This window comes from Streptomyces sp. NPDC005761, assembly GCF_040630635.1.
GTDB lineage: Bacteria > Actinomycetota > Actinomycetes > Streptomycetales > Streptomycetaceae > Streptomyces.
Genome location: NZ_JBEXXX010000016.1, coordinates 1 through 115,343, shown reverse-complemented (window position 1 = coordinate 115,343; position 115,343 = coordinate 1). Strand labels below are relative to the sequence as shown.

At 69.9% G+C, this 115,343-nt stretch carries 95 protein-coding genes, 1 pseudogene and 1 riboswitch (1 of these 97 running past the window's edge); of the genes and pseudogenes, 39 read left to right on the top strand and 57 right to left on the bottom strand.

The window, feature by feature from the left end; all coding sequences use genetic code 11:
* Positions 1-41, top strand: partial view of an NEW3 domain-containing protein gene (locus ABZ434_RS17505; RefSeq protein ID WP_359136858.1) — the final stretch only. The gene continues 964 nt to the left of window position 1, outside the view; the window shows 41 of its 1,005 coding nt (coding positions 965-1,005); the start codon falls outside the window, past its left edge; it ends in the stop codon at positions 39-41.
* 228 nt (positions 42-269) lie between these two features.
* Positions 270-1,469 (top strand): cytochrome P450, encoded by a 1,200-nt coding sequence (locus tag ABZ434_RS17500; protein WP_359136986.1) that lies wholly within the window; start codon positions 270-272, stop codon positions 1,467-1,469.
* Between the two features lie 57 nt (positions 1,470-1,526).
* On the opposite strand, the gene gap is transcribed toward ABZ434_RS17500, so the two are convergent.
* The 3 genes from gap to ABZ434_RS17485 all read right to left on the bottom strand — a co-directional run bounded on the left by gap (position 1,527) and on the right by ABZ434_RS17485 (position 5,083).
* A complete protein-coding gene (gene gap, locus ABZ434_RS17495) occupies positions 1,527-2,525 on the bottom strand; it encodes a type I glyceraldehyde-3-phosphate dehydrogenase (protein ID WP_359136855.1) in 999 nt (332 codons plus the stop codon).
* A 109-nt stretch (positions 2,526-2,634) separates the two neighbouring features.
* A complete protein-coding gene (locus ABZ434_RS17490) occupies positions 2,635-3,591 on the bottom strand; it encodes a helix-turn-helix domain-containing protein (RefSeq protein ID WP_359136852.1) in 957 nt (318 codons plus the stop codon).
* A 79-nt stretch (positions 3,592-3,670) separates the two neighbouring features.
* Positions 3,671-5,083, bottom strand: coding sequence for an aminopeptidase P family protein (locus tag ABZ434_RS17485; RefSeq protein ID WP_359136983.1), 1,413 nt, complete (start codon positions 5,081-5,083; stop codon positions 3,671-3,673).
* A 185-nt stretch (positions 5,084-5,268) separates the two neighbouring features.
* Between ABZ434_RS17485 and ABZ434_RS17480 the strand changes: the two genes are divergently transcribed.
* Complete coding sequence (locus ABZ434_RS17480) at positions 5,269-6,252, top strand: helix-turn-helix domain-containing protein (protein WP_359136849.1); 984 nt, start codon at positions 5,269-5,271, stop codon at positions 6,250-6,252.
* Positions 6,253-6,312: 60 nt separating this feature from the next.
* On the opposite strand, the gene ABZ434_RS17475 is transcribed toward ABZ434_RS17480, so the two are convergent.
* The 5 genes from ABZ434_RS17475 to ABZ434_RS17455 form a co-directional block, all read right to left on the bottom strand.
* Positions 6,313-8,127, bottom strand: a complete 1,815-nt coding sequence (locus ABZ434_RS17475) for an ABC transporter ATP-binding protein (RefSeq protein WP_359136846.1) — start codon at positions 8,125-8,127, stop codon at positions 6,313-6,315.
* Between the two features lie 436 nt (positions 8,128-8,563).
* Entirely contained in the window at positions 8,564-9,409 is an 846-nt protein-coding gene (locus ABZ434_RS17470) for an ATP-binding cassette domain-containing protein (RefSeq protein ID WP_359136844.1), read from the bottom strand.
* Positions 9,406-11,232: a dipeptide/oligopeptide/nickel ABC transporter permease/ATP-binding protein gene (locus tag ABZ434_RS17465; protein WP_359136841.1), complete on the bottom strand. Its 1,827-nt coding sequence runs from the start codon at positions 11,230-11,232 to the stop codon at positions 9,406-9,408. The genes ABZ434_RS17470 and ABZ434_RS17465 overlap by 4 nt, the downstream gene beginning before the upstream one ends.
* Complete coding sequence (locus tag ABZ434_RS17460) at positions 11,229-12,170, bottom strand: ABC transporter permease (protein ID WP_359136838.1); 942 nt, start codon at positions 12,168-12,170, stop codon at positions 11,229-11,231. The genes ABZ434_RS17465 and ABZ434_RS17460 overlap by 4 nt, the downstream gene beginning before the upstream one ends.
* Before the next feature lie 28 nt (positions 12,171-12,198).
* Positions 12,199-13,734 (bottom strand): ABC transporter substrate-binding protein, encoded by a 1,536-nt coding sequence (locus ABZ434_RS17455; protein ID WP_359136835.1) that lies wholly within the window; start codon positions 13,732-13,734, stop codon positions 12,199-12,201.
* A 291-nt stretch (positions 13,735-14,025) separates the two neighbouring features.
* Between ABZ434_RS17455 and ABZ434_RS17450 the strand changes: the two genes are divergently transcribed.
* The gene (locus ABZ434_RS17450; RefSeq protein ID WP_359136832.1) at positions 14,026-14,664 is read left to right on the top strand and encodes a TetR/AcrR family transcriptional regulator; all 639 of its coding nucleotides are present in this window, start codon (positions 14,026-14,028) and stop codon (positions 14,662-14,664) included.
* On the opposite strand, the gene ABZ434_RS17445 is transcribed toward ABZ434_RS17450, so the two are convergent.
* Entirely contained in the window at positions 14,654-15,595 is a 942-nt protein-coding gene (locus ABZ434_RS17445; RefSeq protein ID WP_359136829.1) for an SGNH/GDSL hydrolase family protein, read from the bottom strand. The genes ABZ434_RS17450 and ABZ434_RS17445 overlap by 11 nt on opposite strands.
* 369 nt (positions 15,596-15,964) lie before the next feature.
* On the opposite strand from ABZ434_RS17445, the gene ABZ434_RS17440 reads away from it, so the two are divergent.
* Positions 15,965-18,283: a glycoside hydrolase family 3 C-terminal domain-containing protein gene (locus ABZ434_RS17440; protein WP_359136826.1), complete on the top strand. Its 2,319-nt coding sequence runs from the start codon at positions 15,965-15,967 to the stop codon at positions 18,281-18,283.
* Position 18,284: 1 nt separating this feature from the next.
* Positions 18,285-19,499, top strand: a complete 1,215-nt coding sequence (locus tag ABZ434_RS17435) for a serine hydrolase domain-containing protein (protein WP_359136823.1) — start codon at positions 18,285-18,287, stop codon at positions 19,497-19,499.
* A 68-nt stretch (positions 19,500-19,567) separates the two neighbouring features.
* On the opposite strand, the gene ABZ434_RS17430 is transcribed toward ABZ434_RS17435, so the two are convergent.
* Both ABZ434_RS17430 and ABZ434_RS17425 read right to left on the bottom strand, forming a co-directional pair.
* Positions 19,568-20,155, bottom strand: coding sequence for a TetR/AcrR family transcriptional regulator (locus ABZ434_RS17430; protein ID WP_359136821.1), 588 nt, complete (start codon positions 20,153-20,155; stop codon positions 19,568-19,570).
* Between the two features lie 10 nt (positions 20,156-20,165).
* Positions 20,166-21,461, bottom strand: a complete 1,296-nt coding sequence (locus tag ABZ434_RS17425; protein WP_359136818.1) for a family 1 glycosylhydrolase — start codon at positions 21,459-21,461, stop codon at positions 20,166-20,168.
* 217 nt (positions 21,462-21,678) lie between these two features.
* On the opposite strand from ABZ434_RS17425, the gene ABZ434_RS17420 reads away from it, so the two are divergent.
* Positions 21,679-23,298: a family 20 glycosylhydrolase gene (locus ABZ434_RS17420; RefSeq protein ID WP_359136815.1), complete on the top strand. Its 1,620-nt coding sequence runs from the start codon at positions 21,679-21,681 to the stop codon at positions 23,296-23,298.
* A 45-nt stretch (positions 23,299-23,343) separates the two neighbouring features.
* On the opposite strand, the gene ABZ434_RS17415 is transcribed toward ABZ434_RS17420, so the two are convergent.
* From ABZ434_RS17415 to ABZ434_RS17380, 8 genes are all read right to left on the bottom strand, one after another.
* Positions 23,344-24,807 carry an MFS transporter gene (locus ABZ434_RS17415; protein ID WP_359136980.1) on the bottom strand — a complete coding sequence of 488 codons (1,464 nt, stop codon included), beginning with the start codon at positions 24,805-24,807 and terminating at the stop codon, positions 23,344-23,346.
* A gap of 50 nt (positions 24,808-24,857) precedes the next feature.
* Complete coding sequence (locus tag ABZ434_RS17410; protein WP_359136812.1) at positions 24,858-25,493, bottom strand: TetR/AcrR family transcriptional regulator; 636 nt, start codon at positions 25,491-25,493, stop codon at positions 24,858-24,860.
* A gap of 200 nt (positions 25,494-25,693) precedes the next feature.
* Positions 25,694-27,796, bottom strand: a complete 2,103-nt coding sequence (locus tag ABZ434_RS17405; protein WP_359136977.1) for an iron ABC transporter permease — start codon at positions 27,794-27,796, stop codon at positions 25,694-25,696.
* A 32-nt stretch (positions 27,797-27,828) separates the two neighbouring features.
* The gene (locus ABZ434_RS17400) at positions 27,829-28,803 is read right to left on the bottom strand and encodes an iron-siderophore ABC transporter substrate-binding protein (protein WP_359136805.1); all 975 of its coding nucleotides are present in this window, start codon (positions 28,801-28,803) and stop codon (positions 27,829-27,831) included.
* A gap of 8 nt (positions 28,804-28,811) precedes the next feature.
* The gene (locus ABZ434_RS17395) at positions 28,812-29,576 is read right to left on the bottom strand and encodes an ABC transporter ATP-binding protein (protein WP_359136974.1); all 765 of its coding nucleotides are present in this window, start codon (positions 29,574-29,576) and stop codon (positions 28,812-28,814) included.
* A gap of 630 nt (positions 29,577-30,206) precedes the next feature.
* Positions 30,207-31,496 (bottom strand): TerD family protein, encoded by a 1,290-nt coding sequence (locus tag ABZ434_RS17390; protein WP_359136802.1) that lies wholly within the window; start codon positions 31,494-31,496, stop codon positions 30,207-30,209.
* A gap of 356 nt (positions 31,497-31,852) precedes the next feature.
* Complete coding sequence (locus tag ABZ434_RS17385) at positions 31,853-32,119, bottom strand: CDGSH iron-sulfur domain-containing protein (RefSeq protein ID WP_359136799.1); 267 nt, start codon at positions 32,117-32,119, stop codon at positions 31,853-31,855.
* Positions 32,103-32,783 carry a HemK2/MTQ2 family protein methyltransferase gene (locus tag ABZ434_RS17380; RefSeq protein WP_359136796.1) on the bottom strand — a complete coding sequence of 227 codons (681 nt, stop codon included), beginning with the start codon at positions 32,781-32,783 and terminating at the stop codon, positions 32,103-32,105. Before ABZ434_RS17380 ends, ABZ434_RS17385 begins: the two co-directional genes overlap by 17 nt.
* A gap of 331 nt (positions 32,784-33,114) precedes the next feature.
* On the opposite strand from ABZ434_RS17380, the gene ABZ434_RS17375 reads away from it, so the two are divergent.
* Together ABZ434_RS17375 and ABZ434_RS17370 are read left to right on the top strand one after the other, a co-directional pair.
* Positions 33,115-33,720 (top strand): NAD(P)H-dependent oxidoreductase, encoded by a 606-nt coding sequence (locus ABZ434_RS17375; RefSeq protein ID WP_359136793.1) that lies wholly within the window; start codon positions 33,115-33,117, stop codon positions 33,718-33,720.
* Positions 33,721-33,843: 123 nt separating this feature from the next.
* Complete coding sequence (locus ABZ434_RS17370; RefSeq protein ID WP_359136790.1) at positions 33,844-34,803, top strand: MBL fold metallo-hydrolase; 960 nt, start codon at positions 33,844-33,846, stop codon at positions 34,801-34,803.
* A gap of 87 nt (positions 34,804-34,890) precedes the next feature.
* Here ABZ434_RS17370 and ABZ434_RS17365 read toward each other — a convergent pair whose 3' ends face one another.
* The gene (locus ABZ434_RS17365; protein WP_359136787.1) at positions 34,891-36,396 is read right to left on the bottom strand and encodes a PLP-dependent aminotransferase family protein; all 1,506 of its coding nucleotides are present in this window, start codon (positions 36,394-36,396) and stop codon (positions 34,891-34,893) included.
* A 29-nt stretch (positions 36,397-36,425) separates the two neighbouring features.
* Between ABZ434_RS17365 and ABZ434_RS17360 the strand changes: the two genes are divergently transcribed.
* Entirely contained in the window at positions 36,426-37,301 is an 876-nt protein-coding gene (locus tag ABZ434_RS17360; RefSeq protein ID WP_359136784.1) for a methyltransferase domain-containing protein, read from the top strand.
* Between the two features lie 195 nt (positions 37,302-37,496).
* On the opposite strand, the gene ABZ434_RS17355 is transcribed toward ABZ434_RS17360, so the two are convergent.
* Both ABZ434_RS17355 and ABZ434_RS17350 read right to left on the bottom strand, forming a co-directional pair.
* Positions 37,497-37,955 carry an Asp23/Gls24 family envelope stress response protein gene (locus tag ABZ434_RS17355; RefSeq protein ID WP_359136782.1) on the bottom strand — a complete coding sequence of 153 codons (459 nt, stop codon included), beginning with the start codon at positions 37,953-37,955 and terminating at the stop codon, positions 37,497-37,499.
* A gap of 243 nt (positions 37,956-38,198) precedes the next feature.
* Entirely contained in the window at positions 38,199-39,575 is a 1,377-nt protein-coding gene (locus tag ABZ434_RS17350; RefSeq protein ID WP_359136779.1) for a cellulase family glycosylhydrolase, read from the bottom strand.
* A 450-nt stretch (positions 39,576-40,025) separates the two neighbouring features.
* Here ABZ434_RS17350 and ABZ434_RS17345 point away from each other — a divergent pair, with 450 nt between their 5' ends.
* On the top strand, positions 40,026-41,048 hold the full coding sequence (locus ABZ434_RS17345) for a LacI family DNA-binding transcriptional regulator (RefSeq protein ID WP_359136776.1): 1,023 nt from the start codon (positions 40,026-40,028) through the stop codon (positions 41,046-41,048).
* Positions 41,049-41,604: 556 nt separating this feature from the next.
* Positions 41,605-42,693: a lytic polysaccharide monooxygenase gene (locus ABZ434_RS17340; RefSeq protein WP_359136773.1), complete on the top strand. Its 1,089-nt coding sequence runs from the start codon at positions 41,605-41,607 to the stop codon at positions 42,691-42,693.
* A 198-nt stretch (positions 42,694-42,891) separates the two neighbouring features.
* On the opposite strand, the gene ABZ434_RS17335 is transcribed toward ABZ434_RS17340, so the two are convergent.
* From ABZ434_RS17335 to ABZ434_RS17320, 4 genes are all read right to left on the bottom strand, one after another.
* The gene (locus tag ABZ434_RS17335; RefSeq protein ID WP_359136770.1) at positions 42,892-43,653 is read right to left on the bottom strand and encodes a class I SAM-dependent methyltransferase; all 762 of its coding nucleotides are present in this window, start codon (positions 43,651-43,653) and stop codon (positions 42,892-42,894) included.
* A 129-nt stretch (positions 43,654-43,782) separates the two neighbouring features.
* Complete coding sequence (locus ABZ434_RS17330) at positions 43,783-44,997, bottom strand: glycosyltransferase (RefSeq protein WP_359136767.1); 1,215 nt, start codon at positions 44,995-44,997, stop codon at positions 43,783-43,785.
* Entirely contained in the window at positions 44,994-45,794 is an 801-nt protein-coding gene (locus ABZ434_RS17325) for a MerR family transcriptional regulator (protein WP_359136763.1), read from the bottom strand. The genes ABZ434_RS17330 and ABZ434_RS17325 overlap by 4 nt, the downstream gene beginning before the upstream one ends.
* 303 nt (positions 45,795-46,097) lie before the next feature.
* A complete protein-coding gene (locus ABZ434_RS17320; RefSeq protein WP_359136760.1) occupies positions 46,098-46,460 on the bottom strand; it encodes a helix-turn-helix domain-containing protein in 363 nt (120 codons plus the stop codon).
* A 55-nt stretch (positions 46,461-46,515) separates the two neighbouring features.
* Between ABZ434_RS17320 and ABZ434_RS17315 the strand changes: the two genes are divergently transcribed.
* From ABZ434_RS17315 to ABZ434_RS17300, 4 genes are all read left to right on the top strand, one after another.
* Positions 46,516-47,742 (top strand): MFS transporter, encoded by a 1,227-nt coding sequence (locus ABZ434_RS17315; protein WP_359136757.1) that lies wholly within the window; start codon positions 46,516-46,518, stop codon positions 47,740-47,742.
* Positions 47,743-47,948: 206 nt separating this feature from the next.
* The gene (locus ABZ434_RS17310) at positions 47,949-48,434 is read left to right on the top strand and encodes a potassium channel family protein (RefSeq protein WP_359136755.1); all 486 of its coding nucleotides are present in this window, start codon (positions 47,949-47,951) and stop codon (positions 48,432-48,434) included.
* A gap of 439 nt (positions 48,435-48,873) precedes the next feature.
* A complete protein-coding gene (locus ABZ434_RS17305; protein WP_359136752.1) occupies positions 48,874-49,524 on the top strand; it encodes a hypothetical protein in 651 nt (216 codons plus the stop codon).
* Positions 49,525-49,915: 391 nt separating this feature from the next.
* Entirely contained in the window at positions 49,916-50,350 is a 435-nt protein-coding gene (locus ABZ434_RS17300; protein WP_359136972.1) for a hypothetical protein, read from the top strand.
* Between the two features lie 108 nt (positions 50,351-50,458).
* On the opposite strand, the gene ABZ434_RS17295 is transcribed toward ABZ434_RS17300, so the two are convergent.
* Complete coding sequence (locus ABZ434_RS17295) at positions 50,459-51,784, bottom strand: APC family permease (protein WP_359136749.1); 1,326 nt, start codon at positions 51,782-51,784, stop codon at positions 50,459-50,461.
* A 212-nt stretch (positions 51,785-51,996) separates the two neighbouring features.
* Between ABZ434_RS17295 and ABZ434_RS17290 the strand changes: the two genes are divergently transcribed.
* Both ABZ434_RS17290 and ABZ434_RS17285 read left to right on the top strand, forming a co-directional pair.
* Positions 51,997-54,273 carry a catalase gene (locus ABZ434_RS17290; protein ID WP_359136746.1) on the top strand — a complete coding sequence of 759 codons (2,277 nt, stop codon included), beginning with the start codon at positions 51,997-51,999 and terminating at the stop codon, positions 54,271-54,273.
* A 490-nt stretch (positions 54,274-54,763) separates the two neighbouring features.
* Positions 54,764-55,234 (top strand): DUF5709 domain-containing protein, encoded by a 471-nt coding sequence (locus tag ABZ434_RS17285; RefSeq protein WP_359136744.1) that lies wholly within the window; start codon positions 54,764-54,766, stop codon positions 55,232-55,234.
* 128 nt (positions 55,235-55,362) lie between these two features.
* On the opposite strand, the gene ABZ434_RS17280 is transcribed toward ABZ434_RS17285, so the two are convergent.
* The 4 genes from ABZ434_RS17280 to ABZ434_RS17265 form a co-directional block, all read right to left on the bottom strand.
* Positions 55,363-57,183: a thiamine pyrophosphate-requiring protein gene (locus ABZ434_RS17280; protein WP_359136741.1), complete on the bottom strand. Its 1,821-nt coding sequence runs from the start codon at positions 57,181-57,183 to the stop codon at positions 55,363-55,365.
* Between the two features lie 670 nt (positions 57,184-57,853).
* On the bottom strand, positions 57,854-58,819 hold the full coding sequence (locus ABZ434_RS17275) for an LLM class F420-dependent oxidoreductase (protein WP_359136738.1): 966 nt from the start codon (positions 58,817-58,819) through the stop codon (positions 57,854-57,856).
* Positions 58,820-59,238: 419 nt separating this feature from the next.
* Positions 59,239-59,511 (bottom strand): DUF3253 domain-containing protein, encoded by a 273-nt coding sequence (locus ABZ434_RS17270; RefSeq protein WP_359136735.1) that lies wholly within the window; start codon positions 59,509-59,511, stop codon positions 59,239-59,241.
* 257 nt (positions 59,512-59,768) lie between these two features.
* Positions 59,769-60,251 (bottom strand): hypothetical protein, encoded by a 483-nt coding sequence (locus ABZ434_RS17265; RefSeq protein ID WP_359136732.1) that lies wholly within the window; start codon positions 60,249-60,251, stop codon positions 59,769-59,771.
* 76 nt (positions 60,252-60,327) lie between these two features.
* Here ABZ434_RS17265 and ABZ434_RS17260 point away from each other — a divergent pair.
* Positions 60,328-60,579: pseudogene (locus tag ABZ434_RS17260) on the top strand (IS5/IS1182 family transposase); the annotation flags it as partial.
* A gap of 1,346 nt (positions 60,580-61,925) precedes the next feature.
* On the opposite strand, the gene ABZ434_RS17255 reads toward ABZ434_RS17260, so the two are convergent.
* Positions 61,926-62,243, bottom strand: coding sequence for a glycosyltransferase (locus tag ABZ434_RS17255; RefSeq protein ID WP_359136729.1), 318 nt, complete (start codon positions 62,241-62,243; stop codon positions 61,926-61,928).
* A gap of 668 nt (positions 62,244-62,911) precedes the next feature.
* Here ABZ434_RS17255 and ABZ434_RS17250 point away from each other — a divergent pair.
* Entirely contained in the window at positions 62,912-63,430 is a 519-nt protein-coding gene (locus ABZ434_RS17250; protein WP_359136726.1) for a hypothetical protein, read from the top strand.
* Between the two features lie 128 nt (positions 63,431-63,558).
* Here the strand turns inward: ABZ434_RS17250 and ABZ434_RS17245 are convergent, their stop codons facing one another.
* Complete coding sequence (locus tag ABZ434_RS17245) at positions 63,559-64,524, bottom strand: pirin family protein (RefSeq protein ID WP_359136723.1); 966 nt, start codon at positions 64,522-64,524, stop codon at positions 63,559-63,561.
* Between the two features lie 143 nt (positions 64,525-64,667).
* Here ABZ434_RS17245 and ABZ434_RS17240 point away from each other — a divergent pair, with 143 nt between their 5' ends.
* Both ABZ434_RS17240 and ABZ434_RS17235 read left to right on the top strand, forming a co-directional pair.
* A complete protein-coding gene (locus ABZ434_RS17240; protein ID WP_359136720.1) occupies positions 64,668-65,024 on the top strand; it encodes a tetratricopeptide repeat protein in 357 nt (118 codons plus the stop codon).
* Between the two features lie 72 nt (positions 65,025-65,096).
* The gene (locus tag ABZ434_RS17235; protein ID WP_359136717.1) at positions 65,097-65,606 is read left to right on the top strand and encodes a GNAT family N-acetyltransferase; all 510 of its coding nucleotides are present in this window, start codon (positions 65,097-65,099) and stop codon (positions 65,604-65,606) included.
* Between the two features lie 139 nt (positions 65,607-65,745).
* Here the strand turns inward: ABZ434_RS17235 and ABZ434_RS17230 are convergent, their stop codons facing one another.
* Positions 65,746-66,531: a CbtA family protein gene (locus ABZ434_RS17230; protein WP_359136714.1), complete on the bottom strand. Its 786-nt coding sequence runs from the start codon at positions 66,529-66,531 to the stop codon at positions 65,746-65,748.
* A 29-nt stretch (positions 66,532-66,560) separates the two neighbouring features.
* Positions 66,561-66,776 (bottom strand): CbtB-domain containing protein, encoded by a 216-nt coding sequence (locus tag ABZ434_RS17225; RefSeq protein ID WP_219570050.1) that lies wholly within the window; start codon positions 66,774-66,776, stop codon positions 66,561-66,563.
* A 45-nt stretch (positions 66,777-66,821) separates the two neighbouring features.
* Positions 66,822-66,915: riboswitch (adenosylcobalamin (AdoCbl) riboswitch) on the bottom strand.
* A gap of 123 nt (positions 66,916-67,038) precedes the next feature.
* On the opposite strand from ABZ434_RS17225, the gene ABZ434_RS17220 reads away from it, so the two are divergent.
* Positions 67,039-67,659, top strand: a complete 621-nt coding sequence (locus ABZ434_RS17220; RefSeq protein WP_359136710.1) for a histidine phosphatase family protein — start codon at positions 67,039-67,041, stop codon at positions 67,657-67,659.
* 59 nt (positions 67,660-67,718) lie between these two features.
* On the opposite strand, the gene ABZ434_RS17215 is transcribed toward ABZ434_RS17220, so the two are convergent.
* The gene (locus ABZ434_RS17215) at positions 67,719-69,572 is read right to left on the bottom strand and encodes a glycoside hydrolase family 15 protein (protein ID WP_359136707.1); all 1,854 of its coding nucleotides are present in this window, start codon (positions 69,570-69,572) and stop codon (positions 67,719-67,721) included.
* A 396-nt stretch (positions 69,573-69,968) separates the two neighbouring features.
* Here ABZ434_RS17215 and ABZ434_RS17210 point away from each other — a divergent pair, with 396 nt between their 5' ends.
* Both ABZ434_RS17210 and ABZ434_RS17205 read left to right on the top strand, forming a co-directional pair.
* Positions 69,969-73,703, top strand: coding sequence for a S8 family serine peptidase (locus tag ABZ434_RS17210; protein ID WP_359136704.1), 3,735 nt, complete (start codon positions 69,969-69,971; stop codon positions 73,701-73,703).
* A gap of 137 nt (positions 73,704-73,840) precedes the next feature.
* Positions 73,841-74,854, top strand: coding sequence for a winged helix-turn-helix transcriptional regulator (locus ABZ434_RS17205; protein WP_359136701.1), 1,014 nt, complete (start codon positions 73,841-73,843; stop codon positions 74,852-74,854).
* A gap of 38 nt (positions 74,855-74,892) precedes the next feature.
* Here ABZ434_RS17205 and ABZ434_RS17200 read toward each other — a convergent pair whose 3' ends face one another.
* The 7 genes from ABZ434_RS17200 to ABZ434_RS17170 form a co-directional block, all read right to left on the bottom strand.
* Positions 74,893-76,185, bottom strand: coding sequence for a DUF2254 domain-containing protein (locus ABZ434_RS17200; RefSeq protein ID WP_359136698.1), 1,293 nt, complete (start codon positions 76,183-76,185; stop codon positions 74,893-74,895).
* A gap of 95 nt (positions 76,186-76,280) precedes the next feature.
* The gene (locus ABZ434_RS17195) at positions 76,281-78,038 is read right to left on the bottom strand and encodes a cation:proton antiporter (protein WP_359136696.1); all 1,758 of its coding nucleotides are present in this window, start codon (positions 78,036-78,038) and stop codon (positions 76,281-76,283) included.
* Positions 78,039-78,104: 66 nt separating this feature from the next.
* Positions 78,105-79,148, bottom strand: coding sequence for a cytochrome d ubiquinol oxidase subunit II (locus tag ABZ434_RS17190; RefSeq protein ID WP_359136693.1), 1,044 nt, complete (start codon positions 79,146-79,148; stop codon positions 78,105-78,107).
* A complete protein-coding gene (locus ABZ434_RS17185; protein WP_359136690.1) occupies positions 79,145-80,605 on the bottom strand; it encodes a cytochrome ubiquinol oxidase subunit I in 1,461 nt (486 codons plus the stop codon). Before ABZ434_RS17185 ends, ABZ434_RS17190 begins: the two co-directional genes overlap by 4 nt.
* Positions 80,606-80,636: 31 nt before the next feature.
* Positions 80,637-81,479, bottom strand: coding sequence for an SDR family oxidoreductase (locus tag ABZ434_RS17180; protein WP_359136687.1), 843 nt, complete (start codon positions 81,477-81,479; stop codon positions 80,637-80,639).
* A 264-nt stretch (positions 81,480-81,743) separates the two neighbouring features.
* Positions 81,744-82,523 (bottom strand): sporulation protein, encoded by a 780-nt coding sequence (locus ABZ434_RS17175; protein WP_359136684.1) that lies wholly within the window; start codon positions 82,521-82,523, stop codon positions 81,744-81,746.
* A 134-nt stretch (positions 82,524-82,657) separates the two neighbouring features.
* On the bottom strand, positions 82,658-83,149 hold the full coding sequence (locus ABZ434_RS17170) for a TetR/AcrR family transcriptional regulator (protein WP_359136969.1): 492 nt from the start codon (positions 83,147-83,149) through the stop codon (positions 82,658-82,660).
* Between the two features lie 174 nt (positions 83,150-83,323).
* On the opposite strand from ABZ434_RS17170, the gene ABZ434_RS17165 reads away from it, so the two are divergent.
* Positions 83,324-84,766 carry an aldehyde dehydrogenase gene (locus tag ABZ434_RS17165; RefSeq protein ID WP_359136681.1) on the top strand — a complete coding sequence of 481 codons (1,443 nt, stop codon included), beginning with the start codon at positions 83,324-83,326 and terminating at the stop codon, positions 84,764-84,766.
* A 139-nt stretch (positions 84,767-84,905) separates the two neighbouring features.
* Here the strand turns inward: ABZ434_RS17165 and ABZ434_RS17160 are convergent, their stop codons facing one another.
* The 9 genes from ABZ434_RS17160 to ABZ434_RS17120 all read right to left on the bottom strand — a co-directional run bounded on the left by ABZ434_RS17160 (position 84,906) and on the right by ABZ434_RS17120 (position 96,060).
* Positions 84,906-86,729 carry a TIM barrel protein gene (locus ABZ434_RS17160; RefSeq protein ID WP_359136678.1) on the bottom strand — a complete coding sequence of 608 codons (1,824 nt, stop codon included), beginning with the start codon at positions 86,727-86,729 and terminating at the stop codon, positions 84,906-84,908.
* Complete coding sequence (locus ABZ434_RS17155) at positions 86,687-87,613, bottom strand: shikimate dehydrogenase (protein WP_359136676.1); 927 nt, start codon at positions 87,611-87,613, stop codon at positions 86,687-86,689. Before ABZ434_RS17155 ends, ABZ434_RS17160 begins: the two co-directional genes overlap by 43 nt.
* Positions 87,610-87,957, bottom strand: a complete 348-nt coding sequence (locus ABZ434_RS17150; protein ID WP_359136673.1) for an FAD-dependent oxidoreductase — start codon at positions 87,955-87,957, stop codon at positions 87,610-87,612. Before ABZ434_RS17150 ends, ABZ434_RS17155 begins: the two co-directional genes overlap by 4 nt.
* A gap of 183 nt (positions 87,958-88,140) precedes the next feature.
* Positions 88,141-88,887: an ABC transporter ATP-binding protein gene (locus ABZ434_RS17145; RefSeq protein WP_359136670.1), complete on the bottom strand. Its 747-nt coding sequence runs from the start codon at positions 88,885-88,887 to the stop codon at positions 88,141-88,143.
* Positions 88,884-90,719, bottom strand: coding sequence for a branched-chain amino acid ABC transporter ATP-binding protein/permease (locus ABZ434_RS17140; protein WP_359136667.1), 1,836 nt, complete (start codon positions 90,717-90,719; stop codon positions 88,884-88,886). Before ABZ434_RS17140 ends, ABZ434_RS17145 begins: the two co-directional genes overlap by 4 nt.
* A complete protein-coding gene (locus tag ABZ434_RS17135) occupies positions 90,716-91,585 on the bottom strand; it encodes a branched-chain amino acid ABC transporter permease (protein WP_356314758.1) in 870 nt (289 codons plus the stop codon). The genes ABZ434_RS17140 and ABZ434_RS17135 overlap by 4 nt, the downstream gene beginning before the upstream one ends.
* A gap of 67 nt (positions 91,586-91,652) precedes the next feature.
* A complete protein-coding gene (locus tag ABZ434_RS17130) occupies positions 91,653-92,807 on the bottom strand; it encodes an ABC transporter substrate-binding protein (RefSeq protein ID WP_359136664.1) in 1,155 nt (384 codons plus the stop codon).
* Positions 92,808-92,812: 5 nt separating this feature from the next.
* Positions 92,813-94,561: a thiamine pyrophosphate-binding protein gene (locus ABZ434_RS17125; protein WP_359136661.1), complete on the bottom strand. Its 1,749-nt coding sequence runs from the start codon at positions 94,559-94,561 to the stop codon at positions 92,813-92,815.
* Positions 94,558-96,060 carry an aldehyde dehydrogenase family protein gene (locus ABZ434_RS17120; RefSeq protein ID WP_359136658.1) on the bottom strand — a complete coding sequence of 501 codons (1,503 nt, stop codon included), beginning with the start codon at positions 96,058-96,060 and terminating at the stop codon, positions 94,558-94,560. The genes ABZ434_RS17125 and ABZ434_RS17120 overlap by 4 nt, the downstream gene beginning before the upstream one ends.
* 212 nt (positions 96,061-96,272) lie before the next feature.
* On the opposite strand from ABZ434_RS17120, the gene ABZ434_RS17115 reads away from it, so the two are divergent.
* From ABZ434_RS17115 to pqqE, 10 genes are all read left to right on the top strand, one after another.
* A complete protein-coding gene (locus ABZ434_RS17115) occupies positions 96,273-97,040 on the top strand; it encodes an IclR family transcriptional regulator (RefSeq protein WP_359136655.1) in 768 nt (255 codons plus the stop codon).
* Positions 97,041-97,095: 55 nt separating this feature from the next.
* Positions 97,096-98,295: a CoA transferase gene (locus ABZ434_RS17110; protein WP_359136652.1), complete on the top strand. Its 1,200-nt coding sequence runs from the start codon at positions 97,096-97,098 to the stop codon at positions 98,293-98,295.
* Entirely contained in the window at positions 98,292-99,134 is an 843-nt protein-coding gene (locus tag ABZ434_RS17105; RefSeq protein WP_359136649.1) for a citryl-CoA lyase, read from the top strand. Before ABZ434_RS17110 ends, ABZ434_RS17105 begins: the two co-directional genes overlap by 4 nt.
* Positions 99,135-99,315: 181 nt before the next feature.
* Positions 99,316-101,466: a PQQ-binding-like beta-propeller repeat protein gene (locus ABZ434_RS17100; RefSeq protein ID WP_359136647.1), complete on the top strand. Its 2,151-nt coding sequence runs from the start codon at positions 99,316-99,318 to the stop codon at positions 101,464-101,466.
* A gap of 283 nt (positions 101,467-101,749) precedes the next feature.
* Entirely contained in the window at positions 101,750-102,742 is a 993-nt protein-coding gene (locus ABZ434_RS17095) for a ThuA domain-containing protein (RefSeq protein WP_359136644.1), read from the top strand.
* A 314-nt stretch (positions 102,743-103,056) separates the two neighbouring features.
* Positions 103,057-103,188 carry a pyrroloquinoline quinone precursor peptide PqqA gene (gene pqqA, locus ABZ434_RS17090; RefSeq protein WP_359136641.1) on the top strand — a complete coding sequence of 44 codons (132 nt, stop codon included), beginning with the start codon at positions 103,057-103,059 and terminating at the stop codon, positions 103,186-103,188.
* A 10-nt stretch (positions 103,189-103,198) separates the two neighbouring features.
* On the top strand, positions 103,199-104,095 hold the full coding sequence (locus tag ABZ434_RS17085) for an MBL fold metallo-hydrolase (RefSeq protein ID WP_359136638.1): 897 nt from the start codon (positions 103,199-103,201) through the stop codon (positions 104,093-104,095).
* A complete protein-coding gene (gene pqqC / locus ABZ434_RS17080) occupies positions 104,092-104,850 on the top strand; it encodes a pyrroloquinoline-quinone synthase PqqC (protein ID WP_359136635.1) in 759 nt (252 codons plus the stop codon). The genes ABZ434_RS17085 and pqqC overlap by 4 nt, the downstream gene beginning before the upstream one ends.
* A complete protein-coding gene (gene pqqD / locus ABZ434_RS17075) occupies positions 104,847-105,119 on the top strand; it encodes a pyrroloquinoline quinone biosynthesis peptide chaperone PqqD (RefSeq protein ID WP_359136632.1) in 273 nt (90 codons plus the stop codon). Before pqqC ends, pqqD begins: the two co-directional genes overlap by 4 nt.
* A complete protein-coding gene (pqqE, locus tag ABZ434_RS17070) occupies positions 105,116-106,225 on the top strand; it encodes a pyrroloquinoline quinone biosynthesis protein PqqE (RefSeq protein WP_359136629.1) in 1,110 nt (369 codons plus the stop codon). The genes pqqD and pqqE overlap by 4 nt, the downstream gene beginning before the upstream one ends.
* Positions 106,226-106,498: 273 nt before the next feature.
* Here the strand turns inward: pqqE and ABZ434_RS17065 are convergent, their stop codons facing one another.
* The 5 genes from ABZ434_RS17065 to ABZ434_RS17045 form a co-directional block, all read right to left on the bottom strand.
* Positions 106,499-106,822 carry a GH32 C-terminal domain-containing protein gene (locus ABZ434_RS17065; protein ID WP_359136626.1) on the bottom strand — a complete coding sequence of 108 codons (324 nt, stop codon included), beginning with the start codon at positions 106,820-106,822 and terminating at the stop codon, positions 106,499-106,501.
* A 38-nt stretch (positions 106,823-106,860) separates the two neighbouring features.
* Positions 106,861-107,892 carry a LacI family DNA-binding transcriptional regulator gene (locus tag ABZ434_RS17060; RefSeq protein WP_359136623.1) on the bottom strand — a complete coding sequence of 344 codons (1,032 nt, stop codon included), beginning with the start codon at positions 107,890-107,892 and terminating at the stop codon, positions 106,861-106,863.
* Positions 107,893-107,965: 73 nt separating this feature from the next.
* Positions 107,966-108,799 carry an ATP-binding cassette domain-containing protein gene (locus ABZ434_RS17055; RefSeq protein ID WP_359136620.1) on the bottom strand — a complete coding sequence of 278 codons (834 nt, stop codon included), beginning with the start codon at positions 108,797-108,799 and terminating at the stop codon, positions 107,966-107,968.
* Entirely contained in the window at positions 108,796-109,791 is a 996-nt protein-coding gene (locus tag ABZ434_RS17050) for an ABC transporter permease (RefSeq protein ID WP_359136617.1), read from the bottom strand. The genes ABZ434_RS17055 and ABZ434_RS17050 overlap by 4 nt, the downstream gene beginning before the upstream one ends.
* 125 nt (positions 109,792-109,916) lie before the next feature.
* A complete protein-coding gene (locus ABZ434_RS17045) occupies positions 109,917-110,939 on the bottom strand; it encodes a substrate-binding domain-containing protein (protein WP_359136612.1) in 1,023 nt (340 codons plus the stop codon).
* A 246-nt stretch (positions 110,940-111,185) separates the two neighbouring features.
* Between ABZ434_RS17045 and ABZ434_RS17040 the strand changes: the two genes are divergently transcribed.
* The 3 genes from ABZ434_RS17040 (at position 111,186) to ABZ434_RS17030 (ending at position 115,248) form a co-directional block, all read left to right on the top strand.
* Positions 111,186-112,148 (top strand): carbohydrate kinase, encoded by a 963-nt coding sequence (locus ABZ434_RS17040; protein ID WP_359136609.1) that lies wholly within the window; start codon positions 111,186-111,188, stop codon positions 112,146-112,148.
* Positions 112,149-112,369: 221 nt separating this feature from the next.
* Positions 112,370-114,931 carry a GH32 C-terminal domain-containing protein gene (locus ABZ434_RS17035; RefSeq protein ID WP_359136606.1) on the top strand — a complete coding sequence of 854 codons (2,562 nt, stop codon included), beginning with the start codon at positions 112,370-112,372 and terminating at the stop codon, positions 114,929-114,931.
* Between the two features lie 11 nt (positions 114,932-114,942).
* Positions 114,943-115,248, top strand: a complete 306-nt coding sequence (locus ABZ434_RS17030) for an antibiotic biosynthesis monooxygenase family protein (RefSeq protein ID WP_359136603.1) — start codon at positions 114,943-114,945, stop codon at positions 115,246-115,248.
* The last annotated feature ends 95 nt before the right edge of the window (positions 115,249-115,343 follow it).

Here is a 115,343-nt window from a genome sequence, read left to right as displayed (position 1 = left end):
ACGGGAACGTCCACCTCTTCGACATGGCGATCGCTCCCTGACTCCCCTCGCCGTCAGTGCGTCTCCGGGCCCGTCACGCTGTGTGGCGGGCCCGGTCATGTCTCCGCCGGTCCCGTCGGCCGGGGCTCTGCATACTCTGTCTGTCGCAGGGGAGTTCGGTGTGCCCGCAGGGCTCTTCCTCCGTGGCTCCGCGCATCATTCACCCGACCGACTGGAGAACCCTGTTGAACACCCCACCGGTGAACGCCGCAGCAGGTGAACCGCACCGCATGGACCCCGCGGGCGGCTGTCCGCACGCGGCCAATGCCGGACTGCTGGCCCAGGGCGCCGTCACCTCGGTGATCCTCCCCGGCGAGGTGGAGGGCATGGCGGTCCTGGGTCACGACGCGCTCAGGGAATTCCTCTCGCACCCCGATGTCGCCAAGAACGCCCGCCACTTCGCCGCGCTCCAGGACGGTGCGATCGCCGACGGCTGGCCACTGAGGACGTTCGCGACGGTGCCGGGGATGACCACCGCCGACGGTGCCGACCACCGGCGGCTGCGGTCCTTGGTGAGCATGGCGTTCACCGCGCGGCGGGTGGAGGAACTACGGCCACGCGTCCTGGCGTTGACGACTTCGCTCCTGGACGGACTCGAAGGCGCGGCTGTCGATGGTGTCGTCGATCTGCGTGCGCACTTCGCGCTGCCGTTGCCGATGGGTGTCATCTGCGAACTGCTGGGCGTGGACGAGGAGCACCAGGACCGGCTGCATCAGCTGTCCAACAAGATCGTTTCCACGGACATCGCGCCTGCCGAGGCGATGGCGGCCAACCGGGAGATGGTGGAGGTGCTGGGCACGCTCGCCGCCACCCGGGCGGGGCGGCCCGGGGACGATCTCACCAGCGCGCTGACAGCGGCCCGCGAGGAGGACGGTGACCGGCTCGGCCCGCACGAACTGATCGGCACCCTGATGCTCACGATCATCGCCGGGCACGAGACGACACTGAACCTGATCAGCAACGCCGTCCGCGCCCTGTGCGCGCACCGGGATCAACTCGCCCTGGTCCGGTCGGGCGGGGCGGCCTGGTCGGACGTGGTCGAGGAGACGCTCCGCTGGGACAGCCCGGTGAGCTACTTCCCGTTCCGCTACCCGACCGCCGATCTGACGCTCGACGGGACGTTGATCCCCAAGGGGACTCCGGTCCTCGCGGGCTACTCCGCGGCAGGCCGCGACCCCAAGGCCCACGGCCCCGATGCCGAACGCTTCGACATCACCCGCGAAGGCGGCGCCCGGCACCTCTCCCTCGGTCATGGCGCGCACTACTGCATGGGCGCGCCACTGGCCCGGATGGAAGCCACTCTCGCGCTGGAGGAGCTGTTCGCGCGCTTCCCCGACCTCGATCTCGCCGTCCCGGAGGCCGACTTGCCACGACACGCCTCCTTCGTGGGCAATGGCGTGGACAGGCTGCCCGTGCGACTGCACGGCTGAGGCCGGGCCACTCGGGGGCGGCTCCCGGCAGCCGCCCCCCGCGGGCCCGGCACCCGGTCAGCCGTTGGCGAGGAGCTGGAGCGTGTCGATGACACGGTTCGAGAAACCCCACTCGTTGTCGTACCAGGCGACGACCTTGATGTGCCGGCCCTCGACGCGGGTGAGTGCCGAGTCGAAGATCGACGAGGCCGGGTTGCCCGTGATGTCGGACGAGACGAGCGCGTCCTCGGAGTACTCCAGGACCCCCGCGAGCGGCCCCTCCGCCGCGGCGCGGTAGGCCGCCAGCACGTCCTCGCGCGACACGTCGCGGGCCACGGTCGTGTTGAGCTCGACGATCGAGCCCACCGGCACGGGTACGCGGATCGAGTCGCCCGACAGCTTGCCCTCGAGGTTCGGCAGCACCAGGCCGATCGCCTTGGCGGCGCCGGTCGTGGTCGGCACGATGTTCACCCCGGCAGCCCGCGCGCGGCGGGCGTCGCGGTGCGGGCCGTCCTGCAGGTTCTGCTCCTGCGTGTAGGCGTGCACCGTCGTCATGAAACCGTGCTCGATCCCGGCGAGTTCGTCGAGCACCGATGCCAGCGGGGCAAGTGCGTTGGTCGTGCACGAGGCGTTCGAGACGATCGTGTGCAGGGCCGGGTCGTACGCGTCGGTGTTGACCCCGAACGCCAGCGTCACATCGGCGCCGTCCGACGGGGCACTGACGAGCACCTTCTTCGCTCCGGCGTCGATGTGGGCGCGGGCGGCCTTGGCCGACGTGAAGCGGCCGGTGGCCTCCAGCACGATGTCGACGTCGAGGGCGGCCCACGGAAGCTGCGCCGGATCGCGCTCGGCGACCACCTTGATGCGTCGGCCGTCGACGACGAGGACGTCCCCGTCGAGGGTCACGGGCCGGCCCAGCCGGCCGGCAGTCGAGTCGAAGGCGAGCAGCCGCGCGAGAGTCGCGGGCTCGGTGAGGTCGTTGACGGCGACGACTTCGAGGTCGCTGTCGCGCTCCAGCAGTGCGCGCAGCACATTGCGTCCGATGCGGCCGAATCCATTGATGGCGATGCGAGTCATGAGGTGTCCCTTCGTCCCTGCGGTTCGCCACCAAGGTTCGCTCGCTGCACCCCTGTCGTGGCAGAGGCGTGGGCGCCACGGTTCGAAAGGATCGCGCCACCGGCGCCGGCTACTCGGCTCTGGCGAACGTGCGCCGGTACTCGCTCGGCGTGGTGCCCAGGATGCGCTGGAAATGGAGGCGCAGATTGGTCCCCGTACCCAGTCCGGTCTCGGCGGCGATCTGCTCGATGCTCTGCTCCGAACGCTCCAGCAGTTCACGGGCGACGTCGATGCGTGCCCTCATGACCCACTGCATCGGGGTGTAGCCGGTGTCCTCGACGAAACGCCGCGAGAGCGTGCGCGGCGACACCGCCGCATGCCGTGCGAGCGCGTCGAGGGTGAGGGGCTCGCCGAGGCGGTGCAGCGCCCACTCGCGAGTCGCGGCAAAGCGTTCGCCGAGTGGTTCGGGCACGCTGCGCGGGACGTACTGAGCCTGGCCGCCGCTGCGGTAGGGCGCCGCCACCAGCCGCCGGGCCGCGTGGTTGGCGGCGGCCACCCCGAGGTCGCCGCGGAGGATGTGGAGGCACAGGTCGATCCCGGAGGCGGCGCCCGCCGAGGTCAGGACGCTGCCCTCGTCGACGAAGAGCACGTTCTCGTCGACCCGGACGAGGGGGTGCTTCGCCGCGAGCGCCCGAGCGTAGTGCCAGTGGGTCGTCGCCCGCCTGCCGTCCAGCAGGCCCGTGGCGGCGAGGGCGAAGGCCCCCGTCGAGATGGCCGCGAGGCGCGCGCCCCGGGTGTGTGCGGCGACGAGCGCGTCGACGACGGGCTGCGGCGGGTCGTCGCGGTCCGGAAACCGGTAGCCGGGGATGAAGACGATGTCGGCCCACTCCAGCGCGTCGAGACCGTCGGCGACGTGGTACGACAGCCCGTCACCACCGGTCACGAGGCCTGGTGCCGCTCCGCACACCCGTACCTCGTACGGCATGCTCGCGCGGGTGGTGAACACCTGCGCCGGGATCCCGACATCGAGCGGCTTCGCGCCCTCCAGGACGAGGACGGCGATGCGGTGAAGACGGGAGGCTGACACGGGACAAGCGTACGAGGGGCCCGGCCGTGCCGGTGAACGGGCCGGGGCGCGTCGGCGCGGCCGGGTTCCTCGTCCGTGCTCAGCCCGCGAACCGGGCCATCCACGACTCGACGTCGTCGGCCGAGCGCGGCAGACCCGCCGACAGGTTCTCGTGACCGTCCTCGGTCACGAGCAGGTCGTCCTCGATCCGGACGCCGATGCCCCGCCATTCCCCGGGGACGGTGAGGTCGTCGGGCTGGAAGTACAGGCCGGGCTCGACCGTGAGCACCATGCCCGGCTCCAGCACGCCGCCGACGTACTCCTCGTGCCGGGCCTGGGCGCAGTCGTGCACATCCAGCCCGAGCATGTGTCCGGTGCCCGCCATGGTGAAGCGGCGCTGGAGGCCGAGTTCGTACGCACGCTCTGCCGGGCCCTCGATGAAGCCCCACTCGACCAGCCGGACCGCCAGGTGGCGCTGGGCCGCCTCGTGGAAGTCGCGGTAGGCGGCGCCCGGCTTGACCGCGGCCATGCCGGCCTCCTGGGCCTCGTACACCGCGTCGTAGACCTTGCGCTGTACGGGAGTGAAGGTTCCGCTGATCGGCAACGTGCGTGTGACGTCGGCGGTGTAGAGGGTGTGCGTCTCCACTCCGGCGTCGAACAGGAGCAGCTCGCCCGGGCGTACCGGGCCGTCGTTGTCCGTCCAGTGCATGATCGTGGCGTGATCGCCCGCCGCGCAGATGGTGCCGTAGCCCACGGAGTTTCCCTCCAGGCGTGCACGGCGCAGGAACGTGCCCTCGATCCACCGCTCGGACGAGGCGACCGCTCCGGAGAGTTCACCGACCGCGTCGGTGAACCCGCGCACGGTGGAGTCCACCGCCTTGCGGAGCTCGCCGATCTCCCATGCGTCCTTGACGAGACGGAGGTCGCTGAGCGCCTCTTCGAGGCCGGCGTCGCGCTCCTCGTCGGTGCTGACCGCGGCCTCCAGGGCCGGGTCGACCCCGCGGACGATCCGGGTCGGCACGCCGGAGGCCGCCGCCAGGTCGCGGGCCGCGGTGCGGACGTCGCGGCAGGGCAGACCGAGGACCCGTTCCGACTCGGCGAGTGATCGGCGCCGGCCCATCCACAGCTCCGCTGTGGGCCCGGTCCAGAACTCGTCGTTGTCCCTGCTGTCCCGAGGCAGTTGGAAGCAGTAGGCGTCGTGGCCGCCGTCCGGGCGCGGTTCCAGCACGAGGGCCCCGTCCCGGGCCCGGTCCCCCGTCATGTGCACGTATCCGGAGTGCGGGCGGAAGGGGTAGGTGTCGTCGTTCGACCGGACCTTGAGATTTCCCGAGGGGATCACGAGACGTTCGCCGGGAAAGCGCGATGAGAGCGCGGCTCGGCGAAGGGCCGCGTGGGGTGCCTGCTCGTCCGGCGGCAGGTCGTGCTGCTCGGTGTCGGCCCACCCGGTCCGCATCAGCGCGGACAGTTCCTCGGAGATCCCTGAGTAGAGACCGTTCTTTCGGCCCTTCGCCACGTCGTGCTCCTTCATCGGGACGTCCTGGAAGGCGAGGGCCCCCGGGAGACCTCCGGACCGCCCTCGCTGCCGCCGGCCGGCGGCGGCTCACGGACGGTATCCCGGCCCGCACGACGGTGGCGCCCAGTTCCGCCACTGGCACGGATCGGCCACTCACCGGTCCTGAGCAGCCGATAATGTCTCGTATGACGAACGTTAAACTCGGCGAAGCCCTGCGGCTTCTGGGCATCGGCCAGGCGGCGAGCCAGGTCTACCTGGCGCTGATGGAGCTGGCCCCGGCCCCGCTGGCCGCGATCGGATCCGCGGCCGGCCTGGACCGTACGGAACTCGCCGCGGCGTACACGACGCTGGTGGACGCGGGTCTGGTCAGCGCCGCCGAGGAGCGGGAGGACGTCGTGGCCCCGGTTCCGCCCGCCGCGGGACTGGAGCTCCTGGCCCGGCACCGGGCGGCCGAGGTCGAGGAATCGCGCATCGCCGTCGGGGGCGCGTTCGAGTCGTTCCGGCGGCAGCGGCTGGCCGCGTACAACGACCATCTCGTCGAGGTGGTGACCGGCGATGCCGTCGGCCCCAGGATCCGTCAGGCGTGGGCGAGTGCCCGGGACCAGATCCGGCAGTTCGACTCGCCGCCGTACTTCCCGCTGCCCGGGGCCACGGACGACGCGCTGGCCACGCTCGCCCGCGGCGTGACGCAGCGTGTCGTGTACTCGCGGCAGTCGCTGGAGCATCCGGGCCGTCTGAAAGATGTCATCGAGCCGTGTGTCAAGGCCGGTGAACAGGCCAGGGTCCTGCCCTCCGTGCCCGTCAAACTCGTCATCATCGACGATGCGTACGCGCTCGTGTCCTTGTCGATCAAGGAGGCCGACGTGCACAACACGACGCTGGTCGTGCAGCCGTGCGGGCTGTTCTCCGCACTCGTGGCGCTGTTCGAACAGTCCTGGCAGAACGCCCTGCCGTTCCACGGCCACGCCACCCGGCCGGGCGGGCTGCCGCCCGCCGACCGCCGGCTCCTGTGGCTCCTCGCCGGCGGCGCGAGCGACGACGTGATCGCCCGCGAGATGGGTATCAGCCGCCGGACACTCTTTCGCCGCCTGTCGGTCCTGATGGCGCGGCTGGGTGCCGCGAACCGCTTCCAGATGGCTCTGCAGGCACAGCGTTCGGGGTGGCTGTGAGAGGGGCGGCCGCTGAGGTGGAGGCGGCCGGAGCCCGTCTCGGGCCCCGGCCGTTCCCGTTCAGATCAGGCCGGTCTGCGGCTGGGCCGGGTCGTCGAGGAAGCCGCCGGACTGGTGCTTCCACAGGTTCGCGTAGGCCCCGTCCGATGCGAGCAGCTCGTGGTGCGAGCCCTGCTCGATGATCCGGCCGCGGTCCAGGACCACGAGCCGGTCCATGGTGGCGACCGTACTCAGCCGGTGCGCCACCACGAGCGCCGTGCGCCCGTCCATGAGCTGCCACAGCGCCTCCTGGACGAGGATCTCGCTCTCCGAGTCCAGAGCGCTCGTGGCCTCGTCGAGCAGGAGGATCGGCGCGTCGCGCAGGATCGCCCTGGCGAGGGCGACACGCTGGCGCTGTCCGCCGGACAGCTTCACCCCCCGCTCCCCCACCATCGTTTCGAAGCCCTCGGGCAGCGCGTCGGCGAACTCGGTGACATGTGCGGCCTTGGCCGCGCGGCGGATCTCGGCGTCGGTGGCGTCGGGCCGGGCGAACGCGATGTTGTCCCGCAGCGTGCGGTGGAACATCGCCGGGTCCTGCGGAACATAGGCGATCATGCTGCGCAGGTCGGCCTGGCGGATCCTGCTGATGTCCTGACCGCCGATCAGGATCCGGCCGCCGTCGATGTCCGTCATCCGCAGCAGCAGCCGGCTGAGCGTGGTCTTGCCGCCGCCGGACCGGCCGACGAGGCCGATCTTCGCACCGCTGCGCACGGAGAGGTCGAGGGACTCGAAGAGCGGCGGCGCTCCCGCGTGGGCGAACGTCACCTGCTCGAAGCGTACGTCGGCCGCCCGGGACAGCAGCGGTTCCGGTGACTCCGGGTCGCGCAGGGCCGGGGGCGTCAGCAGCAGTTCGGTGAACTGGGCCGCCTCCGTCATCGAGCTTTCCAGCCTGCGGTAGATCTGGTTGAACTCGAACATGATCCGAGTCGCGTTGGAGTAGTACATGAAGGCGACGACAACCGCCTCCACGCTGTTCCCGCCCCCGCTGAGGACAACGGCGAGCAGCAGGCCCAGGGCGTTGGTCAGCACGGACATCGGGGCGACCAGCGTGTCGATGCGGAGGTTGCCGTAGTCCCAGGAGCGCAGTGTGAGCCGCCGCGACTCCGCAACCCGGGAGCGGTGCTCGGCAGCCTCCCGTCCCTCGGCCGCGAACGCCCGGACCGTGTCCATGTTCATCAGGCTGTCGGCCACGTGGCCCGACACCCGGGCGATCGCCTCCTCGCGCTCTCCCACGAGGGCCTGTCGGCGGCGGATGAGAGGCGCCGCGCAGAGTGCCGTCGCCGCGATCATCGTCAACAGGACCACGACGAGGAGTGGTTCGTAACGCCACAGCACCACCGAGCCGAAGATCAGCGGCACGAAGCTGCCCACCACGGAGAACGTCAGCGTGTCGACGAACTCCTCGAAGCGGGAGGCGAAGCTCAGGACCCGCTTGGTGAGGGACCCGGCGAAGTTGTCGTGGAAGAACGAGGCGTCCTTGGCGTACAACTCGTCCATGCCCTGCACGTACAGGTGCTCGATACCGAGGGCGTCGAGGCGGTTGAGGAAGTGCACCCCGACGCGCCAGCAGGCCTCCGCGAGGAGCAGCACGCCGGCGAAGGCGAGGACGTAGGGGAGCATCGAGCCGATGTCGTCGTCTCCGTCACCGGCGATGTGGCCGACGAGCTTCGCGACGACGAGCGGCGCGACGTAGTTGATGCCGGTGTTGCCCAGTGCCGGCATCAGCATCGCGGGTAACGTAAGCCGTTTTCGGCGGGCCAGCTCCCTTCCGTAGTAACGAAGTGCGAGGAGCACGGAGCCCCTGCCCGGCGCTTCGTGCGATTCAGGCGATCCCATAGCAACCCTGTGTGGTCGTGCGGCCGCCCGCCACGTCCTGCTGCGGGAGGAGGCGCTTGCCCCACCGGCCGCGCGGAGTTCCGGTTTCGAGTGGAGTGCCCTCGCCGGGGGTGGTCCTGCGGCACACGGCGCGCGGCGGTGTGCCGGGATGAGTACGAGAAGGGGTCGGGCGAGGGGCTCCAGTGTCCCGCCCCCGCACCCGCCGAGTCCAAGCGTTTTTACCGGCCGGCGACCGGCCGCTGACTTCCCGGCCCGGTATCGCTCTCCGGTACGACTGGCGTCGTGCCGGCCCGGGGTCGAGATCCGCCGGGCACCGGCCGGTGGTTCGAAGGAGATCGAGCCCCGCCCGGTGCGCCGGGAACGGCTCGGGCCGGCCGGACACGCTGCGGGAGGACCACCGCCCCCTGACCGCGCCGGCCGGCAATGACGCGGAGCGTCACCCGCCTGCCCGCGCGGCGGCGCGCCGCCGGCGTTGCTCTGCCACGTCGGCCACCGGTGAGGAGAGCAGCAACGTGCGGGTGTAGCTGTGGCCCGGCTCGGACGTGACCGTCCTCGCGTCGCCCGTCTCGACGATCTCGCCCCGGTGGATCACCGCCACCCGGTGGCTCATGAAGCGGACCACGGACAGGTCGTGGGAGACGAACAGGTACGAGACGCCCGTGTCCTCCTGGATCTCCAGCAGGAGGTCGAGCACCGTGCGCTGGGTCGTGAGGTCCAGTGCGGACACGGGTTCGTCGCAGATGACGAGGCGGGGGCGCAGGGCCAGGGCACGAGCGATGGCGACGCGTTGGCGCTGGCCGCCGGAGAACTCCCGGGGCAGGCGGCCCGCGGCGTCGGCCGGGAGATGGACCCGGTCCAGCAGGTCACCGATCCTGCCGCGGGCCTCCCGGGCGGCGGTGCCCTGGCCCATGAGGGGCTCGGCGAGGGTGTCGCCGACGGTGCGGGCGGGGTTCAGGGAGGTGTAGGGGTCCTGGAAGATGGCCTGGAGGTCACGGCTGAGGGCGCGGCGGCGGCGCGCGTCGGCCCGCTCGATGCGTTCTCCGTCGAAGGTGATGGAGCCGGAGCGTACGGGGGCGAGCCCGAGGACGGCCCGGCCGATGGTGGACTTGCCCGAGCCCGACTCGCCGACGAGGCCGAGGGTTTCGCCGGGGCGGATGGTGAGGCCGACGCCTTTGAGGACCTCGGTCTCGGGGGCGCGCCAGCCCTTGCCGGGGAAGGAGACGCGCAGGTCCCGCACGGCGAGCAGGTCGTCCGAGGGACCGGCGTATTCCTGGGTGCTCATGCGGTGGCGGTCCTTGCGGCTCGGTGTTGCCAGGGGGCACGGGTGGGAGCGTCGTCGAGTACGGCGGCGAGCAGGCTGCGGGTGTACGGGTGCTCCGGCTGCCCGAGGACCTGCTCGGTGGTGCCGCATTCGACGATGCGGCCGGTGTTCATCACTGCCACCCGGTCGCAGACGTCGGCAACGACTCCGAGGTTGTGGGTGACCAGCAGCACCCCGAGTCCGCGTTCCTTCTGCAGGCGGCGCAGCAGGTCGAGCACTTCCGCCTGGACCCGTACGTCGAGTGCGGTGGTCGGTTCGTCGGCGATCAGGAGTTCCGGGTCGCAGGACATCGCACCCGCGATGAGGACGCGCTGGGCCATGCCGCCGGAGATCTCGTGCGGGTGGAGGCGCAGGGTGCGTTCCGGCTCGGGGATCTCCACGAGGCGCAGGAGCTCCAGGGCCCGGGCAGCTGCTTCCTTGCGGGACAGCCCCAGATGGTGGCGGATGGGTTCCATGAGCTGGCTGCCGATGGTGAACGCGGGGTCGAGGTTGCTCATCGGTTCCTGCGGGACGTACCCGATGGTCCGGCCGCGCAGGCCGCGGTGGTCGCGTTCACTCATACCGGCCGCCTCCCGGCCGTTGACCGTGATGCTGCCGCGCGTGACGCGGCCGCCGTCGGGCAGGATGCCGAGGATCGAGAAGGCGGTCTGCGTCTTGCCGGAGCCGGATTCGCCGACGAGTCCGACGATTTCACCGGGGTGCACGTCGAGGTCGACGCCGTGGACGACCCCGTTGTCCGTTCCGTCGGGCTGTGCGTAGGCGACGGCGAGGCCGCGTACGGAGAGCAGGTCCGCGCGGGGCGCCTTCGGCCGGCCGGATTCCTCCTCGCGTGCGGCCGTCGGGCCGGGGTGCCGGCGGTGCGCGGACCGCGGGCGGGGGGCCCGCTCCTCCAGGGCGTCGCGCACGGCGCCGGCCATGAGGACGAGGGCGCAGTTGGTGAGACCGAGCGCGAGGCCCGGCCACAGGATGAGCAGGGGTGCGCGCTGGATGTTCTGGAACGCCTCGTTGAGCATGGCGCCCCAGGTGGCCGCCGATCCGCTGCCGACGCCGAGGAATTCCAGGCCGGCCTGGAGTGCGATGGCGATGCCGGCGACGAGGGCCACCTGGATGATGATGGGGCCGCGTACGACGGTCAGCACGTGCCGGGCGACGATGCGTGCGTCGGTCAGTCCGGAGACCTTCGCGGCGTCCACGTACAGCTCGCCCCGCACGTTGGTGACGATTCCGCGCACCAGGCGGAAGAAGCTGGGGGCCACCAGGACGCCGAGCACGATCATCAGGACCCAGACCTTGGGGCCGAGGATCGCACGGGAGGCCAGCAGGACCACCATGGCGGGCAGTGCCATGACGAGGTTGACGGTCCAGTTGGCGACCGCGTCGAACCGGCCGCCGTGGTAGCCGGCGAAGAGTCCGGACGGCACGCCGAGCGCCAGCGCGATGGCGAGGGCGAGCAGGGCGCCGCCGAGGGTGTTGCGCCCTCCGTACAGCACACGGGACAGGATGTCGCGTCCTGCCGAGTCCATGCCGAGGGGGTGCCCGGCGCCCGGACCCGCGAACGCGTCGGCGAGCGAGGAGGCGTCGGGTGCCTGTGGTGCGATGAGGGGCGCGAGGACGACGGCCAGGACGAGGACGAGCAGGAGCGCCGCGGACACTCCGCCCAGCGGGTTGCGCAGCACCCTTCGGACGGTGCCGCCGGTTCCCCGGGCCCCGGACGGGGTCGCCCCGGGGCCGGGCGGCGCGGCGGCGGGGCCGGGGGCCGTCGTCACCTCGAGGTTCTCTCTCATGCGACCCTCGCCTTGGGGTTGAGCCAGCCGATCAGGACGTCGACCAGCAGGTTGATCAGGACGACACCGACCACGGTGAGCATGACGAGGGCCATGATCACGGGGATGTCGCCGCGGGTGGTGTAGGTGACGGTCATGCTGCCGATGCCGGGCAGGCCGAAGATCTGCTCGACGAGTACGGCACCGCCGAGCAGCCCAACGAACTGCATGCCGAGCACGGACAGTGCGGGCGCGGAGGCGTTGCGGAGCACGTGCTTGAACACGATCCTGGACGCCGGTAGTCCGCGGGCCCGCAGGGTGCGTACGTAGTCCTGCCTCAGGACGTCGATGACGGCGCCGCGGACCTGCTGGGAGACTCCCGCGACGGAGGCCACGGACAGGGACAGGACCGGCAGCGTGACGGTGGACAGCCAGCCGCTGGGCGAGTCGGTGAAGCCGGTGTAGCCGATGGCGGGGAACCAGCCGAGCCGGACCGCGAAGACCAGGACCAGGACCAGGGTGAGCAGGAAGCCCGGCAGGGCGTACCCCGCCACGCCGAGGATCTGGACGAACCGGTCGACCGCTCCGCGGCGCACGCCCGCCCATACGCCGAGGAGGAACGCCAGGACCGTGGTGACGGCCGTGACACCGAGCATCAGGCTCGCCGTGACCGGCAGCCGGTTGCCGACGGCCTGGCCCACGTCCTCACTCGTGAACCAGGAGCTGCCGAGATCCCCCCTGACGGCATGCGACAGCCAGCTCCCGTACTGCTGCAGAACCGAGCGGTCGAGGCCGAGCGAGGCGTTCTTGGCGTCGACGGCGTCCTGGGTGGCGCTCGTCCCGAGCAACTGCCGTCCCACGTCGAGGTGCGGGACGGACAGCAGCAGATAGGAGAGGAAGGAGATGACGATCAGGAGCACGGCGCCCGAGGCGATCCTGCGGGCGATGAAATTCAGCATGACACTCGGTATCCGTCGGAGCGGGGCGCTACTTGGCCGGCGCGTAGTTGTAGATCGAGGGAACGGCCATGCCGGACTGCGGGGCGATCTTCACGGTCCCGTCCGAGACGTGGAGGTAGCTCATCCGGTAGAAGGGCACGAACCAGCCGTCCTCGACGAGGTGCTGGTTCAGCTCCTGCGCGGCCGTCCTGGCCACTGTTCCGGTTCCCGTCCGGATCCGAGGCAGCAGCTTCTGGGTGGTCGCGTCCGCCGTGCCGAACATGTTGAACGCGCCGGGCGTGACGAGCTCGTTGGCCGCCGCCCAGTCGGAGGTGGGCTGGCCCATGTTCATCACCATGCCGGAGTAGGCCCGGTCCCTGAACACCTTCTGGACCGCCGACGCACCGTCCAGGTCGTCCCAGACGAGCTTCACACCGATGGCCTTGAAGTCGGACCGGAGCGACGTGGCGAGTGCGTCGTTGACGATCGCCTGGATGCGGGGCAGCTTCAGGGTGAATCCGCTGCCGTATCCGGCTTCCTTGAGCAGGGCCTTGCCCCTGGCCGGGTCGTGGGCGTAGTACGAGTCCAGCTTCTTGTCGTATGCCTGGGTACCCGGGCCGAAGATCTGGTCGGTGGCCGCACCGCGGCCCTGGCGGATACGGTCGAGCATCGTGTCGCGGTCGATGGCGTAGTTGAGCGCCTGTCGCACGCGGGGGTCGCGCAGCGCCGGTGTCAGCTTGCCTCCTCGGTCGAAGAGGAGCAGGCCCTGGAAGTCGATCTCCTGCTTCTGCGCCCTGACTTCGGGGTCGGCCTCGACGGCGACCTGCTGGTCCGCCGTCTGCAGAAGTGCCGCGTTGACCTGCCCGGTCTTGAGTCCGTTGGAGATGGCGGTCTCGTTGTCGAAGAAGCTGATGGTGATGTTGTTGTAGGGGAGTTTTTTGCCCCAGTAGTCCGCGTTGCGCTTGTAGGACCATTTGGTGCCGACCGTCGTCCTGGCCTTGTCCAGCCGGTAGGGACCCGTGCCGTCGGGGGTCGTCTTGAGGCTGTCGCCGTTGGCGAACTGCTTGGGGTTCGCCATGAGTCCCGGCGCGTCGCTGAGGTAGAACTCCAGGGCCGGGTCGGCCTGCTTGAGTTTCACCGTGACGTGGGAGGCGTCGACGACGTCGACCGCCTCCAGGTCGCCCAGCCACTTCGCGGAGGCTCCGCCGCCCTTCCGGAAACGCTCCATGTTCGCCTTGACCGTCGCACCCTCGAAGGCACTTCCGTCGGAGAACTTCACGTCCTTGCGCAGGGTCAGGGCCAGTTCGGTGCGATCGGCGTTGTACTTCCACTCCGTCGCGAGCATCGGGCTGAAGCTGCCGTCCGGCTCGCGCTTGATGAGGGTGTCGTACACCGTCTGGAAGAACGGCAGGGCGCTCCCTGTGGCCACGGCGGGATCGAGGCTCTGCGGGAGGGTCATTGTCGCGATGGTCAGCGTCGAGGACCCGGTGCCCTCGGCGCCGTTGCCGGCGCCTCCGCATCCCGCGAGGGCGAGTGTTGCCGCGACGCAGGCGGCCGCCGTCGCGATTCGGGCAGTTCTGGTCATGTCTTTCGCTCCGTCTGGAGAGCCGGGGAACGTGCCCCCGGGGAAGATTGCCGGTGAGCCTACACACGGAATTAACCAGTTGGTAGGTTTTGATCCACGAAATTAACCAGCCGGTAAGTTCTGCCGGCCGCCACCTCGGAGCGAGCCGCGGGAGGGCCCTTCACCGAAGGGATCCGCGCGCCGGGACCGTAGCGTGGCCCTCCGAGACACCCGGGCAGCACATGCGCGAGACTGCCGGGCGACCACCGACTGCCGCTGGAGACCGCCGAAGTGAACGATCAAGGGCCGGGCGTGCCGCATCGCCCGTCGAAGGGCGAACGCACGCGCGCCCGCATCCTCGGATCGGCGACCGAACTCTTCGCCCGCTCCGGATTCCACGCGGTGTCGCTGCGCGACATCGCCGCGCACGCAGGGCTCACCCACGCCGGTCTGCTGCATCACTTCCCCGGCAAGGAGGCACTGCTCCTGGAGGTGCTGAGCCTCCGGGACGAGGTCGATGCGCAACTGCTCTTCCCCGGCATCCTCCGGTCGGACGCCCCGGAGCCGGAACCCGCGGAGCGGCTGTACCGGCTCGTCGACGTCGTCGTCCGCAACACCGAGACACCGGGCCTCGTCGCCCTGTACGCGAAGCTGGCGGCGGAGGCGTCCGATCCGGAGCACCCCGCGCACCAGTACTTCGTGAAGCGCTACCGCATCCTGCGCCGGGAGATGACCGAGCTCCTGGAGGCGCTGTTCGAGGCGGCGGGGCCGGACGTCAAGGGCGATCCGGCGGCGGTGGCCCAGCAGTGGCTCGCCCTGATGGACGGCCTGCAGACCCAGTGGCTGCTGGAGCCGGACACCGTCGACATGGCGGAGCAGGTCCGCGCCTTCCTCCGGATGCACGGACTGCGTCCGGAGCGCGAGGGAGCCGGAACGGACGTCAGTCGCTGAGGGTGGCGAGGACCGCATCGGCCATGCTCCTGTGCCCGGTCGCGTTCGGATGGAATCCCGCACCTTCGGCCGAGTCCGCCGGTTCGATCCAGCGGGCGCCCGCTGCCTGGCAGGCGTCGTGCCCGACGGACGGCCCGTAGGTGTCGACGTAGTCGGCGTCGTAGACGTCGGCCTGCTGCGCCAGCATGGTGTTGAGGTACTTCTCCTTGTCCCGCACCCACCCGAAGTCCCCCACTGCCAGCGGGATGGTGGGGCGACAGGCCGTGCCGTCGTCCGGGAGGAGCGAGGGATACCCGACCAGCAGGACCCGCGCCTGCGGCGACCGGGCGTGGATCTCGTTCAGCACCGCGTCGACCTTCGGCGCGGTCGCATTGATCCGCGAACCGATCTCGTCCGTACCGAACAGGGTGAAGCTGTGCTTGCACGGCGATCCGTACGGCGACAGGTAGGCCACCAGTACACAGCGGGTGATGACCCCGGTCAGGTCGAGATCGTTGCCGCCGATTCCCAGGGTGACCAGCGTGGTGTCGGGGCGAAGGGCGTCGAGTTGCGGCGGCGCCGATTCCTGACGGCCGGCCATGTGGGTGGTGTCCGCTCCGGCGCACGTCACGTCGGTGAAGTCATCGGCACCGACCGCGCTCGCGACGAGTGACGGATAGTTCCGGTCGGACCGGCCGCAGACCGTGTTCGTCTGCTGCGGGACCCCGGGGCCGGAGCTGTACGAGTCACCGAGGGCCACGTAGTGCTCACTCCTGGGGGCCCGCTCACCGGCAGGGGCGGCCACGCCTGGTGCCGCTGCTCCGATCAGCAGGGCTGCGGCGGCCGCCGTGGCGAAGGCCAGACGCGGGGCACGGGGCCGGGCGCCCGGGACCGGAGCGGGCTGGACCGCCTTCTGGTGCGCCTGTGTGCATGACCGACCGGATACCGACATGACCGTTCCTCGTTTCGTGGCAGAGCGGAGCGGATGGAGTGGGGCGTATGGAGTGGGCGGCAGAGGAGAGCTCATCGGAGCGGGCCGCCCGAGCACGAAAACCGTACGGTGATCGGTTTCTGGGCGTCAAGAGCCCTGCCCAAAAGAAAATTCCGGGCCGGAACCTGGCCGCAGAGCCGCGCACGCGCACCCTTGACACCAAAAACCGATCACCATACGTTTTTGGGTCGCATGCCGTCTTGCCCCGATTCGCGGTACCGGATCGTCACCGCGGCACGGTCCGCGGACCCCGTGCCCGCCGCCGGCCCCTCCCGACGAAGGCCCGAACCGCACGCCCCCGCTCCTACGAAAGCCTGATAGGTACGCCGTATGCCTCAGAACCCGTCCCACCCCTCGCCCGCCACCGCTCTCCCCCTCGCCCAGAAGGTCTCCCTGACCAGCGGGGCCGGGGACTTCGTCACTCAGGCGTCCGTGGCCGCCGCTGCCCCCGCCGTCAAGATGTCCGACGGCCCGCACGGCCTGCGCCTCCCCAAGGAGAGCGGTGACGGCGGGCAGCTCGACCTGCACAGTGCGGCCCCCGCGACCTGCTTCCCACCCGCCGTCGCTCTCGGCAGCAGCTGGAACCCGCAGCTCGCTACGCAGGTTGCCGGCGCGATCGCGGCCGAAGCGACCGCGCACGGTGTCGGTGTCGTGCTCGGCCCCGGCATCAACATCAAGCGGTCACCCCTGTGCGGACGCAACTTCGAGTACTTCTCCGAGGACCCCCTCGTCTCGTCCGAACTCGGTGGCGCCATGGTGCGGGGGCTGCAGGACGCCGGAGTGGGCGCCGCGCTCAAGCACTACGCGGCCAACAACCAGGAGACGGACCGGATGCGGGTCAGCGCCGACATCGACGAGCGCCCGCTGCGGGAGATCTACCTCCGCGCCTTCGAACGCGTCGTCCGTCGCGACCGCCCCTGGTCCGTCATGGCCTCCTACAACGGGGTCAACGGCGTCCCCGTATCGGAGAACGCCCGCCTGCTGACCGGCATTCTGCGCGGTGAGTGGGACTTCGACGGGATCGTCATGTCCGACTGGGGGGCGGTACGCGACCGGGTCGCCGCCCTGCGCGCCGGACTCGACCTCCAGATGCCCGGCACCGGCGGCCGGACGAACCTGGAGGTGGCCGACGCCGTCGAGTCCGGCGCACTGGACGAGGCGGTTCTCGACCTCGCCGTCGAACGGCTCGTACGCTTCGCCCAGCGCGTGACGGCCCCGGTCCGCTCCCCCGGCGCCATCGATGTGGAAGGTCATCACCGCCTGGCCGGCAGCGCGGCCGACCAGTGCGTCGTACTCCTCAAGAACGACTCGGCGTTCCTGCCGCTGGACCCGGCCGCCGGCAGCGTGGCCGTCATCGGTGAACTGGCCCGCACCCCGCGCTTCCAGGGAGCCGGCAGCTCGCAGGTGACGCCGACCCGACTCGACGTCCCCCTGGACAGCCTGCGCGAACTGGCCACCGGCGCCGACGTACGGTTCGCCGCCGGCTACGCCCTCCCCGGCGCCGCGGCCGATGGCCCGGACTCCGACGCCCAACTGATGGACGAGGCGGTGCGGTTGGCTGCGAGCAGCGACAGCGTCGCCCTGTTCCTCGGGTTGTTGCCGCAGGACGAGTCCGAGGGCTTCGACCGCGACCACATCGACCTTCCCGCAGCCCATACCGGGCTCCTGGAACGAGTGCTCGCGGTCAACCCCCGCGTCGTGGTGGTGCTCTCCAACGGGGGTGTGGTGCGCACGGCACCGTGGCAGGAGCGGGTGCCCGCCCTCGTCGAGGGATGGCTGCTCGGCCAGGCGGGCGGAGGCGCGCTCGCCCGGGTGCTGTTCGGTGCGGTCAACCCGTCCGGCAAGCTCGCGGAGACCGTTCCGCTGCGGCTGGAGGACTCCCCCAGTCACCCCTCCTTCCCGGGCGAGGAGGGAAGGTCCCGGTACGGGGAGGGGATCTTCGTCGGCTACCGCGGCTACGATGCCCGGCGCACCGAGGTAGCCTTCCCGTTCGGTCACGGCCTTTCCTACACGACGTTCGGCTACGCCGGCCTGCGCGTGGACGAGGCCGACGGCGTGTTCCGTGTCGGGCTCACCGTCACCAACACCGGTCCCCGGGCCGGGCGCGAGATCGTCCAGATCTACAGCGGCGGTCCGGCGGACTCACGGGTTCTGCGTCCCGTACGCGAACTGCGAGGATTCGTCTCGCTGTTCCTGGAAGCCGGCGAGAGCCGCGAGGTGGTCGTGGAGGTGGCGCGGCACGACCTCGCGTACTTCAGTGAGCGGGAGGGCGGCTGGAAGGTCGAGGGCGGCCGCTACCGCATCGAGGCCGGCGCCTCTTCACGCGACATCCGTGCGGGCGTCGAGGTGGACGTCGAAGGTGATCCGTCCAAGGTCCGTCTGACCGGCCGCAACACCCTCGCGGAGTGGCTCGAACACCCGGTGGGCGGGCCGCTGCTGAGCGAATGGTTCACCCGGGCCCGTGCGGATGCGTCCCAGGAGGGGCAAGGCGCCCTGGCCGATCCGGTGATGCGGCGCTTCCTCGCGGGCGTACCGCTCGACGTCATCTGCGAGTTCCCGCAGAGCCCCGTCCCCCTTGCGAGCCTGGGTGACCTGGCCGACGCGGTCGAGGCCCGCACGGCCGGGGACCGGGGACGGCGAGGGGTCTGACATGCCCGGGATAACGGCGGTCGGCGGAGAGGTGGCGCCCGGCTGGGAGGCGGTGCGGGACGCCTTCACCCGGGGCCAGGCGGACGACCCGGGCGCGGCGCAACTGGCCGTCCACCACCAGGGCCGGCTGGTGGTGGACCTCGCGTCCTCCGGCACGGGGCCGGTCGGCCCGGCCCCGTACGGGACGGACTCGGCCTGCGTACTGATGTCGGCCACCAAGGGGCTCGTCGCCGTCTGCGCGCATCTCCTGAGCGAGCGCGGAGCGCTGGACCTGGATGCGCCCGTGGTCCGCTACTGGCCCGAGTTCGCCGCCGGGGGAAAGGGGGCGACGACGGTGTCCGATCTCCTCACCCACCGGGCCGGGCTGCCGTCCTTCGCCTCCGACGCGGCAGGGGTCGGGCTGCCCGGGCTGCTCGACCAGGACGGCCGGGTCACGGAACTGGCGGCGATGCGACCGCTGTGGGAGCCGGGCTCCGCGTTCCTCTACCACGCGCTCACCTTTGGCCATCTGGTCGGCGAGGTCGTCCGCCGGGTGGCCGGGGTGAGCGTCGGAGCCTACTTCGCCGCCGAGGTGGCGGGGCCGCTCGGCCTCGACCTCTGGATCGGGCTGCCGCCGGAGGCGGAGAGCCGGTTCGTCCCGCAGTTCTCCGTCAGTCCGGAGCCGACGCCTGAGCAGATCACCGGCCTTGTCGCGGGTCTCGGTCTCTCCCCCGCCGACCCGTTGGCCCTGGCGCTCCGTGCGACGGCGGCGGAACTGGCGGCCGCGAACGAAGCGCTGTCGACCCGGCAGGGCCGCGCGGCCGAGCTACCGGGCGCGGGCGGCATCGGTAACGCCCGCTCCCTGTCCAGGATGTACGCGGCGGTCGTCGGGCCGGTCGACGGCGTGCGGCTGCTGTCCCCGCAAACGGTCGACCGGGCCCGTACCTCGCGCAACGAGCACCTGGCACCCCCGCCCCCTCTCGACGAGGGCGACAGCTCGGGCCGCTCCCGCTTCGGGCTGGGCTTCGAGCTGCCACGGCCCGGCCTGCCCATGCTGGGAGAGGGCTCGTTCGGTCATGCGGGGGCAGGCGGACGGCTGGGCATGGCCTGCCCGGAGCGGGGTCTCGCCGTGGGGTACGTCTGTACGGCGATGTCCTGGGAGCCGGCGGCAGGCCCCGATCCGCGCTGGACGGACTGGACCGAGGCCGTCGTGACCGCGGCCTCGGCGCCGGGCTGACCCCCTCACGCGTGAGGGGCAGGGCCGGTGGCCTCCGGCCCTGCCCCTCCTCGTCGTGTGTCGCCGTGTCAGGCCTCGTCGGGCTCCTGGCGCGGATCAAGGATCCGCATGAGGTCCTCGATGGGCTGTTCCATGTCCGTCGACCGGTCGATCAGCCATTGCAGCTGGATCCCGTCGGCCACGGCGATCAAGAGCACGGCCAGCCGCTCCGGCGGGATGGACGTGCTGATCCGTCCTTCGTCCATGCGCGCCCGCACGAAGTCCGCCACGCGCTCCCTCAGCACCGGGTAGCGCTCGGCGAAGTGGGCGTGAGCGGGGTGCGCCGGGTCGCTGGCGGCCGCAGCCATGGACACGAAGAGTTCGACCAGACCCGGCGTGCTCGCGCCTTCCCGGATGATCTCGCGGTAGCTCTTCGGATCGTCGCGTTCGATCTGACGCACCCGCGCCGTCTCGTCGCGCATGCGCAGGACCTGGGTGAGCAGGTCCTCCTTCGAGTCGAAGTAGTGCATCAGCCCGGGCAGGCTGAGATTGCACTTGGCCGCCACCTTGCGCAGAGAGGTACCCCGGTACCCCTCCGCCGCGAAGATCTCCAGTGCCGCGTGCAGGATCTCGCTGCGCTTGGCCTCGCCCTTCTCGTACGGGCCCCGTTTCGCCATGCCGGTCACCCTAACGCCCGGACGGCACGGAGACCGAGCCGAGCGCCGCGGGGTCCGGCAGCCGGTGGGCCCGGGCCAGAGCGCCGAGCCAGCGTGCCGACTCCTTGGGCGCGCGGGCGAAGGTGGTGCGGTCGACCGCGATGAGCCCGAAGGTGGGCCGGTAGGTGCCCCACTCGTAGTTGTCCAGCGCGCTCCAGTGCAGGTAGCCACGGACGTCGACGCCGTCGTCCATCGCCTCCCCGAGGCTCGTGAGGGCGGCGGCCGTGTAAGCGATGCGCTGTTCGTCGTCCTCGGTCGCGATGCCGTTCTCGGTGACGATGACGGGTACGTGCGCGCCGACGACGTCCGCGGTGTGCCGGACGGCCTCGCCGAGCGCCTCGGGGTAGACCTCCCATCCGGTGAGCGTCGTCTCGGCCCCTTCGGGCGGGGGGAGGGCCCCGTCCACGTCCATGCGGTGACGCGTGTACGCCTGCACGCCGATCCAGTCGTCCTCCCGGGCGGCTTCGAGGAACACGTCCTCGCGCGCCCATGCGTAGGCGGCCGTCGCCGCTTCGGCGCCGGGCTCGGCCTGGTAGACCTGGTTCGCGACGGTCCAGCCGACCTGGAGGTGCGGGACCTCCTCCTTCAGGACTCCGGTCGCGGCCCGGTGGGCGCGGATCAGGGCCTGCGCCACCGCCGGGTCGGGCTCCAGCGCCGCCGGGTCGACAGCGGCCGCCCCGCCTTCGCGAGCCGTGTGCGAACCGGGCGCGACGCTCTCCCAGCCGTGTTCGGCGGCATGACTCTTCAACGCGTACATCAGCGCCATCATGTTGGGTTCGTTGATCGTGGCCACGTAGCGGACACCTTCGCGCAGAATCTCGGCCACTGCGCGGGCGTAGGCCGCGAACAGTTCGGGCGCCTGGGGCGCCGTCCAGCCCCCGAGTTCGCTGAACCAGTGCGGTGAAGTGAAGTGATGGAGCGTCACCACCGGGTGCAGGCCCCTCTCCAGCGCGCCGTGCACCATGGCCCGGTAGTGCTCCAGGGCTGCCCGGGAGATCATGCCCCGCCGTGGTTCGACCCGGGCCCACTCGATGCTGAACCGGTAGGCGTCGAAGCCTAGTTCGCGCAGCAGGTCCATGTCCTCGGGCCAACGGTGGAAGCTGTCCACCGCGTCTCCGCTGGGCTCGTCGACGAAGCTGCCGGGACGGTTCTCCAGGTCCCACCAGTCGCTGGATACGTTGTTCCCCTCGATCTGGTGGGCCGAGGTCGAGGCGCCCATGAGGAAGCCTTCCGGCAGAGCAGGACCGGTTGCGGCCGCGTACACCATCGGGGTTCTCCTTTCGCTCGGAGACGGGGCTCGCCCACTCCGCAAAAAGCGTTCATTGATCGGTTTTCGTGTTAGCGTACAGGTGGCGGCGGTACGGGAGAAGAGGCGGCTGAGCCGAACTCGCCCCGGGGCCGCACCGAACCCAGCGCGCCGGAGCGCCGAACCTGACGACAGCGCTCCGGCTCCCTGGTCCCACACGCGCACAGGGAGAAGCTCCATGAACGCCGTCATCCCCTACGCTTCCACCGAGCCGGCCCCTCGCGTCGATGACGGAGCCCTGCGCGCCACGGGCCCCTGGCGGATCACGGCCGCCGATCCCGCGCTGGAACAACACGTCGAAACCTTGAGGGCACTCCTCGCACCGCACCTGCCCGACCGCCTGCTGACCGCCGAGAGCTCAGACACCGCGGCCCACGCGCTGCTCCTCGCGCTCGACGACGCACCGCCGGCTCCGCCGCGCGCGACCCTGGGCATCGCTCCGGACGGCGGCGCGCACCCGGCCGACGAGGCGTACCGGCTCAGGGTCACCGCGGACGGCATCGAGTGCCTGGCCCGTACGGCCGAAGGGGTGTTCCGGGCGGCGACATCGGCGATCCAGCTGATCGCCACGGCCGGGGCGTGCCGCGAACTCCCCTTCCAGGAGGTGACGGACGCCCCGCGGTACGCCTGGCGCGGCCTCATGGTGGACCCGGCCCGCAGTTTCCTCACCCCGGCCGAGCTGCGTCGGATCATCGACCTCGTGGCGCTCTACAAACTCAATGTGCTGCACCTGCATCTGACGGACAACGAAGGCTGGCGCATGGAACTGCCCGGCTTTCCCGTGCTCACGGAGCCTTGCACGGACGGCCCGGTCCGCGAGTTCTACACCGTGGCCGAGTTCCGGTCGCTCCAGGAGTACGCTGCCCGGCGCTTCGTCACCGTCGTCCCCGAGATCGACCTGCCGGGCCACTGCGGCACACTCCGGGAGGCCGTACCGGGACTCGCCGAAGCACCAGCACCGGCCGGACTGCGGGAGCGCTTCCCCTTTGTCCCGCCGCTGGACCTGACCGACGAGGCAACCCGCGCCACGCTTACCCGGCTGCTCGCGGACGTCTGCGAACTGACGGCCGGCCCCTTCGTCCACATCGGCGCGGACGAGGCGTTCGGCGCGACACCGAAGAGCTTCGCCGCATCCGTACGCGAACTGCGGTCGATCGTCCGTGAGTTCGGCAAGAGTCCGGTCGCCTGGCAGGAGTCCTCACGGGCCGGCGTCGAGCCGCGGGACATCGTCCAGCACTGGGTGGACGTGCCCATGATGGATCTGCCGGACACCGAGGAGGAGCTCGCCGCCCGGCCCGAACTGGTGGCCGTCGGCCAGTCCCTGCCCTTCATCAAGGCGCTCAAGAAGTTCTTCGCTCCTGCGGACCACGATGTCGCGCGGGTCGTCGAAGGCGGCGGAAGGGTGCTGCTGTCACCCCAGTCCCATCTGTACCTGGACCGCCCGTACGCGGCCGGTTTCGCACCGCCCGAGCAGGCCGAAGCCGCCGGGCGTCTCGGCTTCGCCAGCTACCGGCCCCGGGGCATCGAGCACACCGCATCCTGGGACCCGGCCGCGCACGCGATCCCGGACGACTGCGTCGCGGGTGTGGAAGCGACCGTGTTCGCCGAGCAGTTCAAGGGATTCGACGACGTCATCGTGCTCCTGCTGCCCCGGCTGGCCTCGGTGGCGGAGGCCGCCTGGTGCGGGCGGGCCCCCGAGTGGCCGGAGTACCGCGGGCGACTGGCCCGCCACGCACGGGTATGGAACCAGCGGGGACTGCCGTACTTCGCCAGCACCGAGGTCCCCTGGGCGGAGTGACGCAGGCGCACGGCCCCGGTGGCGCGCCCTGCGCGCTTCCCGGGTTCACGCAGAACGGCGACCGCTCGCCGTACGCCTGCTCCATGGAATGCGCCGACCGGCGCCTCGCGCCGTCGGCCGGCCGGGACGCGCCACTTCTCGCGGCAGATCCCGCAGCCCGTCCCGTCGCCGCTCTCCGTGAACGGGGCGCGAGGGCAGCAGCGACGCCGGCAGCAGGCCGAGCGCGGCGAGAGCGGCCAGGACCAGCAGAGCCGTGGCCACGGTCGGGCCGGACGTGGGCAGATCGGCTTCCGGGAGCAGGCCGCCGGACGGCCGCAGCGGCATCATGCCCGCGGCCACGGCGATGCCGAGCGTCGGGCCGACGTTCATGGCGGTCTGCTTGAGTCCTCCGACGACTCCCGCGTATCCCGGTGGGGTGTCGCCGACGACGGTCCCGGTGGCGGTGACCATCACGACGGCGAACCCGGCACCGAGCGCGGCGAACGTCGCGCTCCATGCCGGCCAGGGGCCCGCCGGATCGAGCACGGACAGGCCCACGATGGCGAGGACGACGAGGACTTGCCCTGCGATCGCGGCGCGGCGGGCGCCGTACCTGCGGAGCGCCCCGTGGGCGACAGGTGCACCGAGGACCATCAGCACGGTCATCGGGAGGACGCGCAGGCCGCTGGTGAGCGGGTCGAGCCCGAGGCTGTTCTGCAGGACGAAGGTCGCCACGAAGAGCGCGCCGAACATCCCGCCCGAGGTGGCCAGCAGAATCGCCATCGAGGCGACCACCGGCACCGACCGCGCCACAGCAGGTGGCACGAAGGGGTGCGGGCTACGACGTTCGCGTACGACGGCCCCCGCCGCGAGGCACACCACGAGCCCCAGCCCGAGCAACGTCTGCCGTGCGCCCCAGCCGCGCTCCGGAACGCCGGCCAGCGCGTGGACCAGCGCCGCGAGCGCCGCCGCGAACAGCGCCGCGGTGACCAGGTCGGCCTTGCGGCTCTCGGTGCGTGGCGGCGTCGGCACGCGCACCGCGAGGGTGAGCGCGGCGATGACGAGCGCGGCGGGGACGTTGATCAGGAACACGGCGCGCCAGCCCAGGTGCGTGACGAGGAAGCCCCCGAGCAGCGGGCCGGTCCCCGCCGCCACCCCGATGGCGCCGGTTCGCAGGGCGATCGCCGCACCGAGCCGGTCGGGCGGGTAGGCGAGCCGCAACAGCGCCAGGGTGGCCGGCTGCAAGAGGGCGCCGAACACGCCCTGGGCGATCCGCAGGGCGATCACCCAGCCGGCCCCGGGCGCTGAGACGATGCCCGCCGACGCCGCCCCGAAGCCGAGCACCCCGACGCACAGGAGGCGCTTGTGCCCGTACCTGTCCCCCAGGCGCCCTGCGATCACGAGGAACGAGGCCACGGCAAGCAGATAGCCGGTGCTGGTCCACTGAACCTGGGTCACGGTCGCTCGGAGGTCACGTTGCAGGTCGGGCTGGGCCACGAGCAGCACGGTGCCGTCCAGCGCGACGATCATCGCTCCGGCCACGGCGGCCAGCAGTGCGATGCGCGGTCGTTCGGTCGCCGTCACCGGGCCACCGGGCCGAGGTGGGCGTCGAGCACCGCATCGAGGAGCAGGTCGAACGGGTCGCCCCCGTCAGGCGCGCCCTGGGAGGTGGCGTCCAGCACCAGTTGCAGGCTGCCCCACGTCCGCAGCTGGGCTGCGCCGTGCAGGTTGGTCCACAGGGCCGCGGCGGCGACGGCCGGCGGCACGGCGGGCCCGGCGGCCGTTCGCTCCTCCGTATGACGCGTCACCAGCTCGACGATGTGTGCGAACAACGGGAGGGTCGACTCGCGCAGGGGAGGCAGGTCCGACGGCTGCGCCTCACTGTTCAGCAGGTCGTGGCGGAACATCAGCTCGAACATGCCACCGTGCTCCCACGCATAGCCGAGGTAGGTCCGCGCGAGCGCCCTCAGCCGGTCCCGCGGCGAAGCGTCTTCGTCCGTCGCCGCCGCGAACCGGGAGCCGAGGTCCGCGAAGCCCCGACGGGCGATCGCGGAGAGCAGGGCATGGTGAGTGGGGAAGTACCGGCGTGGGGCTCCGTGGGAGACCCCCGCACGGCGAGCGATCTCCCTCAGCCCGAGCAAAGCCGTTCCGTCGGTCATGACGATGTCCACGCCGACGTCGATCAGGCGCTCCCGCAGAGAGCTTTCCAGTTCCATGGACAGTGTCTACCAGGATTGGGTAGACACTGTCTACGAGCCCGTCGGTGACCGGCGGGAGCGGCGGCGGTGACGGTGAAGGCACACCCTCCCGGGCAAGTCACCTCAGGACCGGCCCGATCCGAGCGCCGGCCCCCGCAAAACCGGCAACCGACCGGCAGGCCCCTAGGGCTGTCCCGCGATTCCTGGCGGGACAGCCCTCAGCTCTGCGCCCTGGACCGCCAGAGCAGCCACGCGAAGTACGGAGCCCCCACCACCGCCGTGCCGACCCCCACCGGAATCTGTGCGGGGGCGATGACCGTTCGGCCGATCGTGTCTGCGACGACGACCAGCAGGGACCCCAGCAGGGCGGCCACGGGCAGGACCCGCCCGTGACGCTGGCCGACGAGGGCGCGTGCTGCGTGCGGTGCCACGAGCCCGACGAAGCCGATGACGCCGACCGCCGCCACCGCGGTCGCGGTGAGCACCACCGCGAGTGCGAGCAGGCCCAGCCGGTTCGTTCCGAGCCGGATCCCCAGCAGACGGGGCGTATCGGCGTCCAGTCCGATGAGGTCGAGTTCGCGGCGCCTGACTGCGAGCACCGGCATGGCCACCACCAGCGCGGCAAGCACCGGGACGGTCTCCGGGAACGTGCGTCCGTAGGTCGATCCCGCCAGCCACGCGAGCGCCTTCGTCCCGTTGAAGGGATCGGTCAGCACGATGAGGAGGCTGACGAATGCCGAGGCCCCCGCGGACACACCGATACCGATCAGCACCAGCCTGTTCTGTTCCAGTCCGCGCCGGGCGGCGAGCCCGAAGACCAACGCCGCGGCACCTGCGGCTCCGGCGAGCGCCGAACCGCTGACGGCCCAGTAGCCGGCGAGCGGGACGGCTGTCAGGGTGATGACCGCACCTGCTCCCGCGCCCCCGACGACCCCGAGGATGCCGGGCTCGGCCAGCGGGTTGCGGGAGACCGCCTGCACCACGGTGCCCGCGACGGCCAGCGCGGCCCCGGCCAGCAGTGCGGCGGCGATCCGCGGCATCCGGCTGTCGAGAACGTAGGTGACGAAGCGTCCGGACCGCCCGGTGGCCCACTTGGCCACGTCGCCGAGGAGCAGAGGGGCGTCCCCGAGGAGCGCCGATACGACGACGAGGGCGACGAGGCCGGTGCTCAGAACCGCGACGGTGACGACGAAGGCCCGTCGGCTGCGGAGGCGTACGAACGCGGCTGCGGGACCGCCGGCACCCACGTCGTGGGACCGGTATGCCAGGACGACGAGTACGGCCGCGCCGAAGAAGCTGGTCACGATGCCGGTCGGAACGGCCGCTCCCGCCTGGCCGCCGAACAGGGCGCGCAGCAGTACGTCGGCACCGACCACGACGAGGACCCCGGCCACGGACGACGCGGGGACGAACACGCGATGGCGCAGGAGCGCGGGCACCCGGGAGCCGACGAGTCGCACGATGGCCGGCGCACACAGGCCGACGAAGCCGATGGGGCCGGCGACGGTGACGGAGACGGCCGCCAGGACGACGGCAAGGACGACGACGACCGCCCGGGTGACACGCGGGTTGACGCCGATGACGGCGGCGCCGTCGTCGCCGAGGGCGAGGATGTCCAGTCGTCTGCCGAGCACGATCAGACCGGCGAGGGCCACCAGGGCGACCGGTGCGAGCGGGTTGATCGTCTGCATGCCGATCTGTGCCAGGGAGCCGTTTCCCCAGGCGTAGAGGCCTGTCGTCTGCTGGGCGCGCAGGAGCAGCAGCATCTGGCTCAGGCCGCTGAGCCCGAGGGTGAGTGCGGAGCCTGCGAGCACGAGCCGGGTCGGGCCCGCTCCCGCGCGGGCGAGGCCCAGCACGACGGCGGCGGCGAGCAGTCCGCCGATCAGCGCCGTGCTGCCCGCCATCAGAGGAGGCAGCGTGATGCCGAACGCGGCGACGGCGACGACCGCGAGGTAGGCGCCGGCGTCCACGGCCAATGTGTCGGGCGACGCGAGCACATTGCGGGACACCGACTGCAGGGCGGCTCCGGCGGCGCCGAGTGTGCAGCCGACGAGCAGTCCTGCGGCGAGGCGCGGCAGCCTGGACGCGACCAGGACCGCGTCGGCCTGTGCCTGCCCGTCATCGCCCCCCGGCAGATGTGCGGCGAAGGCCCGCCAGATGGTGTGCGGTCCCACGGCCGCCGTGCCCTGGCTGATGTGCACGGCCATGAGGACGAGCAGAGTGAGGAGCGCGCCGAGAGCGACGAGGGACAGGCTGCCGCGGCGGGCCGGGCGGCCGGGCCGGGCGGAGCGTTTGGACTCCGCCGGGCCGGCCGCCGACATGGGTGCGGCCTTCGCCGTACGGGTGCTCACGTTCACTTGGTCAGTGCGTCCACGACCGCGTCGACGTACTGCCTTATCGAGGCGGTGCCGCCGAACATCCAGACACCGTCCGGGAGTCGGTGGACATCACCCTTCTTCACGAAGGGGAGCGACTTCCACACGGCGTTGTCCTTCAGCCCGTCGGCGAAGGGGTCGCCGCCGTCGGAGTCGTTGGCGATGTAGACGAACGTGGAGTCGCCGATCTTCGTGAGGCCCTCGACGTCGGTGGCCGCCAGCCCGTAGGCCTTGTCCCCCTTCATCGTCCAGGGGCTCACCAGGCCGAGTTCGGTGTTGACGTCGGTGAGCAGCGAACCCTTGACGAACGGGCGTACCGAGACCTGGCTGCCCTCCTTCCACCCGTCGGCGAAGGCGACCTTCTCTCCTTCGAGACCGGCGGCGGCGAGCTCCTTCCTGCCGTCGGCGAGCTTCTGGCGGAAGGTGGCTATCTCAGCCTTCGCCTTGTCCTGGGTTCCGGTGGCCTCGGCGATGAGGTTGACGTTGTCGGTCATCCGGTCGATCTGACGGCCGGCGTCCGCCGCCTTCACGACGATGAGCGGGGCCACCTTGGAGAGCTGCTTGATGGCGGAGCCGCTCAGGTCGTCCGTGGCGACGATCAGGTCCGGCTTCAGCCCTGCGACCGTGTCGACGCTGGGCTCGCCGCGGGTGCCGATGTCCGTGACGCCGTCGGGCAGCGGCGCCGCGGTGTCGTAGGCCGTGTACCCCTTCACGTCGGCGACGCCGACGGGGGCCACGCCCAGCGTGATGAGCGATTCGACGACGTTCCATTCGGTGCCGACGACGCGCTTGGCCGGTCCGTCGAGCGTCACCTTCTGACCACGCGAGTCGGTGACCGTCAGCGTGGAGTCGGCGACGGATTCCTTCTCGGGTCCCTCGGATGTGCCGCAGCCTGCGAGGGTGACCGCTGCGGCGGCCGCGATCGCGGGCAGCGCCCAGTGCTTGTTCGTCATGGGGGAATTCAGGCCCTTTCGAGGCGAAGGTGATGTCTCCCCACCGCACGGGTGCGGGGGGTTCCTGTGGCGAGGTCGGTCTCGACCTCGATACGGATGCCGTAGGTGTCGGTGAGCAGTTGGGGGTCGTACACCGCGGCCGGGGTGCCCGAGGCGGCGACGCGGCCCGCGGAGAGCAGGACGATGCGGTCCGCCACGGCGGCCGCCTGGTCCAGGTCGTGCAGGACGACCCCGATGGTCACGCCATGGGTGTCGGCGAGGTCCCGGACGAGGTCCAGGACCTCCACCTGATAGCGCAGGTCGAGATAGGTCGTCGGCTCGTCGAGCAGGAGGACTTCGGTGTCCTGCGCCAGGCAGCAGGCGAACCAGACACGTTGCAACTGACCGCCGGACAGGCTTTCGACGCCGCGGTCGGCGAGGTCGGTGACGTTCGTGACGGCCAGGGCGTGTTCGATGAGCCGTGCCCCGTCCGGGTCGGTTCCGCGCAGCCGCCCTCGGTAGGGGTGACGCCCGAAGGCGACGACCTCCCGGACGCTGAGGCCGGCCGGGGTCGCGCGGCTCTGCGCGAGCAGCGTGATGCGTCGGGCGAACTCGGTGCGTGAGAGCGCGAGGGCGTCGATCGCGTCGTCGCTGCCGGTCCGCAGGGTCACGCTTCCGGTGCGGGCCCGGTGGAGGCGGGCGACGGCGCGCAGCAGGGTCGACTTGCCACTGCCGTTGGGGCCGATCAGTGCGGTGACCTTTCCGCGGGGCAGGTGCAGGTCCGCCTCGTGCACGACGTCGGTGCCGTCGTAGGCGACCGTGAGGTCCGCGGCGGCGAGCCCGGGCTGAACGCCGGGGGCCGTCGCGGCACGGCGAGCCGGCGGGGAGTCTTCTCGGTCGAGCGGAGTCACGATCACGGGGCGAGGTTAGCCTAACCTAACCACCGATGGAAACCGGCCACCTCGCACGCCCGGATGGCCGGTTCACCGTAGGTTCGCGGACGCCCGTGGCACTTCGTCCGGCGGAGCCCACGCCGAGCGGGGCACGGTGCGCGCCGCGTACGCCGATCCGGGTTACGTCCAGGGCGAGTTGGATGCCGCCGTGGCGGAGCACCCTGACCCGGGCGAGCGCATGCGAAAGGACGGCACCGCGGTTGGCGAGCCGCTTGTACGGAGGATCGATCAACGCACCCGTTCACCGCGCACGCCCGCCTGTCGGGAGTGCACCGGCGAACGGGCCGACCGATGACGGTGCCTGCCGCGCGAGTGCACCGGCGAACGGGCCGGCCGATGACGGTGCCTGCCGCGCGAGTGCACCGGCGAACGGGCCGGCCGATGACGGTGCCTGCCGCGAGTGCGTCGGCAGACGGGCCGACCGATGACGGTACCTGCCGCGCGACCGACGCAGGACGGGACGCAGCCCCGTCAGTCCTTACTGGCCCCCTGCCACGTCAGGCCCCAGCCGTACTCGAGGTCCGCGGCCTGCTGCTTGAAGATGCCGGGCGGCGTCAGGAGGTACTTCGCCTCCCGGCGGACGATCAGTTCCCCGCCGATGTTCTCGATCAGTGCGATCGGGGCCACTTGAGAGGGAACGGTGCACTCGTCCAGGAGCACCTCGATCGGCGGGCCGACGGGCGGATACAGCGTGGCAACGCCGTGCAGTCCCGCGAAGCTCGATGCCCCGGCATAGATGACCACGAACACCAGAAGGCGCTTGATCTCGGCGGTGTGATCAAGGTTGATCGTCAGGTTCTCGCCGGTCTCGCTCGTGCCCGTCCGGTCGTCCTGGTCCAATTGGACGTAGGGAGCCTGGTCGAACGAGCCGAACTGGTTGTTGATGGGGTGGACGATCCCCGTCGCCCCGTTCTGCAACTCCCAGAGGCAGGAGAGGTCCAGATCGACGTCCTCCAGCCGGACGGCCTCCTCCCCCTTCCTCATCCAGCCGCGCGGCGGCCGACGGGCACTCCACGAGAGGTTGACCCGCATAGCTCCCGAGGTCGCACCCTGCTTGGCCAGCGACACCGAAGGCGCCGTCTTGGTCAATGTGATCTTCGTGAGACGCACCGGCTGAGCGGGGACGGGCGGCCGGACCGGAGGAAGCGGTGCGGGCGGGGCGGGCGGGGCGGGCTGCGGCAGGGATACGCGCGCGGGCGCGGCGGGCTGCGGTGGGGACACCGGCGTGGGTGCGGCGGGCTCGTCGACACTGATCCCGAAATCGGTGGCGAGACCCGCCAGTCCGGATGCGTACCCCTGGCCCACCGCCCGGAACTTCCAGGCGCCGTTGCGCCGGTACAGTTCCCCGAGCACGAACGCGGTCTCCGTCGTGGCGTCCGTGGCGTCGAACCGCGCGGCCTCGGCGCCGGTCACCGCGTCGAGCACGCGCACGAACAGTCCGGCGACCTGCCCGAACGTGCCGTCCGTGGACGCCGCGACGACGACGGTCCCGATCTCCTGCTCCACCGCCGAAAGCGCCACGTCGATCGTCTCGACCGCACCGCCACCGTCCTGGCGTCTGCCTTCATGGCGCACCGCCCCGCTGGGGTGAACGGGCTGGTTGTAGAACACGAAGTCGTTGTCCGAGCGCACCTTGCCGACGGCGGTCAGCAGAAGAGCCGACACGTCCACGTCAGGCGCTCCGGGGCCTTCGCGCCAGCCGAGCTCCACCCGCACGCGGGCACTGTCCACCGGCGTATTGGCGCCTTTGCGCAACGACATGTGGGTCCCCCTCAGTGACCTTTCCGACTTCCGCAGCGTACGAAACTTCTGTCCGCCGTCCAGTAGGAAGTCGTGAATTACTCCTGTTCCGGGGGAAGTTGTGATCTCAGGAGGATGGGCCGACGCCGGGCTCAGGGGCGAACAGCCGGGCGGGGCGCGTCCCCGCGATGCGCTGGGCGCGCTGCACCAGCAGCGGCCACCGGTGGAAACGGTCGACGGAGACATCGACCTGCGGTTCAACCCATCAGCACCGTCGTTCCCGGTACGGCGCCCCCTCCACCGGCCGGCCGACGCCGTGGCCAGGCGCAGCCATCGCCGGCCGAGGCGCGGCTCGGCGTGAGCGCGCGGGACTGCGGTCAGTCCTGGTCGCCGGGCGTCCCGGCCCCGTGGGACCCGTCGTCGCCCTCGCGGTGACCGGCCTCGGGAGGCCGTGAGTGGCGGCGGTGGCTGGTGTCGCACCACGGGTAGATGCGACTGCGGCGGCAGGTGCACACGGCGACGACGAACCGGTCGGAGGTGGCCACCGTCCCGTCCTCCCGGACGATCTCCACCGGCCCCTCGATCAGCATCGGGCCGTTGCGGTCGACGCTCACGCGCCTGGCACGGTCAGCTTCGTTCGGCACGGATCACCACCAGCTCCTCCGTGTCCTCGTCTGCGCCGATCAGGCCCCGGGCCCGCAGCCACGGCAGCCGCTTGGTGATCACGGGCCCGAAGGGTACGCGGGTCCGCTCCGTCACCGAGCAACGCAGACCGGTATCGCCCAGCCGCCTCAGCGACTCCTCGACGCCGCAGAGACCGGAGTGCACCATGAGCAGTACGCCCTGGGGGCGGAGCACGTCCTGGGCATGAGCGCAAATCCGGTCGACGGCCTCCCGCCCGCTCTGCCCCGCATCCCACGCGACCTCGGGCCGGTGGCTGCGGCGGGCATGCGGGGCGGGAACGTAGGGCGGATTGCTCACCACCACGTCGAAGCGCTGCGCGGAGACCGGCCCGGTGAGGTCACCGCGCAGCACCCGGATCCGCTGCCCGGCGCGGGCGGCGTTCATCCGGGCAGTGAGCACCGCGCGTCGCGAGATGTCGGTAGCCGACACCCGTGCTCCCATCCTCGCGGCCAGCAGGGCGAGAGCGCCGCTTCCCGTGCACACGTCGAGGACGTCCGTCTCCGCCGTGATCCCCTCGGCGTGGAGCACCCGGGCCAGGAGGTAGGTGTCGGCCTGGGGCGCGTAGACACCCGGCAGGGTCCACAGGTTCCCGAGGTCGATGGGTGGTGCGGCAGCAGTCGTCATCCGAAGCCTCCACGTGGGTACGAACGTGAACAGGTCGCTGTCCGTGGCGTCAGGCGCTCGCCCACCTCTCCCAGCCTCGGTGTGCCCGCGATCCGCCGCCACTCGAGCGGCGGTCCCCGGCTCCTGCCCTGTGGTCCGCCCGTCCACTCCTGCTGGCATTCGGGGGATCAGCCGCCTGACGGACACCGCACCGGGTATACGGCACCACGTGGAGGTGGCCGGCCGGTGCCGGCCGCCTCGGTGGCGGCACGCGGGGCGTTACGCAGCGCGCGGCGCCCACGTTCCGACGGGACGACCGTCCCGTGTGCGGCATTCGAAGGAGTTCCACGACATGGCACGCGCTCTTGCTCTCGTCTGCACCCTGTCACCGTCCCCGAAGCGTTCCAGCAGCCACTTGCTGGCGGATCAGATCATGGCCGAGCTCTCCGGTCTCGGCGTGGCGGGAGAGACCGTACGCGTGGTCGACCATGACGTGCGTCCGGGGGTGGCGCAGGACATGGGCGAGGGAGACGCGTGGCCCGAGCTCCGCCGCAAGGTGATGGCCGCGGACATCGTGCTGGTGTCCACCCCCATCTGGCTGGGGCACCCCTCCAGCGTGTGCCAGCGCGTGTTGGAGCGTCTCAACGCCGACATCTCGGAAACCGACGACGGGGGCCGGCAGCTGACGTACGGCAAAGTGGGTATCGCCGCCGTGGTCGGCAACGAGGACGGTGCGCACAAGGTGAGCGCCGATCTCTTCCAGGGACTCGACGACCTGGGTTTCACCCTGCCGCCCGGAGCGGTGTCGTACTGGGTCGGCGAGGCGCAGCACGGCACGGACTACCAGGACCTGGACGGGACGCCCGAAGCGGTCGCCGCCACGACGCACACCCTCGCCGTCAATGCGGCTCATCTCGCCAAGGTGCTTGCCGAGAACCCCTACCCGCCCGTGTCGTAGCAGGACCTGCCGCGCCGCCAGGAGCCCGGGGCAGGCTCCTCGCCCCCACCGTCAGCGTCCGCGATGGATACTGACGGCTCGTCATCCGTAGTGGGTGACAAGCCGCTTGCGCCAGGGGGATGCATGGAGACCGGCACTGGAGGCCGCGGGCCGCGGGTGACCGACGCGCTGCGGGGCCTGCGGGCTCCGAGCCTCGCACCATGGACGTATCTGAACGATCTACCCACTCCGCCGCGGCCGGGGGCGCCGCGGGCCGTGTTCCTCGGCGTGTCCACGATCCTGCTCGACGACGGCGACACCGCGATCCTCACCGACGGGTTCTTCAGCCGCCCCGGCCTCCTGCGCATGAGGTTCGGCCGTCTACGGCCGGACCGCGCCCGCATCGCCGCCGGTCTGCGCCGGGCCGGTCGCGACCGTCTCGACGCGGTGTTCGTCGTCCACTCGCACTACGACCACGCCCTGGACTCCCCCGAGGTCGCCGCCATGACGGGTGCCCGGCTCATCGGTTCCCCCTCCACCCGCAACATCGCCCGAGGGCAGGGGTTTCCCGACGACCGTTTCCAGCAGGTCGTCACCGGCGAGCCGTTCGCGATCGGGCGCTTCACGCTCACCGCCCTGCCCGCCCGCCACAGCCCCGGCGACCTCGCCCCCGGCCGCATCGAGCGGCCGCTGCGGCCCCCGGTCCGCGCCACGGACTACAGGACCGGTGACTGCTACACCCTTCACGTCCGGCACGGCGCGCGCCGGCTCCTGGTCCACGCCAGCGCCCACAGCCTGCCCGGCGCCCTCGACGGCCACTTCGCCGAGACCGTGTATCTGGGGATCGGCGCGCTCGGCAAACAGGATCGCGCCTTCCGGGAGGAGTACTGGCACCGGCTGGTCACGGCCACGGGCGCTCAGCGCGTCGTCCCCATCCACTGGGACGACTTCTTTCGCCCCCTCGACCGCCCTCTCCGCCCCTTCCGCGCCTTCCTGGACGACTTCACGGCCACCATGGAGTACCTGACCCGGAAGGCCGATGCCGAAGGGGTTGCCCTGGCACTGCCGGTCGTGGGCCGGCAGACCGACCCGTGGCCGTCCTGACAACCCGGCGGCAGGCGTCACGACCCGGCCGCCCGGATGCCCCGTGCTGTGCGCAGACCGGTCGAGCGGGCACGACACCCGCCCGCATCAGGCGCCGGAACCGACGCCGCTGTCCCGCAGCACCTCCCCGAGTATCGAGACGCCCTCGTCGATGTCGGTGGGTGTGCTCGCGGCGTACCCCAGGACCAGCCCCGGCCGGCGGGGTCGCTGGCTGTGCCAGGACAGGGGATGAACCTTCACCTCGCGGGCGAGTGCGGTGGCCGCGAGCTCCGTGTCGGCGCAGTCGGCGTCAAAGGTGACGGTCAGATGCAGGCCGGCCGCCGCACCGTGCACGAGGGCGCCCGGCAGGTGGGTGGCGATGGCTTTGATCATGGCATCCCGGCGGTGACGATGGTGCCGGCGCAGGTGGCGCAGTTGACGTTCCATCGCACCCGACTCCATGAACCGTGCCAGGACGAGCTGGGGCAGGGCCGCGTTGCCCAGGTCGGCGAACCGTTTGGCGTCCACGAGGGCGTCGCGGTACTTCGGCGGGGCGAGGACCCATCCGATGCGCAGGGCCGGCGCGAGGAGCTTCGAGACGCTTCCGGCGTAGACGACGTTCTCGGCGAGCACCGACCGCACGGCGGGCACCGGAGTCCGGTCGTAGCGGTGCTCGGCGTCGTAGTCGTCCTCGATGATCAGACCTCCGCATTCGCGTGCCCAGCGCGTCAGTTCGCCGCGCCGGCTGCCACGGAGAACCACGCCGGTCGGGAACTGGTGCGCGGGGGTGAGAAGTACGGCCGCTTCACCCGTGGCGCGCAGCTCATCGACGCGTATGCCTTCGGAGTCGACCTCCACCGGCGGGGTGGCCAGTCCGCAGTTGTGCAGGAGCTGCCGGGACCCGAGGGAGCCGGGGTCCTCCACGGCCACCGCGGAGAGGCCGTCATCGCGCAGCACCCGCCCGAGCAGGCTGAGCGTCTGGGCGGTGCCGGCGACGATGAGGATCTCGTCGGGGTCCGCCCTGATGCCGCGGTTGCGGGCGATCCAGTTCGCGATGGCCAGGCGAAGTGCCGGTGTACCGCGTGGGTCTCCGTATCCGAGGTCGGATGCCGCGAGGTGGTCGAGGACGCGGCGTTCGGTACGCAGCCACGCCGCTCGCGGGAACGCGGCCAGGTCGGGAAACCCCGGGGAGAGGTCGATGCGTGCCCGGGCCCTGCGCATCGTGTCGAAGATGGCCGCGCCGGGCGCCGCGGCGAACAACGCCTCGGGTGACGGTGAACTGGTGGGTGTGGGAGGTCTGGTCACCGTGATCGGCGCGGGGGCACCGACCACGATCGTGCCGTTGCGTCCGCGTCCGGCGAGGTGACCGTCCTCCACCAGGCGTTGGTACGCCTCGGTGACCACCCCGCGCGATACGCCCAGTTCACCGGCCAGGACCCGGGTGGCCGGCAGTCTGCTGCCCACCGGCAGGCGCCCGTCCGCCAGCGCGAGCCGGATCTGCCGGGCCAGCCAGTCGGACTTCCCGCCCTCCGGAGCCTCGTCGATGGCCAGATGCAGGAAGTCGGCCCCCGCCGTTATGGACCGGCCGGGAGCACCCTCATTGGATCTGTTCATCGGGCCATTGTGGCAACAGAGTTGGGGCCATGAACACAGTCACCACTCCCTCCGCCCCTGTTCCGGCGGGCGATTACGTGCATGGATACTCGCCGCGTGAGGGACGGCGACTGGGCGACCAGGCGGACATACTGGCGCAGTTGCTGCACGCCGGCACGGCCTACCCCGCAGGCAGTCGGGTGCTGGAGCTCGGGTGCGGGATCGGCGCCCAGACCGTCCATCTGCTCCGCTCCAGTCCCCGGGCACACATCGTCGCGGTCGACCGATCCGAGGATTCACTGGCGCAGGCCCGCGCCCGCGCCGCGGAGTTCGCGCCCGGGGCGCGGGTGGAGTGGCACCGCGCCGACGCGTACGACCTGCCCTTCGCCGACGGGGAGTTCGACCACGTCTTCGTGTGCTTCGTCCTGGAACACCTGACGGACCCCCGGCTGGCGCTGGCCGGCCTGCGCCGCGTGTTGCGGCCCGGGGGCACCATCACCGTGATCGAGGGGGACCACGGGTCGGCGTTCTTCCACCCAGACAGCGCGCATGCCCGGGCGGCGATCGGCTGCCAGGTCCGCCTCCAGGCAGCCGCCGGGGGGAACGCGCTGCTCGGCCGGCAGGTTCAGCCGCTGCTGGCCGATGCCGGTTACGGCGATGTCGTGGTCCGGCCACTCACGGTCTACGCCGACCGGACCCTGCCCGCGATGGTCGACGGCTTCACCCGCAACACCTTCATCGCCATGGTCGCGTCGGTCCGGGACAAGGCGGTGGCCGCCGCCCTCACCTCAACGGCCGAGTGGGACCAGGGGATCGCCGACCTGCACCGCACCACCGACGACGACGGAACGTTCCACTACACGTTCTTCAAGGGCGTCGCCGTGAACCCACCGGCTGCCCGCACCGCGGCCCCCCGCCACAGCTGAGTACTCGGCCGGGGAAAGGGTTTCGTTCCGCGCACGGGCAAGGGTGCGCACCGGTCACCGCGTGGCCGCCGCCCCAGTGCCGGGCGCCGGGCGGGCCGGACTCCCCCGAAGCGGGTCGGGACGGCGTGCCCGGGCACGCGATGCCGTCGGCGCTCGCGCCTCCGTCCGAGTCCGCCGCACCCGGGCGGGTCCGTCTCACCTGACGCGTGACTTCGGCGCAGAACCCTCGTCGTCGTCACCGTCGTCATCGGATTCCGGGACGTGGACGTCGATCACCTTGATGTTGATCTCGACGACTTCCAGTCCCGTCATGGTCCCGACCGCGTCCGTGACATGGGTGCGGATGTCTCGGGCCATGTCCATGATGGCGATGCCGTACTCCACCACGATGTCGACGTCGATGGCGGTCTGCTTCTCGCCGACCTCCACCTTCACCCCGCGGCCGTGGTCGTTGGAACGGGAGACCTTGTCCTTGACCGCCCCCAGAGCCCGCGAGGCGCCCCCGCCGAGGGAATAGACTCCCTCCGTCTCCCGCACGGCTATCCCGGCGATCGTCGCGACCACGGTGTCCGCGATGACGGTGGTTCCCCGGGTTCCACCCGATGTGTCGCTCGTTCGCAGTTCAGTGCCACTCCGGCTGTCGATTGTCGCCATGAGTTCCTCGCACAGAGTTGATCGAACAGGGGCGGATCGAATCGAACACATTGCTCCGCCGACCTGTGCTCCAGTAGTTCCACTCTGCTCCGGAAGACTGCCCTGCGCCATTCAGGTGGGAGGCCGGCGCACCGCGGCCCCCACGACCGTCCCACCGGAGCACTTCCGGCGGGACGGTCGCAGGGTGTGTCAGGTCATGCGCAACCGGGCCGCCGCCCGGTCGAGGGTGCGCGCATGACGTCGTCAGCTGGTGGGGAAGTTGTCCGCGGTGCTGATCCGGCTCTTGAGCAAGGTCCCCGATTCGGTCAGCACACCGCTGCTGCTGTAGTCGCTGCCGTCGCAGGTGCCGGGCCGGAGCGCCGCGCTGCTCTCAGGAGCGTCGGAGTAGGTCCAGTTCGCGTAGCCGATCTTCAACTGATCCAGCAGATCCAGCCACGCCGTAGTGCTCGACCGGTCCAGCGCTCCGCCTCCCGTGGCGCTCACGGTGCCGAATTCGGTGACGAAGAGCGGGAGTTGAGAGGACGCCCGGCTCACCGCGGCACGGTAGGAGTCCTTGTGGCTCGCGGCGTAGAAGTGGAACGCGTACATGATGTTGGACGCATTGACAGGGTTGTTGACGACCTCGCTCTCGCTGGAACCGTCGGAGACCCCCAGCGAGGACCAGCCGCGCGTACCGACGATGACGACAGCGTCCGGGTCTGCGGCCCTGATCACCGGAATGACCTGTTCGGCATAGTTCTTGATGGCCGTCCAGCTCACCCCGTTGGGCTCATTGGCGATCTCGTAGATCACGTTCTTCTTGCCCGCGTTGCGGGCCGCCACGGACGCGAAGAACGTCTTCGCGCGGTCGAGGTTGTAGTTCGGATCGCCCGGCGTCAGCGTGTGGAAGTCGATCATCGCGTACATGCCGCGCGCTTCGGCCATGTCGACGAGGCTGTTCACCCGGCTCGTGAATCCTGCCGGGTCGGTCTCGTAGCCGTCCTCCTGCACGTACATGGCGACGCGCAGCAGGTCTGACTTCCAGTCCTTCGCCAGCGCGTCCAGGGAGGCGTTGTTGTAGCACTGACTGAACCACTGGATGCCGTGCGTGCTCATCCCCCGCAGCTGTACGGGGCGGTCGTACTGATTGCACAGGTGCACTCCGCAGACGTGAACCTGTCCGTTGATGCCCACGGGGGTGCCGTCGCCGCCCGGGTCGGGCGTGGGGGTCTCGTCGACGGACCCCGTACAGGCGACGCCGTTGAGCGTGTACGCCGTCGGCTTCGGGTTGGCGCCCGTGAAGGAACCCACCATCCCCACCTCGACGGCCGCACCGGTGTTCAGCGTGCGGTTCCAGTCGATTCCGGCGGCGGTGACCGTGGAACCGGACTGCGACCAGGTGGCGTTCCAGCCCTGGACGAGCTTCTGGCCCGCGTCCGGCATCGCGATGGCGAGCTTCCAGCCGGAGATGGGTGCACCGAGGTTGGTGATCTTCACACCGGCCTGGAAGCCGCCCTGCCACTGGCTGGTGACCGTGTAGTCGACCTTGCATCCGGTGGCGGCCACGGCCTGGGGGCTGAAGAAGCCCGTGAGGCCCAGGATCGTCGCACAGGTCGCCAGTAGTGCCAAAAAGCGTTTCATAGCATTCCTCCTCGCACGAAGTGAAAACGACGCAATGGGAGCGCTCCCGCCGCGTCAACAGATGAACCACCGGTTCCGTTGTCGAGCGGAAACGGCCTTGACCCGGGGTGGGTTGACCACGCGTCATCGTGGGGTCAACCCGCAGAACGGGTCACTCAACGACATTGCGCCCCGTTCGACGCCAAGCTTTTGGGAGCGCTCCCAATCTCGGGGGACGCGCGACGCGCCGTCAAGCTGTTGGACAGGATTCGCCTTCACTGTCCATGCGGGGCGCCCAAAAATCACCGGCTCGTCACATGACGCGGTCGCACCCGATGACCACGGACGCCGGCGCCGCTCCCCCGCGTTCCCCTGCCTCTCCGACATCGTTTCGAGGGCCGCCTCTTCTCCGAATTCTTTCGGGCCCAGCACCCGACGGGCCGTAAGATCGGATGTCTTGGGGGTGGGAACATGCTGAAGCGAAGTTCCGGCACACCGACGCTGGAGGAAGTGGCCGCCCTTGCCGGAGTGGGGCGCGGCACGGTCTCCCGGGTCATCAACAACGCGTCGGGCGTCAAGGCGTCCACACGCCGGGCCGTGCAGCGCGCCATCGACGAACTGGACTACGTTCCCAACCTGGCCGCACGCTCACTGGCCGGGCGGCGCGCGGACGCCGTCGCGCTGGTGATGACGAAGACGGACTGGCGGCTGTTCGGCGAGCCGTTCTTCTCGGAGGTCGTGCGAGCGGTCGGCGATGCCCTGACCGAGGCGGACGTACAACTGCTGCTCACGCTCGTCCGCACGGACGCCGAACGGCAGCGGCTCGTGAAGTACGTGCGCGGCGGCCGGATCGACGGGGCGCTGCTCATGTCCGTACGCGCCGAGGACCGCTTGCCGGACATGCTGGCCGACGCCGGGCTGCCCACGGTACTGCTGGGCAGGCGCTCGGACGAGGAACGGGTGACGTATGTGGACGCGGACAACGTGGGCGGCGCGCGGGCCGCGGTCGCCCATCTGACGCGCGGCGGGCGCAGAGCCATCGCCGCCATCACGGGCCCGCCCGAGATGTACGCCTCCCGGTGCAGACTGCGCGGCTACCGGGAAGCGTTGAGCGAGGCCGGGCTCGACGAGGTGCCGTCCCTGATCGCACAAGGCGATTTCAGCGAGGCGAGCGGGCGACGGGCGATGGCCGGGCTCATCGAGCGGCACCCGGAGGTCGACGCCGTCTTCGCCGCGTCGGACAGCATGGCCGCCGGGGCGATGACCGCCCTGCACGCGGTGGGGCGCCGGGTCCCGCAGGATGTGGCGGTGATCGGCTTCGACGACTTCGAGCTGGCTGAACAGACCGAGCCGCCCCTGACGACCGTTCGCCAGCCGATGGAGGAGATCGGCCGGACCATGGTGCGGCTGCTGCTGGAGGAGATGGACCAACCGCAGGTCGCCTGGCGCCATGTGATCCTGCGGACGCAACTGGTGGTGCGCGAGTCGACCTGAGGCATCCGGGTGCACCCAGTTCGACCGCCGGAGCGACCCGGCTGCCGTCACCGGACCGAGCGCCCGCCCGGTGGGCCGATCCACGGGAGCGCTCCCGGGGTAACGGGCGCCTGGCTGCCGGGCGTTGCTCCCCCGCCCTTCCCTGACCTGCCCCTTCGGGATCAGCCCGTTGCATTCCGTCCCTATACCTTGTCAGGGACACGTCGGCACTTCTACAGTCCTCTACTAAACAACATATGGGAGCGCTCCCATCCGTGATGAGGGTGTGCTTCCGATTCCCTGATCGCCCCGTCCGGTCCCCCCTCCCGGAGAAGCCCGGCATGCAAGCTCCACCCGCGTGGCCCGATCGCCGCGCGCAACCTGCTCAGCGAACAGCGCAACGCTCCCACCACCGTCGCGGAGACGCGGGTGCCGTCGAGGCCGGGCCCGGACGCCCGGGCCGACGCAGCCGTTGACGGAGGTCCGACGGACGGGACCGACGTCGGCGAACCGAGCGATGTGACCACAGGAGACAGGCCCGGCCGGAAGACAACCCCACACAGGCACAGGAGACAGCATGACTCGACGCAGGAAACAACTTGCCGCTCTGGCAACGGTGCTGGCAACGCTGCTCAGCGGAATAGCCCTCACGTTACTGGGCCAGGGCAACGCGCAGGCGCACGGCGTGACGATGACGCCGGGGTCGCGCACCTACCTCTGCTGGCTGGACGCCAAGACCAGCACCGGCTCCCTGGATCCGACCAATCCGGCGTGCCGGGCCGCGCTGGACGAGAGCGGCCCGACCGCGTTGTACAACTGGTTCGCCGTGCTCGACTCCAACGCGGGTGGGCGTGGGCAGGGTTATGTCCCGGACGGGAAGCTGTGCAGCGCCGGCGACCGGTCGCCGTACAACTTCACCGGATACAACGCCGCGCGCTCCGACTGGCCCCGCACACACCTGACCTCCGGGAACACCATCCAGATCAAGCACAGCAACTGGGCAGCGCATCCTGGCTCGTTCCGGGTGTACCTGTCCAAGCCCGGCTACTCGCCCAGTACCGAACTGGGATGGGACGATCTGGAGTTGATCGACACGGTCACCAACCCGGCGCAGACGGGCTCGCCGGGAACCGACGGCGGCCACTACTACTGGGACATGAACCTGCCTTCCGGGCGCTCGGGTGACGCGGTGATGTTCATCCAGTGGGTTCGCTCGGACAGCCAGGAGAACTTCTTCTCCTGCTCCGACGTCGTCTTCGACGGTGGCAACGGCGAGGTGACCGGCATCCGCGGCTCGGGCGGCACACCGACCCCGGACCCGACACCGACCCCGACACCCACGCCGACCGACCCGCACACCGGGTGCATGGCCGTCTACAGCGTCACCAGCTCCTGGGGCGGCGGCTTCCAGGGGTCTGTCGAGGTCATGAACCACGGCACGACAGCGCTCAACGGCTGGGCCGTGAAGTGGATGCCCGGCGCGGGTACCAAGATCAGTAGCGTGTGGAGCGGTGCGCTGACGACCGGCTCCGACGGCGCGCTCACGGTCAGGAACGTCGACTACAACCGGACCGTTCCGCCGGACGGGAGCGTCACCTTCGGGTTCACTGCGACATCGACCGGCAACAACTTCCCGGTCGGCTCGATCGGCTGCGTCAACCAGTAGCAGACGATGAAGGCGGTGCCGGCTCCCCCGACGTGCGGGAGCCGGCACCGTCGTACCTCCGGGCCGGCCGTCACGCGAGGCGACGGAGGGACAGGGCAGGCGCCGTGCACCCCGTCCCCTTCCCGGCCGCAGTCCATGGGCGGGCGAGCCGTTGCCGAGGCCGTCACGAGCGCGGCCGGCCCAGCTCGAGGTGCGCTGTCAGTCCAGACGGGCCTTCCAGATCTCCTCGCTGGGCCATTGCCGCGCCCAGTCGGCGGAGACCTCCGGGTAGTCCCTGGGGGCACGAGGGGGCGCCTGAATCTCGATCAGGTCTTCCACGACGAATCCGCAGGACCGCAGCAGACGGAGCATCTCCCCGTGCGGCAGGACGAACTGCACGTGGTTTCCCGCATCCAGCCGGCCCAGGCCGAACTGCCCGCGGGACAAGGTGGTGGACGCAGGTCCCTCGGGCGGGAGACACAGCGCGAACAGGGGCGAGTAGCGCATGAACACCAAGTGGCCTCCGGGAACGAGAAGCCGGGCCGCTTCCGGGATCCACCGGTAGGGGTCGCACCACAACGAGGCGCCGTACTCGCTGATCGCGAGGTCGAACGTGTCGTCCTCGTAGGGCACCGTCTCGGCATTGCCCAGGAGAAGGGGGAAGTCGATCCCGGACTCCGCCTGCATCGCGCGAGCGGTCGCGAGCTGGTTCTCCGAGAGGTCGATCCCGACCGGGTGGGCCCCGGCCTTGGCCAGCCAGGCCGAAACGTAGGCCGTGCCACAGCCGAGCTCGATGGTCCGCATCCCGGCCATGCCGTCCGGCAACACGGAGACCTCGGACTCCGGCGTTGCCCACAAGCCCCACCGGGGTTCTGCCTGCGCCCAGTGATCGCGGGCGAGCGGCCCGTGCCAGGCAGCCGCCTCGTCGTCCCAGTAGCGTCGGTTCTGCTCCAGATGGTCCCCAGGGTTGTCATGAGTCATGGTGGCATTCGACCGAAGCCGCCGGTGTTCCGGCAAGGCATTTACCTCCTCGTCGGCCCCGCCGGATCAGATGGTGATCCGGCGGGGAATCCGGCGAACCGTCGCGTGACGAGAAAAAGCGGATCGGCGTCATCCCTCGGTCATCTGCCGGACGGCCTTGAGCACCGCGTCCGCCCCGTTCTCGGTCATCAGGTGTCGCGCCGCTCTCGCGGCGGCTCGGCTGTGTGCCTGCCGCCGCACTACGTGGTCGAGTGACTCGGCGAGCCGTTCGGCCGTGAGGGCCCGGTAGGGAATCGGATCGGTGGCGGCGCCGATGGCGGCGAGCCGACCCGCCCAGAACGGCTGGTCAGCGGTCACCGGCACGGGGACCGCCGGCACTCCGGCACGCAACGCGGCGGCCGAGGTCCCGGCACCGCCATGGTGGGCCACCGCTGCCAGCCGTGGGAACAACAGGGTGTGCGGTACGTCCCCGATGGTGAGCACGTCATCGCCGTCGGCCGCGAGCCCGGCACTTCCGGCCTGAAGAATGCCGCGCAGCCCGGCCCGGCGCAGGGCTCGCACCGCGATCTCGCTCAGTCGTTCCCCCTCGCCCGCCGCCATGCTCCCGAAGCCGATGAGGACGGGCCGCGGCCCGGCGCCGAGGAAGTCCTCCACGTCCGGGGGCAGGCGTTCGGCCGCGTCATGACTGGGCCACCAGTTGCCCACGACCTCCAGGCCCGGCCGCCAGTCGGTGGGGCGTGGCACCAGTGCCGTACTGAATCCGTGCAGGACGGGCCAGTTGGCCTGTTCTTGTCGCCGACGCATCGCGGTGGCAGAGGCCGGCGACAGCTGGAGGCGGTGACGCAGTCCTGCGACCGCTTGCTCGTAGACGCGATCGGCCATGCGGAGAGCGAAGCGTCCGGCTGCACGGTTGGCGAGGCGGCCCAGCGAGCGGGAGCCGGTGACGTTGGGAGGGAAGTCGCCGGTCGGTGCCGTGGGCTGGAGATACACACCGAGGCTGGGTATGCCCGTGGCCTCGGCGAGGTGCCAGCCGAGCGGGGCCGTCGTGGTGGACAGCAGGAGCAGATCCGCGCCCTCGGCGACCACGTCGGCGAACCCCTGGCCCAGTTCGGTGATGAACGTGGCCGCGGTGCGCATCAGTTCACGTCTGCCGTCGGTGCCGCCGCTCGCCCGCGTACCGCCGGGGAGACCGCGGAACTCCAGCCCGGTGTCGCTCACGAGGGGTGCGAAGGTGTCTGTGGTGGCGAGGACGACGTCATAGCCGGCGCGGCGCAGTTCGACGCCCAGGCCCGTATACGGCGCGACGTCGCCGCGCGATCCGGCCGCGGCGATCACGACCCTCATCGGCACTCCTCGACGTCGGCGCGCCCACCGGTATGGCGGGCAGCATTGGCATGGACCGCTTTGCACGCATAGGCGGCGAGGCCCGGACGTTGCTGCGACGGCGGGACGACCATGGCGAAGGCGCGCGGGTCGGCGACGAAATCGTCCGCGATCCGCCGGTGCATGTCGGGCGGACAGGAGGTGAACCACCGTGAGATGTGCAGGCGGTGTTCCTCGGCAAGGTCCATGGCCCGCTCGCCGTTGCTCGGCTCCCCCTCGTCGAAGGCTGCGAGCAGCTCCGCGCGCCAGGCTGCGGCCTCGCCCATGAGGCGGCGCCAATCCTCCTTGGTGTGAGCGGTCGCACGCGCCATCGCCTCGCGCTGTCCCTCCGAGTGCGCCCACTTCAGCTCGGCCTCGGTGGCATAGCTCAGGTCGAAGGCGATCTCGCCGAAGACCTCGAAGCGTTCCTGAGGAGTCAGGGACACACCGGTCTTCTGCACTTCGATGGCCCGCTCAGCCACCTCGGCCAGCCGCTGCAGCCTGGCGATCTCCTCGCTCAACTGCCGCTGCCGTTCGCGCAGGCGCTCCAGTGGGTTCGCCTGCGGGTCCTTGAAGATCGCGGCGATCTCGTCGAGGGGGAAGCCCAGCTCACGGTAGAAGAGGATCTGCTGAAGACGGACGAGGTCTGCCTCGCCGTAGAGCCGGTAACCGGCGTGGCTGCGGTCACTGGGCGAGAGCAGCCCCGCCTTGTCGTAGTGATGCAGCGTACGCACCGTCACGCCGGCGAAGGCTGAGACCTGCCCCACGGAGTAACTCATCCACCTGTCCTTTCGTCAGCACACAGCTTCAAGCCTGACGTAAGGGGAGGGTCAACTCGCGCTTCGGCTTCCCCGCTCCAGGGCCGGCCCACGCCCCGGGGCACGGGTTCGACGCGCACGACGTCGCTGTCCTCGAATCCGGCGTCGTGGAGCAGCGCGAGGACGCGTTCGTCGCTGCGCAGCACGGGCAGCGGCCGGGGGTGAACTCCCGTACCGCTGGACGCCCTCCGCACCCCTGCTCCTGCCGCATCAGCCCTGCCGGTGCGATCACCGTGCGGTGCGCAGCCTGCCCGGCCGGCCGCCTCACCGTTGCGAGTCGGCTTGCTCGCGGGCGCGTTCGATGTCGGGGACATGGCTCTCGGCCCACTCGCGGACGGCACGCAGGGGCGTGAGCAGCGACCGGCCGAGGTCGGTGAGGGCGTACTCGACGTGCGGGGGGTTGGCGGGAAACTCGGTGCGAGAGATCAGGCCGTCGTACTCCATCGCGCGAAGCGTCTCCGTGAGCGCCTTGGGCGTGATCCCCCGGATGTGTGCCTTGAGCTCGGTGAATCGCATCGTCCTGGTGTCGAGCGCGTTGACTACGAACACTGTCCAGCGTGCCCCGATCCGATGCAGAACGGTGCGACTGGGGCAGGTCGCGGCCATGACGTTGTAGGCCTTGCCCATGCACAACTCCCGGTAGCGTTGAGGATACCGGTATAGAATCTATACCGTCTGGGCCGTGGCTCCTACCGATTCCACGGTCCGTCCCTCGATGGCTCGACATGGCCGATTCGTCACGGCGATCGTCATCGACTCGATCGGCACCGGCGTCTTCATCCCCGTAACGATGCTCTACTTCTTGGCCTCGACCTCGCTGACGCTGGTGCAGGTGGGCGCGGCGCTGACGACGGCCGGGCTGCTGGCGCTCCCGGCAGGCCCTCTGGTCGCGGGACTGACAGACCGCTACGGCACGAAGCCGGTGCTGCAAGCGGCGAACCTCGCCCAGGCGCTCGGCTTCGCCGGGTATCTCGTCGTGGGCCAAACCTGGCAGATCATCATCTGCGCGTGGTTGTGCAGCGCCGGGAGGGCAGTGTTCTCCGGTTGCTACGGCGTGACCGTGACGGCCCTGGCCGCGCCCGGTCAACGCGAGCGCTGGTTCGGCCTCCTCGGGTCCGTACGCAACCTCGGGTACGCCCTCGGCGGGCTCCTCTCCGCCGTCGCCGTCAGCATCGGGTCTCACGGCGCCTACGCCGCGATCGTGGCCATCAACGCCATGTCCTATCTCACCGCCTTCGCCCTGATGCGGGCCCTTCCGAACACCCGCCCACCAGCGGGGCGAGACGCTGGTGGAGGCTGGCAGCACGTGCTCAGGGACCGCCGGTACCTGCCGATCGTCGGACACCAACTGTGCTTCGCCATCTCGCTGTTCGCCCTCAACATCGCGATTCCGGTCTACGCCGTGGATGTGCTGGGCCTGCCGGGCTGGACGGCCGGGGCGGTCTTCACACTCAACACACTGATGGTCGGCTTCGGCCAGACGCTCGTCGTCGGCCGGCTCAGCGGACGAGTCCGCAGCCGCGTCCTCGTCATGGGACACGCCTGCTTCGCTGCCGGCTACCTCCTGTTCCTCGCCGCCGACCGCGTGGCCGTGCTCGCCCTCGCGGTCACCGTCGTACTGTTCGGTGCGGGTAGCTACACTCTCGGCGAAATCCTCGGCGGACCCATCACCTCGACGGTCGCCGCGGAGAGCGCCCCGGACGCCCTCCGCGGCCGGTACCTGGCCGTCAACCAACTCGCCGTGACTGCCGCAGGAACGATCGCCCCGATCGCGCTCTCCGGGCTGCTGTCCACCGGGGCGGCCGCGATCTGGCTGACCCTGGTCGGTGTGAGCGCCCTCGGAGCGACGCTCGCCACCGTGATGGGCAGGATGGTGCCGGCGGCACGGAGCCGCATCGGGGATGTCTGATGCCGCGTTCCCGATCGGCCGCAGGCAAACGCGGTCTCCCTCGGTTCGTGATCGCTCGATCGTGGGACGGATCGCCGGCGGCCCCTTCGCCGGGGCGTGCGACTCGGCCATGTACCGCAATCGGTGTGTGTCGGCACCCACCGTCGCGCCCCTGCACGGGTACCGTCGCCCGAAACCTTTCCGTATCTCGGTCGGGGGATCCGCGCGTGCAGCAATCGTTCTTCCAACTGCTCGGCCGATTCCTGAGCGACCCACGGTGGCGCGCCTTTCACTTCCGGGCCGCTCTGGCTGTCACCTCGGCCACCGCCGCGGTGCTGCTGGCCGGGGCGGCGTTGATCGTGCCGGCCGAACGGGGTGCGGCGGGCGCCAACATCACTTCGTTCCCCAAGGCCGTCTGGTGGTCCATCGAGACGGCGACGACGGTGGGTTACGGGGATCTCTACCCAGTGACCGCGTGGGGCCGGGTCATCGCCGCCGTCACCATGCTGGCCGGGATCACCACCTTCGGCATGGTCACCGCGGCCATGGCCACGTGGTTCGTCGGCCGGGCGGAGAAGGAAGTCCGTGAGGCGCGAACCACCGTAGGCCGCTACACCCGCGAAGGGGAGGAAGCCGTCAGCGCGGAGCTCCGGGTCCTGCACCAGAGGTTCGACCGCGTCGAGCAGTTGCTGAATCGTCACGGCGAACGCTGACGGCCACTGCGGCCACCGGCCGGCCGCCTCCCTCGTAACGGGGCCGCGGCGCCGGTGGTGCACGGTTTCCGCGCATCGACTCTCCAACCGAGGCGCTCAGGCAGCAAGGGTCGGGCAGTAGCGTTCGAACAGCACGGAAAGTGACGTCCACTCAATCCATCCGATGAACTTCACGTGTGATTAGCCATATATAACGGGTATGTCGCAGCGGGTTCGCTACTCAGAGTTAGTTACGGTGGCGTGGTCGCGCCGACCGGTCACCGGTGCGCGGCTGGTCTTGGGCCAAGCGAATGTCTGGCCCTTCCACTACCCGAATGGAGTGAGCGTGAACGCTCGTTCAGGCGTGAGTCGAGGTAAGACTCTCGTAGTCGCAGCACTGGCCGCGATCGTCGCCTCGACAGCCGCAGGACCGGTGTCAGCCGCCGGCGACGAAAACCGGGTGAGCTCAGAACACTGGGGCCTGATCACCCGCAACACGATCGGCTCTCCGGTCGCCGATCTGAGGGACGGCCCGTACGGCTCGTTCGGCGTGCAGGGTCCGTCCGCCAGGCCGCCCTACGGAAGGGGCAGCCTGGGAATCGAGGTGGCGGACAGCACCGAGAAGGTCGACTTCGGCAATGAGGTCGACTTCTACGGCGATCCCGTACTGGGCCTGAAGGACGTCGGCTTCCGCGTCTTCCAGACCGGTGAGAACGTCGACGCCGGGGGCGCGGAGAACCTGCCGAACATCAGGTTCGAGATCGACCCGAACGTGAGCCTGCATTCCACCGATCACTACTCCACGTTGGTGTGGGTGCCGGACGCGGTCCCGACGGCGGATACGAATCGCTGGAGCCGGTTCCTCGATGCCACCTCGACCGGCTACTGGTACCTCACAGGCAATGAGACCATCTGCACTCAGGCCGCCGAGTGCACCTTCGCGCAGGTGAAGGCTTCGCTCGACGACGGTGGAGCAGCGGCGACGATCCTCACCGCCGCGGTGGGCAAGGGCCGTGACAACGCGTGGGTCGGGGCTGTCGACGGCCTGCGGATCAATCGGAGCATCTACGACTTCGAGGCGAACGGCGTCCACGCCCGTCGGGCCCACTGACGCGGTCGGCAGGGCTGAGCCGGCTCGGCGACAGGAGCGCCGTTCGAGGCGCTGGAAGCGGTGCAGGAAGTCGGTCTCGCCGAGGCGGGCGCACACGGGTATGAGGTACCTGCTGATCCATGGCCTCGTACGCGTGCCGGTCGGTGGAGGCGAGGCGCTGCACCGCTTCTCCCTCACATCCGAGGCAGGGCGGGCATGAGTCGCGCGACTCGCCCACCCGTTCCTCCCGTGCCTCGACGCGATCGGGGCCACGGGCGATCTCCCCCCGTCTCCCCGCTGTGCAAGGGGCTCGTGCCGCACCAAATCTTCGGAAGGTGTCCTTCCGCAGCGATCAGTAGCTAGTGTCCGATTCATGACACATATGCGGAAGTTGCAAGCTCGACGGTTGACGGTGGCACTGGTCGGCGCGGCCGCCGCGATGGTGCTGGGCATAGGCGGGGCGATCGCAGTGGCCGACCAGGACGGCGGAGCCTCCGGGCCGACACCTGTGCCCTCGGAGACGTCCGATGGAGGAACCGTCGGCGTCTCGGTCGGCGCGGACAGCGGCACGGGTGACAGTGGCTCCGTCAGTGGTTCAGGCGGCACCGACGGCACCAGCTCCGGCGGAGCGGATGCGGGGGGTTCAGGTGGTTCGGACGGGGGCCCGATGCCTTCCGAGTCCCCCGCTCCTACGGACGAACCCACCTCGCATCCCACGGGTCCGGCAAGCCTGGACGACCTGGCTGAGCGTATCGACGGCCTGGAGAAGAAGGTGAATGAGCTGCCCTCCAAGAAGGAGCTGGCCGAGGCTCTCCGGGCCTTCGCCGACACGTTGGATCATGAGTGATCCGACGGCCGTTCCCATCGACGCCATCCGCCCGCATGCTGACGGGCATCGGCTGGAGCGTGCCGGCGCGGAGGCACGTGATGCGCGGTGCGCCCCGGGCGGCATCGTTCAACGCGCGCGGCGCAGGCGCAGGGCGGCCACCGAACCCAGGGCCGCCCCCACCGCGAGCACAACAAGTCCTCTGAGCCAGACTTCGCGTTCGATCTGGGTCGCGAGCCCGATGCACGACAGCGCGCCGAGGACCGGTACGACGACCGGTGCCCTGAAGTGATCACGGAGTCCCGCGTCGCGGCGCAGGACGAGCAGTGACGTGTTGACGAGGAAGAAGACCACGAGGAGCAGCAGGACCAGAGTGGAGGCGAGTGTTGACACATCGCCGGTCAGTGCGAGCAGCAGCGCAAGGGCGGTGGTGACGGCGATCGCCGCCCACGGGGTGCGGCGGCCGGGCAGCACCGCCGTGAGGAAGTGCGGCAGCAGCCCGTCCCGAGCCATACCGTAAGCCAGTCGGGAGGACATGATGCCCGTCAGAAGGGCACCGTTGGCGACCGCGATCAGGGCGATACCGCTGAAGACCTCGGTCGGCACCCCGCCGGCCGCGCGGACCACTTCGAGCAGCGGTCCGCTGGATCCGGCCAGCTTCCCGGTCGGCACCGCGGCCGCGGCGGCCGCGCCGACCAGCGCGTACACCGCGCCCGCGGTGAGCAGAGCGCCGAAGAGCGCCCTGGGATAGGAGCGCCGGGGATCGCGCGTCTCCTCGGCGACGTTGACGGATGTCTCGAACCCGACGAATGAGTAGTAGGCGAGTACTGCCCCGCTCAGCACGGCTGCGAAGGGCCCCTCGTCGGCGGTACCCAGATCCGACAGCCTTCCCATGTCCCCGTCGCCGCGCAGCACGATCCAGGCTCCGAGCCCGATCACCAGCAGCAGTCCGCTGACCTCGATGACCGTGGCGACGGCGTTGGCTCTGGTCGATTCGCTGATGCCCCGGGCGTTCAGCAGGGCCAGCGCGGAGAGGAAGACGACCGTGACGAGGACGACGGGGAGGGTGACGAACTCTGCCAGGTAGTCACCGCCGAACCCGCGGGCCAGGGCCGCCACGGACACCACCCCTGCCGCGAGCATGCAGAAGCCGGCCACGAATCCGGTGAAGGGTCCGTACGCCAGAGTCGCGTAGTGGGAGGCGCCCCCCGCCCGCGGGTACTTCGTGGCCAGTTCGGCGTAGGAGGTGGCCGTGAGCAGTGCCAGGCACAGTGCTACGAGGAGGGGCACCCAGACGGCGCCACCGGCTTCGGCCGCGACTTCTCCGATCAGGACGTAGACCCCGGCGCCGAGTACGTCTCCGAGGATGAAGAAGTAGAGCAGCGAGGTGGTCAGGGCCTTCTTGAGGCTGGTCGGCGCGTCCGCTGCTTCGGGCTTGGTTCGGGGTGCATTCACGGGAGCCGTATACCCGGTGCGCTCCCCCGCAGACGTTGGCTGGGCCGCCATACGGGTCCCGTGGCTCCAGATGCCGTGCCGCAGCGCCGGATGGCTCACTCCGTGTGTCCCGTCGAGGGCCGGGGGGTACCCGTGGTCAGGCAATGCCCTCTGCCCGCGCGTACTGACCACTGCGCACACGGCAGTGCCCGTCCCCGTGAGATTGGAATTCAGTGAGCGAGAAGAAGAACCCGGTGTCAGCCGCTGCGGAGAAGATCGCCGGCAAGGTCCAGGAGGCCGTCAGCCCGGGAAACGAGTTGCCCGGCGCCCCTGGCCCCGAGGGCGTCGGGATCGATGAGCCCACGAAGGTACGCGAGCCTCTGCCGCCCAAGCACGACCAGCGCGGGCCCGACACGTACAGCCCCACCGGGCAGCCGACGGGCGCCCCGCAGGACAAGGTGGCCCAGGGCGGCGCCCGTCTCACCACCGCGCAGGGTGCGCGCCTGTACGAAACCGACCACTCCTTGAAGGCCGGCCCCCGGGGCCCGGTGTTGCTCCAGGACCATCACCTGCGGGAGAAGATCACCCACTTCGATCACGAACGCATCCCCGAGCGCGTGGTCCACGCCCGCGGCGCCGCCGCCCATGGCGTGTTCCGGGGATACGGCGCGGCAGCGGGAATCACGAAGGCCGCGTTCCTCGCCGATGGTGTCGAGACACCGGTGTTCGTACGCTTCTCCACCGTGCTCGGCTCGCGCGGATCCGCCGACACCGTGCGCGACACCCGGGGCTTCGCGACGAAGTTCTACACCGACGAGGGCGTCTTCGACCTCGTAGGCAACAACATCCCGGTCTTCTTCATCCAGGACGCGATCAAGTTCCCCGACATCATCCACGCGGGCAAGCCGCATCCGGACCGGGAGATCCCGCAGGCGCAGAGCGCGCACGACACGTTCTGGGACTTCGTCACACTCCACACCGAGGCGACCCACCACACGCTCTGGAACATGTCGGACCGCGGCATCCCGCGCTCCTACCGGATGATGGAAGGCTTCGGCGTCCACACCTTCCGGTTGGTCAACGCCGAGGGCGCGACCACGCTGGTGAAGTTCCACTGGAAGCCGAAGCTGGGCGTGCACTCCCTGGTGTGGGAGGAGGCCCAGATCACCGCGGGCATGGACCCGGACTTCCACCGTCGCGACCTGGCCGACGCGATCGAAGCGGGCGCCTTCCCCCAGTGGGAGTTGGGCGTGCAGACGTTCCCGGACAACGATGAGCAGATGTTCGAGGGCATCGACCTGCTGGACCCGACGAAGATCGTGCCGGAGGAGCTGGCACCGGTCCAGCCGATCGGCCTGATGACGCTGAACGCCAACCCCTCGAACTACTTCGCCGAGACGGAGCAGGTCGCCTTCCATGTGGGCCATCTGGTTCCCGGCATCGACGTCACCAACGACGCGCTGATGCAGGGGCGTCTCTTCTCGTACGTCGACACCCAGATCACCCGGCTCGGTGGGCCGAACTTCGGGCAGTTGCCGATCAACCGTACCCACGCGCCCGTCAACGACATGCTGCGCGACGGCATGCACCAGAGCGCCGTGCACCGCGGCGTGGCGCCGTACCGGCCCAACTCCCTCGACGGAGGCTGTCCGTTCCTGGCCGGTGAGGACACCGGCGCCTACATCGAGGTGCCCGCAGAGGTCCCCGCGGCCCGCAAGGTCCGCGACGCGGCGGCGTCCTTCGACGACCACTTCAGCCAGGCGCGTCTGTTCTGGCTCAGCATGACCCCGACCGAGCGCGAGCACATCGTCGCCGCGTACACGTTCGAACTCGGCAAGTGCTGGGAGAAGGCGATCAAGGAGCGGGCTCTGAAGACGCTCGCCAACATCGACGCCGAGCTGTGCGCGCGCGTCGCGGAGGGCCTGGGCCTGACCGCGCCGGAAGCGAGCGTGCCCCTGGCGTCGGTCGAGCCGAGCCCCGCGCTGTCCCAGCTGGGCCACACCTGGCCGGTCGACGGCCGGATCATCGGCATCGTCACCGACGGGGCGAGCGGCCTGGACGCCGTACGGGAGGCGCGCGAGGTGATCCTGGACGCCGGGATGGTCCCGCTGGTCATCGCGCCGGCGGGCGGCGAACTGAGCACCGGAAGCGAACGGGTCTCCGTGCAGCGCACGTTCGCCACCGCCCGGTCGACCGAGTTCGACGCGATCGTGCTGGCCGGAGCCCCCGCTCCGGCCCCCGACGCGTACGGGGCCCGCGACGCCAAGACCGACGACGCGGCCACGGCCACCGGCATCGACCCCCGCGTCCTGCTGCTGGTCACCGAGGCGTTCCGCCACGGCAAGGCCGTCGCGGCCTGGGGCGACGGTGCGACGGTGCTGGAGAAGGCCGGTCTGGCCGCAGATGCGGCCGGAGTGGTGGCCGGTGGGGCCGCTTCCACGGTGGTGAACGGCGTCGCCGCGCTTCTGGCGGGACACCGCGCCTGGGACCGCTTCACCCCGGCGCTCTGAGACCGGGCCGGGCCGGCGGGCGGCCGTGTGCAGCCGCAGTGGTCCGGCTGCACACGGGGGAGGCAGCCTGCGGGCCGGCAGGCATGCGCAGATCTTCTCGAACCGGTGCCGTGCCGTCCTGCCCGGTCGGCGCTCCCCACGTGCGGAGACGTATGAACCACCAGGAGCGCAACCGTCCGGGCGGTGGACAGCCTCACCGGACCACCGCCGACGAGGTGCTCCAGGAGGTGGAGGAGGCCGGGACGGGCGTGACGGCCGCGGGAAGCAGAGCGGCAAGGAGAGCCGGGCGGTCACACCGGGGATGCGCTGGGCCCGGATGAGGACGTCCAGGAAGACGCGGATGAACCACGCACCTAGGGTGAGAATCAGGGTGCTTCGACCTTGCACGACAGGGCACTCGCAGTGGTGCGCGGGCAAGCCGCCGGGTGGCGTGAGAGCACCCGGCGGCGGCCCGGAGCACTCATGACGCCTCCGACGGAAGGGACGGATCATGCCGACAGAGGCACGTGGCGACGATGTCTACCAGCCGCAGGACGACGGCCAGGACCCGCCGAACGACGAGCTCGACATGGAGAACTCGCTCGATGAGCGGGGGCTGGACGACCAGATGGAGGAGGGTTACTCCCCACCCGAGCGTCCGATGGCCGTCGACAAGTACGGAACGACGGGCGAGGAGGAGCGCCTCGGCGAGTCCCTCGACCAGCGCCTGGCGCAGGAGGTCGACGACGTCGAGCCGCCCGTCGGTGACGGCATCGGTGACCTGGCCGACGGCGAGGGCGAGCCACTGGACCCCGAGGGCGGCGAGACGCGCTCCGGCCGCCTGCGCGACGCGGAGGTGGGCCCGGGGCGGCACACCGCCGTCCATGCCGACGACGTGGGCATCGACGGCGGCGCGGCCTCGGCCGAGGAGGCAGCCGTGCACACCACGGGCGAGGAAGAGGGCCAGGGGCGCAACGGCTGACCTCAGGACGGCCGGCGTCCCAGGTCAGAGCGCCTTCAGGGGCGTCCGGGGCATCGTGCAGACCGCGCTCTCGCCGGTCGGCCCGGGAGCGGCCCCGGTGAGGCGGGGCGCCTCACCGGGGCGCGGGCTCACTTCTCTGCGGACCCTTCGCCACCGGACTCCCGGTGGTGGCCGGGCAGCATCTCCTGCACCTTGGCCTTGAGCCCTTGCCGCAGCATGGCCTTTCGATCGCTGTCACCCTTGAGGACGGAAAGGGCGGCCGCTTCGATCTGGTCGAGATCGGCGTGCGGCGGGATCGGCGGGACGGCGGGGTCGGTCCGGAAATCGATGACGAACGGCCGGTCGCCGGCCAGGGCCCGCTGCCAGGCCTCCTCGACCTGGTCGGGCTTCTCCACGCGTACGCCGTCGAGGCCGATCGAGCGGGCGAAGTCCGCGTAGCGCACGTCGGGCAGGGCTTGCGAGGGCAGGAACTGCGGGGCGCCCGACATGGCCCGCATCTCCCAGGTGACCTGATTGAGGTCCTGGTTGTTGAGCACCGCCACGACGAGGCGGGGGTTCTCCCACCCCCGCCAGTACTTGGCGACGGTGATGAGCTCGGCCATGCCGTTCATCTGCATCGCACCGTCGCCCACGATCGCGATGGCGGGCCGGTCGGAGTGGGCGAACTTGGCGCCGATGACGTACGGCACTCCGGGGCCCATCGTGGCCAGCGTGCCCGAGAGCGAGCCTCGCATGGTGCCGCGGAAGCGAAGGTGCCGGGCGTACCAGTTGGCGGCGGACCCCGAATCAGCCGCCACCATCACGTCGTCCGGCAGGAGTGCGTCCAGCGCGTGCACGACGTACTCCGGGTTGACCGGATCGGCTTCCACCGCGGCGCGCCGCTGCATGACCTCCCACCACTTCGCGGTGTCCTTCTCGATCTTCTTCCGCCAGGCGCCGTGCTTCTTCTTCTTGAGATGCGGCAGCAGGGCATCGAGCGTCGCACGCGCGTCACCCACCAGATTGACTTCGAACGGGTAGCGCAGCCCGATCATGAAGGGGTCGATGTCGATCTGTACCGCGCGAGCCTGATCGAATTCGGGCAGGAATTGTGAGTACGGGAAGCTGGAGCCGACCACGAGCAGGGTGTCGCAGTCCCGCATCATCTCGTACGAGGAGCGGGTGCCGAGCAGACCGATGGAGCCGGTCACGTAGGGCAGGTCGTCGGGGAGGACGTCCTTGCCGAGCAGCGCCTTGGCGACGCCGGCCCCCAGGGTCTCCGCGAGCACCTCGACCTGGGCGCGCGCCCCTCGGGCGCCCTGCCCGACCAGGATCGCGACCTTCTCCCCGGCGTTCAGCACCTCCGCGGCCCGGGCGACGTCGTCCGGTGCGGGAAGGGGCGCGTACGTACTCGCCCCGAGACTGGACGGAACCATCTTGAACGCGTGGGTCGGCGGCGAGTAGTCCAGGTCCTGGACGTCGGCCGGGATGATCACGGCCGTCACGGTGCGCCTGGCGTAAGCGGTGCGCATGGCCCGGTCGATCACATTGGGCAGCTGCTCGGGAACGGTGACCATCTCGCAGAACTCGGAGGCGACATCCTTGTACAGGCTCAGCAGGTCCACCTCCTGCTGGTACGAGCCGCCCAGCGCGCTGCGATTGGTCTGCCCCACAATCGCGACGACGGGCACGTGGTCGAGCTTCGCGTCGTACAGCCCGTTCAGCAGATGAATGGCTCCGGGCCCCGAGGTGGCCGCGCAGACGCCCACCTTGCCGGAGAACTTGGCGTAGCCGACCGCTTGGAAGGCGGCCATCTCCTCGTGCCGGGCCTGGACGAATTCAGGCTTGTTGTCCGCCCGGCCCCAGGCGGCGAGCAGTCCGTTGATCCCGTCGCCCGCGTAAGCGAAGACGTGCTCGACTTCCCACTCGCGCAAGCGCTGCAGGACGTAGTCGGAGACCTTGGTCGCCATATCTCTTCTCCTATCGGTACTGCGTCGTGTGCCGGTTCCGGCGCAGGGCGGTGCAGACACCCGCGCCGGTCCGCCGCGGCGCAGATGTCGGGCCGTCCGAGGAAGGGCTTAGCCCCGTGGGGCGGGACGGGGACCGGAGGGCCGGCATGGGGGCGCCGTGCCGCGCACGGACCGGGTCCGCTCCGGCAGCCGCGTCGCCCCTGCGAGGCACGATCACGCCGATGGGCACCAGCCGGTGGTTCGAGCCGCCCGTCGGTCGCGTGGGCGCCACGGATGCCCGCGCCGATGGGCACCAGCCGGTGGTTCGAGCCGCCTTCGGTCGCGTAGGCGCCACGGATGCCTGCGTCGATGGGCACCAGCCGGTGGTTCGAGCCGCCTTCGGTCGCGTGGGCGCCCCGGACGCCCGCGTCGAAGCGGACCTCGTCGACCCGCCGGGCGAGCTCACGCCGGAGGGTTGCGAGGTCCGGTGCCGCGACCGTGTCGGACCGTCCGTCCGCCGGGGCGTTCCCTCCCTCGACCATTCGTGCCTCCTCCTCGCGCAGCCCGGCAGCCCGGGCGGGGCCCGGCCTCCTACGGATCCGGTACCCGGAGTCGGCACGTTCACCTGTCCGCAGCGCGGCGACTGCCCCGATCAGCCCTGCGGGCCCCGGCTGCCGGGCGCGCCCGCGGGTCACACGGCGCGCAGGGCGGGCAGGAGCTTCTCCTGGGCCCAGTCGATGAACCCCTTCTGGTGGCCGCCGCCGATCTGGACGAGGGCGACCTCGGTGAACCCCGCCTCGATGAACGGGCGCACCGCGTCCACGAACTCTCCGACGTCGTGGCCGCAGGGGACGGCCTGGGCGATGTCGTCGGGCCGGACGTACTGGGTGGCCTGGTCGAAGGCACTCGGTCCCGGCAGCTCGGAATTCACCTTCCAGCCGCCGACCGACCAGCGGAACTGCTCGTGCGCCCGCTTCACCGCCGCGTCGCGGTCGGTGTCGTAGCAGACGGGCAACTGGCCCACCCGGGGCTTTCCGCCGCCGCCGTGCCGGTCGAATTGCGTGAGCAGGTCCTTCTTGGGCTCCGTGGCGATGACGAGGTCCGCGAGCCGGCCCGCGATCTCGCACGACCGCTCCCCCGAGACGGCGACCCCGAGGGGCACGGCCACGTCCGGGACGTCCCACAGCTTGGCGTTGTCCACGTCGAAGTGGGTGCCGTGGTGGGTGACGTATCCGCCGGAGAGGAGCGCCTTGATGATCTCCACCGCCTCCTCGAGCCTCTCCAGCCGCACCCGGGCGTCCGGCCAGCCGGCGCCCACCACGTGCTCGTTGAGGTTCTCGCCGGACCCCAGCCCGAGCCGGAACCGCCCCTCGGAGAGCAGTTGCAGTGTCGCGGCCTTCTGGGCGACCACGGCTGGGTGGTAACGGGTCGTCGGGCAGGTCACGTACGTCATCAGCGGGATACGCGACGTGGCCTGCGCGGCCGCTCCCAGCACGCTCCAGGCGTACGGCGCGTGTCCCTGGGACGCCAGCCAGGGGAAGTAGTGGTCGGAGGTAACGGAGAAGTCGAAGCCGGCCTGCTCGGCCGCCACCACGTCCTCGACGAGGGCCCGCGGCCCCGACTGTTCGGTCATCATCGTGTATCCGAATTGCACCATATGAGATGGGTTACCGATCCGTGGCGGCCGAAACGTGCCGATGAAGGCGACAACCGGCACACGGCATCTACGCCCCACCGCGTAACCCACGGTAGAAAGTGGACAAGAAGTGACAACGTCATGGCTGGCACGACGCACCACGCCCCCTCCAGTGCCCCGGGCCTGGGCACTCGACACCGTCCGCCAGAAGGTTTTCAGGGAGGTGAAGCAGGGGGACGTGCCCCGGAATGCAACTGGAGGCCGATTAACTTGGTGAACACCGGTGGGTCGATGACGCGACGATCAGCCGGCTACGGAAGGCTCCCGCCTGCGTGGAGCGGTTGAACCGAGCAGGGATTACGCAAGGGCCACGCGGGTTCTTCGAGTGTGACCTCTGTCCGCGTGATCAATTGGGCATGTCACCAGCGCGGGCCGGGGTGTCAGCGAGTGCGGCGAATGCGGATGGGACCCCGCGCCTGCCCCGGTTCGACCGGCCGGCCACCCTGGGTGATCTCCACCTCGCCGGCCGCGACCAGACGCCGTGCCGCCCGACGGACCGGTTCCATCAAGGTGCGCCAGCCATCGTCGTCCTGCGCGTACACGGCCCGAGCAGCGTCCGAGGGACAGATCGTCCCGGTCGGACCACGCTGCTCCAGCAGTTCCACGATGGCCAGCTCCAAACGCCGGTCCATGTCGTGTTCGTCGTCCGTCACGCCACCAGTCTCGCGGAGAATCCGCTTGAACGCTGCCCGGGCGTCCGGCGGCGCCGCCGGCACGGCATGTCGCCGGTCGGCGCCGAGGACACCGTCTCAGCCTGCAGTCGTGACTCATGAACGTATCGCGCATGCCGTCACTGACGGAGGTCCGTGCATTCAGCGTCGTCTTCGAGCAGCGGATCGAGGGGGCCGTAGTTCGGAGTGAGCAACAGTCCCATGACCACGGGGCTGGCTCAGGCTTCGAGGCGGCCCGGTCATGTGGCTGACCGCCGAAGAGTCTCCCTCCATTCGTCTCTCACATCGCGGGATTCATCCATAGCGGGATCGCGCCTTCCGCCGGGTGCGTAGGCCGGGGACCGGCCTGCGCGGAGCGGTACGTGGGCGCAATACCAGGCCCGCTCAGCGCCTGCCTGCTCGGCGTCCGTGCCGGTCAGTCGATAGTCGAGCAGGGCGGTCATGACCCGGCGACGCCCGAAGGCATAGACCGCTGGTTCGACGAACCAGAGGCAGAAGCTGGGGTCCGGGTCGTAGACGGCTGCAGCCACCAACGGGGCGAAGAACTCTTCGGGCAGGTTGGCACGTTCGAGCAGTGACTTGCGCACGGCATGGGCCAGGTGCCGTGCGCGGCGTGCTTCCGGTACGTCGGCCGCGTTCCCTAAATCCATCAGCCGCGCCACCTCGGTGGCGCATGACAGGAATGAGCGCGCAGCTGCCTCGTTGTGCTCTTCGTCGGCCATGGGGGCATTCTGAACCTGCTCAGGCCGAGAGGGTACGGGGCGATGGTTGCTTCTCAGCGAGTGAAACGATCACGTCGTGGCTGGTGTGACAACGGCGTCGGTGCCGTCCTGGATAGAGCCCTTCACCGGGCTGAGCTCGCGCTGCTTCAGCAAGTTGGTTGCCTCGGTGCGACGCGAGCTGGGCGATCCGCAGCGCGGCCGGCCCTGGAGCCTGCCGCTGGAGGACACTGCCCACCAGGTCGTCATCGACGCTGACACCCGACTGGTCGTCGTGGTCGGTCGGCCCTTGCCGGGCAACCGGCACGACTCCCGTGGCTGGGAGGAGTCCACACCCGCCTGGCGTCCGAGCGGCTCCGATCGACGTCCTTGCCTACGTGGTGGAGGACATCGCGGAGCGCGGCTCCGGCCGTAGGGACCGTGTGCTGTGGGGGCAGGCCCTGCGATGCCCGCCTGGAGCGCCTGGCCGGCGAGGAACTCGTGGCGCCTGAGCCTGCCCCTCGCCGGTCCCGAGCAGTCCGGTGGAGTGGGCTCGGAGGGCTGCCCCCACTTTTGACCAAAGTCTTTTCGGCTAGCGGGAACATACCCGCTTCCCCGTGCGTTCATTAAAACTTTTGACCCTAGTTCGACCCAGTGGAGGGGCAGGGTGCCCATCTGGGCGTAAGCCCTGGTCGACTGGGGTGTCGGCATGCAGTGGATGCACAACGTGAGGGAGTTCGCGGAAGACCCGTGGGTGCAGTGGGGGGTGGGTGAGGCCCTGAAGCTGCTGCGCCGCCGGTTGTGGAAGAGGCGCGGGCAGCCCACACAGCCGCCCGAGCCCGAGTCCACTGACGATCACGGCTCTGATCCTTCAGCGCCGCACTCATAACCTACGAAGGCCCTTTTCGCCCCGGGACCGTGCCCGGGGCGATACGCCGCTTTGCACTGGTGCGCGCGACTGTCGCGCCACTGCACCCCCGAGGGTCCGTGCAGAGCGTCATGATCCGGTCGTCCTCGGCCATGGGCTGGGCATATTGCGGGTGGTAGGGCTCATACGACGCCCACGCCGCGTGCCCGGGGGCGCCAGGAGAACTACCTGTGGCTGCCGCTCGCCGTCATCGAATCGGAGGAGACCCGGGCGCGGCTCGGTGCGGCCCGCACGAAGCAGGAGCGCGCCTTGAGCGCGCCGTTGATGCCTACGCCCACTTCTCGGCCAGGCCCGACAGCATGGTGTCCGACCTCTTCCACGAACCGCCGGCCCCGGCCGCAGCCGTCGTGGTGCCGACGCCAACGCGTCTCCGGGAGGTCGACACCGCGGCCGCCCGCTCACGATCCCCACGGCACGACCAGCCGCGGCAAGAAGAAGCCACCGCCCCGCGCGAATACCGGCTGACCTACGAGCAGAAGCAGCGCCTGGACGAGATACGGGCGGAGAGGACCGGGGCCGGCAATGTGGACTGGGCACCCAAAACTCGACTGCCGTACCGGTACCGGGCGGATGTGCGTGGAGCACCGGCCCCCGACTCCGGAGGACGTCGCCGCTCTGCGGAGCACGACCCGGGCGTTCGGTCCGCATACATCGCACGGATCAGCGGCCCCTTGCCGCCGCCGCCGGAGACCGGCGACGGCAACACTGTGCTCCGGGGCGTCCTGCCTGTTCGGGCCGGGGCACGCGGTGGACGTGCGGGCGGGGCGACGTCAGACGCGGACGAGTGCCTCGTACCGCATCCAGCCCACGCCGTCGGCAGCCGCGTCGGTGTTGACGCGCGCGTAGGTGATGTCGTTCCATCCGGCGTACTCGCAACCGGGGCCGGGTGCCCCGACGATGTCACCGGCCTGCTTGGTCTTCACGATCACGCTGTTGGGGTTCGGGTTCTCGTACACGCCGGCCGTCGGCCACACGACCTTGTAGTCGCAGGACTGGGGCGCCGCGACGGCGCTCTGCGCAGTGGCGAGCAAACCGACGGCGGAGAGTGCGGTGGCAAGTGTCGCGGCAGTGAGAAGTCTTGAGCGCATGGGTGCGTGTTCTCCCGGGTTGATGGCAGTGCGGGGGCACAGAATGCCAGGTCGCTCGACAGCCCCGCTCACTGGCCTCCCCTTCGTCGGCCGGCCAGGTGATTCCACGGAGGAAGGGGCGGGGAGAAGGTCACTCCCCTTGCGGCGCGCAATCAGTTCGCGGAGCGTACGAAGCACTAAGTGGACTGCCACAGATACGAGTTCACGCACACCGCTCGCGCGGAGGCTGCCGTGCCCATCGAACGCGTCGACGGTGCCGTGCACGGGTGGACACACCTGGGCATGGCATGACCGAGAGCCTCCGAGGCCGCTCCTGCCCCGAGTCGACCGCGACGGCCATGTCCGCCGCCACGGCAGGGGAACGCTGCCGTGGAGTGAGACCGGGTCGATGCCCCCGAGCCGTCGGACGCGGCGACAAGCCGACCGGGAAGCGGCGACCGGCGCCAGGGGCTTGACCCGCAGCGGCTGCGTATCCACGGCGGAACGGGACCGCAGACCCTGAACTACGTAGGTCATGTAAGGGAAACCACCGACTCGCGGCGCCTCGAGAGGTGGGAGAGTCGTGATCGGTCCCGGGAGCCGTACACGTCACGAGCGGTCTGTGTGACGACCGCCTTCAATGGGGGGTGGGCGGCGTGACGCGGACGGCAGGCACATGGGAGCGGAGAGTGGGGCTGACCGGAGCCGTGGTCAGTCTCGCTGTCGCCGGATGGCTGATCTGGCTGCTCCCGGGACCCCACCTGGCGGCCGTTCTGGGGATCGGTCCCGTGGACGGCGTCATGACGATCTCCTCGTGCTACGACGCCACCGACTTCGAGGGCAATCAGGACGGTACCGACTGCAGCGGCACCTACACGCCGCGCGCCGCGGGCGAGCCACGGCGCCGGATCACGCTGGACAAGGCCGGCACGTCGCACAAGCCCGGGAGCACCGTGGAGGTGCGGCTGGTCAGAGGCAGGGCCCATGAACTGTCGGGCTACGCGCTGGGGACGTGGGTCACCGTCACCGGTCTCATCCTCGGCCCCTTCCTCGCCCTGTCGCTGTCGTTCCGTGCCTCCGCGCGGGACGGCACCTGGGGCCACGACGGTGACTACGTCCTCGTTTTCATCGCCGCCGAGCTCGCCTCCCTCGTCCTCGGATTCGTGGTGGGGATCCTCGCGTCGATCGTCTTGGCCGTGTTCGGCTGACGAGGCGTGGAGCCGCCCGGTCCCGCGTCAGCCGGTGCTCGTGCTGCCGGCTGTGTGCGCGAGACTCCCGAATGAACCCCCGGCCACGTCGTTGGACATTGCCGCCCTCCTCGGAGAGAGCCCCCAGCTCAGCGCACCCGCCCTCGCGGTTTCAGCGCCACCGGCGGCAGTGCGGGCGCCGACAGCCGGCCTCCGTCGTAGCCGTGCACTTCCCCGAACCGAGCACTGGTCATCCAGTCCGAACGCGCCTGCTCGATCTCCTCGTGCGAGCGTCCGATGAAGTTCCACCACATGACGATCTCCTCCTCGAAGGGCTCACCGCCCAGGAGCATCAGAGCCGCGTCGGACTCCGCGCGCAGGGGGAGCTCGGTCCGGCCGCAGCCGAGGTAGAGCATCGAGCCGGGCAGGACGGGGACACCGTCGACCTCCGCCTCGCCGGACATCGACAGCACGGCGTACTCGAAGTCGGGGTCCAGCGGGAGGCGCGCTTCGGCTCCGCGACTCAGGGCCAGGTCGGCGCCGACGATCGGCGTGTACGCGGTGCCGGGTGAGGTGGTGTCGTCGAGGGTTCCGAGGATCACCGTGGCCGTGAGGCCGGGGGCGGTGACGGTCGGCAGGTCCGTGTGGTGCTGGAAGTGCGGTTCGACGGTGCGGTGGGCGTCGGGCAGGGCGACCCACAGCTGGGCGCCGTGCAGCAGCGCGGCGTGCGGCCTGGGGCTCTCCTCGCTGTGGCTGATGGCGCGGCCGGACGTCATGAGGCCGAGCTCGCGCGGACGGATCGTCTCGAGGCTGCCCAGGCTGTCGCGGTGCAGGACCTCGCCCTCGTGCAGCCAGCTGACCGTCTGCAGTCCCATGTGAGGGTGCGGTGGCACCTGCATCCCGGGTTCGTCGGCGATGTCGTCGGGGCCGTAGTGGTCGACGAAGGCCCAGGCCCCGACCATGCGGCGGCCCAGGTTGGGCAGCAGTCTGCGGACCTCGGTGGACTCGCCGAGCCGGACATGGCGAGGGGTGAGGAGTTCACGTACGGGTTCGGCGACGACGAAACCCCGCCCTCCGCAGACGGAGAGTGCGGCTTGGCTATCGAGATTGCTCATGGCGGTCAACCTATTCCCGTGCGGCTCCGGGCGGGGGCACCCACGCCGAATATTTAGTGGAATGTTAAACCATCTATGAGTGTTGTGGCATCCGGATACGCACGGGAGCCGCCCGGCGCGGCACCCTCGGTCGAGGAGATCACATGAGCGACACCTACTACGAGTTCGGCACCGCCGCCGAGCGCTGGGACCGCGCGCAGTTCTTCTTCGAGTCGAAGGAGTACGCGACCGCGGCCAGGATTCTGGGCGGACTCGTCGAGGAGGTTCCGGAGCAGGTCGCGCCCCGGCTGCTGCTGGCGCGGGCCTACTACCACTCGGCGCGGCTCGTCCGGGCGGAGACGGAGCTGCGCGCGGTGCTGGAACTCGACCCGGTCGAGCAGTACGCCCGGCTGATGCTCGGCCGGACGCTGGAGCGTCAGGGCCGACAGGCCGAGGCCGGCACGCAGTTGCGGATGGCGGCCGCGCTGTCCGGGGACTTCACCCCGTCAGGTGGTGCCTGAGCGGCACGCGCACCGGGACGCACCCGGATATCCGGGTGCGTCCCGGACGTGCCCCGTGATACTTCACAGGGCATGACCGACCTCGTCACGCCGCGGCTGATCCTGTCCCCGATGACCGTTGCCGACGCCGAGCAGGTGGCAGCGGGCGAGCCGGCTGACGGTGCCCGCTGGGCTCCGGGCTATCCCTCGCCGGGTGAGTCGAGGGCGGCCCGCCGGTTCCTGGAAACATGCGCCGGCACCGGCGACCCCACTCCGTACGGTTCGTACGCGATACGCCGCCGCGAGGACGGGCTGGTGATCGGTGGAACCGGGTTCCACGGAGCGCCCGACGAGAAGGGCCACGTCACGATCGGTTACGGGCTCGTGGAATCGATGCGGGGTCGGGGGTACGCCTCCGAGGCGCTCCGGGCACTCCTGCGTTTCACCCGCGACCGGGGCGTCGCGTGCGTGCACGGGGACACCGACCTCGACAACGTCGCCTCCCAGTACGTCATGGCCGCGGCGGGCATGCGTCTCGTGAAGCAGGACGCGCAGCTGAAGCACTACCGGATCGACTGGGACGGGTCCGCCGGGCGGGAGTGAGGCGGTTTCCGCGCGCGACAGAGCCCGCCGGGATGTTCCCGGCGGGCTCTGTGCGTGATGTCGGCACCGCGTGCGTCCTGACTGCTCTGCACATGGCACGGCGTCCGGCCCCGGTGACGGGCGGGTGGTGCTCGCGGAATCAGCCGACGGCGGTGGCCGGCCTGTTCGCCTTGCCGTCCTGGGCCGTGACCGTATCCGGTCTCGGCGCCAGCAGCCGCTCGGTGAGATGGCCGAAGACCAGCCCGAAGGTGGTCCAGAGCGTGATCTGCACCGCGAGGGTGGCCAGCCTGAACTCCCAGAGCAGGGACGCCGGGAAGTCCTTTCCGACCTCGTTGAACGACGGCAGGAAGGCGTAGGCCAGCCCGATGACCAGCACATAGCCCGCGGCAGCCGCGACGGAGGCGTTCCAGTTGCCCAGGCGTGGAGCGAGCCGCCTGCCGAGGATGACGGCGGCCACGGCCAGCAGGACGCTCAGCGCGACCATCAGGAAGAACAACGCGGTGCGCCGGCCGATGGTGTCGGGGTTGCCGACCGCCGGCGGATTCGCCGGGTACTTCAGGAACGGCACGATGTACACGGTCAGCAGGGCGGCGCCCGCGACCAGCGCGGCCGTCGCCCGGGGGCCGAACCGTCCCAACCGGCCGAGGGCGTAACAGAAGACGAGTGCCGCGATGCCGCCGACGGCCACGCCGAAGACGAGTACACCGGTGGCGAGGCCGCCGGTGGCCTGCATGCCCCGGCTGACCAGTTCCTCGCCGCCGCCGTGGTCGTGGCCGTGGCTGTGGCTGTGCGCCTCTTCGAGGGCGATGGCCGCGTCCACGCGCGACTCGCCGAGGAAGTACGCCACCGCGAGCGCGAGGGCGCCCGCGACGAGGCCGGCCAGCATGCCGCGGACCAGCAGTGCTCTGACAGATATGGAGTTCATGAGGGATTCCCCTGGATCAGCCGGATGGATCAGTGGCAGGGGAAACCGAGGAGGTGACGTCCGTCGTGGACCCACTCGTGCACGCCTTCGCCCGAGATGAGCGCGGTGGCGCCCTGCTCGGCGCCGACGAAGTACAGCAGGATCAGCATGACGACGCCGAAGAAGACCGCCCAAGGGGCAATGGCCTTCAGCGAGATGGGGGTGATGGCGGGTGTGACTGTCGCGGGGGCAGCAGTCTGTGCCATGGCAGAACCTCCTGGGGGAACACGCGTCCCGATCGTGGTGCCTGAGACGAAGGTGCTGGGTCTGACTTCCCGTACGGGTACGGGTTCACAGTGGCGCGACCGTGCCGGATTCTCACCGGACTTCCGTCACACCCTCGTCGTGTCGTCGCGACCATACCGCTTGGGCGTGACAGCCGCCATGGTGCCCGTGGCCGGCCGGCGGGCCCCGGATGCCATGGTGTGCTTGGCCACGTGGCCACAGTTCAGGGAGTTGAGAGCGGGTATGACGGTACGGGTGATGTTGATCTCACCGGGGATGAACGCCGCACTGCGCGAGGCCCGGTTCGCCGGTGACGCCCCCCTGGACAACGCCGGGCTCGCGCAGGCACGGGCTGCCGCCGGCTCGGTGCCTACCGCGGACCGGTGGCTGCGGGGGCCGTCCCGGCGCTGCACCGCGACCGCGGAGGCTCTCGGGCTGCGGTCGGCCACCGAAGACGCCTTGCGGGACTGGGAGATGGGCCGCTGGACCGGTGCCCGGCTGTCGGAGGTGAGCGCGGGCGAGCCGGACGGGGTGGCGGCCTGGCTTGCGGATCCGGCGGCTGCCCCGCACGGGGGCGAGTCGCTGCTGGAGCTCTGCGCCCGAGTGGGCGCGTGGCTCGACGCCCTGCCCGACCGGGTGCGGGGGCCGGCGGAGGCGGACGTCCACGGGGACAGCGCCGGCCGGGTCCTGGGGGTGGTCGAACCCGGCGTGATCCGGGCCTCGGTCGTCCATGCGCTCGGCCTCCCGCCGCAGGCGTTCTGGCGGCTGGACGTGGCCCCGCTGACCGTGACGGAGCTCGGCGGCAGGTCGGGGCGGTGGAACCTGCGCTGCGGCCGGCCACTCGCACCGGGGGCGAGGATCTGACGGTCGCGGCAGGGCGCGGCGGGGCCCGTCGCCCGGCAGCGTTCTCCTCGCGGGAGCCCTTACCCCGCTCCGCTGCCCCCGTTCGCCGCATTGAGCCTGGCGTCCAGCGTGATGGCGGCGTCGATCAGGGCCAGGTGCGTGAACGCCTGCGGAAAATTGCCCAGTTGGCGCCCTGTGAGGGCGATCTCCTCCGAGTACAGGCCCAGATGGTTGGCGTAGGTGAGCATCTTCTCCAGGACCAGCCGGGCCTGGTCGGTGCGCCCGGCCCGGGCGAGGGCGTCGACGTACATGAACGTACACAGGGAGAAGGTCCCCTCCGAGCCGCGCAGGCCGTCGGGCGAGGCCTCGGGGTTGTAGCGGTAGACGAGGCTGTCGCTGACCAACTCCCGTTCCATCGCGTCCAGTGCGGTCGCCCACATCGGATCGTCCGGAGTGATGAAGCCGACCGTCGGCATGCGCAGCAGGGACGAGTCGAGCACGTCGTCACCGTAGTGCTGGACGAAGGCCTGCTTCTTCGGGTCCCAGCCCCGGTTGAGCACCTGCTGGTAGATCGTGTCACGCGCGTCCACCCAGCGACCGCGGGCCGCGGGACGGCCGTCGTCGTAGGCGATGCGGACGGCGCGGTCGAAAGCGACCCAGGACATCACGCGGCCGTAGGTGAAGTCCTTCCGGCCGCCACGGGTCTCCCACAACCCTTCACCGGGCTGGTCCCAGTGATCGACCAGCCAGTCGAGCAGGGTGTGCAGTGCGGCCCAGCCACGCGTGTCGAGGTGCATGCCGTGCTGGTGCGCGAAGTAGATGCTGTCGAGCGCCTCGCCGTAGATGTCCAGTTGGAGCTGGCTCGCCGCTCCGTTGCCGATGCGGACCGGGGCGGAGCCCGCGTACCCCTCCCAGTGCCCCAAGGTCTCCTCCACCAGGTCGGAGGAGCCGTCGACGCGGTACATGATGTTCAGTGGACCGGTGCCGCCTTCGTGGCCGGCCTCCTCCTTCACGCGGTCGTGCAGCCAGCTGATGAACGCCCTTGCCTCGTCCCTGAAACCCAGACCCAGCAACGCGTACACGGAGAACGACGCGTCACGGATCCAGGTGAACCGGTAGTCCCAGTTGCGTTCTCCGCCGAGTTGCTCGGGCAGCCCCGCCGTCGGGGCGGCCACCAGGGCGCCGGAGGGCGCGTACGTCATGAGCTTCAGCGTCACGGCCGAACGTTCCACCGCCTCCCGCCACCGGCCCGTATAGGTGGACTGGCTCAGCCAGGAGCGCCAGAACTGGACGGTCTCGTCAAAGAGCTGCTCGAACTCCGCCACCGGGACCTCGTGCGGCGGCCCGTCGGGGGACGACTCCAGAACCAGGCCGCGTTGCCGGCCCGCCTGCAGGGTCAGGGTGAATCGCAGGTCGTTGTCGCCGGAGAGAATGTTCAGCAGCCGCTCGTCCTGGGGCTCGCGGACTGCGTGGACAGCGAGGTTCAGGTCCTGTGAAGTGAACAGGGCCCCGTGCTCCGTGATGTGCAGCTCGTGCGGTTTGCGCCCGTAGTCGAAACGCGGAGCGATCTCCCCCTCGAACGTCATGCTGCCCCGGACACAGCGCAGCATCCGGACCAGACGGTGCCGGTCCGTCGCCGTCGTTCCGGTCACCGGCATGAAGTCCACCACCTCACCGGTGCCGGCCTCCGTCATGAAGCGTGTCACCAGGACGGCCGTGTCGGGGTGGTAGAGCTGCTTGCTGGTGTAGGTGTCGGCAACCGGCCGGACGGTGAAGTGGCCGCCCTTGCGGCGGTCGAGCAGAGCGCCGAAGACACTGGGGGAATCGAAGCGCGGACAGCAGAACCAGTCGATCGTCGCATCAGTGGTCACGAGAGCTGCGGTCTGCAGATCACCGATCAGACCATGGTTCTCGATCGGGGGGTATTCGTCCATCCTGCGCCCCTTTCAGCACCGATTGTCCATCGTATGCCGACGGTCACACCCCCGTCCTGCCGAAGCAGTCAACCGAGGCGGAGGCGGGTCGGGGCGCCCGCCAGGCCAAAGTGCCCATCCGCTTCACGGCTGCGCCGGCCTCGGGAGGACACGACAGTCCTCGCGGCCGCGCCGCAGGGCTCCCCGGGGCGCTGAGGTCCTCGCCGCGCCGTCACCGGCGCCCTCCCTCCGCCGTTCGTGACGTCCTCGCGGCGCCATCGGTGACGTCCTCGGCGGCGCCGCGACGGGCGACTTGCCCGCATTACGTCCGTGCGCCGCTGACAAGTCACTGCCATGGCGAGGACTTGCCGCCATCAGCCCTTCACGTCGTGCACTCCGCACGGATAGACCGATGCCATGTTCTCCCCCTTTCAGTCTTCCGCCTTCCGGCGCAGACGCCGGCAGCTGATCTCGACCGCCACCGCGGTCCCGCTCCTGGTGTCGGGGCTCGCAGTTCTGCAAGCGCCCGCCCAGGCCGCTCCGAGCAGGCCCACCGTTCCCGCCAAGCCCTCGGCGACCCACAAGGTCACCCTGGTCACGGGCGACGTCGTCACCGTGACCACCATGGCCGACGGCAAACAGACCGCCGACGTCGACCGGCCGGACAGCGCCGTCGGTGGCGTGAAGATCCAAGAGATCAGGGGCGACCTGTTCGTCGTCCCGGACGAAGCGGCACCGCTGCTGGGCTCCGGCAAGCTCGACCGCCGGCTGTTCAACGTCACCGATCTGATCGAGATGGGTTACGACGACGCCAAGTCGGCCACGGTGCCGCTGATCGCGACGTACGCCCGGTCGACGTCCCGCTCGGCCGTCGAGCCGAAGGCCCCCCGCGGCAGCAAGCTGACCCGCCGGCTCACGAGTGTTCACGGTGCCGCACTCAGCACCGGGAAGCGGCAGGCCCACACCTTCTGGGCCACCGTCGCACCCCACGGGGACACGGCGCTGGGAGCCGGCGTGGACAAACTGTGGCTCGACGGCCGGGTGAAGGCCAACTTGAAGGACAGCGTGCCCCTGATCGGCGCACCCGAGGCCTGGGCGGCCGGGTACACCGGCAAGGGGGCCAAGGTAGCGGTCCTCGACACCGGCATCGACGTCAACCACCCCGACTTCGCCGGCCTGATCGACGACACGGTCAGCTTCGTACCGGGTGAGCCCGTCACCGACGTCAACGGCCACGGCACCCACGTGGCGGGCACGATCGTCGGCTCGGGCGCCGCCTCGGGAGGCGACAACAAGGGCGTCGCCCCCGGCGCCGATCTGTTCGTCGGCAAGGTGCTCGGCGGCGCCGAAGGCTACGGCCAGGACTCCTGGGTCATGGCGGGCATGCAGTGGGCCGCCGAGTCCGGTGCCGACGTCGTCAACATGAGCCTCGGCGACTCCTATCCGACGGACGGCAGCGACCCGATGTCGCAGACCGTCGATGCGCTGTCCGAGCAGTACGGCACGCTGTTCGTCATCGCCGCAGGCAACGCCGGCCCGGAGTCGATATCGGCCCCCGGCGCTGCGGCCTCCGCGCTGACGGTGGCCGCCACGGACAAGGAGGACCGGCTCGCGTCCTTCTCCAGCACCGGCCCACTGGCTCGCTCCGGCGGTATGAAGCCGGACATCTCGGCTCCCGGCGTGGACATCACCGCGCCCCGCTCGCAGGAGATGACCGGCGGGGGCGAGGGCCTCTACCGCACCCTCAGCGGCACCTCGATGGCCACCCCGCACGTGGTCGGAGCGGCGGCGATCCTGTCCCAGCAGCACCCGGACTGGAACGGAACGCAGCTCAAGGAACATCTCATGAGCACGGCGAAGGGCCTGGACGACGGGTACTCGCCGTACGAGGTCGGCACGGGCCGCGTCGACGTGGCCGCCGCCGTGCACACGACGGTCCGTGGCACCGGATCGCTGTTCTTCGGCAACTACACCTGGCCGCACGAGCCGGGCGACGTCGCCGTCACCAAGGACCTGACCTTCACCAACACCGGTTCCGCCGATGTCACGCTGAACCTGGCGCTCACCGACGCGGGCGGCCCGTTCACTCTGGGAGCCACCGCCGTGACCGTCCCGGCGGGCGGCACCGCCGCCGTCCCGGTGACCGGTGACCCGCAGACCGCCTCACCGGGCCGGCACGTCGGTCACGTCATCGGCACCGACGCGACGACCGGGAAGGCGGTCACCCGCACCTCGGTGGCTCTGCTCAAGGAGGAGGAGCGCTACGACCTGAACATCAAGCTGATCGGCCGGGACGGCAGACCCGCCGCGGGGTGGGTCACGGTCAATCTGGCCGGCGACTCCTGGCCGTGGAACATGTACGTCGAGGGCTCGACCACGATGCGCATGGCACCTGGCATGTACACCGTCGCGGCGTACGTCGATGTCGCGGGCGAGAAGGCGGACCGCTCCGGTCTGTCCGTGCTCGTCGACCCGGAGACGGTGCTCGAGGACCGTGCCGCCGACGTGGTGCTCGACGCGAGCAAGGCGCGTCTGCTGCGGACCGAGGCACCGCAGCTCACCGAGGACCGCCAGCGCAAGGTGGACTTCAACATCCACTACGCGGGCTTCGACCCGTACACCGACTACCGCGGCGCGTACGTCCTGCCGTCGACCTACGACGACGTCTACGTCGCTCCGACGGAGCCCATGAAGCACGGCGAGTTCACGCTGATCACCCGCTGGCGCAAGGGCGAGCCGATGCTCGGGCTGAGCACCGCGGGCGACCGGCTCCGCTTCGAGGCCACGGTGCAGGCGGGCAGTGCCCTGGGCACCGTCACGGACCGGCTGGATGCCGTCTACGCCGGCAACGGCTCTCCTGCCGCCTACGAGAAGGCGCGTGCCAAGGGCAAGGTCGTCGTCATCGGACGCAGCGACGAGGTGTCGCCGCAGGAACGGACCGACGCCGCGGTCGCGGCCGGTGCGAAGGCGCTGATCGTGGTCAACGACGGGGTCGGCACCCTGATGGAGTACGTGGGCGATTCGGCCATCCCGGTCGCCACGGTGCATCGCGACGCGGGCAAGGCCCTCGTCGCGATGGCCAGGGCGGGCGTCCTGAAGCTGACCGTGAAGCAGACGGAGTTCACCCCGTTCGTCTACGACCTGACCCGGGACTACCCCGGCCACGTGCCGGACCGGGCGCTGGTCTACACGCCGGCCAAGCAGGACCTCGCCCGGATCGACGCCCGCTACTACTCGGCCGCGGGCGGCAGGGCGGCGGAGGGCTACCGGTCCGACTTCACCCTCAGCCCGTCGTTCAACTTCCCCGAGCCCGAGTGGCACCCGGGCACGCGCACCGAGTGGGTGACACCGGGCCAGGTCTGGAGGGAGTTCCACGCTCAGGGCGTCGACACGGCTCTGCCGTGGTCGATGGTGTCGGGCGACAACACGTACGCCAAGGGCAGCACCAGCCGGCTGGACTGGTTCGCTCCGGCGACCCGCCCCGGCCAGGGCGAGTCGTTCGGCGTATACAACTCCCGTTGGCAGAACTACATGACCTGGAACGTGCAGGCCTGGGCATCCGCGAGCGACAACATGCGGCTGGGCGGCTATCTGCCGTGGGGTGAGACGCCTTCCCACCTCCAGGTGTTCCAGGGCGACAAGCTGATCCACGAAAATCCGCACGGCGGCGACATGCAGTGGACGGAGGTGCCCGCGGGCAATCTGCCCTATCGCACCGTCCTCGATGTGGAACGGCCCGGTGACGCCTTCCGGCTGTCGACGCGCACCCATACCGAATGGACCTTCAGGTCCGGCACCGTAGAGGCCGAGTTCTTCGAGCGGTTCTCGGTGCTGAACCTGGACTATGCGCTGGAGACGGACCTGCACGGTGACGTCAGGGCCGGCGCGGTACAGCGGATCACACTCAAGCCCGTGCCGATGGACTCCGGCACCGTGCCGGGCACCGTCGGCACGGTGAAGCTGGACGTCTCGTACGACGACGGCGCCAGCTGGCAGAAGGTGACCCTGGCCAAGCGTGCCGGCGATTCCTGGACCGGGTCGTTCCGGACGGCGAAGAAGCCCGGCGGCTTCGTGTCGGTCCGCGCGAGCGCCGCGACGGACAGCGGCTACAGCGTCCGGAACGAGATCATCCGGGCGTACGGTCTGCGATGAGCCACAGCGTCGGGCCCCGGGGAGGCGACTCCCCGGGGCCCCTCCCGTCGAACCCGCTCCCACCAGCGGCTATTCAGGGTCTGCCGCCGTGGCGCATACTCACACCGCTGCGACAAGCGGAAGAGAGTCGGTCGCCGATGCTGGATGTCCTGGGGCTGGGGCCCGACGACGAGCGCGTCTACCGGATGCTGCTCGGACGGCCGGACTGTACCGCGGCACCGCTGTCGGATCTGCTCGGCGTTCCGCGGGGCCACGTCGAGTCGGCCTTGTGCCGACTCGTCGACTGGGGGCTGGTGATCAGGTCGGTGGACGGGCGGTTCACCGCCGCGCCGCCCGCCATGGCGCTCGGGGCTCTCATCAGCCAGCGCCGGGACGGGCTGCGCATGGCCGAACAGGCGTTGGTCACGTTCGCCGAGGAGCACCGGGCGGCGATGACCGGGAGCAGCATCAGCGATCTGATCGAGGTCGTCACGGGCGTCGATGCGATCCGCCATCGTTTCCTTCAGGTGCAGCAGGCCGCCCGGACGCAGGTCCGGTCCTTCATCACGGCGCCCTTCGTCGCCGTGCCGCCCGGCGAGAACTCCGCGGAGCCGATGGCCCTCACCCGCGGCGTGCACTTCCGGGCGGTACTGGACCGGGCCGTGCTGGCCGAGCCGGGCATCATCACCGATGCGGTCGATTCGATGCGCAACGGCGTGCAGCTGAGGGTCGCCGACGAGTTGCCGATGAAGCTCGTGCTGGCCGACGCCGACCTCGGCCTGGTCCCGCTCGCGGTCACACCGGCGGGGGATCCCGGCGCCGTGCTGCTGCACCGCAGCGGCCTGCTGGATGCTCTGGACGCGCTGTTCGAGACGGTGTGGCGCGCAGCCCGCCCGCTCGAACTGGCGGGCATCGGCGAGGACACCGGGCCCACGGTCGCGGTCGGCGCGGAGGGACCGACCGACCTGGACCGGAAGATCCTCGCCCTGCTGCTGGCCGGCCTGACCGACCCGACGGCCGCGGCCCAGCTCGGTCTGTCGCCGCGTACGCTGCACCGGCGCCTGCGCCGCCTCATGGACCTGGCCGGGGTCCGGACCCGGATGCAGCTCGGCGGTCATGCCGTCCGGCACGGGTGGGTGGAGCCGCACTCGGCCCGCCCCGGCCCGGCGTGAGGCCGTAGCCGCAGTGACGGGATCCGGAGCCCCGCCCGCTATGGGCCGGTCCGGGAACGGCCGCCCACCCCCTGGCTGTCGGCAGTCCGTGCGAGGGAACGCCGAGCCGGATCGGGGAAGGCGCGTTCCACCGCGGCGTCCAGGAGGCCGATCTCCGCCCGTACCGCCGGATGGTGGACGGGCGGAAGGCTGTCGAGCAGGCCGTCGAGCAGGGCACGCAGCCGCCGGCAGATCTGCAGGGAGGTCGCCCCGTAGTCACGGATCTCCGAGACGGCGAGCTGGAGGTAGTCCTCCCATTCCCTCCCCCGCAGGACGAGCCGCGGCCTGCCGTCCGCGTCCGCCAGGACATACCGGCCGGGCAGCGGCGACCGGCCGACCGCGGTGAGGAAAGAGTCGATGTGGTTGAGGACCTGTACGCCGGTGGTGGGGTCGTTGACTGCGGGCGAGAGGGCGCGGATGGCGATGTCGACGAGCACCCGGAGGGCGAACGCCGGGTCCTGTTCGATCGTCCGCTCGGGACCGAGCGCGATCAGACCGGTCAGCTGCCGGTGGTCGGGGACGGAGGTGCCGCCCCGGATCTCGACGAGTACGGCGCCTCGGGGGACGTAGTCACCGATCACGTGGGGCACGGTGAACACGCAGTCGTGGCGCGCGGCGACGGCCGAGAGGCCGGCGGTGTGAAGGGCCTGCACGGCGCCGCCCCTCGTCGCCCGGACGACCGTCTTCCCACCGAGCGCCTCGGCAGGCTCGCCGGGGTGCGGCGCCGAGGACCTGACGCTCCCGGCCATGTGCTCGAACACCTCCTCCCCCATGCGGCCGACGAGATCGGCGATGGCGACGGGCCTGAGGTTGTGCGTGAAGCGGTTGAGGTAGACGAGAAGCAGCAGCAGGCTGACGGCCACGGCGCCACCGGCAAGGGTGACTCCGAGGTCGGGGACGGAATGGGTCTCGATGCTGCGCAGCAGGGAGAAGGCGAACGCGAACGTGCCGGTGAAGGTGGCCAGTACGGCCTTCTGGAGCCGGTCCCGGTACCAGAGCCGCATGTAGCGCGGCGACAGTGTTCCTGTGGCCTGCTGGATGACCAGTACACCGATGGTCACGACGAATCCGAGAAGAGCGATCATCGCCCCGACGATGGCGCTCAGGACGCCGCTCGCCGTGGTGGCCGAATAGCGCCAGCCACTCGGTGTCCAGTCGGAACTGTGGGCGGTGACGGCCCATTGGGCCAGCACGAATCCCAGTACGAGACCGGCCATCGGCATGATCCACAGGCTTGCCTTCACGTACTGCCGCAGCCTGAATACGGCGGCCCATGACATCTTGATCCGCACAGGACATCCTCCCTCGCGACCCCGGACGTCCGGCGGCGCGACATTCCACATTCCGCTGCGGCCGGGAAAGATCCGGCCCGGCGCACGCGTCGGTCTCAGGACGTCGTCAGCAGCACCACGCTGTCGCCTTCCCCCGGCGCCACCCTGCGTCTTTCGGTGACGGGTTCCAGCCGCTTGTCCGCACGGATGACGAAGAGGGTTTCACTCCCCGGCGGCAGCGGATCGGAGGCTGCCTGAACCAGGAACCGCGCGCCCGCCTCGTACCGCTCGGCAAGCGCCTGCCGGACGAGCGATCGTCCGAACAGGATGTCCCCGCCCGTGTACGGCGCCACGACTCCGCGGCTGTCCTCGGGAGGGCCGACCCGGTGGACGGGGCCGTCGACGCTGTCCTGCATCATGATCGAGGCGAGCGCGTTGAAGTCGTCGTCGTCCGTGGCGAGGAACACCGCCGTGACCCCCTCCAGGCGGGCGCCCGGGTTGGTGGCCGTGGCCAGCAGATCGCCGGTGGCAAGTCCGATACCGGCGTCCGTGATCCGCCGGCGTTCCTGAGCGAGGCCTGCCCACATCAGCAGGTCGAGGCCGGCCGCTCTCAGGTTCGTTCCCAGATCCACCACCCATGGCGCACCGCCCACCAGCAGGATCCGCGTTCCGGTGGGCCTGACGATGCCCAGCACCTTGGCGACCGGTGCCGCGCTGAGGGAGTACAGAATGACCGTGCCGACGATCACGAGGAACGTGACGGGAAGGATCTTCGCGGCCCCGGCGACTCCTCTGTCGACGAGGTCCGCCGAGAACGCGGTAGCCGTGGCCGCCGCGACGATGCCGCGTGGTGCCATCCATCCGACGAAGGCCCGCTCGCCCGCGGTCAGTCCGGCGCCGGCAGTGGACGCGTACGCGACGAGGGGGCGGACCACGAGGACGAGGACGGCGATGAGGGCCAGGGCGGGGAGGAGTACGGGCACGAGCGAGGCGGGCGTGATCGTGGCGGAGATCGAGACGAACAGCAACCCGATGATCAGCTGCGCCAGGGTCTCGAAGAAGGGGCGTCGCGCCGGCATGTCGAAGGTGCTGATGTTGGTGACGGCGAGCCCGGTGACGATGGCTGCGATGAGCCCTGTGTCGTCCCGGACGACGTCGCAGACCGCGGACACGGCAATCACGGTGGCCAGTTGGGCGAGTGTGCCGAGCGTCTCGCCCAGGCGCAGCCTGCGCAGCGTCAGCCACAGCAGTGCCGTCCCGACGGCGCCGCCGGTCAGGCCCACCGCGATGCTGAGGGCGAACTGGCCGATCTGGTAGCCGCGGCCGATGTCGACCCCGTGCGTGGCAGCGATCGCGTGGAAGACCAGAGCTCCGAGGATGGCGCCGATGGGGTCGGTCAGCGTCCCTTCCCAGATGAGGACGCGGCGCACCTTGTCCGTGGGGCGGACGACATCGAGGATGGGGCCCACGACCGTGGGTCCGGACACGACGAGGATCACGCCCAGCATCGATGCCACCCTCAGCGGCATGTCGAACATGGCGGGTGCCACGGCGGTGGTGACCAGGAACGTGATGAACACGCCGAGTACGAGCAGTCTGCCCACGGTCCACCGCGTCCGGCCGGTGAGTTTCCGCAGGTTGAGTCCGAGTCCCGCGTCGTAGAGGATCACCGCGACGGACATCGACACCAGGACGGAGAAGTTCTGGCTCATCAGTCTGTCGGGGTGGACGACATCGGTCAGGGCGCCTGCGGCGAAGCCCGCCGGCAGCAGAACGATCAGAGCGGGCACGCGCAGTCTGCTCGCCAGGATCTGTGAGCCGGCGGCGAGGACGACGGTCAGCGCGATCCCCAGCAGGATCTGTTCGTCTGTCACAGCAGCTCCCTTCGGTGGAGTCCTGCACGGGGAGTCCGGGTGCACCGGTCGTCAGGTGGTTCCCGCTCAGCCGCCGTCCGGAGGGTCGCCGCCCTGCCGCAGGTCGGCCTCGGTGAGTTCCTCGAGCTCGCCCCTGCTGTCGAGCCAGTACAGGAGGACGACGGCCGGAACCACGATCACGAGCGCGACGAGGGTGACGAACGCCAGCCAGGTCAGCGTGGACGACGCACCGGCGCCCTCCGCGACCGTCATGGACGTCGGAAGGAGGTACGGACGCTGCGCGAGCCCCCAGGCGATGACCGCGCAGGCGACGGTTCCGACGGCCGGGGCACGTGCGTGGCGTCCCTCATTCCGCACGAGCAGCGTCGCCGTGATGAGCAGGGCCGCTCCGGCGGCGATACCGACGCCCAGCCCCGCCCCGTGGGTGAGTCCGTGCCGTACGTACGGTGCGTCCTCGTTCGTGACGAACAGCGTGGCCACCGCCAGGACGAGGAGCACGGCAAGGCTCAGCAGCCCCCGCCTACGGAAGTAGACGACCAGGTCGGGTGCGTCGAAGCGGCGGGCATCGCCTGTCAGGAACACGGCGCCCAGGAAGGCCGCCGCGGCGACCGCGAGCAGGCCGAACATGATCGAGGTGGGGTTGGCCCAGGCGTCCGCCGACGCCTCCGTACCCGGCTTCACACGGCCGGACGCAACACCGCCTGCGGCGGCCCCCAGGAAGAACGGGGTCACGAGCGAGGCCAGGGCGAACACCGCGCCGTAAAGGCGCCGGTCCGCCAGCCGGTGCACGACCTTACGGAAGGCGAAGCCGGCACCGCGCAGGACCAGGCCCACGGCAGCCAGCGCGAGGGGCAGCCACATCGCGGAGAACACGGTCTGGAAGAGGGTGGGGAAGCCGGTCCACATGATGACGAAGACGAAGATCAACCAGACGTTGTTGACCTCCCACACCGGTGCCATCGCGTGATCGATGAGCCATCGGGGCCGCCTGCCGCGTGCCGCGCCTCCCGCGGCCAGGTCCCAGAATCCGGCCCCGTAGTCGGTACCGCCCGCGCAGGTGTACGCGGCGATGGCCAGCAGCAGGACGACGGCGATCAGATCGGCAGTCACGGCTGGTCGCCCCCGGAGGGGCCGACGCCGTCTCCCGCAGGGACTGCCGGCCGGGGGCCGTAGGGGCCGTCCCTCTCCGGCTCATCCGCCGGTCGCCCGCCGGACCGGGCGTCGGCCGACCTCCATCGCGTACGCAGCTTGAGCAGGACGGCGAGGAGTGAGCCGAAGATGAACAGGTAGACGACGATCACCAGGCCGAACATGATCCACAGGGCTGAGGAGTGCGTGGCGGTGACCGCCTCGGCCACGCGCATGTTCTGGTAGACGATCCACGGCTGGCGTCCCACCTCCGTCGCGATCCAGCCGCATTCGACCGCCACCACCGAGGCCGGTCCCGCGCAGGCCGCGCCGAGGTAGAACCACTTGGACGCAGGAAGCCTGCGGTGCCGCAGCCGGGCCAGACCGTACCAGAACGCCAGCAGCACCAGGGCGGAACCGATGAGGACCATGATGTCGAAGGCCCAGTGCGCGATCGTCGCCTGAACGGCTGTCGGCCGTTGGTCCGCCGGTACGGACGTCAGACCGACGACCTCGGTGTCCGGGCTGAAGCCGGCGAGGAAGGAGTCGAGCAACGGGATCCTGATGCCGCCGGAGACGGAGCCGTCGGAGCGCATACGGCCGAAGAGGTACTCCGGTACGCGGGTGTCGGTCTTCCACACGACCTCCATGGCCGCGAACTTGACCGGCTGCTTGTGGAACACCGACCGGGCGATCGAGTCGCCGAGGAAGAACTGCACCGGGGTCGCCACCGCGGCGATGGTGAAGGGGATGGTGAAGCCGAGCCGGTGGTAACGGTCCCGGCGTCCCCTCAGCATGCCGACCGCGTAGACGCCGGCCACCATGTAGCCCGCGGTCAGCAGCATCGCCACGACGAAGTGCCAGTACTGAGGCCCGAACATCGGCGTGAAGATCGCCTTCCAGATGTTCACGTCCACGGGGTTGCCCCGGGCGTCGAGGGTGAACCCCCGCGGCGTGTTCATCCAGGAGTTGGCCGCCAGGATGCCGAACGCCCCGAGCAGCGCCGCGGCCGGAAGCGGCAGCCCGAGCAGGAAGTGCGTCCGGGGCTTCAGCCGCCGCCATCCGTAGAGGTAGATCGCGATGAGGACGGCTTCGAGGAAGAACGCCCATGCCTCGACCCCGAACCCGATTCCGAAGACATCGCCCCACCTGCCCATCATTCCCGGCCACAGCAGCCCGAATTCGAAGGAGAGCACGGTGCCGGTCACGACGCCGACGGCGAACTGAACCGCCATCACCGCCGACCAGCGGCGCGCCAGAAGCAGAGCGGTCGCGTCGTTGTGGCGAAGCCCGCGGTAGTGCATGACCAGCGTGATCAGTGGCAGGGCCACGCCCAGGGGGACCAGGATGATGTGGGAGGCCAGGGTGAACGCCATGAGTTCCCGGGCCGGCAGGAGTTGATCCCGTGCGCTCGCCAGGAGGTGGGCCGAGGGGTGCATGCTCGCCTTCGCTGTTCGGGACCTGCGAAGGTCAGCCGCCGGTCGCGAAACCGGGGAAGAGTGTCATCCCGCCGTCGACATAGAGCGTCGTGCCCACGACGTAGTCCATGAGGTCGGACGCGAGCAGGACCACGGCGTCGGCGATGTCCTCGGGGTCCCCGATCCGGTCGTAGGGGATCAGCCGCAGGAGATCCTCCCGGGCTTGCGGCGTCTCCCATGCACTGCGGTTGATGGGGGTTTTGATCGCCCCCGGGGCGACCGCGTTCACCCGGATCTTCTCCGGTGCGAGCTCCTGGGCCAGGGTCTGCATCATCATCTGCACGCCTCCCTTGGAGGAGGCGTAGTTCACGTGCCCCGCCCAGGGGATGACCTGGTGCACCGAGCTCATGCAGATGATCTTCCCGGCCGCCCGGGACACCTCCGGCACCACTCCGCGCCGGCGGAACTCCTTCGTGGCCTCGCGCGCGCACAGGAACTGGCCCGTGAGGTTGACGTCGAGCACCTTCTGCCACTCGGCGAGAGTCATCTCGGTGACCTTGGCATCGCGCTGCAAACCGGCATTGGCGACGAGGATGTCGAGGGTCCCGAAATCCTGGACCGTGCGATCCACCATCGCGGTCACCTGGGTCTCCTGAGACACATCGGCCTCGTGGGCCACCGCGCGCACTCCGAACGAGGAGATTTCCCGGACCACGTCCTCGGCGGCCTCACGGTCGCTCACGTAATTGACCACCACGTCGGCGCCGGCCCGGCCGAGTCCGATGGCGGTGGCCTTGCCGATGCCCGAATTGGCACCCGTCACCAGTGCTGTCTGGCCCCTCAGCAGGCCGCCCGGCAGAGCATGCGCCCGCGCTGCCTCGACGTGGGAATCCATGACGTCTCCGTCTCCTCGCTGACCCGCTCCGGTACAGCCGGCCACCGGCCGGCAGGCGGGGACCAGGGAACCACCGGCCGGCCGGCGGCGGCAGCTCCGGCGGGCCGCGGTTGGGCCGTTGGGCGGAGCGGCCTCCCCCGGTCGGCTCAACCGGAGCGGCGTGCGAGCGGCTCACGCGGTTCGCCGACCGTGGGGCCACCACCTCAGGACGCGGGTACCTCCCCTGTCCCGCACGTGGGAGCCGAGGCTACGGCGAAAGGTCCGTCAGCGGTCGTCGAGCAGTGCGAGCTCGTCCAGGACCTTGCGTACCCGAGGGCGCCAGTCGACGTCGCCGACTTCGTGATGGGCCGCGGCAAAGCGACGTACGGGGGGACTCCCCTCCCAGTCGCGCTCGTCCGGGGCGGCGCGCCGCACATGGACCAGGGCCCCGACGACGTTCATGTGGAAGGCCACTTCCAGTTGCTCGAGCCGCCTGCCACCGGGTGAGCGGTCGGTGAGCACGAAGGACTGGTGGAAGCCCCGATGCTGCTCCACATTCGGCAGGTAGGAGTCGACGACATGCGCGAAGTCGCAGTAGTACCCCTCCTCCGCGAACGCGTCGAGGACGGCCTCGTGCAACGGCAGGGCCGAGATGTGCAACAGGTCGTTGTCCACCTCGGTCCCGTCGTCGTCCCAGTCGCGGCGGAAGGTGCTCCTGACCGAGAGCACAACTCCCAGGGCACGACCGTTCAGTTCGCTCACCGGCGTCTCCCAGGACAGCCGTTCCGAGAAGGTAAGCCGCTGTTCCTCACCTCGGCGCAGAGTGAAGCTGGAGGGCCTGGCAACGCAGCTGTCGAACTCGTAGTCGCGCTCCTCACCGTCGTACCCCTTGCACCGGGCGGCGATACGGAGGTAGATCCCCTCGACAGGCAGGTCGCGCGCTCCGCCTCGGAGCAGCACCTCCCCCTTCACGTCCCCGCCCGGATACACAGGCCCCAGGATCTGTGTGTCCACCTCGATCGCCTCGCCCGGATTCCCGATCCCGAACAGCTTCTTGAACCCCATGTGCCCCCCAAGTCCGCAATGATCAGTGACAGAAGGCTACCGGCGCGCGGCCGGTGACCACTGGGCCCGCCGTAGTGGGGGGACTGCTCGCGCGACGCGGGCCCCCGTGGGCGCACGCCCCTGTGCAGTTCGGGTCAGGTCGCCGCTCCCAGCCCGTGCAGGAAGGTGTCGACGACGACGTCGGCCGCCTGCGCGGCGCCCAGGTCGGGCATCTGCCGGGCCACGAGGTGCATGAGCTGGGGCAGCAGCGCGGCTGCCCACCCCTCGGGGGCGCCGGCGCGGAGCAGGCCCTCGTCGACGGCGCGCCGGAGAAAGGTCTCGACGTTCCGGCTCAGCACATCCCGCCGTGCGCGAACCTCGTCGTCGGCGAGCATGCGGGTCAGTTCCACGGGCCAGGTGCGATTGACCCCGATGATGTTCTCCACGTAGCGGTGCAGCGCCACGGCGACCGGGGCCTCGCGCAACCTCGCGTCCGCAATGGCCCGTTCGATGGCCTGGAGCCGGCACTCGTAGATGGCTGCGAGCAGTTCCTCGCGGGAGGCGAACCGCCGGTAGACCGTACGCCGGTCCACCCCGGCCTCACCGGCGATGCTCGCGATGCTCACACCCGGATCGGCGGCGAGCATGCGGGCTGCGGTGGTCAGGACGGCTTCCAGGTTGCGTGCTGCATCGGCTCTCACGACGTCACCGTATCTCCCCTGAGAAGGATAGGCGACGTACAGCCGCGACCATGTGAACTTAATGCAATGAACCGCTACAGTGATGTGACAGATAGAGACGCTTCTTGAAGGAGAGAAGAAATGATCACTTACGACAAGCTCTTCGTCGCGGGTTCCTGGGCGACACCGGCCGACGCGGAACTGCTGGAGATCCGCTCCCCGCACGACCGGTCCGTGATCGGCCGGGCGGCACAGGCCCAGCCGGCCGACGTGGACCGTGCCGTGGCGGCCGCGCGTGCCGCCTTCGACACGGGCGTGTGGCGTGGAACGGCTCCGGCGGAGCGCATCGCCCTCCTGCGCCGGTTCAACGAGCTGCGGGAGGCGAACGCGGAGAAGATCGCGGCGCTGACCTCGGCGGAGAACGGCTCCGCCGGATGGTTCACCCTGGCGGGTCAGCCAGGTCTGACGCGACAGGCGAACGCCTACCTGAAGGCGGCACAGGAGTTCGCCTGGGAGGAGACGCTGGCGCCGAGCGATCCGCATGCGCCGGTACGCAGCGTGGTGCGTCGCGAGGCGGTAGGCGTGGTGGCCGCGGTGATTCCGTGGAACTCCCCGTTCTCCTCGGCCACCTCGAAGATCATCCCGGCACTGCTCGCCGGAAACTCGGTCATCCTGAAGGTGTCACCCGAGAACTCGTTGAGCATGGGGTTCCTGGCCGAGCTGCTGGTGCGGACCGGTCTGCCGGAGGGCGTGGTCAGTGTCCTGCCCGCGGATCGTGAGACCAGCGAGTACCTGGTATCGCATCCGGACGTGGACAAGATCGCTTTCACCGGTTCGACGCGGGCCGGGCGCCGGATCGCCTCGATCGCCGGCGAGCAGCTGAAGCGGGTCAGTCTGGAGCTGGGCGGAAAGTCCGCCGCGGTGATCCTCCCGGACGCCGACGTCGCCAAGGCGGTACAGGGGCTGAAGTTCGCATCGCTGCTCAACAACGGCGAGTCATGCATCGCACAGACCCGGATCCTGACGCCGCGCTCCCGGTACGAGGAGGTGGTGGGAGCGCTCAAGGAGCTGGTGGAGTCGCTGAAGGTCGGCGACCCGAGCGACCCGGACACCTTCATCGGCCCGATGATCCGTCCGGACCAGCAGCAGCGCGTGCGCGACTACATCGAGCTGGGCATCGAGGAAGGCGCCCGGCTGGTGACCGGCGGCCCGCAGGTCCCCGAGGGCCTGGAGAAGGGCAACTACGTCACCCCGACGGTGTTCGCCGACGTCGAGAACTCGATGCGCATCGCCCAGGAGGAGATCTTCGGCCCGGTGCTGGTCGTCATCGCGTACGACGACGAGGACGACGCCGTACGCATCGCCAATGACTCCGAGTACGGGCTGTCCGGCGGCGTCTGGTCCTCCGACGAGAACCACGCCCTGGCCGTTGCCCGCCGGATCCGCACCGGCACGGTCACCGTCAACGGCGCCTCCCTCGCTTTCGACGGCCCCTTCGGGGGCTTCAAGGCCAGCGGCATCGGCCGCGAGTACGGGGCGGTCGGCCTCGCTACGTACACCGAGTACAAGACCATCACCGTCTGACCCCGCAATGACCGGCGCGGCCCCCGGGCGGCCGCGGACGGGGTCGGCGGCTGGGCCGGATCAGGTCCCCGAGGCGCCGGGGGCTGGGCACCGGCGTTGCTCCTCGGTGCGCGGCGCACGTTGACCGGGATCGGGCCCCTCACGGGTTCCGTTCGTCCACCTGGGCAGGGGCGAGCGCATGCTGGGCGGCCAACCGGGCCGGGGCGTTGGCCATGCCGAAGCCCTGGTAGCCGTCGACGCGTTGCACGAGTTCGAAGAAGACCCTGCCGACCGTGACGGTGTACAGGTGCAGGAGCTCTCCCTTCTCGTCCCGGTCGTACAGCAGGCCGAGCTCGCGCAGTTCCCGGTGGCGTTCCTCACCGAGGTCGAAGCGCGCCCGCAGGTCGTCGTAGTAGTTGTCGGGGATCGGCAACGTCACGTAGTCCGTCAGGGTGCGGAGCCGGCGGGCGGTCGCGCGGATGTCGTCGTCCGCGAGGGCGATGTGCTGGCCCGGCAGGCCGCGTGGGCCCATCTTCGCCATGTTGAGCACCAACCGGAGCGTGCCGGCCGTGTTGGTCATGGCGCGGCTGCGCAGCAGTCCGTACGGGTCGGCCACCTCGACGCTCTCGTGCGGCCGCAGGCCCAGCACCGCGCGGTAGAACAGAGCGGCCTCGTCGAACTGGTCCCACGGATGCGCGAGCACCACATGGTCGATGGAGCGTACGGAGCCGGGCCCGTGCTCGGGCGGGGAGGCCGGCGAGAAGTCCTCACGCCACAGCGGCTTCACCGAATCGCAGAAGAACAGTTCGGTGCCGTCCGGCGCCGCCACGGCGTCGAGCAACGCCTCGTCCGGTGCGCGGTGCCGAGGGAGCACCGGCGAAAGCAGCGCCTTGGCTCGCGCGGCGGAGAGGGCAGGATCCGGCGAGTCCAGCCCGAGCGCCACCAGGGAGGTGGCGCCATCGCCGGCGGACTGTGGAACCGCCCGGTTGAGAAGGATCCTGGCACCGGACTGTTCCCACAGCTCCACCGGCTTGGTGGCGTGCTCCCCCGTGCGGGCGAAGCCGAGCGCGCCGAGCAGCCTGCTGAGACGCTCGGGGACCGGGGTGGCGATCTCGGCGAAGGCGAACGCGCCGGGCTGGCCGGGCCGGGGAAGGGAGGAGCCGGTGGAGAGGACATCAGCGACGGACTCCTCCAGCGCGATCAGCGACCGCATCGCGTCAATGGCGGTGCGCCCGGTGTCTGCTTGACGGAAGTTGTCGTTGAAGATCTCCAGTGAGAGCGGCCCCGCGTAGCCGGTGCGCAGGACGTGCGCGAGGAGTTGCGTCAGGTCGAAGCCGCCCTGACCGGGAAAGCAACGGTAGTGGCGGCTCCACTGAAGCACGTCCATGGCGAGGAGCGGCGCGTCGGCGAGCTGGAGGAAGAAGATCTTCTCGCCCGGAATCGCCTCGATGCCGCCCGGGTCGGAGCCGCGCGACAGGATGTGGAAACTGTCCAGGCAGACTCCGAGGTTCGGGTGGTCGGCCGCACGGACGATCCGCCAGGCGTGCAGATACGTGTTCACGTGCCGCCCCCAGGCCAGTGCCTCGTACGCGATCCTGACGCCGTGGTCCGCCGCCCGTTCGGCGAGCAGCCGCAGTTGCTCCGCGGCAAGGTCGTTGTCGGTGACCGCATCGGCGGACACGTTCGAGCAGACCAGCAGGGTGTCGGCGCCGAGACGTTCCATCAGCCGGAACTTGTTCTCGGCGCGGTCCAGGTTGGCCCGCAGTTGCTCGGACGAGGTCGAGTCGAAGTCCCGGAACGGCTGGTAGAGGTCGATGGACAGCCCGAGCTGTTCCGCCCGCACGCGGACCTGCTCGGGGGAAAGCGGGCAGCCCAGCAGATCGTTCTCGAAGATCTCCACACCGTCGAACCCGGCGCGGGCGACGGCTTCCAGCTTCTCGGTCAGAGTTCCGCTGAGGGAGACGGTGGCGATGGAGGTGCGCATGAGGGGACTCCTGACTGGGCGGCGACGAGGGTGGCCATGTGAGCGAGCATCCGGTCGGAATCGGGTTGACGTCCCGTGAACAGTTCGAACGCGTGCGCGGCTTGGTGGACGGCCATGCCGCCGCCGTCCAGCGTGCGGCAGCCGACTGCCCGCGCCCGGCGCAGCAGTTCCGTGTCGATCGGTCGGTACACGACGTCGGCGATCCAGAGCCCGGGGTGCAGCAGCTCGGCGGGGAACGGAAGCCCCGGGTGATGGGCCATGCCCGTGGGGGTGGCGTGCACGAGCCCGTCTGCCTTCGCGAGGAGGGGGGCGAGGTGCTCGCGGGGTGCGGCACACGCCCGGTCGGCGCCGAAGCGGACGGCAAGGTCGGCGGCCAGCGCTGACGCCCGGCCGGGGTCCGAATCGATCAGGGTCAGCCGGCCTGCGCCGAGGGTGAGCATGGCGTGGGCCACCGCGGCTCCCGCACCACCCGCTCCGAGTTGCACAACGCGTCCGGTGGGAGCGCCCTCCATACCCCGGGCGAACGACTCGGCGAAGCCGCTCCCGTCGGTGTTGTGTCCGCGGGAGCTGCCGTCGGGGCCGAACACCACGGTGTTCACCGCGCCCAGCGCCCCGGCGTCCTCGGACAGCCCGTCCAGGTGCGGGATGACCGTCTGCTTCCCGGGATACGTGATGTTGAGGCCGTCGTAGCCGAGCCTGCCTGCGGTGCGGACGAGTTCGCCCACGTCGGCGGCACCGAGACCGAGCCGGTCGAGGTCGATGGTGCGATAGACGAGGCGCAGACCGTGGTGGTCGGCCTCCCGTTCGTGGAGTGCGGGGCTGAGGGAGGGGCCGATGCCGGACCCGATGAGTCCGACGAGGTACGAGGACGTGGAAGAGGTCATGGGGCGCTCTTCTCCGGGAGGTGGGCGATGTGGGTGAGCGCGCGGGCGGGCCGGTGGATCGATGAGCGCGCCCTCGTGGTCGCTCTGCCGGCGGTCCGCCTCCGGGCCGTGTCGTGCGACCGTCTCCTGGCTTCGGTGCTGTTCACTGCGGGATCCTCTTGCTGGTGGTGGCGGGGGACCCAGGCTGTGCCGGCAGAGTAGGCGGTCGTGCCGCCGAGCCGTTCGGTCCTCTCCAGCACGAGGACGTCGAGGCCCTCCCGGGCGCCGACAACAGCGGGACCGAGGCCGCCCGCCCCGGAGCCGACGACGAGGAGGTCGACCTGATGGTCCCAGTGGCCGGTCATGGTGTGCTCCCTGTCGAGGGCGCCGGGCAACGGGACAGCCCTCAGGAGGTGGGCGAGCCGGTTGGCGGACGAAGCCGTCCACGTCGCCGTGAGCTTGCGCCCTGAGGTTCTCGACCCGACGGCTGGTCGATGTTCAGTCCGGAGGCATGTCCCCTCGCGACGGCCGATCGGGTTCGGGCCCGCTCATAGCCCGAGGTAGATCTGGCGGACTCGCTCGTCGTGTGCGAGGTCTTCGGAGGTGCCGGACATCGCCACCGAGCCGTTCTCCATCACGAGGCAGTGGCTCGTGACGCCGAAGGTCAGCTTGGCGTTCTGTTCGACCAGCAGGAGACCCAGCCCTTCGCCACGCAGACGGACGAGGATGTCCAGGACGTCTTCGATGAGCTTCGGTGAAAGTCCCATAGAAGGTTCGTCCAGCAGCAGCAGCCTCGGCCTGGACATGAGCGCCCGGCCGATGGCCAGCATCTGTTGCTGCCCGCCCGACAGGTCACCCGCCGCCCGGCTGCGGAAGTCCCGCAGGATGGGGAACAGGCCGTATACATGCGCCAGGGTGTCGCGCGTCTCTCCTTTCCATGACCGGTGGTAAGCGCCGAGCATCAGGTTCTTCTCGACGGAGAGGCCGGGGAAGACGTGGCGCCCCTCCGGGACGTAGCCCACTCCGTGGCGGACCATGTCCCTGGCTCGGACCTTGCTGAGATCGGTGTCGCCGAGGGTGATCCGGCCGCTGCTGCGCGGGATGAGCCCCATGAGTGCCTTGAGCGTGGATGTTTTGCCGGCACCGTTCGAGCCGATGATTCCCATGGACTCACCGGGGGCGACGCTCAGCGCCACCGACCGGACCGCGCAGACTCCCCCGTAGTGGACGGTCAGGTCGGTGACGGCGAGGCTGTCGGTGCCGACCGCGGAGGGCCCGGTGGCGGTGGTGGTCATCGCGAAACCTCCGGTGCAACGTGAACGGGTATCTCGGCCGGTGCCGAGTCACCGAGGTATGCCTCTATGACTTCGGGTGTGGCCGCCACTTCGGCGGGGGTGCCCTCGGCGATGACGGTGCCGGTCGCAAGGACGGTGATCCGTTCGCACAGGGACATGACCAGTCCCATGTTGTGCTCGATGAGGACAACGGTGACGCCCTGGTCGCGGATGGAGCGGACGATGGCCGAGAGCTGACCGACCTCCTCACCGTTCAGACCCGCTGCCGGCTCGTCCAGGAGAAGCAGACGGGGCCGTCCCGCCATGGCCCGCGCGATCTCGATGCGGCGTTGAATGCCGTACGGGAGCGACTGCGGTTGTGCGTCCGCGAAAGCGGTCAGTCCGTACTCCTCCAGAATGTGGTCCGCCTCGGCCTGCAAACGGCGTTCGTCGGCCAGGACGCCGACGGGCCACACGGCGTACTGCCAGACCGCCCTGGTGCGTGACCGGTCCAGGACGACGAGGATGTTCTCGCGGACCGTCATCTGCGCGAAGAGGCGCAGGTTCTGGAAGGTGCGTGCCATTCCGGCCAGGGACAGCTGGTACGGGCGGGCCCGGCCGATGTCACGGCCCACGCCCGCGACTTGGCCTTCGGAGGGGCGGTACAGCCCGCTGATCACGTTGAACAGGGTGGTCTTGCCCGAGCCGTTGGGGCCGACGATGCCGCGGATCTCTCCCTGTTCCACCGTGAGGGTGACGTCGTTGAGCGCGGTCAGCGCGCCGAACCGCTTGGTGACGTGGCTGATCTCCAGGGCCGGCCCGCTGTCGGTGTCCTTGGGGGCATCCTGGTCCGCGGGGGCGACGTCGGGCAGGTAGGGACCCAGCTCTGCGGCGTGCACGTCTTCACTCTTCCTGCGGCGGCTGATCGCTACCCGGATTCGTTCGGGGATCCCGGCGATGCCGGTGGGCGCGAATACCACCATGAGGACGACGACGATGCCGTATCCGAGCTGGGCGTAGACGGCGAAGTCGACGAGGGCTTCACGGATGAGCACGAGGCCGACCGCGCCGACCACGCATCCGACGAGGCTGCGCCGGCCGCCGATGATGACCATGGCCAGCAGCAGGAACATGTTGCTGAGACTGAAGGTCTCGGGGGCCACGTACCGGATGAGTCCGGCGTACAGGATGCCGGCCACTCCGCCGTAGGTGCTGGCGAGGAGGAACGCGGTCATCCGCAGCAGGGGGATCTCCGCGCCCATGGCACCGGCGGCGAGTGCGTCGTCGCGCATCGCGCGCAGCCTGCGTCCGAGCCGGGTCCGCACCACGAAGGTACCGAAGGCGAGCGCAAGCCCGAAGACCACGATCTCCAGGTAGTAGTACATGTACTCGTCGGCGAGATCGATCCCGAAGAGCGGCGGGACGGGGATGCCCGAGATACCGTCCGCTCCTCCGGTGATCTTCGCGTTGGTGATCCAGTTCACGAATCCCAGAGCGAGGCCGAGCGTGACGATGCCGAGGTAGTGGGACTGCATGCGCAGGGCCGGCAGGCCCACCAGGAGACCCACCAGCATCGTGGTGACGATGCCGAGGATCGCGGCGGTCCAGAAACCGTATCCGGAGTGGGTGGTGAGGATGGCGGTGGTGTAGGCCCCGACGCCGAAGAAGGCTACTTGGGCAAGGTTGATCTGCCCTGCGACGCCCATGACGAGACCCATGCCGATGGCGAGGAGCGCGAAGATGATGGCGATGTCCACCACGTGCATGGAATAGCCGTTCAGGCCGTAGGGCAGCGCATACGCCACTACGCACGCCAGCAGGATGAGCGCCGGCTTCGATTTGAGGATGCTCATGCCCGGCTCACCGTCCTCTCGCCGAAGATGCCGGTCGGGCGGATCATGATGGCCGCGGTGAAGACCAGGAAGGTGACCAGGACGCTGTAACCCTGGAAGTGGTCGCCCGCATAGGAGTCCAGGACGCCGATGGCCAGGCCGCCCACCACCGCCCCGGGTATGCTCCCGAATCCGCCGAGCATGGCCGCGGCGAAGCCCTTGACTCCCAGGGCGCCGCCGAGGGTGGCGTCGACGTAGAGCATGGGTCCGGCGAGGCTGCCCGCGAGGGCCGCGATTCCGGCGCCGATCGCGAAGGCGAGGGCGTTGCTGCGGCCCACGTGGATCCCGACGGCGGTCGCTGCCTCGTGGTCCATGGCCACCGCCTGCATGGCGGCCCCCGGCTTGGTGCGCTGGAGGAACAGCGTGAGCAGGACCACGGATACGGCGGTGATGGCGATGACCATCAGGTCGTACGTGCGGATGCGGATCCCCATGAGTTCCAGGGGGCCGGAGGTGATAGGCGAGGGCATGGCCCGTCCGGTGGTCCCCCAGATGAGCGTGGCGGCAGCCTGGAGGACGGTGCCGAAACCGATGGTGCCGATCAGCATCAGGTCGAAGTCCTTGTTCTCCAGCGGGCGCAGGACCCGCTCGATGACCAGACCGATGATGCCCGTGACGACGATCGAGATGACGATGGCTGCGGCGAAAGGCACGTGCGAGGTGAGGTAGAACGTGGAGCAGGCGTAGGCGCCGATCATCGCGACGTCGGCGTGGGCGAAGTTGACGAGGCCCATGGTGCGGTAGACGACGGAGAAGCCGACAGCGATCAGGGCGTAGATGGCGCCCAGGCTGAGACCTCCGACGAGGGTCTGCAGAGTGACTTGCATGGTGGCTCCCTGAAGCCGGTGCGGCGCCCGGCTTTCGGCTCGACGGGCTGACTGAGCGGGACGGCCCTTACTGAGCGGCGGAGAGCTTTCCGTCCTTGATGATGCCGATAGTCGTCTTGAAGATGCCGACGCCTGTCCCGTCGTACGCGAAGTCGCCGAGCAGACCCTGGTACTTGGTGGCCCGGATCTCGTCGGCGAGCTTCCTGCCGGTGGCGACGCCGCTGTTCTTCAGCGCGGTGAGCACGATGTTGGTGCCGTCGTACGCCTTGGCTCCGTGCAGTTCGGCGTCCTTGCCGTACTCGGCCTTGTAAGCGGTGGCGAAGGCGCGGCTGGCGTCGCTGATCTCGTTGCTGAGGTAGGGCGAACTGACAATGGTGTTCTCGGCGTTCTTGGCGCCCGCCGTCTCGATGAAGACCGGTGTGCCCTGCGGTGCGGCTCCGGCGAACGGGGCGGTGATGCCGAGGTCGCGTGCCTGCTTCACGATGAGGCCCGCTTCGACCTCCTCGGATCCGATGAAGATGGCGTCGGGCTTGGACTGCCGTATGCGCGAGAGGGAGGCGCTGAAGTCCTTCTGGTCGGTGGTGACGACCTGGTCGGTGACGGGGGTGATGCCCGCCTCCTTGAGTGCGGCCGTGAAGGCGTCGTGCTCGCCCTTGCCGTAGGAGCCGTTGTTGGAGATCATCGCGATCTTCTTGAACTTCTTGGTGGTGACCAGGTAGTCGGCCAGCGTGGAGTCGTAGGTGGTGCTGGTGGGCCCGTTGAGGAAGAGGAAGGGGCTCTTGACGTCGACGAGGGCGGTGGCCTGGCCCGAGGTGATGTTGGGGATCTCCGCTTGCTTGAGGATGGGGGCCATGGCCACGGTGACCGCGCTCTCCGCGGTGCCGATCATCGCCGTGTAGTTCCCGCTGTCCAGTTTGCGCGCGATGTTGGTGCCGGTGGTGGGGTCGCCCTGGTCGTCGAAGACCGTCAGCTCGATCTTGCGGCCGTCGATGCCGCCCTTCTTGTTCCACTCCTTGACCGCGAGCTTGGCGCCCTTGGCCTCCCAGTCGCCCAGCGAGGCGAGCTGACCGCTCTGGGCGTCCACCACGGCGATCTTGATGGGTCCGCTGCTGTCGGCGTCGTCCGAGGATGAGTCGCCGGGGGCGCTGCACGCGGCGGCGGCAAGGAGGACACCGAGGGCGGCGGCCGGAACGGTGATGTAGCTGCGAGTTCTTGCGCGCATGGGAGTCATCCTTCGTCGGGGAAGTTGCCGTGGTAGATGTCGTTGATGTTCCAGTGGCCGGGCGTGGGAACCGGCTCGTTGACCATGGGGATGTCGATGACGGCGGGCCGGCGTCGCTCCACCGCGGTGGCGAGTACCTTCGCCAGTTCCTCGGCAGAGGTCACCTCGTAGCCGTCGGCGCCGCAGGACCTTCCGTAGGCGGCGAAGTCGGGGCTGTAGGGCTGGCCGTCCGGGCCGGTGAAGTCGCACCCGTATCCCCGGCCGTAGTTCGAACGCTGGAGGTCGGAGATGGTGCCGTGGGCGCGGTTGTTCATGACGGCGAAGATGACGGGCAGGCCCTGTTCCACCGCCATCGGCACGGCCGGGAGCTGTGCGCTCATCCCGCCGTCGCCTATGAGGGCGACCACGGTGCGCTGCGGCTGCGCCATCTGGACACCGACCGCTGCGGCGGGGCCGAAGCCCATGGTCGATGCGCCGCCGGGGGTGATGAACCTGCCCTCGGGCGGCAGGTCGTAGGACTGGGCGACGCCGTTCTTGTTCCAGCCGACGTCGGTGACCAGGATCGCGTCGGCGGGGAGGCAGGCTCGGAGATCGGCGAGGATGCGCTGGGGGCGCAGCGGAAAGTTGTCGCTCGCTCCGTTCTCCGTTGCCAGGTCGAAGAGTTCGGCCCTGCTGACGGCGATGGTCTCGCGGAGCCCCGGACGGGTCAGGGGCTCAGGTCGCAGCGCCCGGACGGCTGCATCGATGGCGCGCACGGAGTGGCCGACGTCGGCGACGGCCCCGATCTCGACCGGATAGTTGCGGCCGATCTCGGCCGGGTCGATGTCGATCTGGATGAGCTTGCTCGGCGGGAAGTTCCAGGTGTAGGCGGGGTCCCAGGAGCTGGCGTCGGTCTCCGCGAAGCGCGTGGCCAGGGCCAGCACCAGGTCGGCGTCCTTGGTGTGGGCGTGGGTCGAGTCCAGGCCCCAGAAGCCGGGCATGCCGAGCAGCAGCGGGTGCCGGTCGGAAACGGCACCCTTGCCCATCAGGGAGTGGGCGAGCGGGATGTCGAGGTGCTCGGCGAGGGCGAGCAACGCCTGCTTGGCCTCGGGGGCGCGCAGACCGCCGCCGAAGTAGATGAGGGGGCGCTCGGCGTCCACCAGCGCCTGGGCGATGCGCTGGGCGGTTTCCTCGGCAAGGCCGGGCAGGGCGCTGTCGGGTATCGCATGGGATCCGGGGGTGTACGGCTCGACCTGCCGCGAGAAGAGGTCCATGGGTACGTTGACGAGTACGGCGCCGGGCCGGCCGGAGGTCGCGGTCCAGAATGCGCGTTCCACGGTGCGATGGAGGTCGAAGGTGCGCTGGACGGGCCAGGCGCGCTTGCAGAACGGCCGGTAGATCGCGGTCTGGTCGGCGTCCGCGTGGAGGTTGACCTCCTGGTGCGGGTGGCGGCCGTAGTAATAGGAGGGGATGTCGCCGGAGATGACGACGAGCGGAACGGAGTCCATGGCGGCCGTGGCGACACCGGTGACCGCGTTCATCATGCCGGGGCCGACGTGGGTGAGCAGGACGCCGGGCTTGCCCGAGGCGCGGGCGTAGCCGTCCGCGGCGTGGGCCGCGGCCTGCTCGTGCCGGGCGATGACGAAGTGGATGGAGCTGGGCCCCAGGGCATCGAGGAGCGCGATGTTCGTGTGCCCGCAGGTGCCGAATACGTACTCGACGCCGTACGACTCGAGCTGTGTGACGAGGGCTTCAGCGGCGGTAACGGTGGTCACTGGTTCTCTTTCGTGAGGTCATGGCGTTCGCCCCAGATGGACAGGCCGCGGAGCATGAGGGTCTTGACGACCGTGTAGTCGTCGATGAGCCAGCGCGGCGACTCGCGTCCGAATCCGGAGTCCTTCACGCCGCCGAACGGGATGTGGTCGAGGCGGAAGTTCGACGTTCCGTTGACGATGAGCCCGCCTACCTCCAGGCGTCGCCAGGCGGTGAAGATGCGCTTGATGTCGTGGGTGAACAGACCGGCCTGCAGCCCGTAGCGGCTGGTGTTGCACTCATCGAGGACCGTGCCGAAGTCGTCGTAGGGCATCACAGCGACGAGTGCGCCGAAGACTTCATGCGCGACGACCGAGGCGTCGGCGGGTGGGCCGGCGATGATGGTCGGGGCCGCCGTGGCCCCGTTGCGGGTTCCGCCCCGCAGGACCGTGGCTCCCAGCCCGGCGGCTTCGGCCGACCAGCGGACCACCCGCTCCGCCGCGTCGTCATCGACCATGGAGCCGATGTCGGTGGCCGGGTCCATGGGGTCACCGATGACCAGCTTGTCGACCGCCGCGGCGAAGGACTCCAGGAAGTCCGCGTACAGACTGCGGTGGACGTAGACCCGCTGGACGGAGATGCAGCTCTGCCCGGAGTTGCTGTATCCGGTGCGGGCCGCCGCCTTGGCCGCGGCCTCGATGTCGGCGTCCTCGCAGACGATGGTGGCCGCGTTGCCGCCGAGTTCGAGGGCGAGCCGCTTGGCGCCGGCGGCGCGGGCTACGGCCGCTCCGGTGGCGGCGCTGCCGGTGAAGCTGATGACGTCGACCTCGGTGGCCGCGCACAGTGCGGCACCCACTTCACCCCCTCCGTGCAGCAACTGGACCGCCTGATAAGGCATTCCGCTGTCCAGCAGCAGGGCCACCACGGCCGCCGAAATGGCCGGGGCCTGTGGGGGCGCCTTCACCAGCGTGGTGTTGCCCGCGGCGAAGGAGGCGCCGAGCTTGTGCGCCAGGAGATTGGCCGGGGCGTTGAAGGGGGTGATGGCAAGGGCGACACCGGCGGGAGCGCGGTAGGTGAAGGCGCTGTTGCCGATTCCGGTGTCCCAGCCCGCGACCGGCAGGGTCTCCCCGTCGATGCGGCGAGCCTCGGCCGCACAGACCTCGAAGGTGGACGCGACCCGCTCGATCTCGATGCGGCTGTCTTTGAGGGGCTTGCCCAGCTCCAGGGCGAGCAGGGTGGCCAGCTGATCGCGGTGGGCCAGTGCGGCGGCTGAGGCACGCTGCAGGATCGCGGCCCGAGCCGCCGGAGCGAGCGAGGCGACCTGGGGCGCGTAGCGGCGGGCGTCGGCCACGGCCCGGTCGATCTCGGCCGGCAGTGCAGTGGGCGCCCGGCTGACGGTCCGTCGCACGTAAGGGCCGGCCCGCTCGGCCCAGGGGCCGTCGCCCGACCACGCTCCGGCAAGGAAGGGAAGTGCGTCGACGACTTCTGCGTCGGCAACGGACTTGAGGAGGACTTCCAGCATCACGTCTCCAGATAAGCCATCTAGCGGTTTTCATAGACCGCCTTGTGGACTGGCGTGTAACGTACGGGCGCCGGTTGGGCTTGGCAATAGCCCGGGCGAAAGAAGTTGAATCCTGAGGTTTCCCGCCGATTCGGCGCGAGTGCCGCCCATGAACGCCCCGGCCCGCCCTGGTTCTGGCCACACTGTCGGCACAGACCACACGAAGGAGAAGCATGGATCCCGATCAAGGACAGAGCGGCGTACGCAGCGTGCGCCGGGCCCTGGACATCATGTCGCTGCTGACCGAGGACCAGCCCGTCGTCTCCCTCAGAACGATCGTTGAGGCGACCGGGCTGGCGAAGACGACCGTGGTCCGGCTGGTACAGACCCTGGAGAGCTACGGACTGCTGTGGTCCACCGACGCGGGATACACCGCGGGCCCGGGGCTGTGGCGCTGGGCCCACCTTGCACAGGGCAGCTGGGAGCTGCCGCCGGAGACGACAAAGGCGCTGAGGGCGCTGGCGGACCGGCGCGGCGAGACGGCGAACGTGATGATCCGGCGCGACATCCACCGCGTCTGCGTCGCTCAGCAGGAGAGCCCTCAGCCGTTGCGCCATGTGGTGCGGGTGGGTGACGAACTGCCGCTGTGGGCTGGCGCCTCGTCGAAGGTGCTGCTGGCGGGTGCGAGCGACGCCCTGCTGCAGCGGATCGCGGCGACCTCACCGCACGGGGCACCTCACGTGGAACAGCTTCGGGAATGGATCGACCAGGCCGCGCAGCAGGGATACGCCCTCAGCCAGGGGGAGCGCGATGTCGGCCTCACCGCCGTGGCCGTGCCGCTCACCACCTCATCGGGCGTGGTGGTCGCCGCACTCTCGCTGAGCGGGCCCACCGCACGCATCACCCAGAACTCGGTCGAGGACTTCGTCCAGGACCTCAAACAGGTGGCCGGCCAGATCATGACCCAGGGATTCGACCACCCCCTGGGACCTCGGGGCTGACAACCGTGCCGGACAGCGGCGCCGGTCACCGGCGCCGCGTGAGGAGACACCACCCATGGATGCGCGACCTCTCGACGACATAAGAGTGCTGGACCTGACGAATGTCCTGGCAGGCCCCTACTGCAGTTACCACCTCATGCTCCTGGGGGCGGAGGTCATCAAGATCGAGCGCCCGGGACAGGGCGACCTCGCCCGCAAGCTCGGCCCCGACGCCGACCTCAACCGCGCCGGCATCGGCGCTTCCTTCCTGGCGCAGAACGCGGGCAAGAAGTCCGTGGAACTCGATCTCAAGGACCCGGCCGACCGCCGGGTCTTCGAGGAGATGCTGAGCGGCGCCGACGTTCTCCTGGAGAACTTCCGCGCCGGCGTCCTGTCCCGGATGGGATACGACCAGGAGCGGCTCGACCAGATCAATCCGCGCCTGGTCTGCTGTTCCATCTCGGGTTTCGGTCAGACAGGGCCGATGAGCGACGCGCCCGCCTACGACCAGATCATCCAGGGACTCTCCGGGATGATGAGCGTCACCGGGACCGTCGACACCGCCCCGTTGCGGGTCGGCTTCCCTGTGTGTGACACGACCGGCGGACTGTCCGCGGCCCTCGCCGTCAGCGCCGCCCTGCTGCACCGGGAACGCACCGGACAGGGCAGCAGGCTGGACGTCTCCATGCTGGAGACGTCCCTGTCGGCCATGGGCTGGGCCGTCTCGAACTATCTGGTGAGCGGCGTCCCCCCGGAACCGATGGGGGACCAGAACGCCACCGCCGCGCCTTCGGGGACGTTCCGCACCAAGGACGGCCCGCTCAACATCGCGGCCAACCAGCAGCGCCAGTTCGAGACCCTGTGCCGGCTGGTCGGCACCCCGGAACTCGTCACGGACCCACGGTTCGCCGAACGCGAAGGGCGCAAGGCATACCGCGAGGAGCTCAACTCCGCTCTCAACGAGGCCCTTTCGCAGCGCTCCGCAGCCGAGTGGGAACAGGTACTGACAACCGCCGGGGTGCCTGCGGCCCGGGTGCTCACGGTCCCGCAGGCACTGTCCCAGCCACAGGTGCGGCACCGGGGCTTCGTCACCGAACTGCGAAGGCCCGATGGATCGGGCACAGCCCTGCCCGTACTCGGCAGCGGGGTGCTCTTCGACGGCGAACCGTTCCTGCCCCGTACGCCTCCGCCGCTGCTGGGCGAGCACAACGATGAGCGCGAGCAACTCGCCTCGCGCTGGTCATCGACCGCCACGAAAGAGGTGACGAGCTCATGAGTACGTCCATGCCGGCGCACGACGAAGCCGCACAGTGGTGGGCCACCGCCGTGAGCCACATCGAACCCGGATCCATCGAGCTGCGGGACCGGCCGGTACAGGACCTGATCGGCTCGGTCGGCCTGGTGGACATGATCTGGCTGCTGCTGCGCGGCGACCTCCCCTCCCCCGGGCAGTCCGCCCTGCTGGAAGCAGCACTCGTGGCAGGAGTGGACCACGGACCGCAGGCGCCCTCCATCGCCGCCGCCCGGATGGCCGCGACCTGCGGCGTGGGCCTCAACAACGCGATCGCCACCGGCGTCAACATGCTTGGCGACATCCACGGCGGAGCGGGTCAGCAGTGTGTCCAGATGCTGGAGGAGATCCGCGCACTCCATCTGGCCGGCGCGGACTGGGACGCTTCCGCTCGTGGGGTCATGGCCCTGTGGCAGGCCCGCTCCCGCTACCTCCCTGGGTTCGGCCACCGTTTCCATCCGGTCGACCCGCGCCGCGATCCCCTTCTGCGGCTGACCGAGGAGGCCGTGGCCGCAGGTGCGGTGTCGGGCGAGTACCTCCAGGCGGCTCTCGCGGTCGAACGCGCCCTGCGCGAGCGTCGTGCCGGTGCACGCCCCGTACCGATGAACATCGACGGCGCCACGGCCGTCATCTACGGCGAGTTGGGCTTTCCCGCGCCGCTGGCCAGGGGCCTCTTCGTGCTGAGCCGGTCGGTGGGCATCCTGGCCCACGCATGGGAGGAGACCGGGCAGGGGCGCCGGAACAAGGGCCCCATCCCCCGTTCCGTCCTCCCGGCCCGTCTCAAGCCTGTGGATCGGGCCTCCGCCGAGGAATCCGCGTCATAACCCTTGTCACGCAACTGCAGTGTCCTTAATGTATGGAACCACTTCTCGGGGACCATTGCGCGGGTCCGTCAAACCGCACAGCGGACCATGATCCGCTTTCCCCGCTCTCTCTCCCCCTCACCTCCAACCGGACCACCCGGTGGATCCGGATTCGGCAGGGGCACGTCATGAAAGAGGGTTCATGGACAGACGCAGTTTTATCGCCAGTGCGGCGGCCGGCACCACAACGGCCGTTGCGCTTCTCAATTCGCCCGCCCAGGCCGCCGAACCGCACAGCGGAACGCTGGCCCTGCCGGTCCCGAGACAGGCGTTCAAGCCGACGGACAGCGACTTCCCCAAGGCGGGCGGAAACCTGGCCAACCAGAACTACTCGGCTCTCAAGAAGATCACCCCGCGCAATGTGAAGCAGCTCGGCGGCGCCTGGCACATCAACCTGGAGGGCGGCGACACCGGCCGTGCCCAGCAATGCGCCGTCGTGGCCCAGGACGGCGTCCTCTACATCGCCACCACCCAGCAGAACATCTTCGCGGTCAACGGCCGCACCGGCTCCGTCAAATGGAAGACGAGCGTAGGCAGCGAGACCACCAACATGCGTGGGGTCGCCCTCGGCCAGGGGCTCGCCTTCACCATCTCCGGGGCGAACGTCATCTACGCCCTTGACCAACGCACCGGCGCCGTCGTGTGGACCAGGGAAATGCTCATCGAGGACCAGGGCGACCCCGGATGCGACCCGGCCAGTGGCCAGTGCGGCGGCAGCAAGGGCAGCCTCGCCGGCGCCGTCGTCTACTGGGACGGCATGATCTACGTCGGTACCCAGGGCAGCACCGCCGGCGCCCGCGGCCGCGGGTACGCCCTCGACGCCAGGACGGGTGAGGTGATCTGGACGTTCTGGGGCACGCCCGGGCCCGGCGAGTTCGGCCACGACACCTGGGAGGGCGACACCTGGAAGACCGGTGGCGCGGTCTGCTGGATCCACCCCGCAGTGGACCCCGAACTCGGCCTGGTCTACTGGACGTTCGGCAACCCTTACCCCCGCACCGACGGATCCACCCGGGGCGGTGACAACCTCTTCGCCAACTGTCTGGTGGCCATCGACGCCAAGACGGGGAAGCGGCGCTGGCACTTCCAGTCCGTGCACCACGACATCTGGGACTACGACGGTGTGATGTCGCCCGTGCTCGCGGACATCCAGATCGAGGGACGCAAACGCAAGGTCGTCGTGTACGGCAGCAAGACGGGGATGTACTACATCCTGGACCGTGCCAGCGGAGACCCGGTTCACGGCATGGAGGAGCGCCCCGTACCGCAGCACGCGGCGCAGAAGACCGCCCCCACCCAGCCCTTCCCCGGCGGCGAGCCCTTCGTCGAGACGGAACCACGCATCGACAAGGCCACCCGGCCAGTGCCGTTCTACGCCACCGGCGGCCTCTTCGAGGTGCACTGGGACCGGCCGACCATCCTGTATCCGGGCGCGGGCGGCGGCGCGGACTGGTCCTCCCCGTCCTTCAGCCACCGCACCGGGCTGGTGTACGTGGGATACGGGCTGATCAACTCCGCCTACTCCAACACCCATGGCGGCCGGGTCAATACCGCACGCCCCCTCGGTGAGTACTTCGCCGGCGGAGTGGCCGCGGTGGACCCCCGGACGAACACGGTGTCCTGGCGGCAGGAGGGCGACTGGTCGCTCGCCCACGGCAACGGTGTGCTCAGCACCGCAAGCGGCGTGCTCTTCCAGGGGCGTCCCGACGGTGTCCTGACCGCCATGGACGACGCGACCGGCAAGGAGTTGTGGACCTGGCAGTGCGGCGCGGGCGTCAACACGAGTCCGATGACGTACGAGGTCGACGGCGAGCAGTACGTGGCCGTGCTGGCCGGCGGAAACGGTCTGCCCTACCCGGACATCCCGCGCGGCGACCATCTGTGGGCCTTCAAGGTCGGTGGGAAGGTCGGCCCGGCGCCCGCGCCCGTACCCCCCTCCAAGCGCAACCAGATCCGGGCCGCGGCGGTCAGCGGCAGCGCCGCGGACAACACCATCACGCTGGGCCGCGTCTGGGACAACGCCAAGGGCGCCCCGGGCGCCGCCGAGAACCTCGTCTCGCAGAACGCCATGTCACCGCAGCATCTCGCCATCGAACGCGGCACCACGGTGACGTTCACCAACCCCGCGACCAACAAGACCGCCCACGGCGCTGCCGCCTTCTTCGAGGCCGAGTTCGACACCGGCCTGCTGATGCCCGGGGAGTCGTACACGCACACCTTCGACACGGCGGGCGAGTTCTTCTACAACGACCCGGTGTCCCCACAGAGCACGGGCAAGATCGTCGTCTCCTGACCCCGCGGCCACGCACCGCCCGGGCGAAGTCCGCTCCACCCGCACGACGCATGCGGCCCCGTCCGCCATCACACCGGCCGCCGCCTGCATGCCTCGCACCTCGGCCGCACCGTCGGGCGCAGACGTACGGGCGCACTCAGCCGCTCCGTCCACGTCCGTCATGCCTCCCCTCCTGCGCGGCGGCCGCCACGGCCAGGCGGCGGCTCACCGCCCGCCCGCAGGCTCCCTCCCCTTTCGCCAGGTGCCGATCCGGCGCGCATCGACAACAGAAGGAAGCACACCCATGCCAGGAAGAACCCTCCGGGCGAGAGCGCTGAGCACTCGCTCGGCCGTGCTCGCCACATTGGGGGCGACGATCGCCATGGTCGTGGCGCTCATCGCCACCGGCACCCTCAGCTTCGCCCATGGGCGGATCGGCACCGGGGCCAAGGAACTGGGCGACCCCGACTACGGGGTCTGCCGTGGGCTGAACCCTGACTGCTACCACGACTGGGGCAACTTCGACCCGGCCAAGGGCTACAGGATCCTGCTGTACACCCGCACAGCAGGGCCCCGGCACGCCAACCTCGGCCCGGCGCCGGCAACAGGCCTGAACCCTCCGATCACCGACGCGAACGTGGTCCAGAAGGCCATGCTCAAGCTGGGTGAGCAGGGGGGCTTCCAGGTCGACTACACCGAGGACGTCACCCAACTCGCCTCACCCAACACGTTGTTCAAGTACAACGCGGTGGTCTTCTTCTCCACCAGTCGCGACGCGCTGGATGACGCCGCCCAGACCTCGCTGCGCCAGTACGTCCGCGGCGGCGGCGGCTTCGTCGGCATCCACAACGCCTTCGGAACCGAGTACAACTGGCCCTGGTACGAGGGCCTGCTGGGCAACGCCAACTTCTACGACCACGGAGCCAACCAGCCCGGCACCGTGCAGACGGTGGAGCGCAGGGACGTCTCCACCAAGGAGCTGCCGACCCGGTGGAACTTCACCGACGAGTGGTACAACCTGGTCCCCGCCCCCACCAAGGTCCGGGTCCTGGCCGAGGTCGACGAGAGCACCCTGACCAAGGGGGTGGCCGGCAACTACAACCACCCCGGCCACGGTGACAACCACCCGGTGGCCTGGTGCCAGTACTACGACGGCGGCCGCTCCTGGGTCACCACGCTGGGCCACGACGCGAAGGAATTCACCACGGACGGATCCTTCGCCGGAGCGGCCGAGTTCCAGAAGCTGATCACGGGGGGCATCCAGTCCGCGGCCGGCATGAAGCCCTTCTGCAAGTAGCACCGGGCGCAGCCTGGCATGCCGATGGCACGGCTGTGCCGGGCCATCGGCATGCCCGCAAGCACGCAGCAGCAGGCGAAATCAGTGCCACCCTCCCTCTTGCTCCCGACCGGGCGCCTGCATAACGTATGAGTCAATCCACCTGACGGACCACCAAAACCGCTCAGCGGTTGTTCGCCAGCTTGTCGCGGCACGCTCCCAGAGTCATCGCACCTGTGTCACAGCCGGCAGTGCTCCCCGGCGCAAGCCCGGTACGGGCCTCCCCCGCCCATTCCCGGCACACCCACTTCCGCCCCACCGAAGGGACATCCACCATGCTCGACGCCCCCATCACCCCCGACCAGCAGACCGTCACCGCACCCACCGCCGATGCCTGGGCCACACCGGACTTCACCGTCATCGAAACCGGCATGGAAGTCACCGCCTACTACCTCAACGACCTTTAGCAGAAGCCCGATGCTGCTGCTCACCCTGGGAACGGCAGCGGGTGGAGGGGTTCCCCAGTGGAACTGCGCGTGCCCCGGCTGCACCGGGGCACGCGCTCACCCCGACCGTCGCCGAAGCCATGACTCGCTTGCCGTTCTCGGCCACGATCCGTCCTCCTGGTTCCTCGTCAACGCAGGTCCGGACATCACCGATCACCTGGAGGCACACCCCCGGCTGCGTCCAGGAGCGGGCGCGGAACGCACCCCGGTGATCCGGGTCCTGCTCACCGACGCAGAGCTCGACCACACGCTGGGCCTGTTGCGGCTGCGCGAGGCGCGGCACGTGGAGATCCACGCCACCGCACCGGTACGCCAGGCTCTGCGCGAACGCCTCGCGCTGGACACCGTTCTGGCGCCCTACACCACTCTCACCTGGCGGAACCTGCCGCCGCCGGGTCAAGGCCCGACAGTGATCGCGGGGATCGAGGTCTGCGCAGTGCCCCTGTCCACCAAGCGTCCCCGCTACGCCGCTGACGCTCCGGAGGACGACTCCTGGGTCACCGCCGCCCGCCTTCACGACCCCGGCCGCGGAGGGACAGCGCTGTACGCGCCGGCGCTCGCCGGCTGGACCGAGGAGTTCGGCAAGGAGGCCGCCGCCGCGGACTGCGTCTTCATCGACGGAACCTTCTGGGACGACAAGGAGCCGCAACGACTGGGCATCTCCGACAGAACGTCAACCGCCATGGGCCACCTGCCCATCGACGGGCCCACCGGCACCGCCCAGCGCCTGTCGTCCCTGCCGGCCCGCTGCCTCTACACCCACCTCAACAATACGAATCCCCTGGTCGACCCCTCCGCCCCGCAACACGGCATCCTGGCCGGACGAGGGCTCGAAGTGGCCCAGGACGGGATGGTGATCGAGCTATGACGACAGCACCCGCACGGCCCGGACCCGGTATCGCACACCCCGCACAGCCCGGCGACGCACCCCTGCCACCCGCCGCGTTCGAGTCGGAACTGCGGCAATTGGCACAGAGCCGCTACCACGACAAGCATTCCTTCAACGTACGCATGCACCGCGGTGACCTCAGCCCCGCAGAGTTGCGCACCTGGGTCGCCAACCGCTTCCACTACCAGCGCAGCATCCCGGTGAAGGATGCCCTGATCCTCGCCAAACTGCCCGAGCCCTCCATGCGGCGCTCGTGGCTGCGCAGGATCCAGGACCACGACGGTATCGCCGACGGCGAGGGCGGCATCGAGCGCTGGCTGCGGCTCGGCGAGGCGGTCGGCCTGGACCGCACCGACCTGGAGTCGGGCAGGAACGTCCTGCCCGGGGTGCGGTTCGCCGTCGACGGATATGTGAACTTCTGCCGGCTCAGTCCCCCTCTGGAGGCCGTCGCCTCCTCGCTCACCGAGCTGTGCGCACCGAACATCATGCTGACCCGCCTGGAGACCTTCCCCGTCCACTACCCATGGATCGAGGAGTCGGGACTCGCCTATTTCAGGAGCCGGGTACCGCAGGGGCGCCGTGACGGCGTCGAGGCACTGTCCTGGGTGGTCGACTGGGCGCGAACCCGCGCCGACCAGCTCGGCGCGCTGTCGGCGCTGGCTTTCAAGTGCGATGTGCTCTGGTCGCTCCTCGACAGCGTCGAGCACGGCGGCCGACCGGGAGGCGTGAAATGAACACGCCCCCCGGGGACCTCTGGTGCCCTCGCCGGGCCGCCGCCGTCGTCCTGAGGCACGACCGGACGCGGGGCAAGGACGTCCTGCTCATGCCGGAACGCGTCGTCGTGCTCGAGGGCAGCGCCCGATCGATCATCGAACTGTGCGACGGCACGCGCACAGTGACCCGCATCGCCGACGAGCTGCGGCAACGCTTTCCCACAGCCCCTGTCGACACCGAGGTGAGCACGTTCATCGAACGGCTGCACAAGGAAGGCTGGATCCGATGACGGCGACGGCCCCACCCCCCTGGGGGCTGCTGGCGGAACTGACACACGCCTGCCCATTGCACTGCGGCTACTGCTCCAACCCTCTGGAGCTCACCCGCCGCTCCCGCGAGCTGACCGCCGCGCACTGGGTGGACATCTTCCGCCAAGCCGCCGACCTCGGAGTCCTGCAGACCCACCTCTCGGGCGGCGAGCCGCTGCTCCGCAAGGACCTGGAGACGATCGTCACCGGTGCGGAGGAATCCGGCATCTACACCCAGCTGGTCACCAGTGGCTCGGGCCTCAGCGAGGACCGTCTGCGCTCCCTGACCGCGGCAGGGCTGCGCAGCGTCCAGCTGTCCGTACAGCACGCGGACCCCGCCACCTCGGATGCGATCGCAGGCAGCCGCGCTTTCGCCGCCAAAGAGGCTGCCGCGGCACTCGTCCGGAAGGCCGGACTGCCCCTCGGTGTCAACGTCGTCCTGCACCGGCACAACCTGGACGCCATCGACGCTCTCGTGGAACTCGCGCTGACGTGGGGCGCGGACCGGATCGAGCTGGCCAACACGCAGTTCTACGGCTGGGGCCTGCTCAACCGGGAGGCACTCATGCCCGGTCGCGACCAGCTCGCCCGCGCGGTGGAGTCCGTCGACCGCCGGCGCGAGCAGCTGGAGGGGCGTCTGGAAATCGTCTGGGTCACGCCGGACTACTTCGACGGGGTCGCCAAACCCTGCATGGGCGGCTGGGGAGCCGTCTCACTCACCGTTGCCCCTGACGGGACCGTCCTGCCGTGCCCCGCAGCCGCCACCCTGCCCGGCCTGGATCCGGTCAACGCCAAGGAGCATTCCCTGCGCTGGATCTGGGAAGAATCGAAAGCCTTCAACCTATACCGGGGCACGGACTGGATGCCCTCACCGTGTCGCGGCTGCGACCGCCGGGACAAGGACTTCGGAGGCTGCCGGTGCCAGGCCTTCGCCCTGACGGGCGACGCCACCCGCACCGATCCAGCCTGTTCCCTCTCCCCCGACCACGCGATGCTGACGGCTCTGGCCCGTCCGGCCGACGGTGGCATCCGCGACATGATTCAGCGCCGTCCGACCGTCGGTGCGGGGCCGGCTCCGCGCCCCTGACACCGCGCTCCTCCCCACCACGGACCGCACCGTTGACAGCCCGGTCGTCGCCGTCGACCGTCGATGTGGTGCTGACGAAGGGTGGGAGCTCCTCCACGGTCCCGCGAGGGCGACTTCTCCCGGCTCACCTGGCGAACGCTCAAGTGCCTAAGGGCTGCCGAATCGGCCCCTCGATGTGCGCCTGGATCGCACCGGGGCGAGGTGCCCCCGGCAGCAAGCCTGCTGGACACCATCGCGACCCTCCCGGGATCCCGTTCCGGTCTCAGAAGACGATCACTCATCCTTTCGCCGACATCTCGGCGCACGTCGCCCAACGCGCCGCGTCCCCCGGTGGGACACTCCGGGGGACGCGGCACTGCGGAGGGCGCGGCACGTCCGCATGCCGGGCATCGCCCGCCTGCACAACCTGCGCCGTATGCAGGTGCGGCAGACTCGGTCGGTCATGTTGCCCATCTTCCAGATGGTCATGGATCTGATGACGCTGCCGTCCCCGAAGAGCTTCAGGCCGAGGGAGTCCTGCCGGAAGGGGTAGGCCCCGGTGGTGATGGACTTGTGCGAGTTGGCGTACGCCTCGATCATCAAGCGGTCGACGAACACGTCGAGCGTCAGATTGCCGTCGGACAGCGTGAGCGGGATCAGACTTCGCGCCCCGCCGGAACGGTTTGTTCTCCCGAGCCACGGACGATCAGCCTGGTGGGCACAGTGATGGTCCGGGCACGTGAGCGGTCGCCGTCCAAGCGCGCCAATGCGGTGGCCGCCGCCCTTCTGCCGATTTCTTCGGGATCCTGCGCCACGACGGTCAGGGCCGGTTCGAGCGCTTCGGCGAGCGCCACGTCGTCGAAGGCGACGACGGCGACGTCCTTCCGTCTGCTGCGGGCGAGTTCAGCAACGATCCCCAGCGCGACAATGTTGTTGCCGGCGAACAGGGCCGTAGGGGGATCGACCAGGTCCAGGAGCTGGGAGGTGCCGGCGGAGGCACCGTGCGGGTCGTGTGCGTTGGTGACCAGGGAGCGGTCGTAGGGGAGGCCGACTTCCGCCAGGGCCGAGCGGTATCCGGCCAGGCGTTCGCGGCGGGTGTAGAGGTTGGTGGGGAGGTCCCCGACGAAGCCGATGCGGCGGTGGCCGTGGGAGATCAGGTGGGTGACGCCCTCGTGGGCTCCCGTACGGTTGGAGCTGACGACGCTGTCCGTGGCCAGCCCGGCTCCCGGCCGGTCGATGAAGACCACGGGCAGTCCGGCGGCCCGGTGTGTGCGCAGGTGGGAGTGGTCGGAGCCGACGGCGGGGATGACCATCAGTATGCTCACGCGGCGAGCCAGGAACTTGTCGCTCAGGGCGCGTTCGCGTTCGGGCTCGTCTGCGGAGGACCCCATGAGCAGGGTCAGACCCCGGTCTCGCACCATGTCCTCGATGCCGCCGGCCACTGCGCCGAAGAAGGGGTTGCCGAGGTCGGGGACGACCAGTCCGATCGTCGTGTCGGGCCCGCCGACACGGATGTTGCGTGCCATCAGATTTGGCTGGAAGCCGAGTTTGGCCACCGCGGCGAGCACCTGTTCCCTGGTCCGGGCTGAGGCGGGTCCGTCCTCGTTGAGGACTCGGGAGACCGTCTTGGCGCTGACGCCTACTTCTCGGGCGACATCGGCCAGGGTGGGGCGGCGGTTCGCTGCCATGGAGGAGGCGTCTCCTGTGCTCGTCGGTTCCGGCCGCGGCCTCGGCCGGAACCTGTGAGTGTGCTGAGTCGTGTCAGGTGGCCTGGACTCCTACCGCCTTGGCGGCCTCGGAATCCGCTACGACAGTACCTCCGGCCCCATCGAGAGTCAGAGCGCCCGTCATGATGGCGACGACCTCCGCCATGGTGTGGTCGGAGGGTTTGATCATGGCGGCGCGGCGGCCCAGCCGGTGGACGTGGATCCGGTCGGCGATCTCGAAGACGTGCGGCATGTTGTGGCTGATCAGGACCACGGGCATGCCCTTGTCGCGAACGCGACGGATCAGATCCAGGACCTGCCCGGATTCCTTGACACCGAGGGCCGCGGTGGGCTCGTCCATGACGACGACGCTGCGCGCCCAGGCGACGGAGCGTGCGACCGCCACGGCTTGCCGCTGTCCGCCCGAGAGGGTCTCGACCGCCTGCGTGAGCGAGCGCAGACCGATCTTGAGGTCGGCCATGTGCTCGGCAGCCTCCTGCCGCATGCGCTTCTTGTCCAGCATGCGGAAGGCGCTGCCGAGGACGCCAGGTCGGCGCAGTTCACGGCCGAGGAACATGTTCGAGGCGATGTCCATGGAGGCGGCCACGGCCAGGTCCTGGTAGACCGTCTCGATGCCGTGGGCGCGCGCGCTCTGCGGCCCCGAGAAGTGGATGAGTTCGCCGTTGAGCCGTATCTCGCCCGCGTCCGGTGTCACGGCACCGGTGAGGGCCTTGATCAGGCTGGTCTTGCCGGCTCCGTTGTCGCCGATGACCGCGAGGACCTCGCCGGGCATCAGGTCGAAGTCCGCACCGTCGATGGCGGTGACCTGCCCGTAGCGCTTGACCAGACCGCGTGCCTGGAGAACGGGGGTGGAAGTGGTGGTGGTCATCGGGCCTTCCTCCGGGACATCTGGTCGACGGTCACCGCGAGAATCACGAGGATTCCGGTGATCAGGGTCTGGTAGATGGAGGCCACACCCATCAGCTGAAGGCCGTTGCGGAACACACCGACGATGAGGACACCGATGAAGGTGCCCAGGACCGAACCGCGTCCACCGAAGAGACTCGTACCGCCCAGGACCACGGCGGTGATGCTGTCGAGGTTCTCGGTCTGCCCTGCCTGCGGGTCGCCGACACCGGTACGGGAGATGAGCAGCAGGGCGGCGAGTCCGTACAGGACGCCTGCCACGGTGTAGATGCCGATGGTCAGACGGGAGGTGCGGATGCCGTTCAGGCGTGCGGCTTCCTGGCTGTTGCCCAGCGCGTAGACGTGCCGGCCCCATCCGGTGCTGCTGAGGGAGTAGGCCAGGAGGAGGAAGAGGGCGATGGTGACCAGCGAACCGTAGGTGATGTCCGTGTGGCCGAGCGGGAAGGTGCGGCCGAGGGCCGTGAGTGGGCCGGGCAGGCTGGTGACGGTCTGTTCTTCGGAGTAGATGTGGGTCAGGGCGAACGCCACGTTCAGCATCCCGAGGGTCACGATGAACGGCGGCAGCGGGATCTTCTGCACCAGAAGCCCGTTGAGAAGTCCGAAGCCCCCGCAGACGACCAGGCCCAGGGTGATGGCGAGGAGCGGTGGCAGCGTGCCCTCAGCCGCCATCTTGGCGATCACGATGCTGCCGAACGCCATCACGGCACCGCACGACAGATCGATGCCCGCCGTGAGGATGATCAGTGTCTGCCCGATGGCGAGGGTGCCGACGACCATGACCTGCTGCACGATCAGCGAGAAGTTCCCGCCCGTGAGGAACTGGTCCGTGGAGAGGGAGAAGAACACACAGGCAAGGAGGAGGGCGGCCAAGGGGCCGGTGGTCGGCGCGGTGAGCAGTCTGCGGGCCTTGGTCGGCGCTTCGAGCTCGGCGTACGGCGTGGTTGTGGCTGTCATGCGTAGTCCTTGTCGGAAGAACAGAGGTCCTTGTGGGAGGACGGGGCGCGGCGGCGTACCTGCTCGGGCAGGGCAGGCCACCACGCCAACGGGTGTCGAACGGCGGCGGCTCGGGGGCGGCCGGCTCAGCCCCAGCAGTTGTCCAGGCCGTGGGCGGTGTCCCTCGACTCGACCCCCGCCTGCGCCTTGTCCGTGATCAGGCTGACGCCGGTGTCGGTGTAACCGCTCGCCTTCTTGCCGTCCTTGGCGTACGACACGACGGCCTTGACACCTTCGGCAGCCATCTTCAGCGGGTACTGCTGGGAGGTTGCGGCGATCTTGCCGTCCTTGACCGCCCGGGTCCCGGCGCAGCCGCCGTCGACAGAGACGATCAGAACGTCCCTCTCCCGGCCCTTGGCCTTCAACGCGGTGTACGCGCCGAGCGCGGCCGGTTCGTTGATGGTGTAGACGACGTTGATGCCGGGCGCCTTCTGGAGGCAGTTCTCCATCGCGGTCTGACCCTTTGCCTGATCGCCTCCGGTGTCCTGGGAGCAGACGATGGACGGGTCCTTGTCGCCGAGGCCGAAGCCCTTGAGGAAGCCGTTGTGCCGCTGGACGCCGACGGCGACGCCCGGCGCCAGGTCGAGCGTGGCGATCTTGGCCGCCTTGCCCTTCATGGCGGCCTTGGCGTAGGCGCCGATCAGCTCGCCGGCCGCGAGGTTGTCGGTGGCGAAGAGGGCGTCGACCGCGCTCTGGGGATCGGTCGGGGAGTCCAGGGCAATGACCAGGATCCCCTTCGCGCGGGCCTTCGCCAGGGCGGGCACGATCGCCTTGGAGTCACTGGGGGTGATGAGGATGCCCTTGACGCCCGAAGCGACCATGTTCTCGACGGCAGTGACCTGACCTGCGTTGTCCCCGTCGAACTTGCCTGCCGAGGAGATCAGTTGGGCTCCGCTCTCCTTGGCTGCCTTCTCCGCCCCCTCCTTCATCTTCACGAAGAAGGGGTTGGTGTCGGTCTTGGTGATCAAGCCGACCTTGACGCCGCCCGAGCCCGAACCCGCGGAATCCGAGCCGGAACCGGACCCGCACGCCGTCAGCGTGAGAGCCGCGATGCCCACGCACGCGGCAGCTCTGATCAGGGAGGGGGTCAGACGAGTGGTGTGAGGCATGAACGACTCCTGCGGGATTGCGTACGGATCGGGCGGCATCGATGCATGCCGCCGGAATGTCATCGTTGACTTATGTCATCGTTGACACTGCCTGCCGAGGATGATGGACTCCGTCTCCCGGGAACGTCAATGGCTTGCCCCCGTTACAAATCGGCAACGTCCCGGCCGTCGCCCACCCGTAGCCGGTCAGCGCCCGTGCCGCGACGCACCCGGTTCGGCCGTCCGCTCGTCAGAGAAGAGCAGCCCATGAGCTCGCGTCAGATCACCGTCCTGGGGGAATGCGTCGCTGACGCCTTCACCCGTCCCGCCAGCGCCCCGAACGCACTCGACCTGCGCGTGCTGCCCGGCGGCGGACCGGCGAACACCGCTGTGGCCCTGGCCCGCCTGGGCACCCGGTCCCACTTCCTGGCCCGGCTGTCGGGGGACGTGTTCGGCCGGCTGTTCCGGGCCCATCTCGAGGCTTCCGGGGTAGACCTGTCCCACGCCGTCGTGGCGTCCGAACCCAGCACGTTGGCGGTGGCGGAGCTGGACGCCCAGGGACAGGCGGTCTACTCCTTCCATGCCCAGAACACGGCCGACTGGCAGTGGGCGAGCGCCGAACTGGTGGACGCGGACCTGTCCGCGACCGTCTGCCTCCACACGGGCTCCCTGGCCCTGGTCCTGGAGCCCGGGGCGGCGGCGGTGGAGGAGTTCCTGACAACGGCCGCACCCCGGACCACCATCAGCATCGACCCCAATGTTCGCCCACTGCTGGTGCACCCCGAGGCCTACCGGGCGAAGCTGCAGCGCTGGTGCGGCCTCGCGGACGTTCTGCGCCTGAGCGAAGAGGACCTGAAGCTCCTCCTGCCTGAAACTCCCCTCGCCCAGGCCTGCGACATCCTGCACACCGACGGAGCCCGGCTCGTCGTGATCACGCGCGGGGCCGACGGTGCGCTTGTCTCGCTGGACGGTGAGCGGGCGCACGTGCCGGCCGTGGCGACGCGGGTCGTCGACACGGTCGGGGCCGGAGACTCCTTCACAGCGGGGCTGCTGCACGACCTCGGCACCCGCGGGCTCCTCGGGGGGCGCCTGACCGGCCTCCGCCTGCACGAGGTGGTGGAGGCCTGCATGTTCGCCGCTCAGGTCGCGGCCCTGACCTGCTCGGTCACCGGTCCGAACCCCCCGTGGCGGAGCCAGCTGCCCCAGTTCTCGTCATCCGATCACGGGTGACGGGCAGAGGGGTCGGGCTGTCGGCATCACGTCCTGGCCGTTGACGCGTCAGCCAGGATGCGTCCATCATCGGGCACCGGATGTCATCGATGACACATGTCAACGATGACATCACTCTGGCCGATGCGGTGTGCCGGCTCCGGCAAAGCCGCTCTCTCTCGTTCCGTCCGCGCCCGGAAGCAAGCATCCGGCTGCGGTACGGCCACAGCCCAGGAGACACCATGAACCCACGACACGTATCCCGGCGTGCCCGCAACCGGGCGATCGCCGCAACGGCGACCGTGTGCGCCATGTCCGCAGCCTTGCTTGCGCCTCAGGCCGCCGCTTCCGACTCCCGTCCCCACACCGAGACCTACCGGCCCCAGTTCCACTACACACCGCAGAAGAACTGGATGAACGACCCGAACGGCCTGGTGTACTACCAGGGCGAATACCACCTCTTCTACCAGTACAACCCCAACGGCAACTCCTGGGGCGACATGTCCTGGGGGCACGCGGTGAGCACCGACCTCGTGCACTGGAAGGAGCTGCCGCTTGCTCTGTCGCATGACGACAACGAGATGGTGTTCTCCGGCAGCGCGGTCGTCGACCGGGGCAACACCACCGGGTTCGGCACGAAGATCAACCCGCCCATGGTGGCGATCTACACCAGTTACGACAGGAGCACCGGCACTCAGACCCAGTCGATCGCCTACAGCAACGACCGCGGCCGCACCTTCACCAAGTACGACGGCAATCCCGTCATCGACATCGGTTCCAAAGAGTTCCGTGACCCCAAGGTCCAGTGGTACGCGCCGACCAAGAGCTGGCTCATGACGGTGTCGCTGTCCACCGAGCACAAGGTGCAGTTCTACTCCTCGAAGAATCTCAAGGACTGGAAGCTGCTCAGCGAGTTCGGGCCGGCCGGGGCGACCGGCGGGGTGTGGGAGTGCCCCGACCTGTTTCCTCTCGCGGTCGACGGAGACAAGAAGAGGATCAAATGGGTCCTGGTCGTCAACATCAACCCTGGTGGAATCGCCGGTGGTTCGGGTGCCCAGTACTTCGTCGGCGACTTCGACGGCACGAAGTTCACCGCCGAGGACAAGGGCACCTACACCCCGCCCGCCGGCACCGTCGAGCAGGACTTCGAGAGCCAGGGCTTCGGAGAGTGGACAACGACCGGCACCGCGTTCGGCCAGGGGCCGGCCGGCGGGGCGCTGGAGGGGCAGGGTCCTGTCAGCGGCTTCGAGGGTAAGGGTCTGGCCAACAGCTTCCACTCAGGAGACGGCGGCACGGGCACTCTCACCTCCCCCGCCTTCACCGTCGACAGCCGGTATCTCAACTTCAAGCTCGCCGGCGGACAACACCCGCACCAGGCCGGAACCGTGCAGGAGCGGGGACCGGTGCCCGAGGGGAGCACTCTCGCCGACTTCGAAGGGGGCACCTACGGCAACTGGACGACGACGGGCGACGCATTCGGCACCGCCCCGGCCACCGGCAGCCACCCCGGCCAGCAGGAGGTCACCGGTTTCCTCGGCAACGGACTGGCCAACTCCTTCCTGAACGGCGACTCCACGACCGGCAGTCTCACCTCACCCACGTTCACCATCGACAAGGACTACGTCAACTTCCTCATCGGCGGTGGCAGCCATCCCGCCACCCAGACCGACCCTGTCGCCGTCGAACTCCTCGTGGACGGCGCAGTGGTGCGGAGCGCCACCGGACACGACGGCGAGGCACTCAACTGGGACTCCTGGGATCTCCGTGACCTCGCCGGCAAGCAGGCTCGCATAAAGATCGTCGACGACAATACGGGGGGATGGGGCCACATCAATGTCGACCACATCGTGCTCTCCGACACCCGGGCCCAGCCCGTCTCCCGGGAGACGGCCGTCAACCTGATCGTCGACGGCCAAGTCGTCGGCAGCGCCACAGGTTCCAACAGCGAGACGCTGGACTGGGCGTCCATCGACATGCGCCCCTATGCCGGAAAGAGGGCGCAGATCCAGATCGTCGACATGAACACCGGCGGCTGGGGCCAGATCATGGCCGACCAGTTCACGACGGCCGAGACCCCGGCCCAGTCCGCCGTGCAGCGCGCCGACTGGGCCGACTACGGCAAGGACTACTACGCGGCCGTGTCCTGGGAGGGCGCACCGGACGGCAAGCGCTACATGATCGGCTGGATGAACAACTGGGAGTACAGCAGCTCCCTCCCCACCTCCCCCTGGCGCGGCGCGCAGAGCGTCCCCCGTCTCATGGCCCTGCGCACCGTCGACGGCCGGATCCGGCTGACCGGAGAACCGGTGAAGGGCCTGGTCTCTCTCCGGAAGGGCCGGCCGGTGGCATCGGGCGGAGTCACGGTGACGAGCACGTCACAGCCTCTGGGGCGCCGAACGGCCGGGGGCAAGGCACTCGACATCGAGGCGACCTTCTCCCTCAAGGACGCCGAACGGTTCGGCCTCAAGGTGCGCACCGGGACGGGCGGAGAGGAGACCGTCATCGGGTACGACGCCTCTACTCAGGAACTCTACGTCGACCGGACCCGCTCCGGCACCGTGAACTTCAGCGACGCCTTCGCCGGCGTCCAGCGCGCACCGCTGCAGGCCACGAACGGCAAGGTGAAGCTGCGGATCCTGGTCGACTGGTCATCCGTCGAGGTCTTCGGTGGCAGCGGCGAGGCGGTGATCACCGATCAGATCTTCCCCGACCCGTCCAGTCAGGGGATCCAGGTCTTCGCCGAGAACGGCTCGGTGAGGCTGGACCGAGCCGTCGTCCGGCAACTCGGCTCCTCGCGAAAGTAGCCCCCGACCGCATGAGATCACACGAGAACAAGACCTTGCTTGCCGAGTTCACCGCCCGTGAGGGCGCGGAGGGCGAAGTCGCGCACTTGCTGCGGGAGTACGCCCGCGAGGTGCGCGAGGAGGTCGGCAATCTCGCCTTCGAGATGTACACCAAGGCCACCAGCCCTCGCGCCTACTGGATCTTGGAGGTGTACCAGGACGAGGCCGCCTTCCAGAGGCACCTGCAGGCTCCGCACGGCGGTCCGTTCAACATCGCACTCGCCCCGTTGATCGAGGAGGGTGCCTCCCGCCTGACCTTCCTCGACCCCCTGACCTGAGGGCATGGGGTCCGGCCGACCCGCGAGAGAGGTCCCGCCCCTCACCATCCAGCCGAGCAGGGCTCCCGAGGCCGGCCGACGCGCGGTCGCGCGTC

Coding starts and splice junctions, on each gene's coding strand:
- ABZ434_RS17500 (WP_359136986.1), top strand. CDS start 270: ATGGACCCCGCGGGCGGCTGTCCGCACGCGGCCAATGCCGGACTGCTG.
- gap (WP_359136855.1), bottom strand. CDS start 2,525: ATGACTCGCATCGCCATCAATGGATTCGGCCGCATCGGACGCAATGTG.
- ABZ434_RS17480 (WP_359136849.1), top strand. CDS start 5,269: ATGACGAACGTTAAACTCGGCGAAGCCCTGCGGCTTCTGGGCATCGGC.
- ABZ434_RS17475 (WP_359136846.1), bottom strand. CDS start 8,127: ATGGGATCGCCTGAATCGCACGAAGCGCCGGGCAGGGGCTCCGTGCTC.
- ABZ434_RS17470 (WP_359136844.1), bottom strand. CDS start 9,409: ATGAGCACCCAGGAATACGCCGGTCCCTCGGACGACCTGCTCGCCGTG.
- ABZ434_RS17465 (WP_359136841.1), bottom strand. CDS start 11,232: ATGAGAGAGAACCTCGAGGTGACGACGGCCCCCGGCCCCGCCGCCGCG.
- ABZ434_RS17460 (WP_359136838.1), bottom strand. CDS start 12,170: ATGCTGAATTTCATCGCCCGCAGGATCGCCTCGGGCGCCGTGCTCCTG.
- ABZ434_RS17455 (WP_359136835.1), bottom strand. CDS start 13,734: ATGACCAGAACTGCCCGAATCGCGACGGCGGCCGCCTGCGTCGCGGCA.
- ABZ434_RS17445 (WP_359136829.1), bottom strand. CDS start 15,595: ATGTCGGTATCCGGTCGGTCATGCACACAGGCGCACCAGAAGGCGGTC.
- ABZ434_RS17440 (WP_359136826.1), top strand. CDS start 15,965: ATGCCTCAGAACCCGTCCCACCCCTCGCCCGCCACCGCTCTCCCCCTC.
- ABZ434_RS17435 (WP_359136823.1), top strand. CDS start 18,285: ATGCCCGGGATAACGGCGGTCGGCGGAGAGGTGGCGCCCGGCTGGGAG.
- ABZ434_RS17430 (WP_359136821.1), bottom strand. CDS start 20,155: ATGGCGAAACGGGGCCCGTACGAGAAGGGCGAGGCCAAGCGCAGCGAG.
- ABZ434_RS17425 (WP_359136818.1), bottom strand. CDS start 21,461: ATGGTGTACGCGGCCGCAACCGGTCCTGCTCTGCCGGAAGGCTTCCTC.
- ABZ434_RS17420 (WP_359136815.1), top strand. CDS start 21,679: ATGAACGCCGTCATCCCCTACGCTTCCACCGAGCCGGCCCCTCGCGTC.
- ABZ434_RS17415 (WP_359136980.1), bottom strand. CDS start 24,807: ATGATCGTCGCGCTGGACGGCACCGTGCTGCTCGTGGCCCAGCCCGAC.
- ABZ434_RS17410 (WP_359136812.1), bottom strand. CDS start 25,493: ATGGAACTGGAAAGCTCTCTGCGGGAGCGCCTGATCGACGTCGGCGTG.
- ABZ434_RS17405 (WP_359136977.1), bottom strand. CDS start 27,796: ATGTCGGCGGCCGGCCCGGCGGAGTCCAAACGCTCCGCCCGGCCCGGC.
- ABZ434_RS17400 (WP_359136805.1), bottom strand. CDS start 28,803: ATGACGAACAAGCACTGGGCGCTGCCCGCGATCGCGGCCGCCGCAGCG.
- ABZ434_RS17390 (WP_359136802.1), bottom strand. CDS start 31,496: ATGTCGTTGCGCAAAGGCGCCAATACGCCGGTGGACAGTGCCCGCGTG.
- ABZ434_RS17380 (WP_359136796.1), bottom strand. CDS start 32,783: ATGACGACTGCTGCCGCACCACCCATCGACCTCGGGAACCTGTGGACC.
- ABZ434_RS17375 (WP_359136793.1), top strand. CDS start 33,115: ATGGCACGCGCTCTTGCTCTCGTCTGCACCCTGTCACCGTCCCCGAAG.
- ABZ434_RS17370 (WP_359136790.1), top strand. CDS start 33,844: ATGGAGACCGGCACTGGAGGCCGCGGGCCGCGGGTGACCGACGCGCTG.
- ABZ434_RS17365 (WP_359136787.1), bottom strand. CDS start 36,396: ATGAACAGATCCAATGAGGGTGCTCCCGGCCGGTCCATAACGGCGGGG.
- ABZ434_RS17360 (WP_359136784.1), top strand. CDS start 36,426: ATGAACACAGTCACCACTCCCTCCGCCCCTGTTCCGGCGGGCGATTAC.
- ABZ434_RS17355 (WP_359136782.1), bottom strand. CDS start 37,955: ATGGCGACAATCGACAGCCGGAGTGGCACTGAACTGCGAACGAGCGAC.
- ABZ434_RS17350 (WP_359136779.1), bottom strand. CDS start 39,575: ATGAAACGCTTTTTGGCACTACTGGCGACCTGTGCGACGATCCTGGGC.
- ABZ434_RS17345 (WP_359136776.1), top strand. CDS start 40,026: ATGCTGAAGCGAAGTTCCGGCACACCGACGCTGGAGGAAGTGGCCGCC.
- ABZ434_RS17340 (WP_359136773.1), top strand. CDS start 41,605: ATGACTCGACGCAGGAAACAACTTGCCGCTCTGGCAACGGTGCTGGCA.
- ABZ434_RS17335 (WP_359136770.1), bottom strand. CDS start 43,653: ATGACTCATGACAACCCTGGGGACCATCTGGAGCAGAACCGACGCTAC.
- ABZ434_RS17330 (WP_359136767.1), bottom strand. CDS start 44,997: ATGAGGGTCGTGATCGCCGCGGCCGGATCGCGCGGCGACGTCGCGCCG.
- ABZ434_RS17325 (WP_359136763.1), bottom strand. CDS start 45,794: ATGAGTTACTCCGTGGGGCAGGTCTCAGCCTTCGCCGGCGTGACGGTG.
- ABZ434_RS17320 (WP_359136760.1), bottom strand. CDS start 46,460: ATGGGCAAGGCCTACAACGTCATGGCCGCGACCTGCCCCAGTCGCACC.
- ABZ434_RS17285 (WP_359136744.1), top strand. CDS start 54,764: ATGCCGACAGAGGCACGTGGCGACGATGTCTACCAGCCGCAGGACGAC.
- ABZ434_RS17280 (WP_359136741.1), bottom strand. CDS start 57,183: ATGGCGACCAAGGTCTCCGACTACGTCCTGCAGCGCTTGCGCGAGTGG.
- ABZ434_RS17275 (WP_359136738.1), bottom strand. CDS start 58,819: ATGGTGCAATTCGGATACACGATGATGACCGAACAGTCGGGGCCGCGG.
- ABZ434_RS17265 (WP_359136732.1), bottom strand. CDS start 60,251: ATGGCCGACGAAGAGCACAACGAGGCAGCTGCGCGCTCATTCCTGTCA.
- ABZ434_RS17255 (WP_359136729.1), bottom strand. CDS start 62,243: ATGCGCTCAAGACTTCTCACTGCCGCGACACTTGCCACCGCACTCTCC.
- ABZ434_RS17245 (WP_359136723.1), bottom strand. CDS start 64,524: ATGAGCAATCTCGATAGCCAAGCCGCACTCTCCGTCTGCGGAGGGCGG.
- ABZ434_RS17240 (WP_359136720.1), top strand. CDS start 64,668: ATGAGCGACACCTACTACGAGTTCGGCACCGCCGCCGAGCGCTGGGAC.
- ABZ434_RS17235 (WP_359136717.1), top strand. CDS start 65,097: ATGACCGACCTCGTCACGCCGCGGCTGATCCTGTCCCCGATGACCGTT.
- ABZ434_RS17230 (WP_359136714.1), bottom strand. CDS start 66,531: ATGAACTCCATATCTGTCAGAGCACTGCTGGTCCGCGGCATGCTGGCC.
- ABZ434_RS17225 (WP_219570050.1), bottom strand. CDS start 66,776: ATGGCACAGACTGCTGCCCCCGCGACAGTCACACCCGCCATCACCCCC.
- ABZ434_RS17220 (WP_359136710.1), top strand. CDS start 67,039: ATGACGGTACGGGTGATGTTGATCTCACCGGGGATGAACGCCGCACTG.
- ABZ434_RS17215 (WP_359136707.1), bottom strand. CDS start 69,572: ATGGACGAATACCCCCCGATCGAGAACCATGGTCTGATCGGTGATCTG.
- ABZ434_RS17210 (WP_359136704.1), top strand. CDS start 69,969: ATGTTCTCCCCCTTTCAGTCTTCCGCCTTCCGGCGCAGACGCCGGCAG.
- ABZ434_RS17205 (WP_359136701.1), top strand. CDS start 73,841: ATGCTGGATGTCCTGGGGCTGGGGCCCGACGACGAGCGCGTCTACCGG.
- ABZ434_RS17185 (WP_359136690.1), bottom strand. CDS start 80,605: ATGCACCCCTCGGCCCACCTCCTGGCGAGCGCACGGGATCAACTCCTG.
- ABZ434_RS17180 (WP_359136687.1), bottom strand. CDS start 81,479: ATGGATTCCCACGTCGAGGCAGCGCGGGCGCATGCTCTGCCGGGCGGC.
- ABZ434_RS17175 (WP_359136684.1), bottom strand. CDS start 82,523: ATGGGGTTCAAGAAGCTGTTCGGGATCGGGAATCCGGGCGAGGCGATC.
- ABZ434_RS17170 (WP_359136969.1), bottom strand. CDS start 83,149: ATGCTCGCCGCCGATCCGGGTGTGAGCATCGCGAGCATCGCCGGTGAG.
- ABZ434_RS17165 (WP_359136681.1), top strand. CDS start 83,324: ATGATCACTTACGACAAGCTCTTCGTCGCGGGTTCCTGGGCGACACCG.
- ABZ434_RS17160 (WP_359136678.1), bottom strand. CDS start 86,729: ATGCGCACCTCCATCGCCACCGTCTCCCTCAGCGGAACTCTGACCGAG.
- ABZ434_RS17155 (WP_359136676.1), bottom strand. CDS start 87,613: ATGACCTCTTCCACGTCCTCGTACCTCGTCGGACTCATCGGGTCCGGC.
- ABZ434_RS17150 (WP_359136673.1), bottom strand. CDS start 87,957: ATGACCGGCCACTGGGACCATCAGGTCGACCTCCTCGTCGTCGGCTCC.
- ABZ434_RS17145 (WP_359136670.1), bottom strand. CDS start 88,887: ATGACCACCACCGCCACCGGGCCCTCCGCGGTCGGCACCGACAGCCTC.
- ABZ434_RS17140 (WP_359136667.1), bottom strand. CDS start 90,719: ATGAGCATCCTCAAATCGAAGCCGGCGCTCATCCTGCTGGCGTGCGTA.
- ABZ434_RS17135 (WP_356314758.1), bottom strand. CDS start 91,585: ATGCAAGTCACTCTGCAGACCCTCGTCGGAGGTCTCAGCCTGGGCGCC.
- ABZ434_RS17130 (WP_359136664.1), bottom strand. CDS start 92,807: ATGCGCGCAAGAACTCGCAGCTACATCACCGTTCCGGCCGCCGCCCTC.
- ABZ434_RS17120 (WP_359136658.1), bottom strand. CDS start 96,060: ATGCTGGAAGTCCTCCTCAAGTCCGTTGCCGACGCAGAAGTCGTCGAC.
- ABZ434_RS17115 (WP_359136655.1), top strand. CDS start 96,273: ATGGATCCCGATCAAGGACAGAGCGGCGTACGCAGCGTGCGCCGGGCC.
- ABZ434_RS17110 (WP_359136652.1), top strand. CDS start 97,096: ATGGATGCGCGACCTCTCGACGACATAAGAGTGCTGGACCTGACGAAT.
- ABZ434_RS17105 (WP_359136649.1), top strand. CDS start 98,292: ATGAGTACGTCCATGCCGGCGCACGACGAAGCCGCACAGTGGTGGGCC.
- ABZ434_RS17100 (WP_359136647.1), top strand. CDS start 99,316: ATGGACAGACGCAGTTTTATCGCCAGTGCGGCGGCCGGCACCACAACG.
- ABZ434_RS17095 (WP_359136644.1), top strand. CDS start 101,750: ATGCCAGGAAGAACCCTCCGGGCGAGAGCGCTGAGCACTCGCTCGGCC.
- pqqA (WP_359136641.1), top strand. CDS start 103,057: ATGCTCGACGCCCCCATCACCCCCGACCAGCAGACCGTCACCGCACCC.
- ABZ434_RS17085 (WP_359136638.1), top strand. CDS start 103,199: ATGCTGCTGCTCACCCTGGGAACGGCAGCGGGTGGAGGGGTTCCCCAG.
- pqqC (WP_359136635.1), top strand. CDS start 104,092: ATGACGACAGCACCCGCACGGCCCGGACCCGGTATCGCACACCCCGCA.
- pqqD (WP_359136632.1), top strand. CDS start 104,847: ATGAACACGCCCCCCGGGGACCTCTGGTGCCCTCGCCGGGCCGCCGCC.
- pqqE (WP_359136629.1), top strand. CDS start 105,116: ATGACGGCGACGGCCCCACCCCCCTGGGGGCTGCTGGCGGAACTGACA.
- ABZ434_RS17060 (WP_359136623.1), bottom strand. CDS start 107,892: ATGGCAGCGAACCGCCGCCCCACCCTGGCCGATGTCGCCCGAGAAGTA.
- ABZ434_RS17055 (WP_359136620.1), bottom strand. CDS start 108,799: ATGACCACCACCACTTCCACCCCCGTTCTCCAGGCACGCGGTCTGGTC.
- ABZ434_RS17050 (WP_359136617.1), bottom strand. CDS start 109,791: ATGACAGCCACAACCACGCCGTACGCCGAGCTCGAAGCGCCGACCAAG.
- ABZ434_RS17045 (WP_359136612.1), bottom strand. CDS start 110,939: ATGCCTCACACCACTCGTCTGACCCCCTCCCTGATCAGAGCTGCCGCG.
- ABZ434_RS17040 (WP_359136609.1), top strand. CDS start 111,186: ATGAGCTCGCGTCAGATCACCGTCCTGGGGGAATGCGTCGCTGACGCC.
- ABZ434_RS17035 (WP_359136606.1), top strand. CDS start 112,370: ATGAACCCACGACACGTATCCCGGCGTGCCCGCAACCGGGCGATCGCC.
- ABZ434_RS17030 (WP_359136603.1), top strand. CDS start 114,943: ATGAGATCACACGAGAACAAGACCTTGCTTGCCGAGTTCACCGCCCGT.